Source organism: Vogesella oryzagri (assembly GCF_040148885.1).
In the GTDB taxonomy this organism is placed as follows: domain Bacteria; phylum Pseudomonadota; class Gammaproteobacteria; order Burkholderiales; family Chromobacteriaceae; genus Vogesella; species Vogesella oryzagri.
On the sequence record NZ_JBEFLD010000005.1, the window covers coordinates 110,453 to 223,639 of the forward strand.

Consider the following 113,187-nt stretch of genomic DNA (forward strand, 5'->3'; position numbering starts at 1 on the left):
TCGGGGAACTCCGGTGTACGGCGGAAAGGCGCAAGTATGCCATCAAGCGACTGTTCGCGGTTTGATTACGCACCAACCGGCGGCCACTTGTCCGCCGCCGCGGCGGCAAGAAAAAGCCCGCGCTGCGAACAGCGCGGGCCCGATGGCTAGCTTGCGGCCAACCTTCAGTTGCCGGTCAGGCGCTCCAGCGCTTCACGGTACTTGGCAGCGGTTTTCTCGCGCACCTCCAGCGGCACGGCCGGAGCCGGCGGCTGTTTGTTCCAGCCAGAGGCTTCCAGCCAGTCGCGCACGAACTGCTTGTCGAACGACGGCGGGGTGGTGCCTTCGGCGTAGCTGTCGGCTGGCCAGAAACGGCTGGAATCCGGGGTCAGCGCCTCGTCCATCAGCACCAGGGTGCCGTCTTCGTCGAGGCCGAACTCGAACTTGGTGTCGCAGATGATGATGCCGCGCGTGGCCGCGAACTCGGCCGCGGTCTGGTACAGCAGGATGGCGGTGTCGCGCACCTTGGCGGCCAGCTCGGCGCCGACGATGGCCTCGCACTGCGCGTAGGTGATGTTCTCGTCGTGGTCGCCCACCGCCGCCTTGGTCGACGGGGTGAAGATCGGCTCAGGCAGCTTGCTGGATTCCTTCAGCCCGGCCGGCAGCGCGATGCCGCACACGGTGCCGGACTTCTGGTATTCCTTCCAGCCGGAGCCGGCCAGGTAGCCGCGCACCACGGCTTCGATCATCACCGGCTTCAGGCGCTTGGCCACCACGCCGCGGCCGGCTACCAGCGGCAGGTCTTCTGCCGATACCACGTCTTCCGGCTGGTCGCCGGTGAGGTGATTTGGCACCACGTCTTTCAGCGTCTCGAACCAGAAGTTGGAGATGGCGGTCAGGATCTGGCCCTTGCCCGGGATCGGGTCGTCCAGGATCACGTCGAACGCCGACAGACGGTCGCTGGCGATCATCAGCATGCGCTTGTCGTCGATCTCGTACAGGTCGCGCACTTTGCCGGAGTAGATTTTCTTCAGGCTGCTCAGTTGGGTCATGAAACTTCCTTCACAAAACAAAAGGCGATGCCTTGTGGGCACCGCCTGATTTCTTACAACGTATCCTTCAGCGCGCGCGCCTGCTCCAGCGCGTCGTCCACACCGGCGGCCAGTACGCAGTAGTGGCCCATCTTGCGACCAACCCGTGCCTGCTTCTTGCCATACAGGTGCAGGTGGGCGTTCGGCGCTTCCATCAGCACCGACCAGTTCGGCTCGCCGCCGTCCTCCGCCCACACATCACCCAGCAGGTTCACCATCACCACCGGCGACAGCAGCTCGGTCTTGCCCGGCAGCAGGCCGCACATGGCGCGTACCTGTTGCTGGTACTGATCGGTAGCGCAGGCATCGATGGTGTAGTGGCCGGAGTTGTGCGGCCGCGGCGCGATCTCGTTCACCACCAGGCTGTCGTCGGCCAGCACGAAGAACTCCACCGCCAGCACGCCGATGTAGTCCAGCGCCTCGGCCAGCTGCACCGCGTACTGCTGCGCGCGGGCGGCCAACTCCGGCGCAATGCGCGCCGGCACGATGGACTCGTCGAGGATGCCGTCCTGGTGGATGTTCTCGGCCACCGGGAACACCGCCACCTGGGCAGTGCTGACGCGGGTGACGATGGCGGACACTTCCAGCTTCAGCTCCAGCATCTTTTCCAGCACGCAGGCCTGGCCGCCCAGATTGGCGTAGGCGGCGCGGGCCTCGTCGGCGGTTTTCACCCGTACCTGGCCCTTGCCGTCATAACCCAGACGCGCGGTCTTGAGGATGCCCGGCAGGTAGGGCGCCAGATCGACCTGGATGTCGTCCACGCTGTCGATGGCCAGATACGGCGCCGTCGGCAGCCCGGCCTTGCGTACCCAGCTCTTCTCGGCGATGCGGTCCTGGGCGATGGCCACGCAGTCGCCGGACGGCGATACGCGCGTGGTTTTCGCCAGCGCACGCATGGCGTCAGCGTTGACGTTCTCGAATTCGGTAGTCACCGCGGCACAGCTGGCGGCCAGGGTTTGCAGCGCGGCGGCATCATCGAACGGCGCGCACAGATGTACGTCGGCAAAGTCGGCGGCCGGTGCGTTGGCATCCGGGTCCAGCACGGTGACGCGGTAGCCCATGCGCTTGGCGGCGGTAACGAACATGCGCCCCAGCTGACCACCACCGAGAATGCCCAGCATCGCGGGTGGCAGGATGGCACGCATCAGTTCACCTCCGGCAGAGTCATCGCCAGCACGGTTGCTTCCTGTTGCTTGCGGAAGGCCTTCAGCTTGGTTGCCAGTTCCGGATTGTTGCCCGCCAGCATGGCGATGGCGAACAGGCCGGCGTTGGCGGCACCGGCTTCGCCGATGGCAAAGGTGGCCACCGGAATGCCCTTCGGCATCTGCACGATGGACAGCAGCGAATCTTCGCCACGCAGGTACTTGGACGGTACCGGCACGCCCAGTACCGGCACGTGGGTCTTGGCTGCCAGCATGCCCGGCAGGTGGGCAGCTCCGCCAGCGCCGGCGATGATGGCCTTCAGGCCACGCGCTTCGGCTTCTTCGGCGTACTGGAACAGCAGGTCAGGAGTGCGGTGGGCGGAAACGACGCGGGTTTCGAACGCGATGCCGAAGTCTTTCAGTACGCGCGCGGCGTTCTGCATGACTTCCCAATCGCTGTTGCTACCCATCACGATGCCAACTTCGATCATGGAGGCGAGTCCCGTCAAGGAGAGGAAAAACGGGATTTTACCTGATTCGGCAAGGGCTTGCCCGCCGGATGTAGCGATGCCGGCATGGCCGGGGCTGGCGTGCTGCGTGGCGATTGTTGCCGTGCCGTGCCCCGGCCGGGAGCAAGGCCGGATCGCGCTGGCGGCCGGCAGCCGTTGCCACCGCGCCGGCATGATGCGTGGCGCTGGCAGCCAGCGGCGCCGGACAAAGGTTGGCCGCAACCCCTGCGGCCAACCTGTCGGATCTTACAGCGTGGCCAGACGCTGCTTGGCCTTTTGCGCCGCGCTAGACGCCGGGTACAGCTTGATCAGCCGCTGCAGGGTGCTGCGGGCCTGATCCTTCTGCTGCAGGGCGATCTGGTTGTCCGCCATCAGCCGCAGCGCGTCGGCAGCGCGCGGGTTCTTCGGGTACTGCTCGGCAAAACGGCGCTGGAGATCGATGGCGGCGTCGTACTGCTTCAGCGCAGTATGCGCCACCCCCAGCCAGTAGTTGGCCTCGATGCCCTGCGGCGTGCCCGGGTAGCCGTCCATCACGCCCTTGAGCTGGCCGACGGACTGGGCGAAGTCACGCTTGCGCAGGGTGTCCAGCGCCTTGCCCAGGGCCGCATCAGCAGCCGATACCGTGGCCTGCGGCGCCTCGGCCTGGGCTGCGCTGGCCTCGCCCTGTGGCCGCTCCAGCTTGCCCAGCCGCAGGTCCAGATCGGCATACAGATCGTTCTGCCGCTTCTGCGTTTCCGCCAGCTGGTGCTGCAGCACTTCATTCTGGCCGCGCAGATTGGCCATCTCCGTCTGCATCTCCCCCACCTGGTTCACCAGCTCCAGCAGGCGCTGGTTGGCCAGTTTCGCCTCCACGTCGGACAAGCGCGCGCTGGCCTGCTGCGCATTGCTCGACATCTGGCTCTGCAGCTGGCGGCGGGTTTCTTCCAGGTCGGTAGAGGTGGCACAAGCGCCCAGCAGCACGGGCAGCAACAACGGCAACAGTCGGTTTTGCATGGTGTGATCGCCAATCGCGTCAAATAAAAATCCGGGACAGCGTGCCGCGATCCCGGATGGGGGTCAAGCCGCCCGGCGCTTACGGGTAAACAAAGTCGGCGCGGCGGTTTTCAGCGTAGTCCTGCTCGGTCGTACCCTGGGCGCGCGGTTTTTCCTTGCCCAGGCTCACCGCTTCCAGCTGCTCCGGCTTTACGCCCAGCACTTCCAGACCCTGCTTCACGCTTTCGGCACGACGCTGGCCCAGGGCCAGGTTGTATTCGCGGCTGCCGCGGGCATCGGTATTGCCCTGGATCAGCACTTTGGTCTTGTACTTGTTCAGGTAGTTGGCATGCGCCTGCACGGTGCTCTTGTCGCCATCGCGAATGCTAGATTGATCAAAATCGAAATACACGCTCTTGCCGTTCACCCCGGCAAATGCGGCGGCCTCGGCGGCACGGGCATCCACTTCCGGCAGCGGCTGCGCCGGTTTCAGCTCATTGTTGCTGCCCGCCGCGCCGTTGCCGGCGGTGACCGGCGCCGCGCCGGCCATCGTGTCGCTGGGCGTCTTGCTGGGGGTGGAGGCGCAGGCGCTCAGCAATACCACGCTGGCGGCAACGATAAACGGAACGACTTTCATGCGGTTCTCCTTACTTGCGGTTTTATTGGGCAATGATGGGCGGGCAAAATCATTTTGCACAAAAACAAAGACCCATCAGCTGCGCGAGAGTTCAGCCGGCGGGCTTACGGGTTGAACGGCCCCCAGGCGGCATCCTGTACCTCACCTTCAATCACCCCCAGCCGCACCCGGCCCGGGTGCGCCACCGAGGCGGCAAACAGCACACTGCGCCCGCCCTGGTCGCTGGCATACAGCACCATCTTGCCATTGGGAGCGAAGCTGGGTGATTCATCATAAGCGCTGTTGCTCAGCTGGCGGCTGTCGCCGGCGGCCAGATCATGCAACATCACCTTGAAACGGCCGGCCTCGCGCTGCACGTACACCAGCTGGCGGCCGTCCGGCGAGAACGACGGCGACACGTTGTAACTGCCCTGGAAGGTGAGGCGACGCACATTGCGGCTGCCGTCCACCGGCTGCACATACAGCTGCGGACTGCCGCTGCGGTCGGAAACAAAGGCGATGCTGCGGCCATCCGGGCTCCACACCGGTTCGGTATCGATGGCACTGCTGTAGGAGAAGCGTTGCAGCCCGCTGCCATCGGCATTCAGCAGGTAGATCTGCGAGTTGCCGGACAGCGTCAGCACCACCGCCAGCCGGCGGCCATCCGGACTCCAGGCCGGCGCCGAATTGCTGCCCTTGAAGTTGGCCAGCACCCGGCGCTGACCGGTGGACAGGTCCTGCACGTAGATGATCGGCTTCTTGTTCTCGAACGACACGTAGGCCAGGCGGCCGCCGTCGTAGCTCCACGCCGGCGAGATGATCGGCTCGTTGGAGCGCAGCACGGTCTGTGCGCGGCGACCGTCGACATCCGCCACCTGCAGCCGCCACTCCTTGCCCACCTGGATCACGAAGGCGATGCGGCTGGCAAACAGGCTTTTCTCGCCCAGCAGCGCCTCGTACACCATGTCCGCCATGCGGTGCGCCACATCGCGCAGCTGCGACGGATGCACATCGAATTCCATCGCCAGCTTCTGCTCGCGCGGCGCCAGCGTATCGGCCCAGAACGTCACCCGCAGCATACCGCCATCCAGCCGCGTCACCCGGCCGTACACCATGGCACGCGCGCCCTGCTGCTGCCAGTAGCCGGCATCCAGCGACGCGCCGCTGGCCGGCACCGGCAGCAGGTTGAACATGCCGGTCATCGCCAGATCGCTCTGCACGGTGCTGGTTACCGCATCGGGCAGCCACTCCTCGTTGGTCAGCGGCAGGATCGCCAGCGGGTAGCGGTTGACGCCGCCACCGACAATATCCACCGTCAGATCGGCGCGGGCGAGCGGTGCGGCCAACAGCAGGCAGCACAGCAACAGGCGACGGACAATAACAAAGCAGGTGTGCAAGGTTTACTCCTTGGGACGGAATTTCAGCGTGATGCGGCGAAAGTCGGCAAATTCGGCGCCCTTGGGCAACGGCGGGAACCGACGCGCCTCGCGCAATGCCGTCAGCACCGCCTGGTCATAGCCGCTGTTGCCGCTGCTGCGCAGCAGCCGGCTGCTGCGAATCTCCAGCGTGGGCAGGATTTCCACTTCCACCACGGCTTCCGGGTTGCCGCTGATGCCATCCGGCACCATCACGTAGGGACGGATACGGTTACGCACCGCGTCGATGTACTGTGCACGCAGGTCGGCCACGCCGCTAGCGCTGCCGTTCTGTGCGCCCTGTTTGCCGCCCGCCTGCGTCACCTTGCCCTTGCCCGGGCCGGGTGGCAGATCGTCAAGTTCGGATAGCAGATCGTCGGTACGCGGTGGCGCCGCCTTGGTGGCGGGCTTGGGTGGCGCCGCTGCCGGTTTGGTGGCCGGGATGGCGGGCGCCGGTTTGCTCGGGGCCGGTGGCAACGGTTTTTTGGTGGGCGCCTTGTCCTGTGGTAGCGGGCTTGGCGCAGGTTTCCGCTGCGGCTTGCCGCCCTTGACGGTGATGTCGGCGCTGTTCAGCGTCGGTAGCTGTGCTGCCGGCGCCGGTGTAGGTAGCGCCTTGGCTGGCGCCAGCTTGCTGACCGGCGCCGCGGTGGCAGCCGGCTTGGCCGGTGCCTTAGCGACGGCGCCGCCCCCCGCCCACAACTCCACCGCCAGCGGCGGCGGGGTGTGCAGCACCGCCGGCGCGGCGGACCACCACAACACGGCGATGACCGCCACGTGCAGCAGCGCCGACAGCAGCCAGGCGGCGACGCCCGGTTGGCGTGCGGCCAACATCAGCTCCCCTGCTGGCGTACGGTCAACGCCACGCGCTGGATGCCGGCCTCGTGCAGGCGATCGGCCACCGCCACCACCGTGCTGTACTTCAGGTCGCGGTGCGCGGTAACCACCACCGGGCGGTTGTCGTGCATCCGTGCCTGCACGTCGGCAATCAAGGCATCCAGATCGGCTACCGGCTGACGCTTGCCGCCTTCGCCGACAAAGTAATGGCCATCGGCTTCGATGCTGATTTCCAGCGGCGTGGTGTCCACCTGTGCGGCGCGGGTCACGCTGGGCACGTCGATCACCCCGGGGGTAAACATCGGGGCGGTCACCATGAAGATCACCAGCAGCACCAGCATCACGTCGATGTAGGGCACCACGTTCATCTGGTTCATCATGCGGCGGGGACGGCGTTGCAGCATTGGCAGTATTCCTGGGCGGTGGATGCGGGATGTTAGCATCAGCATCCGGCGAATGGTTTCGGCAATGTAACGACCGGCTGCCGCCGGCAGGGTTCCCGTCAGCGGCGACGCAGCAGGGTCATGCCGTCGCCCATCGGCAGGATGCACTGGTCGACGCGGGTGTCGTGCTTGAGGCTGGCGTTGAATGCGCGCAGCACCTCCACGCTGTGCGGCTGCCCCGACTGCGGCGCCACTACCCGACCATTCAGCAGGATATTGTCGATGGCGATCACCCCGCCCGGGCGCACCAGTTGCAGGCAGGCCTCGTAGTACTCCGGGTAGTTGCTCTTGTCGGCATCGATGAAGGCCAGATCGAAGCTGCCGGCGGCACCATCGGCCAGCAGCTGGTGCAGTGTCAACAGGCCATGCTGCAGGTACAGCTGGATGCGTTCGGCCACGCCGGCCCGCCGCCAATAGTCCATGGCGATGCTGGAAAACTCCACACTCATGTCGCAGGCCACGGTGCGCCCGCTCTCGCCCATCGCCAGCGCCACCGTCAGTGCGCTGTAGCCGGTAAAAGTGCCGATTTCCAGATAGCGGCGCACCCCCAGCAGCTGCACCAGCCAGCCCAGAAACTGGCCCTGCTCCGGCGCGATCTGCATCTTGGCCATACGGTGGCCGGCGGTGAACTCGCGCAGCTGGCGCTGTACCGGGTGCTCCTGCACGCCGATGTCGAACAGGTATTCGGCCACCTGCGGGCCAAATGTCATGGTGTGTCGTGTCATGCCTCGGGTCCGGAAAAGCAAAACGCCCTTGCGGGCGTCGTGGTGTGTCGCAGCGGCCGGCTTATTCCGGCTGGTACACGTAGGCCTTCTGCGGTACGCGCGATTCTTTCCAGCGCTGCACATCGTCCAGGTTCTGCGGGCGCTCCCACCAGGTCAGGCGCAGTTCGCGGCGTTCGCTCTCGACTTCCGGGTGCTTGTCCAGGTAGTCGTTCATGAATTGGGTGAATTCGGACTGGTACATCTGAGTACTCCCGGTAAAAGATGGCGGCGATTGTACTGCAAATCCGTGCCGCCCGGCAGCAGGCTGCGCGCTAACGGCTGTGCGGCGGCGACGGCACGTGGCGCTGCAGCCAGGCCTGCCGCTGCAGCAGCAGCACATGCCGGCGACGGCGCAGCACGCCAAACTGCAGGTAGCTTAGCCAGCACAGCAGCAGGCTGAGCAGCAACCACACCAGCAGCAGCCACAGCCGCGGCGAGTGGATGTCCTCCCAGCCCAGCTGTCGCGCCAGATCCAGCCGCAAGGCAAACGGGCCGCTGCGCACCTCGACGCTGGCATGCAGGCGGCCACCCCAGCTGTCCTCCTGCGGCAGCGCGGTCTGCAGCGGCACCAAGGTTGGCCGCAGACGCTCATCCGCCAGTGCCGGCAGCAGCGCCGAGGGCTGCAGCCACAATGCCAGATAGTTGCCGGGTATGCCGGGCAGCAGCAGCAACTGCTGCAGGCCGCTGCGGTCGCGCCACGGCGCCACCGCCGGCTGGCCCGCCTGCAATACCGGCATGAGCTGCGCTACCGCCGGCTGCCGGCCCAGATCCTGCGTCGGCAGCACGTCGCCGCCCAGCAGGAACGGCGCCACCTGGCGCACCAGCAGCTGCTGGCTGCGCACATCACCGCCCAGCAGCGCCACGCGTTGCAGCAGGGGGAACGCCTGATGCAGGTTGGCCAGATAACGCCCAGGATCGCTGCCGGCCTCGGCTTGCTGCAGGCTTTCCAGGTCCTGCAGCAGCTGCTCGCCGGCGTCCTGCAGCTGACCCAGCCGCGAGCGCACCTGCGCCGCCAGCTGCTGGGTCTGCTCGTCCAGCTCGCTCTGGGCACGGGCACGCTCGTAGGCCAGCAGCCAGCTGCCGCCCAGCAGCGCCAGCGCCAGCCAGCACAGCAGCAGCATGAAGAACAGCAGCAGATGCGGCCAACGATAGCTGTACCGTATCACAGCTGGAATTCCCGCTTCTGATGCTGGTCGATCAACACGCGCCAGGCCTGCAGCAGTTTCTGGAACTTGTTGTTGGCCGGCTCCACTTCACGCACCTTCTGCAGCAACTGGTGCGCCAGGTGGATATGACTTTCGTGCCAGCCATGGCGGTGGCTCTGCGCGATCACCGCGTTGACCAGGTTGAGCATCAGCTGGATGTTCTGCGGCATTTCCTCCAGCGCCTTGCGGAACAGCTCGATCGCCTGATCGTGCTCGCCGCCCTGCGCCATGCGCACCGCCTGGTTGTTCAGGTCGATGATGTCCTGCACGCTGCTGGCAATCAGCAGGCGGCCGGCATCGCCCTGCCCCACCTGGTCGAACATGGCCGACAGTTTCTGCAGCAGGTCCTGGTTGTCGTGATGGTTGCGCACCAGATCGCGCGCCACGGCATCGCCCAGCTCCTTGTGCCCCTGGGTATAGCAGGCGCGGGCGAATTCCAGCTTGTCGTCGTCCTTGAGCTTGCTCAGCTGCCGCAGCTTATCGGCTGCCTCGTGCAGCAGGCGCTCGGCGGCCTGCTTGTTGCCGGACTGGTTCTGGATGGTGCTGTCCACCACATCCGCCATCCACTCGCCTTCCGGGTTGTACTTGTAGTCGCGACGCAGCGAGGCCAGGGTGCGGCTGGCTTCGGCTTTTTCATTGCACGCCAGCTGCGCGCGCACCAGCGAGGCGTAATGCGCCGGGCTGCGGTGCCAGCTGGATTTGGCCAGCTCCAGCGTGGTGCTGTAGGCGCTGCGCGCCTGCAGCAGATCGCCGTTTTCTTCCGCCACCTGCGCCAGCACCTGGTGGCGCCGCACCGTGGCCGGGGCAATTTCGGTGGCGCGCTTGAGCACGTCCTGCGCTTTCTGCAGCTCGTGGTTGTCCTGGTACAGCTTGGCCAGCCAGTCGTAGGCTTCCATCACGCGGTCGTTTTCCACCACCACCTGCTCGAACATCGCCAGCGCCGGCTCCACCTGCTTCAGCCCCACCAGCGCCTTGGCCATGCCCAGCTTGGCCCACGGCAGTTCCTTCACCTGCAGCACCTGCTTGAACAGCGTCTGCGCGCTGTCGTAGTCGCCGATCTTCAGCACCAGGCTGCCCTTCAGCTTCATGAAATCCAGGCTGAACTCGCCGCGCTCGGCGATCTTCTTGTTGCAGGCGTCGATGGCGCCCAGGTAGTCGTGGCCCATCAGCGCCTCGTCCACCACCTTGAACGCGGCGCGGCGGCGCATCGCCACTTCCAGCCGCCGCCCCAGCTCGTCGCCGGTGAACGGCTTGAGCAGATAGCCATCCGGTGCCAGTTCGGCGGCCGAGATCACCTTGGCGGCACGGCGCTCGCCGCTGACGATCATGAACACGCAGGACTGCTTGAGCAGATTGCGCTCTTTGGCTTCCTCGTACAGGTACAGGCCGTCGTTGCCGGTGCCCAGATCGTAGTCGCACAGCACCACGTCGAAGTCGTAGCGCATCATTTTCACCAGCGCGTCGCTGGCCTTGCCGGCGTACTCCACCTTCTCGGCGCCGAACGAATTCAGCGTCATCGCCATCGCCCGCTGCATCTCCGGCACGCAATCCACTACCAGGAACATCTTCTTGGCGAACGGGTTGCTGTATTCCTGGCGGCTAGCGGGGTCCCGCTGGCCGGTGATGGCATGGAAGGTGGTCGAAGGGCGCGGCTGCTGGCTCATGGTGCGTCTCGATTGAATAAGGTTGGCCGCATCAGGCCGGCGTCAGTTTGTCGGCGGCATAGCGCAGATCCAGCCACTTGATGCCGTGCTCGGCAAAGTTGATCTGCAAGCGCACATCGTCGCCGGCGCCTTCGGCGCTGATCACCACCCCGCTGCCGAATTTGCTGTGGCTCAGCGCCTGGCCGATACGCCAGCCAGCCAGCGAGTTGTTGCGCACAAATGCCGGTGCCGGTTCGTCCTGCCAGGCAGCGCGGCGCGGCGCGGCTGTTTTTACCGTAGCAGATAAGTGTTGTAACAGCTCTGCCGGTACTTCGTCGACAAAACGCGAGCGAATCGGGTAACGGCTCTGGCCATGCAGCATGCGACTCTGTGCCGAAGAAAAGTACAAACGCTTGCGCGCGCGGGTGATGGCGACATACATCAGCCGCCGTTCTTCCTGCAGCCCCTTGCTGTCGCTGAAGCTGTTCTCGTGCGGAAACAGGCCCTCTTCCAGCCCGCCGATGAACACCGCATCGAACTCCAGCCCCTTGGAGGCATGTACGGTCATCAGCTGCAGCGCGTCCTCGCTGGCATCGGCCTGATGGTCGCCGGCTTCCAGGCTGGCCTGGGTCAGGAACTCCACCACCGCCAGCTCCGGCTCGTGCGGCATGAAGCCCAGCGCGGCATTGACCAGTTCGTCCAGGTTGGCCAGCCGCTCTTCGCCTTCCTTGCGGTCGGCCTCGTACATGGCGCGCAGGCCGGAATCGTCCACCACCAGGCTGATCTTCTCCGCCAGCGACAAGTGCTCGCAGCGGGCGCGCAGTTTTTCCACCAGCAGCACGAACTCCGCCACCTTGCCGCCGGTGCGGCCAGTGCCGGCACCGCAGGCGGCCTGCCACAGGCTGATGCCGCGCTCGCGGCTGGCGGTCTGCAGGTTTTCCACCGTGCGCGCGCCGATGCCGCGCGACGGCACATTGATCACCCGCAGCAGTGCGTTGTCGTCATCCGGGTTGATCGCCAGCCGCAGGTAGGCCAGCGCGTGCTTGATTTCCTGGCGTTCGAAGAAGCGCAGCCCGCCGTAGATGCGGTAGGCCACGCCGGCCTGCACCAGCACGTGTTCCAGGATGCGCGACTGCGCGTTGGAGCGGTACAGCACCGCCATGTCGGACAGGTTCCAGCCGTCGCGCACCAGCGACTTCACCTCGTCGACGATGAATTGTGCTTCTTCGCCGTCACTGAAGCCTTCGAACACGCGGATCGGATCGCCGCTGCCGGCATCGGTCCACAGCTGCTTGCCGAGGCGACCGTCGTTGTGTTCGATCAGCGCGTTGGCCGCATCCAGGATGGTGCCGGCAGAGCGGTAGTTCTGTTCCAGGCGGATCGGCGCGCTGATGCCGTAGTCGCGCAGCAGCGCATGCATATTGCCGACTTCGGCACCGCGGAAGGCGTAGATGGACTGGTCGTCATCGCCCACCGCGAACAGCGCGTTGTCAGTCCCCGCCAGCAGCTTGAGCCAGGCGTACTGTAGGCGGTTGGTATCCTGGAACTCGTCCACCAGCACATGGCGGAAGCGCTCGCGGTAGTGCGCGGCCAACGCCTCGTTGCGCGACAGCAGCTCGTAACTGCGCAGCAGCAGCTCGGCAAAATCGGCCACCCCTTCACGGTTGCACTGCGCATCGTAGGCGGCGTACAGCTCGATCAGCTTGGCCTCGTACGGGTTCATCGGTGCCGGGATGGCATGCGCGCGCACGCCGGCTTCCTTGTTGCCGTTGATGAACTGCTGCACCGCCTTGGGCGGGAATTTTTCGTCCGACACATCCAGCGCCTTCAGCAGCCGCTTGATGGCGGATTGCTGTTCGCCCGAGTCCAGGATCTGGAAGGTCTGGGGCAGGCCGGCATCGCGGTAGTGGATGCGCAACAGCCGGTTGCACAGGCCGTGGAAGGTGCCGATCCACATCGCCTTGACGTTGACCGGAATCATCGCCGCCAGCCGGGTCTGCATCTCGCGCGCCGCCTTGTTGGTGAAGGTCACCGCCAGCACGCCGGCCGGGCTGGCCTGTCCGGTGGACAGCAGCCAGGCGATACGGGTGGTGAGCACCCGTGTCTTGCCGCTGCCGGCGCCAGCCAGCACCAGCGCGCTCTTGGCGGGCCAGGTGACGGCGGAAAGTTGTTCGGGGTTGAGGCCGGCTAGCAGCTTGTCGTTCATGGGGGCACGGGCAGGTGGAAACGTAATCGCCACATTCTACACCAGCCCCCGTGGCACCCCGCGGCCAACCTTGCGCGCCTTGCCGGCCAATCGCCGGGCCTGCCATACGGGGCTGGCCCTCGATAGCGCCATCACAGCGCCACAGATGATTTCAGCAGCAACGCCAGCGCCGCCTCGCTGTTAATCACCTGCGCATACTCACCCTGCAGGTTGGCCAGTGCCATGGCATGCACTTGCTGCGCACTGCGCAGCACGCCGTCGAAGTCGGCTTTGGCATAGGCGTAGCAGCCGTCCGCCACCACCAGGGTGTCGAAGCCAAGATTGCCGGCGGTGCGGACACAGGCTTCCACCGAGTTGTTGGTGCTGACCCCGGTGATGACGAGCTGCTGGATACCACGCATGCGCAACCAGCGCTCCAGCTGGCTGTGAATGAACACATCCGGCACGTTCTTTTCCTGCACATGCTCGCCAGGCAGCGGCTGCAGTTCCGGCTGGAACTCGACACCGTCCTGCCCCGGCCAGAACGGCGAGCCGGGGGTCCGCGACATGTGCCGCACATGTACCACCGGCTGTCCGGCCGCGCGCCATGCGCACAGCAAACGCAGGATGGTCTCCTCGGCCTGCGGGTTGTTGCGCGATTCGGCTGGCATGCGGCGCATACCCTGCTGCATGTCGATGATGATGAGGGCGATCGGCGACGGGAAAACGGGGGCGATCATGGCAGGCTCCGTTGCAGGACAAGCACTCATGCTAGCACCCGGCCATCTACCCAGCATGGCTGACGCAACAAGGCCCGGTCATCAACCGGGCCTTGCGCTTCCCTATCGCTTGCGGCCAACCCTGGCCGCATCCGTACTGCTGCTTACATCTTCACGCCCAGCTCGCGCAGGCGCTCGTTCAGGTAGGCGCCGGCGGTGTAGCGCTCCGACAGCACCACTTCGTCGCGCGGGTGCAGGAACAGCGGCAGCGACACGCGGCTCTTGCTGGCGCCTTCACCGGTCGGGTTCACCACCCGGTGCTGGGTGGACGGGTAGTAGCCGCGCGAGGCCTCGCACAGCATGTCGCCGATGTTGATGATCAGCATGCCGAAATCGCACGGCACATCCACCCAGTTGCCGTGCATGTCCTGCACCTGCAGCCCCGGCTCGTTGGCCGCCGGCAGGATGGTGAGCAGGTTGATGTCACCGTGGGCGGCGGCGCGCAGCGAACCGGCCGGTTCCTGGCCGGTCAGCGGCGGGTAGCGCAGCACGCGCAGCAGGGTCTTGTTGCTGCCCTTGATCATGCCGGACAGCGGCTCGCTGTAGTGCTGGGCGATGTCGGCCGGGGTGTACTGCTCCACCCACGCCAGCAGCTCCTGCGCCAGGGTGTTGGCGGTGTCGTAGTAGCGCATGGCGTCGTCTTTCAGCTGCGCCGGGATACGCCCCCACGGGTAAATGTGGAAGTACTCCTTGATGTCTTTCTGGGTGTGGCCCTTGGCGGTCTCGGAGGTTTCCGGCGAGAAGTAGCCGTCCTGCTTTTCCACCGAGAAGGCGAAATCGTGCTTCTGCTCGCTGCCGAAGAAAGCCAGCCAGTCGCGGTAGATGTTCTCCACCAGCTGCTGCGGAATGGGGTGGTTCACCAGCACGCCGAAGCCGGTTTCGTGCAGCGAGCGGGTGAACTGTTCGGCCGCATCGGCGGCGCGGTAATCGACTACGCGTACGTTCATGATGGTGCTCCTGTGTCGGGCAGCCGTTGCGGCCAACCTTGGCCGCAACGGCGAAGGCGGCGGATTCTACGCGCTGTTGTTGCGCACGCAAAGCACCCGATATGACTTTCCATTGGCATTTTATGGCACTACCTGCCAGCCAATCGCAACTTTAAGCAATATGGCATAGCCGGCTGTTTTTGCATGCCTTTTGCGCCACGCGGCCCGTGCTGCCCGGCGGGTCGGCTCCGCCAGCCCCCAATTGGGGCCATCATCAACAATACCAATAGCAAATTAATTGGCATTATTTTCATGACGCGCGCCGCCAAGGCACATAAAAAAAGCCGTGTCGCATTAGCGGCACGGCTTGTTGTCCAGCGCGTCAGTTCAGACGCGCTGATCCATGTCTAGTGCCGGGGTGCCCGGACAAAGCTGCGCCACCACCTTGGCCGGTACGCCTGCCACCGTGGTGTGCGCCGGCACGTCATCCAGCACCACGCTGCCGGCGCCCACCTTGGCACATTCGCCAACGCGGATATTGCCCAGCACCGAAGCTCCGGCACCCAGCATCACGCCGTCGCCGATCTTGGGGTGGCGGTCGCCACGTTCCTTGCCGGAGCCGCCCAGCGTCACGCCATGTAGCATCGACACGTTGTTGCCGATCACCGCGGTTTCGCCCACCACCACGCCGGTGCCATGATCCAGCATGACGCCGTGGCCGATTTTGGCAGCCGGATGGATATCCGCGCTCATTACCTCGGAGATGCGGTTTTGCAAGAAATACGCCAGCGTCTTTCTACCTTGCTGCCACAGCCAGTGGGTAATGCGCTGGCTCTGGATGGCATGGAAGCCCTTGAAATACAGCAGCGGTGTGGAATAGCTGTCACAGGCCGGGTCACGCTCGTAACAGGCGGTGATGTCGGCACGCGCGGCGGTGATGATGCCGTGATCGGCGGCATAGGCCTCGCGGAACAGTTCCAGCAGCGCGCGCGCGTCCATCACCGGGCTGGCCAGCTTGCTGGACAGGTGGAACGCCAGCACGTCTTCCAGCGTGCTGTGACGCAGCACGGTCATGTGCAGGAAACTGGCCAGCAACGGCTCGTCGCGCGCCGCCTGTTCGGCTTCCTGCAGGATGGCGGCCCACAGGGGATCGCTGTTTACTTCGGTCATACAAAGGTACTCCTGATACTTGCGGCCAACTCCGGCGCCACGCACAGGGCGCGGCGCCGGCATCACCCTTTAATCTTGTGCCACCGCCCGGCGACGGCAAGCACGGATTGCACTTTTTGCGGGGCGGGCGGCCAAAAACCTACAACAACACCACGTCAAACTGTTCCTGGCTGTAGCTGGTTTCCACCGACAGCGAGATCGGCTTGCCGATGAAGTCGATCAGCATGGCCAGGCTTTGCGATTCCTCGTCCAGCAGCATGTCGATCACGTTCTGTGAGCCGAGGATACGGAAGCCCTTGGCGTCGAAGCGACGCGTTTCGCGCACGATCTCGCGCTGGATCTCGTAACACACCGTCTGCGCGGTCTTGATCTCGCCACGGCCCTGGCACATCGGACATGGCTCGCACAGCACGTGCGCCAGGCTCTCGCGGGTGCGCTTGCGGGTGATTTCCACCAAGCCCAGGCTGGTGAAGCCGTTCAGCGTCACGCGGGTGCGGTCGCGCGCCAGCGCCTTGGCCAGCTCGGCCAGCACCGCGCTGCGGTGTTCCTCGCTGTCCATGTCGATGAAATCGACGATGATGATGCCGCCCAGGTTGCGCAGCCGCAGCTGGCGTGCCAGCGACAGCGTGGCTTCCAGGTTGGTCTTGAAGATGGTCTCGTCGAAGTTGCGGTTGCCGACGAAGCCACCGGTGTTGACGTCGATGGTGGTCATCGCCTCGGTCTGGTCGATGATCAGGTAGCCACCGAACTTCAGGTTGACGCGACGCGACAGCGCCTTGTCGATCTCGGTCTCGATGCCGTGCAGCTCGAACAGCGGGCGCTCGCCGCTGTAGCGCTCGATCTTGGCCACCGCCGACTGCACGTAAGCCTCGGCGAATTCCACCATCTTGCCGTAGTTCTCGGTGGAGTCGACGATCACCTTCTCGGTGTAGTCGCTCACCATGTCGCGCAGCACGCGCACCGCCAGCGGCAGGTCTTCGTACAGCAGGCTCTGCGCCGGCAGGTGCTGCGATTTGTGGCGGATGTCGGCCCACAGTTTGGACAGGTAGTCGATGTCGGCGGTCAGCTCTTCATCGGTGGCGGTCTCGGCGCTGGTGCGGATGATGTAGCCGCGCGGCGCGCCATCCGGCAGCAATTTTTCCAGCCGGTTCTTCAGGCTAAGGCGGTCGGCCTCCTGCTCGATCTTCTGCGAGATGCCGATGTGCTCTTCCTGCGGCAGGTGCACCAGGAAGCGCCCGGCCAGGCTGATCTGCGTCGACAGCCGCGCGCCCTTGGTGCCGATCGGGTCCTTGATCACCTGCACCAGCACGGTCTGCCCCTCGAACAGCATCTTCTCGATGCGCTGCGGCTCGGACGGGTGCTGGCGTTGTTCCAGTACGTCGGCGATGTGCAGGAAGGCGGCGCGCTCCAGGCCGATCTCGATGAAGGCGCTCTGCATCCCCGGCAGCACACGCTTGACCTGCCCCAGGTAGATGTTGCCGACGATGCCGCGGCTGGCGGAACGCTCGATGTGCAGCTCCTGCACGATGGCGTCTTCCAGCACTGCCACCCGCGTTTCCTGCGGCGTTATGTTGACGAGAATCTGCTCTTTGGGCCGCGGCATATCGCGCGGCAACGGAATCGGTTGTTGCAGCATGGCAAGCTCCGGTAACTGGTGGAATCAGGGCAGTTGGTAACCGAACTTGCCGAGAAGTTGTGCGGTTTCGTAAACAGGCAGCCCCACCACGCCGGTGTAGCTGCCCTCAATGCGGGCGACGAACACCGCGGCCTTACCCTGGATACCGTAGGCGCCGGCCTTGTCGAACGGCTCGTGGCTGTCGATATAGCGCTGGATCTCGTCGGCGCTCAGCGGCTTGAAGGTGACGTCGGTGATGCTGGTGGCCAGCTGCAGTGCATCGCCCAGCCGCACCGCCACGCTGGTCACCACCTGGTGGCTGCGGCCGGAAAACGCCTGCAGCATGCGGCGGGCGTCGTCAGCATCGGCCGGCTTGCCGTAGATCTCGCCGTCCAGCACCACAGTGGTGTCGGCGGCCAGCAGCGGGTGCGGCGGCAGGCCGCAGTTGCTCACCACCTGCCAGCCGGCGGCGGCTTTTTCGCACGCCAGGCGCTCGGTGTAGGCCACCGCGGCCTCGCCCGGCAATACCGATTCGTCGATGTCGGCATGGATGCGTTCCAGATTCAGGCCCAGGTCTGCCAGGATTTCGCGGCGGCGCGGGCTGCCGGAGGCAAGATAAAGCCGGGAGGTAGTGATGCTCATGGTTGGACGGTCTGTCAGCTAATTAATCGCCAGCAGATTACCAGAGCGGGACGGCGGCGGATATGCCACGGCTTGAGGCAGCACAAGGTTGGCCGCAGTGCTGCGGCCAACCTTTGCCCGCGCTACTGCGCGGTCCAGCCGCCATCCACCGGCAACGCCACCCCGGTCAGGTTATGCGCCCACTGTCCGCACAGCATCAGCACCGCCTCGGCGATGTCTTCCGGCTGGCTCATCTGGCCAGACGGCTGTTTTTCCAGCACCAGGTCGCGCAGGCCGGCGGCACGGTCGCCGTCGAACTGCGCGGCGCGCGCCATGATCTGCGGCTCGATCAGCGCGGTTTCCACCCAGCCTGGGCAGATGGCGTTGACGGTGACGCCGCTGCCGGCGGTCTCCAGCGCCGCAGCCTTGGTCAGGCCGACGATGCCGAACTTGCTGGCCACATACGGCAGCTTGTTCTTGGACGCCACCAGGCCGTGCACCGAGGCGATGTTGATTACCCGCCCCCAGCCGGCGGCCAGCATGCCCGGCAGGCACAGCTGCAGCAGGTGAAAGGCGGCAGATAGGTTCACGCCGATGATGTCGTCCCATTTCTGCGCCGGCATCTCGGTCACCGCCGCGGCGAACTGCATGCCGGCGTTGTTGACCAGCACGTCCACGCGGCCGAAGCGCGCCAGCACCGCTTCTGCCAGCGCGCGGCTGGCCGCGCCGTCGCGCAGATCGGCGCTGAAATAGGCGGCATCGGCCGCGCCGGCGGCACGCACTGCGGCCAGCACCTCGGCCTGGCCGGCGACGTCCGCCAGGCCATGCAGCGCCAGTTGCCAGCCTTCACGCGCCAGACGGCAGGCAATGGCCAGACCAATGCCGCGATCGGCGCCGGTGACCAGAGCAGTGCGAGGTGTATTCATAACCGTTCTCCTTTGCGATTGCCGCCACATGCTGGCGTATTGAAAGTGTTCAGCTTAACGATTTGGTTTTGTAAATTTCATTTTTAACTGCATTATCCAAATCATAATGAATTTCCAGATTAACCGGCGGCCCAGCGCCCCATCCAGCAGCTGCCCACCTAAGGATAACCGTCAATGTCCTGGCTGTACCGTCTAAGCATCCGCACCAAGCTTGTCTGCCTGTTCCTGGCCCTGAACCTGCTGACCGTGGCCGCCTTCAGCGTGCACACCTACCTGCGCAGCAGCGAGCAGGCCATCGCCGTGATCGACACCCGCCTCAACGCCGCCGCACGCGCCATCCCCGCGCTGCTGGACGAGCGCTTCCTGGCCACCATGTTCACCCCCGGCAGCGTCAGCCGCGAGCAGATGCTGGACAACGCCCGCAAGCTGGATGGCTACGCCCGCCAGTTCGGGGTGAAATACCTGTACCTGCTGGGCCAGCAAGACGGCAAGGTGCTGTACCTGGCCGATGGCGCCGGCGAGGAAGAGCTGCGCGCCGACAAGTTCGGCCACCACCTGCAGCCGTACGAAGCCAGTGCCGGGCTACAGGCGGCGTTTGCCGACCGCAGCGCGCATTACGACGAATACAGCGACGACTACGGCACCTTCCGCTCCATCTTCCTGCCCACCACCGTCAACGGCCAGGTGGTGGTACTGGCCGCCGACGTACCGCTGGCGGAAGCGCAGGCCAGCAAGTTGGCCGCACTGCGCGACACGCTGCTGATCGGCGTGATCCTGCTGCTGCTGGGCACGGTGGTGGCCTGGCTGCTGGCCAACTGGCTAGCGCGGTCGATCGCCCGTATCGCCAGCCACATCGAACATCAGGCCAGCGCCCATGACCTGTCCACCACGCTGCACCCGCGCGGCGAGGACGAAGTCGCCAGCATGGCGCGCAGCTTCAACCAGCTGTGCCGCACCTTCAGCGGCACGCTGGGCGAGGTGGCCGACAATGCGCGCCACACCTTCCACAGCGCGGAAAACGTGCGCCAGAGCGCCTTGCAGCTGCAGGGCGCCGCCGGCAAGAGCAGCCAGCTACTGGAAGGCAGCCGCCAGCGCGCCGACCATATCCAGCAGCTGAGCCAGCACAGCGGCCAACTGCTGGGCGAAGTGGCCGGCCAACTCAGCCGCGTGGGCGGCGAACTGGGGCAATCGCGCGAATCGGTGAACAGCATGGCGCATGGCATGGGCGAGCATGTGGCGGCCAACCGCCAGCTGGCGCAGCGCTTCGAGGCGCTGTCGCTGGATGTACGCAACATCACCGGCATTCTGCAGCGCATTGCCGGCATTTCCGAGCAGACCAACCTGCTGGCGCTGAACGCCGCCATCGAAGCGGCGCGTGCCGGCGAAGCCGGTCGCGGCTTTGCCGTGGTGGCGGACGAGGTGCGCAAGCTGGCCGGCCAGACCCAGCACACGCTGGCGGAAACCGACAGCTTCGTCGACAAGCTGCTGGCCACCATCGCCGATACCGCCGACATCATCGCGCAGCATGCCGACGAGGCCGAGCGGCTGTCCGGTGCCTCCAGCGGCGCGCGCAGTGCGCTGGAAACCGTGCGACAGCTGCTGGACACCCTGCAGCAGCACTTCGGCCAGGTGTTGGCCGCCGGCGATACCATTCGCGACAACATCGCCAGCATGCAGGGCGACATTGGCGCCATCGGCAGCGAAATCCACCGCCAGCGCGATGAGGCCGATAGTCTGACGGCGGAAGCCATCGGCCTGGAAGACAGCTCGCGCCTGATGAACCAGACACTGACCCGCTTCAAACTATAATCGACTGACGGCCACCGCCGACCGACCCGCCGGAGCCGGAATCATGACGCGTTTGCTTGCTGCCTGTTGTTTGCTGCTGCTGTCTGCCACGCTGCTGGCGGCCAACGTGCGGCTGGCGGTCGGGCTGGCCAAGCCGCCGTATGTGGAAGATGGCGGCAAGAGCGGCATGGAGGTCGAGCTGGCGCTCCGCACCCTGCAACTGGCCGGGCATCAGCCCGTGGTGCTGCAGGTGCCGCAGGCACGCGGGCTGGCGATGCTGCAGGAAGGCAGCGTGGATGCCATGATCACGCTGATTCCCGGCGCCGGCAGCGGCCTGTATTACTCGCAACCACTGCTGTACTACCGCAATCGCGCCATCGTGTTGCAGCACAGCGGCATCGTGCTGCGCCAGCTGGGCGACCTGGCGCGCTACAACGTGGCCAGCTTCCAGAATGCCCGCCTGCTGTTCGGCAACGACTACAGCAAAGCGGTGATGGCGTCGCCCAGCTACAGCGAACATGCCGATCAGGACACGCTGAACCGCCTGTTGCTGAATCACCGGGTGGATGTGGTGGTGGGCGACGAAATGGTGTTTCACGCCAACCGCACCCAGCTGGACCTGAGCGGGCACCGGCTGGCGGTCAGCAGCTACGCGCTGTTTGGCAATTCGCCGCGCCATGTCGGCTTTCGCAGCGACCTGCGGCGCCGCGAGTTCGATGCCGCCCTGCTGCAGCTGAAAGCCAGCGGCGAGTACCAGCGCATCCTGCAGCGCTACCGCGACAAGTACCAGCTGCCGGAGTAAGCCGGCCAGCCTGGCCGTTGCGGCCAACGTTGGTCCCGCAGTAGGACGGATGCCCGCCAGGGCGATCCGCCATCAGCCGTACCAGCTTAGATGGGACACACCTCGGCGGAACGCCCGGTATTACCTGGCTTCCGCCCTACCAGGAATGCCTCAGCCCTTCTTGCGGCGCTTGCCGGCCAGCTCCTCCAGCACGCGGCCGGCGGCGAACAGGCCGAAGCTGGCGGTTACCACCATGCTGGCGCCAAAACCGGCACAAGACAGCCCCTGCGGCCCGCGCGCCGCGTCCACCTCGCAGGCGTCGGCCTGCGGATACACCAGCTGCTCGGTGGAGTACACGCACACCACCCCCATCTTCTTGCCCGGCTCGCGGGCAAAGCCGTGGTGGCGGCGCAGGTTGTAGCGCAGCTTGGACAACAACGGGTCGTCGGTCACCGCCGACAGGTCGGCAATGCCGATACGCGCCGGGTCCATCTGTCCGCCGGCGCCGCCGGACACGATCAGCTTCTGGCGGCGGCGCACGCACCAGGCGGCGATCGCCGTCTTCACCCGCAGGCTGTCGATGCAGTCGACGATGTAATCGAAACCCTGCCCCAGCATGGCGGCCATATTTTCTTCGGTAACGAAGTCTTCCACCTCGGTCACCACGCAGGCCGGGTTGATGGCGCGCACGCGCTCGGCCAGTGCGGTCACCTTGGCCAGACCGTAGTTCGGGTCCAGCGCCGGCAACTGGCGGTTGGTGTTGGATTCGGCGATGTTGTCGAGGTCGATCAGCGTCAGCCGGCCCACGCCGCTGCGCGCCAGCGCCTCCACCACCCAGCTGCCCACCCCGCCGACGCCGATGATGCACACGTTGGCCGCAGCAAAACGCTGCAGGGCGTCGTCGCCATACAGGCGGGCAATACCGCCAAAACGGCGCTGCAAATCGGCTTCCATCGCGTGCTCCCACTGCAAAACGCGCAAGCATAACCAAGCGCCGCCACAATCTCCAGCCACAATGCCCCTGCCACGCCAGTTGCATGCCGGCTTGAGCAGGGTCATGCCAGCGGCGCAAGAAGGCAGGCAAGCCGCATGGCGCTTTGCTAGACTGCCGAACACGGCAGCCGCCCATCAGGAGAGACCCGGAGTGAGCACACAGGCTCTGCAACATTCGTCATCGCAACAGCTGGCCAGCTTCGTGCGCCTGAACGAGGGCATCAAGGGCGTGGTGCTGATCGCGTTCCAGATCAACATCATGGCGCTGAACGCCATCCTGCTGTCGCACCGCGCCGGCGAAGTGGCGCTGGGCTTCGGCGTGATCTCCAAGGAACTGCGCACGCTGTCGGTGGAGCTCACCGGGCTGATGCAGGAGCTGTCCAGCGACGCCTACCAGGCGGTGAACCTGATTTCCGACCTGTTGCGCCGCGAGCGCCGCCAGCACCTGCTGCAGGCCACGCGCCAGCAACTGCCCCAGCCGCTGCCGGCGCTGGACGCCATCCTGGCCGAACGGCTGCAGGTGTTCCAGGCCCGGGGACAGCAGGTGCGCGAAGTGCGCCTGCGGCTGCTGGACCGGCTGGAAGAAGCGCGCAAGCTGTGCCAGTTCGGCACCGCCATCTCGCGTTCCGCCAAGATCGAAGCGGCCTACGGCCGCGAATACGGCCGCGCCCTAGCCGAAGTGAGCCAGGACTTCGACCAGAAAATCCAGACCATCCTGCCCTCCATCGAAACGCTGTGCGCCGGAATGCAAAGAATATGAAATCAGCCACCACCATTTATCAGGAAGGCAACCACCGCTGGGTGGTGATCGCCCGTGACGCCGCCAAGCCGGGTTATGTGATCGACACCAACGAATACCTGATCAGCCGCGACGGCGACAACCTGCTCACCGACCCCGGTGGTAGCGAAATCTTTCCGGCGGTGTTCGCCGCGCTGTCCACCGTGGTCGACCCGATGAGCATCAACCGCCTGTTCGCCTCGCACCAGGACCCGGACATCATCTCCTCGCTGGGGCTGTGGCTGGACTGCAACCCGAAGATCCGCTGCCATGTCAGCCGGCTGTGGGACAGCTTCATCCCGCACTTCGGCGGTGATGACCAATCACTGCAATCCATCCCGGACGAAGGTCAGCACATTCCGCTGGGACAGGGCCAGCTGGAGGCGGTGCCGGCGCATTATCTGCACTCCTCCGGCAACTTTCACCTGTACGACCCGGACGCGCGCATCCTGTTCTCCGGCGACGTCGGCGCGGCGCTGCTGCCGCCGGACGAAGGCGAGCTGTTCGTGCGCGATTTCGACCAGCACATCCGCCATGCCGAAGGCTTCCACCGCCGCTGGATGGGCTCCACCGAGGCAAAGCTGGACTGGTGCGAGCGCGCCAGCCGGCTGAAAATCGACATGATGTGCCCGCAACATGGCGCCATTTTCCAGGGCGAGGACGTGATGCGCTTCATCAACTGGTTCGCCGAGCTGCCGGTGGGGCTGTCCACCTTCCGCCACCGCCGGCTGGCGTAAGGCAAGTAGTTGTATTACTTGCAATAAATTACTCATCATCTACCCTGAAAGCACCTCCGCCACGCGGGGGTGTTTGTTTCTTTACGGGAGATGTTCCGATGATAAAGTCACCGCGTTTCGATATCGACCTGGACAAGCACTACAACGCCACCGTGGTCATTGCCTGCGATTGCGGGCATGAAACCCGCCACCATCTGGCCAGCCTGCACCCCGACAAGCAGTTGCACTGCGCCTGCGGCGCCGACATCAGCATGCCCGCCGCCGCGCTGGACCTGGCCCAGCGCCGTACCGATGCCCTGAAGGCCTCCTATCGCGTGCACTAAGCCACCAGCCACCGGCGACAGAAACTGACTGTTCTGTCGCCCAACTATGCACCTGTCGATGCGACAGGCAAAATCGGATCGACCCGATTACATGAATGCCATCACGGCGACCCGCGGGTCGCCGTTTTTATTGGCGCCGGCACCCGCGCTCGCGAGCGTGAGAAAAGGCGAACGCGGCTGCGCAAGCGGAATCGACAAGTGCTAAATGAGCATTCCGCAAACGCAGTCACTCCGTAGCATCTCGCCACGCACAGCAGCGCGTGAGCAGACACCAGGCCCGCACACACAGAGGACCACCATGCACAGCATCGACGTACGCAGCGATACCGTAACCCAGCCCACCCAGGCCATGCGCCAGGCCATGTTCGACGCCGTGGTCGGCGACGACGTCTACGGCGACGACCCCACCGTGCGCGAGCTGGAAACATTGGCCGCAGGCATTCTGGGCAAGGAAGCCGCGCTGTTCGTGCCGTCCGGCAACTTCGGCAACCAGCTGGCGCTGTACACCCACTGCCAGCGCGGCGACGAAGTGATCCTCGGCGACGACTGCCATATCGTGTGGCATGAAACCGGCGGCGCGGCGGTGATCGCCGGCGTGCAGCTGCGCACCATCGCCAGTACCGACGGCGTGCTGCGCGCCGATGAGGTGAAAAAGCGTATCCGCGACGGCGAAGACATCCACTGGCCGCGCACCGGGCTGATCTGCGTCGAAAACGCGCACAGCAACGGCCGGGTGATTCCGCTGGCCGCCATGCAGGCGGTGTGGGACGTCGCGCAGCAGCACGGCGTGCCGGTACACCTGGACGGCGCCCGCGTGTTCAACGCCGCGGTACACCTGGGCTGCGAGGTGCGCGACATCACCCGCTACAGCGACACGGTGATGTGCTGTCTGTCCAAAGGGTTGGCCGCACCGGTCGGCTCCATCCTCGCCGGCCCGGCCGCCTTCATCGCCCGCGCGCGCAAGAATCGCAAGCTGCTGGGCGGCGGCCTGCGCCAGGCCGGCGTGCTGGCTGCGCCCGGCCTGCTGGCACTGACCGAGATGGCGGCGCGCCTGCCCGAGGATCACGCCAACGCCCGCTATCTGGCCGAACAACTGGCAGCCCTGCCCGGCATCAGCGTCAATCTGGACGACGTGCACATCAACATGGTGTGGTTCCGCCTGCCGGACAGCCTGGACAGCGGCCAGCTGATGGCGGCGCTGACCGCGGCCGGCATCAAGGCCAACGGCCCCGAGCATGGCCTGATGCGGCTGGTGACGCACTGGCAGATCGGCCGCGCCAAGATCGACCGCATCGTCGCCGTGTTCGCTGCACAGTTGGCCGCATGACGCTGAGCATCGCGCTGGCGCTGTTTGCTGCTGCCCTTGCCGCCGGCGCGCTCAACGCCATGGCCGGCGGCGGCACGCTGATCACCTTCCCGGCGCTGGTGGCGGCCGGGCTGCCACCCATCGTCGCCAACGCCACCAGCTCGGTATCGCAGTGGCCGGGCTATGTCGCCAGCAGCCTAGCCTTCCGTCGTGAACTGGCCGGCCAGCGCGCGTTGCCGGCGATGAGCGGCATCAGCCTGCTGGGCGGCCTGATCGGCGGCTGGCTGGTCACCGTGGTATCGCCGCGGCTGTTCGACGCGCTGGTGCCGTGGCTGATCCTGCTGGCCACCGTCATGTTTGCCGCCAGCGGCCAGCTCACCCGCTGGCTGGGCCGCCACGCCAGCACCGTGCACGGCAGCCGCGGCGGCCTGCTGGCCGGCCAGCTGCTGGTGGCCGTCTACGGCGGCTTCTTCGGCGGCGGCATGGGCATCATGATGCTGGCGCTGTACAGCCTGTTCGCGCTGGATACCCTGACGCGCATGAACGCGCTGAAAACCTGGCTATCGGTACTGATCTCCGGCGTAGCGGTGCTGACCTTCATCGTCGCCGGCATCGTCGACTGGCCGGCGGCGCTGCTGATGCTGGCCGGCACCATCGCCGGCGGCGTGGCCGGTGCCCGCCTGGCCCGCCGCCTGCCGGCGATCTGGCTCAAGCGCGTGGTGGTGGCGCTGGGCAGCGTGCTGACGCTGGCATTCTTCTACAAGGTGTACGGCTAAAACTGCGGCCAACGTTGGCCGCAAACCTCACCGCAACACCAGCGGCAGCGGCGTGCTGTCGCCGAGCTTGCCGTATAGCGGCGAGGCCGCGTCGGTTTCGTCCAGCAGCAGCGCCTGCTGGCTGCTATTGGGACGCCCCAGCCACACAACGGTGCCGTCATCGCGGCTGTAGCGCGCCACCAGCTGCTGGCGCTTGGGTGCGTACAGCACCAGCAATTGGTGCGGGCAGTTGTGCGGTTCGCATACCCAGCCGCGCAGGTAGTCGTCGCGGCCGCTCTTCAGCGGCAGCAGCGGGGTGCTGACACCACCAGCCACCCACGGTGGCGCCTTGCCGCCGCTACCGCGAAACGCCGACTGCACCGCGTTGCGAAAGCCGCGGTCCGCGGCGTAGACATCGGTAAAGTAGGCGCACTGCAGCGGCTGCTTGCATTGCAGCGCCTGCATGGCGTTGCGTTTGTCCGCCGCCTGCGCGCTGCCGGCCAGCAGCGCGACCAGCCAACACAGCATCCATCGTTTCTGCATGCTTAACTCCCGTTCTGGCAATGCCTGCATCATGCCACGCCCGTCGCACGGGCGGCGTGGCGGCAGCGCAAACAGCGTGCGTGCTTTGCAGCGGCGCCCGCCTGCCGCACAATCCGCCCATTCCGCCTTGCGGCCAACCTTTGCGCCTATCCGATGACCGATCACTCTCACGACCCGTTCCAGTGGCTGGAAAGCCTGGACGACCCCGCTGCCCTTGCCTGGGTGGCCGCACAGAACGCCGCCACCCGCGCGCGGCTGGACAGCGACCCGCGCTTTGCCGGGCTGAAGCAATCCATCCTCGCCAATCTGCGCGACACGCGGCAGATCCCGTTTTTTGCCGAGCACGCCGGCTGGCTGTACAACTTCCACCAGGACGAAGCTCACCCGCGCGGCATCTACCGCCGCTGCACACTGGATGCCTACCGCGCCAATAGCCAGGACTGGCAGACGGTGCTGGACATCGACCAGCTGGCCGCCACCGAGCAGGTGGACTGGTATCTGGACGGCGTGTCGCACTACACCGAGCAGCCGCAGCATGTGCTGCTCAGCCTCACCCCCGGCGGCTCCGATGCCACCGTCACCCGCGAGTACGATCTGGATGCGCAGGCCTTCGTCGCCGGCGGCTTTGCCTTCCCCTACGGCAAGAACCATATCGCCTGGCGCGACCGGGACAGCGTGTTCGTGTGCCCGGCGTGGGACGAGGCGCAGCTGACCCGTGCCGGCTACCCGCGCGAAGTGTGGCTGCTGCAACGCGGCCACAGCTGGGAGCAGGCGCAGCCGCTGCTGCAGCTGGACGAGGACGCGATGATGGTGGCGGCGTGGCGCTTCCTGGATGCGGCCAACCCTGTGGCACCGGCTGCCATCACCGCTTTCGACATCATCGAGGCGTCCGACAGCTTCTACAGCAAAACCTATTACCACCTTGCCGGTGATAGCCTGATTGCGCTACCACTGCCGGAGCGCGCCGAGATCGAGGCCTACAGCCACGGCGACCTGATCGTGAAGCTGGCCGAGGACTGGCACTTCGCTGGCCAGCACTACACCGCCGGCAGCCTGCTGGCGGTGGCCTGCAGCGTGGGCAGCGGCAAGGTTGGCCGCATCGCCGAGCTGTTCGTACCGAACGAGGCGCAGTCGGTGGAAATGGTGGAAGCCACGCTGAACCTGCTGGCCATCATCGTCATCGACAAGGTGAAAAGCCGCCTGGTCACCCTGCGCTGGTCGCAGGGTGGCTGGCAGCCGCATGCCAACCCGCTGCCCACCGGTGGCGTGATCGAGTTCGCCGACCAGCCGTGGCACAGCGACCTGCTGTACTACAGCTACAGCGACTTCCTGACCCCGGCCGGGCTGTACCGGCTGGACCTGCTCTCCGGCGGCGAGCCGGAAGTGCTGCGCCAGCAGCCGGCCGCCTTCGCGGCCGCCGATTTTGTCGCCGAGCAATTGCTGGCACGCGCGCCGGACGGCACCGCCATCCCCTACTTCGTGGTGCATCGCCGCGACCTGGCGCTGGATGGCAACGCGCCGACGCTGCTGTACGGCTACGGCGGTTTCGAAGTGCCGATGATGCCCTACTACATGGACAACTTCGGCCCGCAGTGGCTGGAAAAGGGCGGCGTGTTCGTGGTGGCCAATATCCGCGGCGGCGGCGAGTTCGGCCCGGGCTGGCATCAGGCGGCACAGGGGCCGCGCCGGCAGGTGAGCTTCGACGATTTCATCGCGGTAGCGGAAGACCTGATCGCCCGCGGCTACACCTGCGCGCGCCGGCTGGGCATCGAAGGCGGCAGCAACGGCGGCCTGCTGGTCGGCGCCTGCCTGGTGCAGCGCCCGGAGCTGTTCAACGCGGTGGTATGCGAGGTGCCGCTGCTGGACATGCTGCGCTACAGCGAGCTGCTGGCCGGCGCCAGCTGGATCGACGAATACGGCGACCCGCAGGACGAGGACGAGCGCGCGGCGCTGGCGGCGTACTCGCCCTACCACCACGCCAGCGCCGACGCCCGCTACCCGCTGGCGCTGTTCACCACCAGCAGCAAGGACGACCGCGTGCATCCGGCGCACGCGCGCAAGATGGTGGCGCGCATGCAGGCGATGCAGCACGACGTGCTGCTGTTCGAAACCGAGGGCGGCGGCCACGGCGGCAATACCGGCCAGGAGCAGACCGCCGAGGAACTGGCGCGCGTGCTGGTCTACCTGTATCGGCAGCTGATGGATTGAACACCACGGCTGGCGGCCAACCATGGCGCGTGGATGGCGGCGACGAGACGAAAGCGATGGATTGCGCCCTGTGGCAAGGCGCGAACCATCGCAATCGCCGCCGCTATGGCGAGCGATGCGCAACGCCGCCATGGGGAGCACGGCGCGCTGTCGTGTTGCGGGATTGGCGAAACAGAGCACGAGGGTTGGCCGCAAGGCGGCGGCTGACATACCATGCCGCCATCGACCTTCCCCCATGGCGGCAGCATGTCCCACCACCCCAACCAGTTCGACCTGTTCAAGACGCGGCGCTTTCTGCCGCTGTTCGTCACCCAGTTCTTTGGCGCCTTCAACGACAACCTGCTGAAAAACGCGGTGGTGGTGCTGATCAACTTCCACGGCATGCAGCTGCTGGGGCTGGCGCCGGAGCTGATGATCCAGCTGGCGGCAGCGCTGTTCATCCTGCCGTTCTTCCTGTTTTCCGCCACTGCCGGCCAGCTGTGCGAGAAGTACGACAAGGCGGCGGTGGCGCGCTTCGTTAAGCAGATGGAGATCGCCATCATGCTGGTGGCGGCGCTGGGTTTCTGGCTGCATAACGGCGCCATCCTGATGTCCACCATCTTCCTGATGGGGGTGCACTCCACGCTGTTCGGGCCGCTGAAATTCAGCGTGCTGCCGCAGTATCTGCAGCCGAAGGAGCTGGTGGGCGGCAACGGCCTGATCGAGATGGGCACCTTCGTGTCCATCATCCTCGGCCAGGTGGCCGGCACCGTGCTGGTGAATGCCGACCCGCAGCGCTTCACCATCATCGTGGCGCTGCTGGCCTGCGCGCTGGCCGGTCTCGCCGCCGCGCGGCGCATGCCGCCGGCACCGCCCTCGTCGGCGGCGCTGCCGATCGACTGGCACATGCCGCGCCAGACCTGGGCCATCATCCAGCAGGCGAAGCAAAGCCGCCCGGTGTGGCTGTCGCTGCTGGGCATTTCCTGGTTCTGGTTCCTGGGCGCGCTGTACCTGTCCAAGCTGCCGACCTTTGCTTCCGATGTGCTGGGCGGCGATGCCAGCGTCTACACCCTGCTGATGACGCTGTTCTCGCTAGGCGTGGGGCTGGGCTCGATGCTGTGCGAGAAGCTGTCCGGCCGCAAGGTGGAGCTGGGGCTGGTGCCGTTCGGCTCCCTGGGGCTGTGCCTGTTCGGCATCGACCTGTACTTCGCCACCCCGGCGCACGCCGGCGGCACGCTCACCTGGCTGGGGCTCATCGGCAGCGCCAGCTACTGGCGGCTGATGGCGGATTTCACCCTCATCGGCGTGTTCGGCGGCTTCTACATCGTGCCGCTGTACGCGCTGGTGCAGTCGCGCGCCGCACCGACGTTCCGCTCGCGCGCCATTGCCGCCAACAACATCCTCAACTCGCTGTTCATGGTGGTATCCGCCGCCTTTGCCGCGCTACTGGCGGCCAACGGCGTGAGCATCCCCAACGTGCTGCTGATCGCCGCGCTGCTCAACCTGCTGGTGGCGCTGTACATCTACAGCCTGCTGCCGGAGTTCCTGATGCGCTTCCTGGTGTGGATCGCCACCCACACCCTGTACCGCATCCGCCACGAGGGGCTGGAGCACATCCCGGAGGAAGGCCCGTGCGTACTGGTGTGCAACCACGTCAGCTTCATGGATGCGCTGATCCTGGCCGGCGCGGTGCGTCGCCCGATCCGCTTCGTGATGGATCACCACATCTTCAAGGTGCCGCTGCTCAACTTCATCTTCCACACCGCGCGGGCGATTCCGATTGCACCGGCCAAGGAAGATCCGCAGGCCAAGCAGCGCGCGTTCGACGCGGTGGCGGCGGCACTGGCCGAGGGCGAAGTGGTGTGCATCTTCCCGGAAGGCAAGATCACCTATGATGGCAATATCAACCCGTTCAAGAGCGGCATCGAGGAGATCGTGGCACGCACGCCGGTGCCGGTGGTACCGCTGGCGCTGTGCGGCATGTGGGGCAGCTTCTTCTCGCGCCGCTACGGCGTCGCCATGCTGTGCTGGCCGCGCCGCGCCTGGTCGAAGATCGCCCTCAAGGCGGCCGCGCCGCTGCCGGCGACGGCGGTGAGCGCCAGCGCGCTGCAGCAGGAGGTAAGCCGCTTGCGCGGCGAATGGCGCTAGGCCGCGCGGCATGCCCGCCGGCTATTTTGCCGTGCACGGCTTGCCGCCACTGCCCGCTTGTGCCAGAGTGGCGGACACAGATTTGATCAAGTTGTAACAAAGCAGCACTACAAAGGAGCGTTTCGTGTCTAGCGCAAACGATATCGTTCTGTTCCACAAACAGGACATCACCCCCGATTCTTTCGCGGCACCGGCCGAGCGTAAGTTGAGCGGCCCTTGCCAGCAATCCGTGGAAATGCATTACAGCGATCCGACCGGCCAGTTTCACGCCGGGCTGTGGTCTGGAGGTGTCGGCGCCTGGCGGGTGAAGTACACCGAGTGCGAGTTCTGCACGCTGCTGGAAGGCCACGTGCGCATGCATGGCGACGATGGCTCGATGGTGGAAATCGTGGCCGGCCAGCATTTCGTGATCCCGGCTGGCTTTGAAGGCGTATGGGAAGTGATCGAACCGGCCAAGAAAACCTTCGCCGTGTTCGAGGAAGACCGCCTGGCGCGCAAAGACTGAGCCACGCGGGTCACCGGTAATAAAAAAGCTGGCTGCGGAACCACCGCAGCCAGCTTTTTTCATGGCGGCGCGCGGCGCCGGCTCAGAATTTCTCCAGCGCCGTCATATAGCGCCACTGGCCGGCCGGCAGCTTGCCCAGCCGCACGCGGCCGATGCGGATGCAGTGCCCGCCTGCGGCCGCTACGTTGGCCGCGGCCAACATGGCGGCGATCATGCCCGGTGCCGGTTTCTTCAGCACCACGCACAGCTGGCGCTCGCTCTGGCGGCTGACGCGACCGGCGCGCAGCCGCTTGCCATTCAGCTCCACCCCATCCTGCAGCAGTTTCAGCGCGGCATCGGACAGCGGCTGCGTCAGGTTGAGCAGCCATTCCTGCTCGAAATCGCCGGCCTGCATCTGGCGCGCGGTCTTGCCATCCTGCGTCGCCACCAGCAGCCCGCTTTCGCCGGCCTGCACGGCGCCAAACAGCTGCAGCCGCTGCTGATGCTTGCGCAGGTACACCAGGCCGGAGTTGTCGTCGGCGGCGCGCCGGGCCGGCACCAGCTGCGCCAGCAGTTGTTCCTCGCCCAGCGCCGCCGGCTTGTGCAGCAGCATGCTGATGCGCTCCGGCTGTTCGCGCGGGCCGCTGGCCGCCAGCTCGATGCGCTGCTGCGGCGTTACCCGGCTGCCCAGCACATCCACCACCACACCGTCCACCAGCACCAGCCCCTGGGCGATGTAATCATCCGCCTCGCCGCGCGAGCACAGCCCCAGTTCGGCCATACGCTTGGAAAGTCGGATGCTTTGCTGCTCTGTCATGACTACCTTTCTGATTCGAAGATGGCGGGCGGCTTACTGCGCGCCCTGCTCCAGCTTCTCGATACGTTGCAGCAGCTGCGCCAGCTGCTGTTCCAGCTCGCCGACACGCGCCGCCAGCGACGGGTCGGCCGCCTCGGTCGCCGTGGCGACCTGGCTGGCGTCGTACGGCAGCAGGGTGTGCACCCAGCGTGCCTCGCGCGCCCCCGGCTGGCGCGGCAGTTTTTCCACCAGCGGCGGGTATTTGTCGGCCAGCGCGTTCAGCGCAGTATCCACTTCTTCCACCCCGCTGAAGCTGTACATGCGGCCGGCGCGGCTGCGCAGCTCGGCGCTGGTCTGCGCGCCGCGCAGCAGCAGCAGGCCCAGCACCGCCAGGCGCGCGCCGTCGATGTTCCACGCGTAGTTGAGGCGATGTTCGTACTTGGCCACGCGGCTACCGGCCGGCAGGCGCTCGGACACCAGCTTTTGCGCCAGCAGGCTGTCCAGCGCGGCGCTAAGCTCGCCTTCGCTCAGGCTCAGCACCGGCTCGCGGCTGGTGAGCTGATTGCAGGCCGACTGCAGCGCGTTCAGCGTCAACGGGTAGTTGTCGGGTGTCAGTGCCTGTTTTTCGATCAGGGCGCCCAGCACGCGTACCGCGTGCGGCTCCAGTGTCAGTCTGTCGTCCATGCTTGTCCCCAGTGGTCGTTCTGGCCGCCATCATCGCACCGCCGCCCGCTTGCGGCCAACCTTGTCTGCGTCTACCCTTGCGCGGTTTTGGCACGCTGATGGATGCAGGATATGAAACGGGTGGATGTTTTGCTGGTGGAACAAGGGCTTGCCGCCTCGCGCACGGCGGCGCAGGCGCTGATCGAGGCCGGGCGCGTCAGCGTGGCCGGCCGGCCGCTGCACAAGGTCAGCCAGAAGCTGGCGGACGACAGCGTGTTCGACATCGTGCCGGACGAGGCCGACCGCTACGTGTCGCGCGGCGGGCTGAAGATGGCCGGCGCGCTGGCGGCGGCCGGGCTGGATGACATCCGCGGCTGGCGCGCGCTGGACGTCGGTCAGTCCACCGGCGGCTTTACCGATTGCCTGTTGCAGCATGGCGCCGCGCGGGTGGTGGGGGTGGACGTCGGCCATGGCCAGTTGGCGGCGCGCATCGCCGCCGATGAACGCGTGCGCTACTTCGAGGGCATCAACGCGCGCGCGCTGGACCACGCCGCGCTGCTGGCGGCCAACGATGGCCAGCCGTTCGACCTGATGGTGTGCGACGTGTCGTTTATTTCGGTGACGCTGATCTACCCGTCGGCGCTGCCGCTGCTCCGCCCCGGCGGCTACCTGCTCAGCCTGGTGAAGCCGCAGTTCGAGGTCGGCCGCGACGGCCTGGGCCACGGCGGCATCGTTCGCGATGAATCGCTGTACCAAGGGGTGGAAGACAAGATCAGCCAGGCGATTGCCGAGCAGGGTTTCGAGCGGCTGGGCTGGTTCGACAGCCCGATCAAGGGCGGCGACGGCAACCACGAGTTTTTCGTGCTGGCCCGCCGCCGCTGAACAGACGGCCAACCGCCAAGGTTGGCCGCAAAGCGCTTACGCCGCGGTGCCGGCGCTAGGGGTGTCGTCGTCTTCCGGGTTGCGCACCACCAGCAGCGGCAGGGTGGCGCGGCGCAGTACGGTTTCGGCAAAGCTGCCCAGCAGCAGATGCTTCCAGCCACGGTGGCCGTGGGTGCCGATCACCAGCAGGTCGGACGCGCCGCCGGTGGCAAAATCCACCAGCAGGGCCGCCGCTTCGGCGCCGCCCTGCGGTGCCTCCAGCAGATGGGTGCTGATGTCGCTGACGCCGTGATGTTCGGCATAGGCTTTCGCCTCGTCCAGCACGCGCTGGCCCTGGCCGCGCGCCTCTTCCTGCAAGCCCTGCAGATCCAGCATGCCGACACTGTCGACCACAAAGTCATGCACGCTGATCACGTGTACCAGCGACAGCCGCGCCTTGGCCGCCGCCGCCAGGCGCACCGCTTCGATCAGGGCCGGACGGGCGTTGTGGCTGCCATCGAGTGCCACAGTCAAATGACGATACATGGTGTGTTCCTTGGGTGGGTTAGGAAGTTGTCATTATGAGCCGCCAGCCGGGCAGTGGCGAAGCCGGGACTGTCGCTTGTTTGATCTGCTGCAAACGGCTGCCGGCACCGGCCGCACGCGCTGCCAGCCACAGCGCTCGGCTACTTGTACTGTAGCAAGCAGCAGGCCGCCCTGCCGGGCGGCCTGTGGTGATACGCGGCGTCCGCCTTAGCGGTTCTCGAACAGCATCAAGCCGGCGGCGGTGTTGGAAATGGGGACGTGATAGTTGCGATGCAGCTCACGCACGTCGCCGGTCAGCGCGGCACGGGTGGCCACCCACATCAGCAGCTCTACCCCCTGGGTGCCGGTGTATTCCACCAGCTGCTCGTTGCTGTACTGCGTCACCCACTGCGGGTTGGCCGCCAGGCTGTCCATGAAGCGGGTGTCAAACGCCTTGTTGATGAAGCCGGCACGCTCGCCATCCAGCTGGTGCGACAGGCCGCCGGTGCCGATGATCACCACCTTCAGTTCATCCGGCCAGCTGGCGATGGCACGGCCGATGGCCTGGCCCAGCTTGAAGCAGCGGGTGGCGGACGGCAGCGGGTACTGCACGGTGTTAATGCACACCGGGATGGTGCGCACCGGGATGGTGTCGCCCTGCGGCCACAGCAGCTTCATCGGCAGCGAGAAGGCATGGTCGACCAGCATTTCCTGACAGCTGGTGATGTCGAACTCGTCCTGCACCAGGCTGTTGATCAGCTGCCACGACAGCGCCGCATCGCCCGGGAACGGTGGCAGGGTGGGAATACCCCAGCCCTCGTCGGCGTTGCAGTACTGCGCCGCGGCGCCGACGGCGAAAGTCGGCAGCTTGTCGAGGAAGAAATTCAACCCGTGATCGTTGTAGATCACTACCGCCACGTCGGGTTTGACCTCGTCCAGCCATTGCTGCACCGGCGCAAAGCCGTCGAAGAATGGCTTCCAGTACGCGTCCTGCTGCAGGTTCTGGGCGATGGCGCGACCGATGGCCGGTACGTGCGAAGTGGTAATGCCGCCTACGATTGTTGCCATGATTATTTCCCTGCCTCTACCAGCATCTGTTTGAACGCTTCCTTACTCATCCCGGTCTGCAATGCCCCCAGGTCCTGCACATCCAGCCCCAGGATGCCGGCGAACTTGGCCAGGTAGTACACATTGCCGCCGGCCGCCAGCAGGCCCAGCACATCGCGTTCGCGCACCACGCGGCACTGCGCCTCGTTCAGGCCGAAACGCTGGCAGTAGCCGGCCTCCTCGGCAACAAAGGCCTGACGGTTGGCCGCATCGTTGAATGAAAAGCACATCTTGTTGAGGGCGTAGCCCTTCATCGCCATGTCACCGTCAAACAGACTGGTGCCCGGCACGCTGAATTTGCTGGTCTCTTGCACTGTGTTTCTCCTTGTTGCCCCGCGGGGTGATGGGTAGTATCCGCAAAGCAATACCCCGGATAAACACAGGGACATTGATAGCACTCATGAGCGATTTCGATTATTCGCACCTCGACGGCAAACTGCTGCAGCTGCTGCTGGCCATCATCGAGGCGCAATCGGTCACCGGCGCCGCGCAGCGGCTGGGCGTCACCCAGTCCGCGGTGTCACATCTGCTGGGCAAACTGCGGCAGATCACCGGCGATCCGCTGTTCGTGAAAAGCGGGCGCGGCATCGTGCCTACCGCCCGCGCCGAGGCGCTGGCGCTGCATGCGCGCCTGCTGCTGGAGGACATGCGCCGCTTTGCCGCCGGCAATGAATTCCACCCCGCCACGCTGCACACCACCTTCACCATCGCCGCCAACGATTTCCAGCGCGACCTGCTGCTGCCGGCGCTGTTGCAACGGCTGCGGCCGCAGGCACCGGGGGTGCGGCTGCGGGTGATTCCCTCCGACGTGCCGCGCGCCGAAATGCTGCGCGAGGGCGACTGCCAGCTGGTGATCTCGCCACGGCCGCCGGACGCCAGCGACATCCTGCACAAGCGGCTGTTCGAGGATGACTACCGCGTGTTCTACGACCCGGCGCAGCGCGAGGCGCCGCAGCGGCTGGCCGACTACCAGGCCGCCGAACACATCAGCGTGCTGTACAGCCCGCGGCGCATGCTGGATGTGGATCAGCAGCTGAGCGCCCGCGGCATCGAGCGCCGCTTTGCTGTCACCGTGCCCAGCTTTGCCGGCATTCCGGCCTTTCTGCGCGGCAGCCCGATGCTGGCCACCCTGCCCGGCCTGCTCGGGCGCGGCTTGATGCAGGGCTTTGCCAGCTGCCAGCTGCCGGCCAAGGTTGGCCGCATGCCGATGTACCTGATCTGGCACCTGAAATACCGCCACGACCCGGCGCACAGCTGGCTGCGCGCCGAGCTGGAACAGGTGGTGGCGGCAGTGCTGGCCGCGCCGCCAGCATAAAAAAAGCCGCCAATTGGCGGCTTGTCGGCAACGGCAGCCTCACTCCGGGCGGCCATCCTCCAGCACCGGCGCCAGCCAGCGCGCATACAGCAGCGTCTGCAGCAGCGCCACCACGCTGCCGGCCAGCACCTCCAGCACCCGCAGCAGCGCTAGCTGCCACTCCTGCCCCGGCCCGTGCGGGCTCATCGCCGCCGACATCAGGATCACCACCGTCACCGGTGCCAGCCGCCAGTTGGCCGGATAGTGCTCCACCAGCATCGCCAGCAGCACCGCCAGCCCCAGCGCCAGCAGCAGCGCGCCAAAGCCGGCGCCCAGCAACAGCAGGCACAGGCAGGCGATGACGCTGCCGCTGACGGTGTTGATCAGCCGGGCGCGAAAGTTGGCGCGCGCCTGCGCGATGTCCGGCTCGATGATGAAGATCAGCGAGATCAGCGCCCAGTACGGCGCCGGCATACCCAGTGCCGGCAGGCCGAACCACACGATGCAGGAGCCGAGCAGGATATTGCCCAGATACAGCGCCGCATTGCGGCGCGGGGTAATGAAGGCCAGCGGCATGCCGTCTCCCGGTTTGCCGGCTCAGGCCGGCAGGGTTTCCACCTGGCGCGGCGCCATGAAATACAGCCAGGTCAGCGCCACGAAGTAGCAGCACGGAATCAGCATGAACAGCACCGCGTAGTTGTTGTGGGTCACCGTCAGCACATAGCCGACGATCTGCGTCATGAACATGCCGCCAATGGCACCGATCATGCTGCCAAAACCGAACACGCTGCTGACCACTTCCTTCGGAGTGAAGTCCATCACCAGGCTCCAGATGTTGGCGGTCCACGCCTGGTGCGCGCCGATGGCCAGCGAGATGGCGGCCACCGCCAGCCACAGGCTGCTGGCGCCGGCGGCGGCGATGATGGACAGGATGCACAGCGCACACAGCAGCATGGCGGTCAGCCGCGCCGGAATCGGCGCCATGCCGCGGGCGATGAACCACGACGACAGCATGCCCCCGCCGATACTGCCGACGTCGGCGGTGAGGTAGATCACGATCAGCGGAATGCCCATCTGCGTCACGCTGATGCCCAGGCTGTACTGCTGGTTGAGGAACGGCGGCAGCCAGTACAGGTAGAACCAGAACACCGGCGCGGTCATGGTGAAAGCCAGTGCGTAGGCCCAGGTGCCGCGCAGGCGCAGGATGCGCGAATACGGCACCTTGCGGGCCGGCGCCTCGGCCTCGGCGCTGATGTAGTTCAGCTCGGCGCGGCTCACCCCCGGGTGCTGCGCCGGGTTGTAGTAATGGCGCAGCCAGAACACCAGCCACACCAGGCCGAAGCAGCCGATGACGAAGAACACTGCCTGCCAGCCCCACACCATCATGATCAGCGGCAACAGCACCGGCGTCACCAGCGCGCCGACATTGGTGCCGGCGTTGAACAGGCCGGTAGCCAGCGCGCGCTCGCCGGCCGGGAACCACAGCCGCGTGGTCTTGACGCAGGCCGGGTAGTTGGCCGCTTCCGACAGCCCGAGGAAGAAACGGCAGATCATGAAGCCGACCGCCGACGCCGCCAGCCCGTGCGAGGCGGCCGCCAGGCTCCACAGCAGCACCGCCAGCGCAAAGGCGTGCTTCACCCCGACGCGATCGATGAAGCGGCCCTGGGCGGCAAAGCCGATGGCGTAGCCGACCTGGAACCAGAAATTGATATTGGCGTAGTCCTGCGCCGTCCAGCTCATCTCCTTGGCCAGGATAGGCTGCAGCACGCCCAGCGCGGCGCGGTCGATGTAGTTGATGGTGGTGGCAAAGAACACCAGCGCCAGCATCCACCAACGCGTGCGGCCAACGGCCATGGCGTCGTGCCAGCGCAGGCGCAAGGTGGGGGGCGCGCCGGCACTGGAGCTGATGGATGTGTCGTGTTGCGGGGTGTGCATCTTGGGTTGTCTCCTGCGAGGTTGTGGTCGTGCCCTGCAGGCGTGACAAGCGGCGGTGTTGCCCGTGGGCACACACCGTCTCCTGCCCTCTCTGCGGGCCACTTCTCGTCGTCACTTTATGTTGGCCGCAGCGCCCGCGTGGGGTCGCTGCCGCCGGCCGTCTGTGCGGCCTGCGGCCCGGGTCTTTGCCCGGTGCCTGGGTACAACGTGTTACTTGCTACGCGTGGCCAGCGCATACCTTGCCGCGCTGGCCTTTATGTTTGTGTCCGCTACGCGGACGCCCTTGCCTGCCGGTTCCGCCCGGCATACGGGCAGGAGCCTGTCGCGCCAGGTCCCTTGCATCCCCAGCGCCCCCGGCATACCGCGAAACCCCGGCCAAAAGATCGCCCGCAAGGCACCGGCAATTCGCCGTTTGCTAACATCAAACGGCTCAGCTGCCAGCTTAAGACCTTGCGGCCAACCTTTTGCCAGCGCGGCCCAACGAGCGGGTGGGTGACTCTCGTGCCCAGCTGCCGCAACACTGGCGCCGCCGCAACTAGCCTAGCGGATAACGCTGCAACAGCCAGATCGCCAGGCTGATGGTAATGAACGAACTCATGGTCGCCAGCAGCAGCGTGGCGGCGCAAAAACCCTGCATGCCGTGGCGCTGCCCGAAAATCGGGAAAATGCTCAGCATCGGCATCGCCGCGATCAGCACCCCGGCCATCGCCAGCTGCGGCTGCACCGGGGCAAACAACAACAGCGCCCCGGCCACCAGCAGCGGATGCAGCAACAGCTTGCTGCCGGCCACCACGCTGACATCGCGCAGCACGCTGCGCAGCGGCAAGCCCACCAGCGAGCCGCCGATCAGGAACAGCGCCACCGGCGCCGAGGCGGCGCCCAGCATCGCCACCGGCTTGGCCAGCACCGCCGGCAGCTGCAGATCCAGCATGGCCAGCAGCACGCCGGCGACGATAGCCACGATGATCGGGTTGCTACGAAGCCCCAGCAGCGAGCGGCCAAAGGCGTGCCAGAAGCGCTCGCGGCGGCTGCCGTCAGCCTCGGACAAGGCGATGCCCAGCGGCAGCATCAGCAGGTTTTCCACCACCATCGACAGCGCCAGCGCCAGCGTCGCCACCGGCCCCAGCAGCTGGTGCACGATGGGGTAACCGACAAAGGCGCTGTTGGAGCAGGACATGCCCAGCCCGTACAGCGCGGCGCGCGGCAGCGGCTGCTTGCGTGCCAGCATCGCCCAGCCGATGCCCAGCGCCAGCATGGTCAGCGAGCCGACGGCGTAGGCGGCCAGATAGTGGCCGTTGAGCATCTCGGTCGGCGAGCGGGTCGACAGCGAATGCAGGATCAGCGCCGGCAGCGCGAAACGCGCCACCAGCACGCCCAGCGCCGCCAGCTTGTCCTGCGGGAAGGCACCGCCGCGCACCGCCAGGTAACCCAGGCCGATGAGCAGGAAAATGGGGGCGATCACCGCCAGGATATCGAGCATGGGTCGCAATCAGTGTTGCGCCTCAGGCGCGGTATTCTTCGGTGTCGATCTCGGTCTGCGTCGCCGCGTTGTAGCGTGCGCCGGCAATTGGCAGTCGCGCCAGCAATGCGTCCAGCTGTTGCAGTGTCTCCACGCGCAGCTGTACGCGACTGGCGGCCACGTCTTCGCGCAGGTGCGCGATGCTGGTGGTGCCGGGAATCGGGATTACGTGCTCGCCGCGGGTAAACAGCCACGCCAGCGCCAGCTGCGCCGGGGTGCAGCCGGCGGCGGCGGCGATCTGCCGGTACTCGGCGAGGAAGCCAAGGTTGGCCGCATAGTTGTCCGGGGCGAAGCGCGGCATGGCGCGGCGGATGTCCTTGCCGTCCAGTGCGGCCAACGTGGCCAGGTCCGGCAGGCCATCGGCGAGGAAGCCGCGCCCCAGCGGGCTGAAGGCGACAAAGGCCACCCCCAGTTGCTTGCAGGCGTCCAGCACTGCGATTTCGGCGTTGCGCGTCCACAGCGAATACTCGGTCTGCAGCGCGGCGATCGGGTGCACCGCCTGCGCGCGGCGCAGGGTGGCAGCGGATACTTCCGACAGGCCGATGCTGCGGATCTTGCCCTCGCGCACCAGCTCGGCCAGCGCGCCGACGCTGTCCTCGATCGGCACCTGCTTGTCCCAGCGGTGCAGGTAGTACAGGTCGATGACCTCGGTGCGCAGCCGGCGCAGCGACTCTTCGCAGGTGCGCTTCAGCGTCTCCGGGCGGCCGTCGATCACCCTTTTACCGTCCACGCCGGTCATGCCGCACTTGCTGGCCAGCGTGATGCGGCTGCGGTGCGGCGCCAGCACGCTGCCAACCAGCTCCTCGTTGGCGCCAAAGCCGTACAGCGCCGCGGTATCGAACAGGGTGATGCCGGCGTCCAAAGCCGCCAGCAACAGCGCCTCGGCCTGCTGCGGCGCCGGCGGCGTGCCGTAGGCGTGGCTGAGGTTCATGCAGCCCAGGCCAATGGCCGAGACCGAGAACGGGCCGAGTTGTCGCTGTTGCATGCGGTGCTCCCTTACAGACCGGCGTTCAGCTGTTGTTCCAGCTTGGCCAGCACCTGGTAGCACGGCAGCACCTTGGCCACCGACGAGTTCGGCTCGCGGCCTTCGCGGATGGCGGCGAAGAATTCGCGGTCCTGCAGCTCGATGCCGTTCATCGACATAGCCACCTTGGATACATCGATCTGCTCTTCCTTGCCGTTGTACAGGTCGTCGTAGCGCGCGATGTAGGTGGCGGAATCACCGATGTAGCGGAAGAAGGTGCCCAGCGGGCCGTCGTTGTTGAACGACAGGCTCAGGGTGCAGATGGCGCCGTTGGCCGCCTTCAGCTGGATGGACATGTCCATGGCGATGCCCAGTTCTGGATGGATCGGGCCTTGCAGCGCGTTGGCCTGCACGATGGGGTTGCCGGCCTGGTAGGCGAACAGGTCCACGGTGTGGGCGGCGTGGTGCCACAGCAGGTGGTCGGTCCAGCTGCGCGCCTGGCCCAGCGCGTTCATATTGGTGCGGCGGAAGAAATAGGTCTGCACATCCATCTGCTGGATGTTGAACTCGCCGGCCTGCACCTTCTGGTGCACGTACTGGTGGCTGGGGTTGAAGCGGCGGGTATGGCCGACCATGGCCACCAGCCCGGTCTGCTGCTGCAGCTGCACCACCGCCTCGGCGTCGGCCAGGCTGTCGGCCAGCGGAATCTCCACCTGCACGTGCTTGCCGGCCTGCAGGCACTGCATCGCCTGCGCGGCGTGCACCTGGGTCGGGGTGCACAGGATCACCGCGTCCACTTCCGGCAGCGCCAGCGACTCGGCCAGATCGGTAGCCACGTGGGGGATGCCGTACTTGTCGGCCACTTCCTTGGTGGCGTCATAGCGGCGGCCAACCAGCGATACCACTTCCACGCCGTCGATCAGCTTGATGGCGTCCAGATGCTTGATGCCGAAGGCGCCGGCGCCAGCCAGCGCTACCTTGATGGTCTTGCTCATTGCTTGTTCTCCAGAATCAGATGACCCACGGCGGTATTGGAAGCCGGCACGTGGTAGAAGCGCTGCTTCACCTCCGGTGCCGGGCCGCCGGCCACGTCGGCCATCGCCCCGCGCGCGATCAGCCACATCACCAGCTCGATGCCCTCGGAGCCGGCTTCGCGCACGTAGTCGATGTGCGGCAGCTGCGCCAGATCGGCCGGGTCGGCGATCAGGCGATCCAGGAAGGCGTTGTCCCACTCCTGGTTGATCAGGCCGGCACGCGGGCCCTGCAGCTGGTGGCTCATGCCGCCGGTGCCCCAGATCTGCACATTGAGGTCACCGCCGAACGATTCCACCGCGCGGCGGATGGCCTGGCCCAGCTGGAAGCAGCGGCGGCCGGACGGCACCGGGTACTGCACCACGTTGACGGCGAACGGAATCACCGCGCACGGCCAGGCGCCCTGCTGCGGGTCCTGCTCGCCGAACATCAGCGACAGCGGCACGGTCAGGCCGTGATCGACGTCCATCTTGTTGACGATGGTGAGGTCGAAATCGTCCTGGATCACGCTTTGCGCGATGTGTGCCGCCAACTCCGGGTGGCCCTTGACCACCGGCACCGGGCGCGGACCCCAGCCTTCATCCGCCGGCTGGAATTCGGCACCGGTGCCGATGGCGAAGGTGGGAATCAGATCCAGGCTGAAGGCGGTGGCGTGGTCGTTGTAGACCAGGAAGATCACGTCCGGCTTCTGTTGCTTGATCCACTGTTTGCCATAGTCGTAACCGGCAAACACCGGCTGCCAGTACGGCTCCTGCGCTTTGCCCAGGTCCAGCGCGGCGCCGATGGCCGGCACGTGCGAGGTGTAAACGGATGCGGTAATGCGTGCCATCAGTGCTTGTCTCCAGTGTTTGCCTGCCCGGCCCGGCCCTGCGGCTGGTGCTGCGGCTGTGCGTCGCCGTCTTCGCCCAGGTAGCGGTTGCCCTCGGCGGAGCGGCCGCCTGCCAGCATCATGTCGCGGTATTCTTCTTCGCTCATGCCGGTCATGCTGCCGGCCATCTGCTGGAAGCTCTTGCCGTCGGTGGCGCCGATCTTGGCCAGGAAGTAGATATTGCCGCCCAGCGAGATGCAGCGGTTCAGGTCGCGATCCAGCACCGCCTGCTTCTGCTCCTCGCTCATTGCCCACTCGTCCAGGTAGGCACGCTCGTCGGCCTTGAAGCGGGCGCGATTGTCGGCCTTCATCAGCGACATGCAGAACTGGTTCAGCCAGTAGCCCAGCCGCGATTGCTCGGCATCGAAAATCACAGTGCCGGGTATGTCCTTGTACGGTTTTTGCAGCGACATCGCTCAGCCCTTCACTTGTTCCGGCCAGTACAGCCGCATCGGGTTATCCACCAGCAGCTTTTGCTGCAGCTCGGCCGTGGGGGCGATATGGGGGATGAAATCCACCAGCAGGCCATCGTCCGGCATATGGTCTTTCAGGTTGGGGTGCGGCCAGTCGGTGCCCCACAGCACGCGATCCGGGAATTCCTCCACCACGCGGCGCGCGAACGGCACCACGTCTCGATAGGCCGCCTGCTCGCCATCCAGCGCCTTGGGGCCGCTGAGCGACAAGCGTTCCGGGCAGCTTACCTTGCTCCACACATTCGGGTGCTGGCGCATGAACTTGAGGAACAGCTCGAACTCCGGGCCGTCCAGCGGCTTGCTCACGTCCGGGCGGCCCATGTGGTCCACCACCACGGTGGTGGGCAGGCCGGTAAAGAAGTCCCACAGCTCCGGCAGGTCCACCGCTTCAAAGTAGATCACCACGTGCCAGCCAAACTTGGCGATGCGGCCGGCGATCTCCATCAGTTCGTCCTTGGGGGTGAAATCCACCAGCCGCTTGACGAAGTTGAAGCGCACACCGCGCACGCCGGCAGCGTGCATGGCCTGCAATTCTTCGTCGCAGACATCGCGACGCACGGTGGCCACGCCACGCGCCTTGCCGTCGGAATGCAGCAGCGCATCCACCAGCGCGCGGTTGTCGGCGCCGTGGCAGGTGGCCTGCACGATCACGTTGCGGGCAAAGCCCAGCTGGTCGCGCAAGGCAAACAGCTGCTGCTTGCTGGCGTCGCACGGGGTGTACTTGCGTTCCGGCGCGTACGGGAACTCTTCGCCGGGGCCGAACACGTGGCAGTGGGCATCCACGGCGCCGACCGGCAGTTTGAACCTGGGTTTGCTGGGGCCCTGATACCAGTCCAGCCAGCCCGGGGTTTTCTGAAATTGCATGATGCGATCCTTACTTATGGTTGGCCGCATGCGGCCAACCTTTTACGGCAGTCAGCTCAGTCGATGTAACGCAGGCCGGCCTTTTCCAGCGGCTCGCGCATCTGGTACATGTCCAGGCCCAGCACGCCGGCTGCCAGCTTGGCACGCTTCTCGCCCTCGAAGCTCTCGCGCTTCTCGGCGGCGTCGGCCACCTGCTGCGCGATGGCGGCCGGTACCACCACCACGCCGTCCACGTCGGCAATCACCACGTCGCCCGGGTTCACCAGCGCGCCGGCGCAGATCACCGGAATGTTCACCGAACCCAGCGTCGCCTTGATGGTGCCCTTGGCGCTGATGGCCTTGGAGAACACCGGGAAGCCCATCTTTTCCAGCTCTTCCACGTCACGCACGCCGCCGTCGATGATCAGCCCCTTGGCACCGCGTGCCTGGAAGCTGGTGGCCAGCAGGTCGCCGAAGAAGCCGTCCTCGTTGTCGGTGGTGCAGGCGGCCACGGCGACATCGCCCGGCTGCAGCTGTTCGGCGGCCACGTGCATCATCCAGTTGTCGCCCGGCTGCAGCAGCACGGTAACGGCGGTGCCGCAGATCTTGGCGCCGCGGTACACCGGGCGCATGTATGGCTTCATCAGGCCGACGCGGCCCATGGCTTCGTGGATGGTGGCGACGCCGAACTGTGCCAGTTTGGCGACGGCGGCCGGATCGGCGCGCTCGATATTGCGTTTGACGATACCCAGTTGGTTCATGGCTTGTGTCATCGTGGTGTCCTTACTTGCCCTTGGCCTTCAATGCGGCATCCAGGCGCGAGTACACGCGGCGGGCATTGCCTTCGTAGATCTGGTGGCGCTCGTCGGCGGTCAGGTTGGCCGCCTCGATGTAGCGCTTGGTGTCGTCGTAGTAGTGGCCGGTTTCCGGGTCGATGCCGCGCACGGCGCCGATCATCTCGGAGGCGAACAGCACGTTTTCCACCGGAATCACGCGGGTCAGCAGGTCGATGCCCGGCTGGTGGTAAACGCAGGTGTCAAAGAAGATGTTGTTCAGCAGGTGGTCCTTCAGCAGCGGCTTTTTCAGCTCCTGCGCCAGGCCACGGAAGCGGCCCCAGTGGTAGGGCACCGCGCCGCCGCCGTGCGGGATCACGAACTTCAGCGTCGGGAAGTCCTTGAACAGGTCCGAGGTCAGGCACTGCATGAAGGCGGTGGTATCGGCGTTCAGGTAGTGGGCGCCGGTGGTGTGGAACGCGCAGTTGCAGCTGGTGGACACGTGGATCATCGCCGGGATGTCGTACTCCACCATCTTTTCGTAGATCGGGTACCACTGCTTGTCGGACAGCGGCGGGCTGGTCCAGTGGCCGCCGGACGGGTCCGGGTTGAGGTTGATACCGACAAAGCCGTAATCGTTGACGCACTTTTCCAGCTCCGGGATGCAGCTGGCCGGATCCACGCCCGGGCTTTGCGGCAGCATGGCGGCGCCGATGAAGTTGTCCGGGAACAGCTGCGCCACGCGGTAGCACAGCTCGTTGCAGATGGCAGACCAGGTGGACGAGGTGTTGAAGTCGCCGATGTGGTGCGCCATGAAGCTGGCGCGCGGGCTGAAGATGGTCAGGTCGGCGCCGCGCTCCTTCATCAGCCGCAGCTGGTTGCTTTCGATGGTGTCGATCAGCTCGTCGTCGCTGATTTTCAGCTCGGATACTTTCGGACCCAGTTCCGGGGTGGCCAGGTTGTCCACCTGGCGTTTGCGCCAGTCTTCCAGCGCCTTGGGCGCGGTGGTGTAGTGGCCGTGGATGTCGATGATCATGTTTAACTCCTGAAACAGGCGGGACCGCGTGGGTCGGTTACCGCGGGCGGCCACTGGCCGGCCCCGCATCGCAATACAGCTGCTGGCTTAATGCCCCAGCGTGGCAGATACCGCCGGCTTGTTGCCGCTATCCGGGTGCGCGCGGTGCTTGATGAACAGCGCGGTGGCGGCAATCAGTCCGGGGATGGCCAGCACCAGGAACACCTGGTCGAAACCCAGCTGGCGGCGGGTCAGTTCGGCCACCAGGAAGGAGCCGGCAATACCGCCGAAGCGGCCGATGCCCAGCATCCACGACACGCCGGTGGCGCGGCCCTGGGTCGGGTAGAAGCCGGCGGCCAGCGCCGGCAGTGACGATTGCGCGGTATTCATGATGGTGCCGGCGACAAACACCACCACCATCAGGGTGCCGACATTGCCCACCACCTGGCCGATGGCGTAGATGGAGACGGCGGTGAGCACGAAGCCGATGGCGATGATGCGGTCGGCGTTGAAGCGGTCCATCAGCCAGCCGCAGAACACGGCGCCAATGCCGCCCAGCGGGAACAGTGCGGAAATCTGCATCGCCACTTTCGGGTCGATGCCGCCTTCCTTGAACAGCACCGGCATCCAGTTGATAACGCCGTAGAAGATCACCAGCCCCATGAAGTAGGCCAGCCACAGCATCAGCGAGCCGGTGCGGTATGCCGGCGACAGCACCACGCCGAGGCCGCTTTTGCCGGCCACTTCCTGGCGGGTTTCGGTCTGATGGAAGGCCGGGATGTCACGTGCGGTAGCAGAAATACGGGCCAGGGCGGCGGCAATGCGCTCGCGCGGCTGGCCCTTGGCCACCATGTAGCGCACCGATTCCGGCAGCACCGCCAGCAGCAGCACCACCAGCAGCAGCGGCACGATGCCACCGACTTCGAACACGCTGCGCCAGCCCCACTGCGGGATCATCCACGCCGCCAGGAAGCCGCCCAGTGCCGCGCCCAGCGGAAAGCCGCAGAACATGGCGTTGGTCAGCAGCGCGCGACGCGGCGTGGGGCAGAATTCGCTCATCAGCGTCACCGCGTTGGGCATGGCAGCACCCAAGCCGACGCCGGTGATGAAGCGCAGCACGGTGAGGTGTTGCAGCGTATCGGCATGCGACGACAAGAAGGTGAACAGGCCGAGCACGAACACCGAGGCCACCAGCACCTTCTTGCGGCCGAGGCGGTCGGCCAGCGGGCCGGCGGACAAGGCACCGGCCGCCAGGCCGAACAGCGCGGCACTGAGCACCGGGCCCAGCGCCGGCTTGGTGATGCCCCACTCTTTCAGCAGCGAGGGCGCCACGTAGCCGATGGCGGCGGTATCGAAACCATCCAGCAGCACGATGCAGAAGCACAGCGCGAACACGAACCACTGGAACGGGGAAAACGGGTGCCGGTCGATAAACGACTGCACATCAACGGATTGCTGTGACATGAATCTCTCCAACGTTGTTGTGTTATATGCCGTAAAAGCGCTCTGTGGCGCCTGGGGTGAAACTGCTTGCCTTGCCCTGCGGAGCTGCTGGCGCGGGTCGTTGTCGCTCTCTGTTTTTCGCAACGACGCCGCGCAGGCGATGTGTGTGTGTCCGGGGCTTACTGCTGCCCGTCCCAAACGGCGACGGGCACCATTACTTCACCGCGCATGATCAGCCGCGCGGTGCGCAGCAATGCGGCGCGGGTAACGTTCTGCGGGTTGGCCGCATCGGTTTCCAGCTCTACCGAGAATTCGCCGGTGGGGTGCTCCACCGATACCACCTTGCGCTGGCCGGTCGGCACGCGGGCGATGCCGTCGGTAATCGCGCCCTCCAGCACGCAGGCGGTGGCGACGGTGACCGCGGCCAGCACGCCGATGGCGTCGTGGCAGACATGCGGGATAAAGCTGCGGGTGCTCAGGCTGGCGCCGGGCTCGCGCGGCGGCGCGATCAGCGTCATCTTGGGATAGGTTTTCTTGCTGACGTCGCCCAGGCCCATACGTTGGCCGCAGACCAGACGCAGCGCTTCCAGCTTGGTCTTCAGCTCGCTGTCGGCATTCAGCTCGGCCACGCTCTCGTAGCCGCTGCGGCCAACGTCGCCGGCGCGCAGCATCACCAGCGGCATGCCGTTGTCGATGCAGGTCACCTCGATGGTGCCGATGCCGTCCACGCTCACCACGTCACGCACCTGGCCGGTGGGCAGCAGGCTGGCACACACCGAGCCGGCGGTATCGAGGAAGTTGATGGTGATCGGGGCAGAGCTACCCGGCACGCCGTCGATGCGGGCGTCGCCGTCGTAGCGCACGCGGCCGCCCGGGGTTTCCACGGTAACGTCGCAGGCCATGCCGGTATTCAGCGTCAGCACACGGAAGGTGCTGGTCTCGCCCTGCGGCTGCAGCATGCCGGTTTCCAGCGCGAACGGCACCACCGCGGCCAGCATGTTGCCGCAGTTGGGGGTGGTGTCGACGCTGTCCTTGTCCGGCGTTACCTGCGCAAACAGGAAAGTCAGGTCGATGCCCGGCTGGTTGCCGAGGTCAACGATGCCCACTTTGCTGGTCAGCGGATTGGCGCCACCCAAGCCGTCGATCTGGCGACGGTCGGGCGAGCCCATCACCGCCAACAGCACGCGGTTGCGCAGTGCCTCGTCGGCCGGCAGATCGGCTGCCTTGAAGAACGGCCCCCGCGACGTGCCGCCGCGCATGAACAGGGTAGGAATAGGTGTCTGCATGATGGCAGTATCGGCCGACTGCTCAACCTGCAAAATATGGATATCTAACTAGTAGATATATCAGTTTGCTATATCTTGGTATCGTCGAAAAATTGCCCGCTACCGCCATCGCCGCAGCCGCTGCCGCCGGCGGCGCACACCCCGCCACGCGAACCATGCAGTGGTCATACTGCACACCAGCAGCGGCAATGGCACCGCCAGCCAGCCCCGACCAACCACGCATGCGCCGGTAGCAACAGCGCGTAGCACTGGCACATGCTCAGGCCGCTGCCAGCCGGCGACCGGCCCGATTCCGCTCCTCGCACAGCCAGCGGCGGCGCGCCGCGCGTGGCCTGACAATAAAACAGCCTGCCGGATGCGATCAGGCAGGCTGACATGCTATCGGGATCGTCAATCCCGCGACGCTTACGCCAGGGTGGCGAGGTAGCGGCGCTCCCAGGCGCTGATTTCGCCCTGGAAGCTGGCCAGTTCCACTTCCTTCACCGCCGCATAGGCGGCACTGAAGGCATCGCCGAACAGCTTGCGACAGCCGGCGCCCTGCTGCATGGCGGCCAGCGCCGCCTCCAGCGTGGCCGGCAGTTCCGGCGCATCCAGCTGCTGGTTGAAGACATTGCCCTCGGCGGCGGCGGTCGGCTGCAGTTCTTCCTCCACCCCCAGCAGGCCGGCGCCCAGGCTGGCCGCCAGTGCCAGATACGGGTTGGCGTCGCAGCCCGGCAGGCGGTTTTCCACCCGGCGCGCTTCCGCGCCGGACACCGGCACCCGCAGTCCCACCGAGCGGTTGTCGATGCCCCAGCTGAGGTTGACCGGGGCGGCCAGGCCTTTGACGAAGCGGCGGAAGGAGTTGGGGCTGGGGCAATACAGCGGCATCAGTTGCGGCAGATAGCGCTGCAAGCCGGCAATGTAGTGCTGGAAGGCATGGCTGGCCTCGCCATTGACCTGGCTGAACACGTTGCGGCCGTTGCCATCCACCACGCTCTGGTGGATGTGCATCGAGCTGCCGGGCTGGCCGGCCAGCGGCTTGGCCATGCACACCACGCGCAGGCCGTGGCGCAGGCCGGTTTCCTTCAGCAGGGTCTTGAACAGGAAGGTCTGGTCGGCCAGCGCCAGCGCATCGCCGTGCTTGAGGTTGATCTCGAACTGGCTGGGGCCCATCTCGTGCACCCAGGTATCGGTGTGGATGCCCAGCAGTTCACAGCCGCGGTAGATGTCGTCGAAGAAGGCTTCGTGGTCGTTGAGGGTGCTGAAGCTGAACGAGTCGAAGCCACGCTCGCGGCGGCCGCCGCGCAGCGCCGGGTTCTGGAACGGCGCATCGGCGTCGGCATCCGGCGCAAACAGGTAGAACTCCAGCTCCGGCGCCACCACCGGCGCCCAGCCGCGGGCGGCATAGCGCGCCAGCACGTTCTTGAGCGCACTGCGCGGCGCCAGCGGGCTGAGGCTGCCGTCGTGGTCGATGTTGTCGCACAGCACCAGCGCGCGCGGGGTGTCCGCCCACGGCACCGGCCGCAGCGTGGCCATGTCCGGCAGCAGCAGCACGTCCGGGTCGTTCTCGCCGTAGAAGCGGTAATCCGGAAACTCGCCGATACAGCTCTGGATCGCCACGGCACGGGCAATGCGCAGCTGCTGGCCGGCGATGAAGGCGCCACTGGGCAAGGTCTTGCCGCGGGCAAAACCGGTGACATCGGCAAACGCCAGCTCGACGTCACGCACGCCACTGGCGGTGAGCCACTGCGCTTGTTCGGCGCTGGGTACGGGATGCTGCATCAGACGAACTCCTGATCAAATTCACGGTGCGAAGTGCACCGCGCTTGCTGCGATTATGCGCGATACAGTTTCGCAGGCAAGCACAATGTTCCGCCAAGCGGAATATAAGTGTTAAATATATTGATCAAGGCCAAAAGCAGCCGTGCGCTGTGGCCTGCGGCCAACACCTCACGGCAATAACGTCACCCGGTTGCGACCGGCGTGCTTGGATTGGTACATCGCCTCGTCGGCGCGCGCCAGCCAGCCGTGCAGCGCCTCACCGGCCTGATGCGGCGTCACCCCGAACGAGGCGGTCACCGCCAGACTGGCACCCTCTACCGGCAAGGCTTGCGCCGCCAGCGCATCGCACAGCCGCTGCGCCAGACTGTGCGCGTCGGCCGGCTCGGTATGCGGCAGGATCACCACGAACTCCTCGCCGCCGAAGCGCGCCAGCAGGTCGTCCTGGCGCAGGCAAGCCAGCAGCCGCTCGGCCACGCCGCGCAGCACTGCGTCGCCGGCATGGTGGCCGTAGCGGTCGTTTACCTGCTTGAAGTGATCGACATCCAGTAACACCAGCGCCGCCGGCTGCTCGGCATCCACCAGCAGCTTCAGCGCCGCCATCGCCGCGCGGCGGTTGGGCAGCTGGGTCAGCTCGTCGATGTGCGCCATGCGCTCGATGGTCTGCAGCGCCTGCTGCAGTTGCTGGTGCTCGCGCTTGAGCGCCTGCAGCGCATTGGAGGCGCGCACGTTGGCCGCCATCAGGTCTTCGTTGAGCAGGCTGGCCTGCACGCTGGCGCGCACCCCATGCCGCAGCTGGCGATGCACCACCCAGCCGTACAGGCACAGCAGGCAGAAATACAGCAGGCTGGCCACGCCGACGTACTGCGCCATGCGGCCAACCCCGAACAGGCCGTGCAGCATGCCCGGCAGCAGCAGCGCCACTTCGAAGGCAATCACCGCCAGCATGAACGCCGACTGCACGATCATCACCAGTGCGCCGACACCGGCCAGCACCAGGTACAGCATCATGGTGCACAGCGGCGACGACGAATGCAGCCACCAGCCGGCGCTGCCCCACGCCAGCCCCACCAGCACCAGGCTGGCGGCATTGAGCTGCGGCCAACGTTGCAGCATGCGCGCATCCGGCTTGTGCACCAGTACCCAGGCATCCACCAGCAACTGGATGCCCAGCGCCAGGCACAGGCTGGTGAACCACGGCCAGAACGGCACCTGTGACAGCACGCCCTCCGCCTCCAGCACAAAGTGCAGCAGGATGGCGGCACTGGGTGCCGACAACCCGGCCACCAGTCCGCGGCGCGCCACCAGCTTGATGCACACCGCCTCCACCTGCTGCGGCAGGCTGAAGCGGGAATCCGGCGTGGCAAGCATGCTCAGCGGCATGGCGGTCTCCAGACGTTGACGGATGCGAAAACCCCGCCGGCCGGCGGGGTGGATGGCACGTTGGGCGTGACGACTCAGCTGCGGATCTGGCCGTCGCCGAGCACGATCCACTTCTGGCTGGTGAGGCCATGCAGCCCCACCGGGCCGCGGGCGTGGATTTTGTCGGTGGAGATGCCGATCTCGGCGCCAAGGCCGTACTCGAAGCCGTCGGCAAAGCGCGTGCTGGCGTTGACCATCACGCTGGCGGAATCCACCTCGCGCAGGAAGCGGCGCGCGCGGCCGTAGTCATCGGTGATGATGGCGTCGGTATGGTGGCTGCCGTAGTGGTTGATGTGCTCGATGGCATCGTCGATGCCGCCGACCACCTTGATCGCCAGCACCGGCGCCAGGTATTCGGTTTCCCAGTCGGCCTCGGTGGCGGCGACCACTTTGTCGCCGAGGATGCCCTGGGTGCGCTCGCAGCCGCGCAGCTCGACACCCTTCTCCCAGTAGGCCGCGGCCAACCTTGGCAGGATGAACTCGGCAAACGCGGTGTGCACCAGCAGCGTTTCCATGGTGTTGCAGGTGCCGTAGCGGTGGGTCTTGGCGTTCAGCGCGATGTTGAACGCCTTGTCCGGGTTGGCGGTGTCGTCGATGTAGACATGGCAGTTGCCGTCCAGGTGCTTGATCACCGGCACCCGCGCCTCGCGGCTGATGCGCTCGATCAGGCCCTTGCCACCGCGCGGCACGATCACGTCGACGTATTCGCTCATGGTGATCAGCTCGCCCACCGCGGCGCGGTCGGTGGTTTCCAGCACCTGCACCGCGTGCTGCGGCAGGTCGGCCACGCGCAGGCCCTCGTGCACACAGGCGGCAATCGCCTGGTTGCTGTGGAACGCCTCGGAACCGCCGCGCAGGATCACCGCATTACCGGATTTCAGGCACAAGCCGGCAGCGTCGGCGGTCACATTGGGGCGCGCCTCGTAAATGATGCCGACCACGCCCAGCGGCACGCGCATCTTGCCCAGCTGGATGCCGGACGGGCGGTAGGTGAAATCGTCCATCTCGCCCACCGGATCCGGCAGGGCGGCGATCTGGCGCAGGCCCTCGGCCATGCCGCGTACGGTTTTTTCCGACAGTGTCAGGCGGTCGATCAACGCTTCTTCCAGCCCGTTCTGACGGGCGGCGGCCAGGTCCTGCATGTTGGCCGCAATCAGCCGTTCCAGCTCGCGCTCGATGGCGTCGGCGATGGCATGCAGCGCCTTGTTCTTCTGGTTGCTGTCGGCGCGGGCCAGCGCACGGCTGGCCTTGCGGGCGGCCTGCCCGACTACGTTCATGTAATGCTTGATGTCCATGGTCTTGTCCTGCAACGGCGGCGGTTGTTATGCATGGCAGAGTACTGCAAAGCACCCGCTTCCGGCCAGTGTTTATCGACAGCCGGGCGCTCGGCAAAACATCGCCACTGGCGGCCAAGTGCCTGCTTTATCGGGGTTTGTGCAACGCTTTGCCGACCCGTTGGCGGCTGTGCGCTACGGCAGGATTGACCACACTGGGCACCTGCCTTTACTTTGTCTGACAAGCAACCGCTTGATAAAAAAAGCGCCACCAGCACGCCAGAGATACAGGAGACCCCAGCATGCCGAGTTACCAGGCGTTCTACCGCCATTCCATCGAACAACCCGCAGCGTTCTGGGGCGAACAGGCCCGGCGCATCCACTGGCACAAACCCTGCGACCAGGTGCTGCAATACCAGCAACCGCCGTTCCGGCAATGGTTCGCCGGCGGGCTGACCAACCTGTGCTACAACGCGGTGGATCGCCACCTGGCCGAGCGCCCGGAACAGATCGCGCTGGCCTATGTGTCCACCGAAACCGGCATCGAAACCGGCTATACCTTCCGTGAACTGCATGCCGAGGTGGCGCGCTTTGCCGCCATCCTGCAGGCGCAGGGCGTGGGCAAGGGCGACCGGGTGCTGATCTACATGCCGATGATCCCGGAAGCGGTGTTCGCCATGCTGGCCACCGTGCGCCTGGGCGCCATCCACTCGGTGGTGTTCGGCGGCTTTGCCCCGGCCAGCCTGGCCACCCGTATCGAAGACGCCACGCCGAAGGTGATGGTGACCGCCGATGCCGGCCTGCGCGGCGGCAAGCTGATTCCGTACAAGCCGCTGGTGGATGAGGCACTGACGCTGGCCGGCAAGGCCGCGCCGGGTAAGGTGATCCTGGTCAACCGCGGTCTGGCGGAAGCGCCGATGATGAAACCGGGGCGCGACCTGGACTACGACACCCTGCGCGAGCAGCACCTGAACGACCGTGCCGAGGTGGAATGGGTGGAATCCAACCACCCCAGCTACATCCTGTACACCTCCGGCACCACCGGCAAACCCAAGGGCGTGCAGCGCGATACCGGCGGCTACGCGGTGGCGCTGGCGGCAAGCATGGAATACATCTACGGCGGCAAGCCGGGCGAGTGCTTCTTCTCCACCTCCGATATCGGCTGGGTGGTCGGCCACTCCTACATCGTGTACGGCCCGCTGCTCACCGGCATGACCACCCTGGTGTACGAAGGGCTGCCGATCAACCCCGATGCCGGTATCTGGTGGCAGCTGGTGGAAAAATACCGCGTCAGCGTGATGTTCTCCGCCCCCACCGCCATCCGGGTGCTGAAGAAGCAGGACCCGGCCTGGCTGCACAAATACGATATCTCCAGCCTGCGCGCGCTGTTCCTGGCCGGCGAGCCGCTGGACGAACCCACCGCCAGCTGGATCGCCGGCGAGCTGAACATCCCGGTGCTGGACAACTACTGGCAGACCGAAACCGGCTGGCCGATGCTGACGCTGTGCAACGGCGTGGAGCCCAAGGCAATCAAGTTCGGCAGCCCGGGGCTGCCGGTATACGGCTTCAACGTGAAACTGTTCAACGAGGCTACCGGCGAGGAAGTCGGCCCCGGCGAAAAGGGCGTCATCGGCGTGATCCCGCCACTGCCGCCGGGCTGCATGAGCACCATCTGGCAGCAGGACCAGCGCTTCGTCGACACCTACTTCAGCCTGTTTCCGGACAAACTGGTGTACTCCAGCTTCGACTGGGGCATCAAGGACGCTGACGGCTACTTCACCATCCTCGGCCGTACCGACGACGTGATCAACGTCGCCGGCCACCGCCTGGGCACCCGCGAGATCGAGGAGGCAGTCAGCAGCCATAGCGCCATCGCCGAGGTGGCGGTGGTGGGGGTGGAAGACAGCCTGAAAGGCCAGGTACCGAAGGCGTTTGCGGTGGTGAAGAACCCGGCGCTGCTGGACGATCCGGCCAGCCGCAGCAAACTGGAAAAAGAAGTGATCGCGCAGGTGGCGGCGCAGCTGGGCGCGATCGCCAACCCGGCGCGGGTGTACTTCGTCAACCAGCTGCCGAAGACCCGCTCCGGCAAGGTGCTGCGCCGCTCGATCCAGGCGCTAGCGGAAGGCCGCGACCCCGGCGACCTGACCACGCTGGACGACCCGGCCGGCATCGAACAGATTCGCCTGGCGATGAAACCGTTGTGACAGCAAGGCGGCCCTGGCCGCCAGCTCCTTTGGACCGCCGTCAATCGAGGGATGGCGGTCTTTTTTTATGCGGCCAACGTTGGCCGCAAGGCTTGGTGCCGGCGACTACAGCCGGAACACCGCCACCGCTTCGTGCAGGCTGTCGGCATGGCTGCTCAGCTGCTCCGAGGAGCTGGCGGTCGCGTCCACGCTACCCTGATTGGATTCGGTCATCGCCGAAATCACCTCGGCGCGCTGGGCGATGTCCTGCACCGCCAGCTGCTGTTCGTGCAAGGCCAGCGACACTGCCTCGATATGGCGGCTGATGCGGTGGGCGTTGTCGCGGATGCCGCTAATGGCCTCACTCGCCAGCCGGCTTTGTTCCACGCCATCGCGGGTGGCACTGACACTGGTCTGCATGCTGCCAACGACACCGAGCATGCCCTGTCCCAGCGCGTCGATCTGGCGGCTGATATCCACCGTGGCCCGGCTGGTGCGCTCGGCCAACTTGCGCACTTCATCCGCCACCACGGCAAAACCGCGGCCGGACTCACCCGCACGCGCCGCCTCGATCGCCGCGTTCAACGCTAGCAGATTGGTCTGGTCGGCAATTTCGTGAATGGTCTGGGTGATGTTGGCGATGGTGGCCGTCTGCTCGCGCAAGCCTTCCAGCGCCTGCGACGCGGTGCCGATATGGTCGGCAATACCGTGGATATCGTCGGCAGAGCGATGAATCAGCGCCGCGCAATCCACCACGGCGCCATCCGCCGCATATGCTTCGTGCTTGACCTGCTCGATCTGCTCGGACAACTGGTTGATGCTCTGCAGCACCTGCTCCACCGAAACGGCGATGGCGCGCGAGGCTTCGCTCTGCGTGTGCGATGCCTGCTGCACCCCATGAGCGGAGCTGGTCAGCGAGCGCGCATTGCCGTGCATCTGTGCGGCCAACTCGCGGATATGGCCAGTCATGCCGCGCAGCTTGTCCTGCATGTCCGCCAGCGAACCGAGCACGCTGTCCTGCTTGCCGCTGGGTACGGCCAGGCTGCGGCTCAAATCCCCGGCGGCAATATGCCGGGTCTGGCGCATGGCTTCCACCGGCTCCCCCCCCAGGGCGCCGAATACCCGGCGGTACAGCAGCACCCCGCCGCCGCTGACCAGCAGCACCAGCAGCACGCCACTGGCCTGCAAAGTGCGGTGCGCGTTGGTGATCAACGATTCGCTATCGGCCACAACCTGCGCCTTGTCGATCTCGATTTTATCCTGCAGCTGGTCCAGTGCCTGGGTCAGCGCCGCCGCGCGGTCGTCAAACCCGCTGCCACTGGCTTTCATGATCTGGTTGCCCGCTTCGCGGCCTCCGGCGATATATGCTTCGGCCATCTCTTTTCCCACTTGGTAAAACACCTGCAGCGACTGGCGGGTGGCCTCCAGTTCGTGGCCCAGCGGCGGCGACAGCGTGGCGATACTGTCCAGGTTTTGTACCCCGGCACGGTAGTGCTCGGCGGCATCGGCAAAGCCGTCGCGATCGCCGGTGGCGCTGACATCGGTCAGAAACTGCTGAATCTGCACCACGTGAAAACGCAGGTTGCTCATGTTGTCTGCCAGCTTGTCGGTTACGGCGTGTTCTTGCTGGCTATTGGCGAGCACGCGCCCCAGACTGACACTGACTCCGACACTCTGCAGCAGCAGCAAGGTCACGGTGACAACGATAAAAGACAGCAACAGAGGGCGCAGTTGGCGCGTAAACGAAATCGACATCGACAAGCCCGGCAACAAACGAAAGACGCATTTTTGTCGTATCGCAGTAAGGCTGGCAATCTTAAACAGGATGCCTTATTGTTTTTCATCAAATGCTTAATAGTTTCGTTAAGTTTTGCCAGTAAAAATGGCCAGCTCAACTGAGCTGGCCATTACAAATAGCGTGCTGACAGGCTAGATCAGTGCTGCAAGCCGCGCTTCACCCGCCGCATGCCCAGCCACACGCTCAGCGCCACCAGCGGAATCGACAGTCCGGTCAGCAGCTCCACTTCCAGATGCAGCCCGGCGGCCTTGCCGGCCTTGAACAGATAGCCCAGCAGCCCCACTGCGTAGTAGGTGAGCACCCCCACCGACAAGCCTTCCACCGTTTCCTGCAGCCGCAGCTGCAACGCGGCGCGGCGGTCCATGCTGGCCAGCAGCGCGCGGTTCTGCGCCTCGTGCAGCACTTCTACCCGCGTGCGCAGCAAGGCGGTGCTGCGCTGCAGCCGGGTCATCAGCCGCTCCTGGCGCCGCGCGGCGGTGGCGCAGGTTTCCATCGCCGGTCCCAGCCGCCGCTCCATGAATTCGTGGAACGGCTGCAGCCCGGACAGGCGGTGTTCGCGCAATTCGCTGATGCGGCGCCCCACCAGCTGGTAGTAGGCGCGCGCGGCGGCGAAGCGGTACTGGCTCTGCGCGATCAGCTGCTCGGCTTGCGCCGACAGGTCGGTGAGCTCATCCAGCATGCTGGCATCGTGTTCCTGCTCTTGCGCCATGCGCAGCGTCACACTGCGCAACTGGGTACCGAGCCGGTCCAGCTCGCGCATCTGGCGCTTGGCCTCCGGCAGCGCCAGCAAGGCCAGCAGGCGGTAGGTTTCCATCTCGAACAGCCGCTGCACCATGCGCCCGGATTGCGACGGCCCCATGGCGCGGTCGATCAGCACGAAGCGGCTGAAGCCTTCCGCCAGCCGTGCATCCGGATGCAGGCGCAGGTCGGTGTAGGCCACGCCGTTGCCATCGCCGATCTCGGCGCCGATCAGGTCATGGCCGCCGAACCAGCGCTGGGCGATCTCCGCTGCCGGCGCCTCCTGCTCGGCCGGCAGCAGCACCGCGTGGGTGGCCACCATCAGCTCGCCCGGCAGCTGGCTGAGCCAGTCGCCCGGCAGGCGGTCCAGCGCGGTGCGTTCGAACGGTTCGACGAAGTCGCCGCTGAGCACGAAGCTGTAGCGCGCAAACTCGGTATGCAGCGCCCAGCGCACGGTGAGATCGCCGGCCACGCCGGTGTAGTGCACCTGGCCGGCCTCCGGCCGCGGCAGCCCCAGCCTTGCAGCCAACTCCTGCATCGCGGCGCGCTGTTCGGCCTCGGCCTCGTCGAAGAACAAGGTGAGGGTGGTGAGTCTGGCCGGTGACGGAATCGCCACCGGCGGCCGTGCGTGCGCCTCGTCATTGAGGCTGCGCCGCAGCGGGTGAGTCTTGAGCGTAATCATTTTCCGGTATCCCTGGTGTTTCGGGCCGGCGCCGGTATCCGGCACTGGCTCACGGGCAGCTCTGCGGCTGCTGGCGGGCAGCTTACCCGTGCCGGCAGTGATGCAACAAGCTTGCCAGCACGCGGCATGCTGCCCTACAGGGATGACAACAAGATGGCCGCAATAGCGGCGCGGGCTTCAGCCTTTGTGGTGCCGCAACAGCCGCTTGAGCGCATCCTTCACCACCGGGTTGCGCACTTCGTCGGCGGCACGGGCAAAGGCATCAATGCCGGCGTCGGACAGGGCAAAGGATTTCTGCCGCGGCTTGCGCGGCGGGGTGGGCAGCACCTTCACACGCAGCGTAGCCAGCGGGTAGCCCTGACGCGCCAGCGGCGCCACCACGCTGTTGCCCAGCAGCCGCAGGCGCGCGGCCACGGTACTGTTGTGGGCGAACACCACCAGCTCGCCAGCGCGCACGCATGCCACCTGGCACTGCTCGGCCAGGCGGCCGGGCAGCAGGCGCTTGAAGGCGCGGTCCAGCGTCAGGATGGCCTGCGCCGCGGCGGTCAGGTCGGCCAGTTGCTGGTCCTTCTTGCCGAAGTGGCTGAAGAGTTGGCTACTCATGGGGATACAAGACGAAACAATCGGCCTGCAGTGTAGCCCAAATGCCCGCCCACCGTGCTTGCCGCCACGCTGCGGGCCCGCTTTATGCCCTGCCCGATAGCACAGCTCTTGATTAGCTGCAAAGTCGCCCCCATTAAATGGGGATTCGCCTGTGTTAAACTTTGGCCCATTTTTCGATTCGGCCGCTGGCCGCTGGATGTCCACAAGATGATTTCGTCGCTCCTCAAGAAAGTATTCGGCAGCCGCAACGATCGACTGCTCAAGCAGTACCGCCAGGTTGTCGCCCGCATCAACGGCATGGAAGACGCGATGAAAGCGCTGTCCGACGAGCAGTTGGCCGCCAAGACCGCCGAATTCCGGGAGCGCCACACCAAAGGCGAGGCACTGGACGCCCTGCTGCCGGAAGCGTTTGCCGTCTGCCGCGAGGCCTCGCGCCGCGTGCTGGGCATGCGCCACTTCGACGTGCAGCTGATCGGCGGCATGGTGCTGCACGAGGGCAAGATCGCCGAAATGCGCACCGGTGAAGGCAAGACTCTGGTCGGCACCCTGCCGGTGTACCTGAACGCACTTAGCGGCAAGGGCGTGCACGTCATTACCGTCAACGACTACCTGGCCAGCCGCGACGCCGGCATCATGGGCAAGCTGTACAACTTCCTCGGCCTGTCCGTGGGGGTGAACTTGTCGCAGATGCCGCATGACCTGAAGCAGCAGGCCTACGCCTGCGACATCACCTACGGCACCAACAACGAGTTCGGCTTCGACTACCTGCGCGACAACATGGTGTTCAGCATCGACGAGAAGGTGCAGCGCCCGCTGGCCTACGCCGTGGTCGATGAAGTGGACTCCATCCTGATCGACGAAGCGCGTACCCCGCTGATCATCTCCGGCCCGGCCGAAGACAACGTGGACATGTACCGCGCGATGAACGCGGTGCCGCCGCTGCTGAGCAAGCAGGAAACCGAGGAAGGCGAAGGTGACTACTGGGTGGACGAGAAAGCGCACAGCGTGCTGCTGTCCGAAGCCGGCCACGAGCACGCCGAGCAGATTCTCGCCGAGATGGGCCTGCTGGGCGAAGGCGACAGCCTGTACTCCGCGGCCAACATCACCCTGATGCACCACCTGGGCGCCGCGCTGAAAGCGCACGCGCTGTTCCACCTCGACCAGCACTACGTGGTGCAGGATGGTGAAGTGGTGATCGTGGACGAATTCACCGGCCGCCTGATGGCCGGCCGCCGCTGGTCCGACGGCCTGCACCAGGCGGTGGAAGCCAAGGAAGGCGTGCAGATCAACCGCGAGAACCAGACGCTGGCGTCGATCACCTTCCAGAACTACTTCCGCCTGTACGGCAAGCTGTCCGGCATGACCGGTACCGCCGATACCGAAGCCTACGAATTCCAGAACATCTATGCGCTGGAAACCGTGGTGATCCCGACCAACCGCCCGATGGTGCGCAAGGACCATCAGGACAAGATCTACCGCTCGGCGCGCGAGAAGTACAACGCCATCATCGGCGACATCAAGGACTGCATCGCCCGCGGCCAACCGGTACTGGTGGGTACCACCAGCATCGAGAACTCCGAACTGGTATCGCAGCTGCTGACCCAGGCCGATCTGCAGCACAACGTGCTGAACGCCAAGGAACACGCGCGCGAAGCCGATATCGTGGTGCAGGCCGGTCGCCCCGGCGTGATCACCGTGGCCACCAACATGGCCGGTCGTGGTACCGACATCGTGCTGGGCGGCAACCCGGAACCGCAGATCAAGGCGGTGGAAAGCGATGAATCGCTGTCCGACGCCGACAAGGCCGCCCGCATCGACGCCATCCGCGCCGAATGGAAACAGCGTCACGAAGCGGTGCTGACCGCCGGCGGCCTGTACATCATCGGTACCGAACGCCACGAATCGCGCCGTATCGACAACCAGCTGCGCGGCCGTGCCGGCCGTCAGGGTGACCCGGGCGCCAGCCGCTTCTACCTGTCGCTGGAAGACCCGCTGCTACGCATCTTCGCCGGCGAACGCGTGGCGATGATCATGGACAAGCTGAAGATGCCGGACGGCGAGGCCATCGAGCATCCGTGGGTGTCGCGCTCCATCGAGAACGCCCAGCGCAAGGTGGAAGGCCGCAACTTCGACATCCGCAAACAGTTGCTGGAATACGACGACGTCGCCAACGACCAGCGCAAGGTGATCTACCAGCAGCGCAACGAAATCCTAGAAGACCAGGACGTATCCGCCATCGTCAGCAATATGCGCGAGAGCGTGCTGTCCGACCTGGTGGACCTGCACATGCCGCCGGAATCGATGGAAGAACAGTGGGATCTGGCCGGGCTGGAGCGCGCGCTGGAAGCCGAGTTCCTGCTGCAGGCGCCGGTGGCCGACTGGCTGCAGGCCGAGCAGACGCTGGACATCCCGGACATCAAGCAGCGCATTCTGGATCTGGCCACCGCCAGCTACGCCGAGAAGGTGGCCGCGGTGGGCGCCGAGCAAATGCAGCAGTTCGAGCATGGTCTGGTGCTGCAAATGCTGGACAACACCTGGCGCGAACACCTGGCCGCGATGGATCACCTGCGCCAGGGCATCCATCTGCGCGGCTATGCGCAGAAGAACCCGAAGCAGGAATACAAGCGCGAGGCGTTCGAACTGTTCTCCGCCATGCTCGATCGCATCAAGCACAGCGTGGTGACCGTGCTGATGACGGTGCAGGTGCGCAGCGATGCCGACCTGGAAGCAGTAGCACCGCACGAAGTGGCCGGCATGGAGCTGCACCACGACGAGCTGCCGTCGGCGGTAGAGAACGAGGGCAACCCGTTCTCGCCGGACGCGCTGGCGGCGCAGGGCCTGCGTGTTGGCCGCAACGACCCCTGCCCGTGCGGCAGCGGCCAACGTTACAAGCAGTGCCACGGCAAGCTAGCCTGAACGGCCCCGCCATGACAAACCGCCAACCTGGGTTGGCGGTTTTTTATTGTCCATCGAACTAGCCCGTCATGCCCGATCTCACGCTGTGGCAACAGCTCAGCTTCGCCCTGCTCGCCGGCGCCAGCCTGCTGTTGCTGGCCCAGCGCCATACCGCGGCCGGCTGGCTGCTGGCCGCCTGCCTGCCCGCCGCCATGGCCGCCGGGCTGCTGACCATGGCCGCGGCCCCGCTACTGCCGCTGCTCGTGGCGCTGCGCTACTGGCAGATGCGCCAGCCGGCACACCCTGCGCCGCGCTGGGCACAAGTGGGCATCGCGCTGGCACTGGGGCTGCACCTGCTGCCGGGCTTTGCCAGCCTGACGCTGTGGCACGGCCAGCTGGCCGCCGACAGCAGCCCCTACCTGCTGCGCTGGGGGCTGGACAAGGCGCTGGCCGGCTGTCTGTTGCTGCTGACGTTTGCCGACTGGCAGCCTGCCCGGCACGGCCAACGTTGGCCGCAACTGGGGCTGGCGTTGCTGTTGCTGCTGTTGGCATTCGCCAGCGCGCTGCTGCTGGGGCTGGTGCGCGTCGATGTGAAATGGCCAGCGTGGTGGCCGTACTGGCTGGCCGGCAACCTGCTGCTGACCAGCCTGGCGGAAGAAGCGCTGTTCCGCCGCACGCTGCCGCAGCTGCTGCCGGCGCGCTGGCCGCCGCTGGTGCGCCTGCTGCTGTGCAGCCTGCTGTTCGGCCTCGCCCATGCCGGCGGTGGGCCGGTGTGGCTGCTGTGCGCCAGCCTGGCCGGCATGGCCTATGCGCTGATCTACCGCGCCAGCGGCCAGCTGGGCTGGGCCATCGTCGCGCACACCGCCTTCAACAGCCTGCATCTGGCACTGCTGAGCTACCCGCAGCTGCAGTAAGCGCGCTGCTTGACCACGTTGGCCGCAGGCCCCGAAGCGGTGGCGCAGCTGGGGTCTGTCCGTACCCGGGCCTGAGCTGTGCGGCTTGCGCGGCCCGACACCCAAGTCGCGCATGATGCCCGTAACGCACCCCTGATTCGCCGGCTCGGCCGCGCCCTGCCAATGCCATGAAAAAACCCCGCCGTGGCGGGGTTTTTTGTGTCAGCCGGCCGTGCGGCCAACCTTTGTCTGCGGACAATCACACCAGCAGGCAGGACGATTGCGACTTGTCGCTCACCGCGTGCAGCACGATCTCTTCCTTGCTGCAACGCTCCTGCGCCAGCGGACAGCGGGTGCGGAACACGCAGCCGGACGGCGGGTTGATCGGGCTGGGCAGATCGCCCTGCAGGATCTGGATCTGCTTGTTCTTTTCCAGCTTCGGATCCGGGATCGGAATCGCCGACAGCAGTGCGCGGGTGTACGGATGGCTGGGCGCGTCGTACAGCGCGTGCTTCTCCGCCAGCTCCATCTCGCGGCCGAGGTACATCACCAGGATGCGATCGGAGATGTGCTTCACCACGGCCAGGTCGTGGGCGATGAAGATCAGCGCCAGCCCCATCTCGCGCTGCAGTTCCTTCAGCAGGTTGATGATCTGCGCCTGGATCGACACATCCAGCGCCGACACCGGCTCGTCGCAGATGATCAGCTTCGGTTCCAGGATCAGCGCGCGGGCGATGCCGATACGCTGGCACTGGCCGCCGGAGAACTCGTGCGGGTAGCGGTTGATCATCTGCTCGCGCAGGCCGACCTTGGCCATCATCGCGCGCACGCGCTTGTCCACCTCGGCGCCGGACAGTTCCGGCCGGTGCACGCGCAGCGGCTCGCCGATGATCTGGCCGATGTTCATGCGCGGGTTCAGCGACGCCAGCGGATCCTGGAAGATCATCTGGATGTCCTTGCGCACCGCCAGCCAGTCTTTATCCGTGCCTTGGCGCAGGTCCTTGCCCATCCACACGATTTCACCGGACTTGGCCGGGTGCAGATTGAGAATGGCGCGCGCCAGGGTGGATTTGCCGCAGCCGGACTCGCCGACCACGCCCAGGGTTTCACCGGCATACAGGTCAAAGCTGACGCCATCGACTGCCTTCAGGGTTTTCTTCGGAGTCCACGGCCAGGCATTGTTGCTCTTCACCTGGAAGTGCACCTTGACGTCGCGGACCGACAGGATGGGCTGGCGTTCAGACATGCGCCTTCTCCTTGATGATCTGCAGTTCAGCGACCGGCTTGTGACAGGCACGCAGCACGGATGTTTGGTTACCTGCGGCTTCCAGCGCCGGCAGCACTTCCACGCAATGCGCGGTGGCATGGGCGCAGCGCTCGGAGAACGGACAGCCCTTGGGCATGTGCGCCATGTTCGGCGGGTTGCCCGGGATGCTCACCAGGGTGTCGCCGTCGTGGTCCAGCCGCGGCAGCGCGCCCAACAGGCCGATGGTGTACGGGTGCGTCGGGCGGTAGAACAGGTCGTCGGACTTGCCATACTCCATCACCCGGCCGCCGTACATCACCATCACTTTTTCGCACAGACCGGCAACCACGCCCAGGTCGTGGGTAATCATCACGATGGCGGTGCCGAAATCGCGCTGCAGATCCTTCAGCAGGCTGAGAATCTGCGCCTGCACAGTGACGTCCAGCGCGGTGGTCGGTTCGTCGGCGATCAGCACTTCCGGCTCGCACAGCAGCGCCATGGCGATCATCACGCGCTGGCGCATGCCGCCGGAAAACTCGTGCGGGTACATGTCGATACGGCGTGCCGCTTCCGGAATGCGCACCGCTTCCAACAGCTCGATGGCGCGCTTCTTGGCTTCGCGCCGGGTCATGTTCTTGTGCAGCTGCAGCACCTCGGTCATCTGGCGCTCTACCGTCAGGTAGGGGTTCAGCGAAGTCATCGGATCCTGGAAGATCATCGACACGCGGTCGCCGCGGATGGCATTGAGCTGTTTCGGGCTCATGGCCAGCAGGTTCTGGCCGTTGTACAGCGCCTCGCCGCTAGCCTTGCCGTTCTTGGCCAGCAACCCCATCATCGCCAGCACGCTCTGGCTCTTGCCGGAGCCGGACTCGCCGACGATACCCAGGGTCTGCCCTTTTTCCAGCTCGAAGTTCACTCCGTTGACGGCATACACATAGCCATCGGGGGTCTGGAACTGTACCCCCAGGTTTTTCACTTGCAACAGGCTCATGGTGTGTTCCTCAACGATCCTTCGGGTCCAGCGCGTCGCGCATGCCGTCGCCGATATAGTTGGCGCAGTACAGGGTGATGGACAGCATCGCCGCCGGGAACAGCAGGATCCACGGGGTGGTCTCCATCACGCCGGTGCCGTCTTCGATCAGCACGCCCCAGCTGGTCATCGGCTCTTGCACGCCCAGGCCGAGGAAGGACAGCACCGACTCGGTCAGGATCACGCCCGGCACGGTCACAGTGGTATAGATCACCACGATGCCCAACAGGTTCGGCACCACGTGGCGGAAGATGATGCTGCTGGTGGAAACACCGATGGCGCGGGCGGCCTCGATGTATTCCTTGGACTTGATCGACAGCGTCTGGCCGCGCACCACCCGCGCCATGTCCATCCACGAGAACACGGTGATGGTCAGCACCACCAGGTAGAACTCGCGGCCGAGCAGGGTCACCATCAGGATGGCGATCAGCAGGTAGGGCACCGCGTACATCATGTCGACGATACGCATCATCACGGTATCCACCTTGCCGCCGAGGAAGCCGGCGGTGGCGCCCCACACGATGCCGATGGTCACCGAGGCGATGGTGGCCATCAGCCCGACCATCAGCGAGATGCGGCCGCCGATCAGGCAGCGCACCAGCAGGTCGCGCCCCAGCTCGTCGGTGCCGAAGTAGTGGCCGTTGAGCAGAGTGGGCGCCAGGCTCATCGCCTCCCAGTCGGTGTCTTCGTAGCTATGCTGCAGCAGCATCGGGCCAAATACACAGGCCAGGGTAATCAGGGTGAGGATCACCAGGCTGAGCACGGCGGCCTTGTTGCGGAAAAAGCGCTCGCGCGCGTCGCGCCACGGGCTGCGGCCATCGACCGCCACCGCGCCAACGTTGGCCGCAATGGCCTCGGCCGCGGCTTTCTGTTTACTTCTCAACATGTTCGGTTTCCTTGCGACGCTCAGTAGCGGATTTTCGGGTCAAGCAGCGCATACGCCAGATCGACCAGCAGGTTGAGTACCACGGCCACCACGGTAACCAGTACCACCAGCCCCAGCACCAGGGTGTAGTCACGGTTGGAGGCGCCGTTGACAATCAGCTTGCCCAGCCCCGGCAGCGAGAACACCGACTCGGTCACCACCGCAGAGGTAATCGACGAAATGGCCAGCGGCCCCAGCACCGACACCACCGGCATCAGTGCCGGCTTGAGCGAGTGGCGGAACACGATGGTGCGCATCGGCAGGCCCTTGGCCTTGGCGGTGCGGATGAAGTTGGAGTTCATCACCTCGATCAGGCTGCCGCGCATCACGCGGCCAATGGTGGACACGTTGATGAAGGTAAGCAGCGCCATCGGCAGCACCATGTAGGCGAGCTGATAGTCGTTCCAGCCGCCGGCCGGCAGCAGCGGGAACCAGATGGCGAAGATCATGATCAGCACCGGGCCGATGATGAAGGACGGGAAGGCGCTGCCCAGGTTGCCGACCAGCATCACCAGGTAATCGACCATGCTGTTCTGGCGCAGCGCGGCAATGATGCCGAGGCCGACGCCGATGAATACCGACAGCAGCAGCGAGCCGCCGCCGATGGCCAGCGATACCGGCAGCGCATTGGCCACCAGGTCGTTCACGCTCCAGTCGGCGTAGCGGAAAGAGGCGCCCAGGTCACCCTGCAGCAGGCTCTTCAGGTAATAAAGGTATTGTTGCCACAGCGGCAGGTCCAGATGGTATTTGGCCTGCAGGTTGGCCAGCACCGCAGCGGAAATCTTGCGTTCGCTATCGAACGGACCGCCGGGGGTAGCGTGCAGCATCAGGTAACAGACGGTGATGACGAGCAGCAGTGTGGGAATCGTCATCAATACGCGGCGAAAAGCGTAAGACCACATAGGGGAAATACTCCAAGTCGGGAGGGAGAGTGCCCGGTCGGTAGAGTGCAGCAGGAAACCCTGCACCCGCCTGCCCCTTGTGGGGGCAGCCGGTACCAGACACGCCGACAGCACTGGTAACAACTATAAGCCGGGCACCCGCGATACGGGCCCCGGCCTTGGACAACGGGGAGGCACCGCCTCCCCGTCTACCATCAGGCACTTAGTGCTTGATGATGTACAGGTCCTTGTTGCGGTAGCGGTCCATCGGGTTCTTGGTGGAGTAGCCACCAACGTAGGACTTCACCAGACGCGGTACGGTGTACTGCAGCAGCGGGATCATCGGGTAGTCGTCCATGATCATCTTGGTAGCCTGGGTCAGCAGCTGCTTGCGCTTGGCCGCGTCCTTGCTCTGGTTACCCTGCTTGATCAGTTCTTCTGCCTTCGGGTTGCAGTTGCCGTTGTCGTTCTGGTCGTTGCCGCACTGCACCAGCGCCAGGAAGGTGGTGGCGTCGTTGTAGTCGGCTACCCAGCCGTTACGGGCAATCTGATAGTCGCCGTCATGACGCTTCTTCAGCAGCACCTTGAACTCCATGTTTTCCATGTCGGTGTTCAGGCCGAGCTTGGACTTCCACTCGGAAGCGGCGAAGATCGCCATCTTCTTGTGGTATTCACTGGTGTTGTAGGTGAACTTGATCTTGGCGCCCGGCTGTACACCGGCAGCGGCCAGCAGCTTCTTGGCTTCGGCCACGCGCTGTGCCATCGGCCATTTCGCCCAGTCGTAGCTGGTCACGTCGGCGCCGGCAGTGCCACGCACCACCACGCTGTAAGCCGGTACCTGGCCGTCGGCGGTGATCTTGGAGGACAGGATGTCGCGGTCGATGACCATCGACAGTGCCTTGCGCACGCGGATGTCCTTCATCATCGGGTCTTTGGCATTCAGACCGTAGTAACGCAGGCCCAGCATTGGGGCGTTACGGATGTCTTTCGGCAGCTCGGCCTTGTACTTCTCGTAGGTGCCCGGGGGCAGCTGGTATACCCAGTCGTTTTCGCCGGACTGGAACAGTTTCACGTCAGCAAAACCGTCTTCGATCGGCAGGTAGGTAACCTTGGTCAACTGTACGTTGCCCTTGTCCCAGTAGTTGGCGCTTTTCTCGATGATCAGCTTGCTGTTCACCATCCAGTCTTTCAGTACGAAGGCACCGTTGCCGACAAACTTGCCCGGCTTGGTCCAGTCCTTGCCGAACTTCTCGATCGCCTGCTTCGGCGCCGGGCCCAGCTGGGTGTTGGATACCAGTTCCGGCATGAACGCTACCGGATACGGGGTTTTGATTTCCAGGGTGTACTTGTCCAGCGCCTTCACGCCCACGTCAGTCAGCGGCTTCTTGCCTTCGGCGGCTTCCTGGCCATTGATCAGGAAAATGCCGTAGGTGGTGGCGTACGGGGAAGCGGTTTTCGGATCCAGGAAGCGACGGATACCGTAGACGAAGTCGTCTGCAGTCACGCCGGTACCGTCGGACCACTTGGCATTCTTGCGCAGCTTGAATACCCAGGTAGTCGGGTCGGTCTGTTTCCAGGACTCGGCCACGCCCGGTACAACCTTGCCGTCGGCGTCGGTTGCAGTCAGACCTTCGAACAGGTCGCGGGCAATGTTGTTGGCGCCAACGGACTCGGCCAGAGCCGGGTCGAGCGATTCCGCTTCGGAACCATTGTTACGCACCAGTTCTTGCTTGGCGGCCAGCTGCACACCTGCCGGTACCTTGGCGGCCAAGGTAACCGGAGCGGCCAGGGCCAGGGCAACGGATGCGGCAACAGCGCTGAATGTCATGGTTTTTTTCATCTTCTCCTGCTCTCCTTGAACAAGAAACGACCTGCAAGCCGCAGGTCGTTCTGAAAAACAAACTGTGTGGATACAGTACACAAAGGCGAGGCCATTATGCACAGCAGACATAGCTGTCACAAGAGCCAAAACGCGCTTTCCACGCCACAGCCGCATCAATACGTGGCATTTCCTTCATTGAATTGTGGTAGAAACGCCATTTTTATGCCGAGCCATGAAAAAGACTCATGGCTGGCATCGCCAATGCACATGCTCGCCGGCGCGCAGCGGCACCAGTTCTTCTTCACCATAGGTCAGTAGCGCCGGCACTTGCCAGCTTTCCTTCACCAAAGTGATGGTGTCGGCATTGCGTGGCAAACCATAAAATGCCGGGCCGTTAAAGCTGGCAAAGGCCTCCAGCTTGTCCAGCGCCCCGGCCTGCTCGAAGGCCTCGGCATACAGCTCGATGGCAGCATTGGCGGTGTACATACCGGCACAGCCACAAGCGGCCTCCTTGGTGTGGCGCGCGTGCGGTGCGCTATCGGTGCCGAGGAAGAACTTGTCGCTGCCGCTGGTCGCCGCCTTGAGCAGCGCCTCGCGGTGCAGTTCGCGCTTGAGCACCGGCAGGCAGTAGTGGTGCGGACGGATGCCGCCGCTGAACAGCGCATTGCGGTTCATCAGCAGATGGTGCGCGGTGATGGTGGCGGCAACGTTGGCCGCCGCGCCGGCAACGTACTCCGCCGCCTGTTGCGTGGTGATGTGCTCGAACACCACGCGCAATTGCGGCAGGCGCTTCATCAGCGGCTCGAACACGGTGTCGATGAACACCGCCTCACGGTCGAACACGTCCACGTTCGGATCGGTGACTTCGCCGTGCACCAGCAGCGGCATGCCGACTTCGGCCATTGCCTCCAACGCCGCCATCGCGTTGCCCACATCGCGCACGCCGGCATCGGAGTTGGTGGTGGCGCCGGCCGGGTACAGCTTGATGCCGTGTACGAAGCCGGACGCCTTGGCCTTGCGCACTTCTTCCGCCGTGGTGGTTTCGGTCAGGTACAGCGTCATCAGCGGTTCGAAGTTGCTGCCGGCCGGACGCGCCGCCAGGATGCGCTCGCGGTAGGCGGCGGCGGCGGCCACGGTGGTGACCGGCGGCTTGAGATTGGGCATCACGATGGCGCGCCCCATCTGGCGGCAGGTATCCGGCAGCACCGCCTGCATGGCGATGCCGTCGCGCAGGTGCAGGTGCCAGTCATCCGGGCGGGTAATGGTCAGTTTCATGGTTGGCCTTTCGGGTAATCGCACAATTCGGTAAACGTTGGCCGCAGACGCTATTTGCGGCGGACGACGAGCAGAAACTTGCCTTCGGCAGTAACGGACGATTCCAGCAGCGTGTTGCCGGTCTGGCGGCAGAAGGCCTCGAAATCCTTGGGTGCGCCTGGATCGGTGGCCAGCACCGATAGCACCTGGCCGCTGTCCATGGTGGCCAGCGCTTTTTTCGAGCGCAAAATCGGTAGTGGGCAATTCAGACCGGAAAGGTCCAGCTGTTGATCTGGCTGCATAGTCGCTCCCTGCACGCTTAGTCGCTACAATAAACCGACCATTTTAAATGAGCTTGGAGCCAAAACCCCAACCATGTGCGTGATTGCCCTGGCTTACAAGACGCCGGCCCTCGGCCCGCTGGTGCTGCTCGCCAATCGTGACGAGTATTACCACCGCCCCAGCGCCGCGCTGGACTTCTGGCACGATGCGCCGCAAACCCTGGGCGGCCGCGACCTGCAGGCTGGCGGCAGCTGGCTGGCCATCGACACGCGCGGCAGGTTGGCCGCGGTCACCCATATCCGCGATGGCCGCCCACAAGTCGGCGCGCGCTCGCGTGGTGAACTAGTGCAGCGCTTCGTCACCGGCGACGAGGAACCGCTGGCGTTTGCCGCCTGGCTGCGCGAGCAGCGCCACGAGTTTGCCCCGTTCAACCTGCTGTTTGGCCCCAGCAACGATCTGCTGCACTTCAACAGTCGCAACGGCATGCTGAACCGCGTCAGCCCCGGCATCCATGTGCTGGCCAACGCCGACATGGACACGCCATGGTTCAAGAGCAAGCGTCTGCGCGAACGTCTGACCAGCCTGCGCCGCCCGCCGCAAGAAGCGGAGATCCTGCCGTGGCTCAGCGACAGCACGGCGGCCGACGTGGCAGAACTCCCCAATACCGGCGTGGGTCTGGCACTGGAAAAAATGCTGTCACCCATTTTCATCGTAGGCCGTGACTATGGTACGCGTGCCTCTTCCCTGCTGACCGTCAACGCCCGTGGCGAAGTCGGCTTTTCCGAAATCAGCTGGGGCATGGGTGGCCGTGAAAATGGCCGCCGCCGTTACCAGTTAACCGTCGGCCTCCCCAGGAGAACCACTTGAAACACGTTTTGCTGTCTGCCCTGCTATCGCTCATCGCGGCCCAGAGCTTTGCCCTTAATACCCAGCGCATTTATGAACGCAAGCCCAACCCATATGTTGGACAAGATGAAAAAGCATGGGTCGAGGTTCCGCAGGCATTGGCCGCTTATCCAAGCAAGCCCGAATGGCTGCAACTGGATATGCCAGTCACCGTGCGCCCTGCAATCTTCGTCAATCTAAACGACCTGCAACGTGGCGAAGACCAGGTTATCCGCCTGACCTTGCGTCAACTCAGTAAAAGCGGCATCGACAACATCAGCCGGGAAGGGTTGCACTGCAGCCAGCGCAGCTATCGCAGCTACGCCTTTGCTGACCTGGTGAATCAGCGCTGGATCGAATCGCAGAATCCGCAATGGCGCAAACTTGACGGCCTGGACATGCTGCGCCGTGAGTTGATCGCCGCCATGTGTCCAGATGGCTGGATGCCACTATCTGACAACGATCTGACAGCAAACCTACAGCGCGCCAGCAAGAAGCATTAAACAAAAAAGCCGCGAACATCTTCGCGGCTTTTTTCTTGTGGCCAACTATGCTCAGCGCACTTCTGGCAAGCGGTGGAAGCTGGACGGCACTTCCTCCGGCTGCGAAAAGGATACGAACTCCCAGGCATCCGGCCTATCCAACAGCACGCGCAGCAGCTTGTTGTTGAGCGCATGGCCGGACTTGTGACCGCTGAAGGCGGCAATCAGCGGATGGCCGACGATGTACAGATCGCCGATGGCATCCAAAATCTTGTGACGCACAAACTCGTCCGGAAAGCGCAGCCCTTCCGGATTCAACACGTATTCGTCGTCGATCACGATGGCGTTATTGAGGTTGCCGCCGCGGCCTAGCCCATGCTGGCGCATGTATTCCACCTCGTGCATGAAGCCGAAGGTGCGCGCCCGGCTGATCTCGTCGATATACGAGCGGGTGGCGAAATCGATGTGCACCGTCTGCGGTGCGCGGTTGAATGCCGGGTGGTTGAATTCGATCGACAGCTCCACGCTGAAGCCCTCGTGCGGCATGAGCTTCACCCACTTGTCACCTTCCACCACTTCCACCGGCTGTTTCACCCGGATGAATTTCTTCGGTCTGGCCTGTTCCTCGATGCCAGCCGTCTGCAACAGAAAGATGAACGGTGCGGCAGAGCCATCCATGATGGGAATCTCTGCCGCCGTTACATCGACAACCACGTTATCGATGCCCAGCCCTGCAAAAGCGGACATCAGATGCTCGATCGTGCCGACACGCACGCCGGTGTCTGTCACCAGCGTCGAGGAGAGGCGCGTGTCGTTCACGAGCGACGGTTGTGCCGCCACCTCGACCGGCGCGGGCAGGTCGGTGCGGCGAAAGACGATGCCGGTGTCGGGCGCAGCCGGGTGCAGGGTGAGTTTCACCCGCTCGCCGGAATGCAGGCCAACGCCGGTAGCGCTGATCGTCTGTTTCAGCGTGCGCTGCAGGATCATGAATGCGTCCCTGACGGATTGATTGCGGCAATTTTATCACAGGGCTTTTCACGCCCCGATTGATTCATCGGCCACACTCAATAAGCAGGAACTATCAATCTGCCTGTTTGCGCAAGAACGCCGGAATGTCGTAAGACTCGCTTACTTCCGGATCGGAAAAGTCCGCCGACAACGGTGCGCGACGGCCACGGCCACCACGAATCACCGCCGGGGTTTCCAGATCGGCGAAGTTCACTTCCATAGCGACATTGTCGGTACCGGTCTTCAGCACCTTGATGTAATCCGGGCGCTCGGTGCGGCCGGACTGCGGCTTCTGGCCCAGGCCGGTGGCGATCAGCGTCACGCGGATGGTGTCCTCCGGCATGTCGTCCACTTCGGCGGTACCGAACTTCACCTGCGCATCTTCGTCGGCGTACTGACGGATGATGCTCATGATCTCGCGGTATTCGCTCATCTTCAGGCAGCCCGGCGCGGTAGAGATGTTCACCAGCACGCCACGCGCACCTTCCAGCGTGATGTTGTCCAGCAGCGGGCTGGCCACGGCCTGCTCGGCGGCCACACGGGCACGGTCGATGCCGGAGGCGTAGGCGGAGCCCATCATCGCCAGACCCATTTCACCCATCACCGCGCGCACGTCGGCAAAGTCGACGTTGATCAGACCCGGGCAGGTAATCACTTCCGAGATCCCGGCCACGGCGCCTTTGAGCACGTCGTCGGCGGCGCGGAACGCTTCGCGCATGGTGACGTCTTCACCCAGCACCGCCATCAGTTTTTCGTTCGGGATCACAATCAGCGAATCGACATGCTTTTTCAGCAGGTCGATGCCGTCGCCGGCCACGCGCAGACGGCGGCCTTCGTGCTCGAACGGACGGGTCACCACGCCTACGGTGAGGATGCCCAGCTCCTTGGCCACTTCCGCTACCACCGGTGCGGCGCCGGTACCGGTACCACCACCCATGCCAGCGGTGACGAACACCATGTTGGCGCCGCGCAGCATCTCGGCGATGCGCTCACGGTCTTCCAGTGCCGCACTGCGGCCAACCTCCGGGTTGGCGCCAGCGCCAAGGCCACGGGTCAGGTTGTTGCCCAGTTGCAGTTTCAGGCCCGCCTTGTTGCGTTGCAGGGCCTGTGCATCGGTGTTGGCGCAGATGAATTCCACACCAGCCACTTTGCTGTCGATCATGTTGTCGATGGCGTTGCAGCCGCCACCGCCCACACCGATCACCTTGATCACTGCCGCATTGGCAGTTTCTTGCATTACTTCGAATACCATGCCGCTCATTTTTCCTCTCCTGTAAAAAGATGAGCTGTTGACGGACGAATCGCTTACCTGCTTAGAAGTTGCCGGCGAACCACGCCTTCATCTTCTGGAACATCTGCCCCACACCGGCGCCATCAGACTTGTGGCCGATACGAGGCTGCATCTGGTCCTTGCCGTACAGCAGCAAGCCCACGCCGGTCGAGAAGCGCGGGTTCTTCACCACTTCCGACAGGCCACCCACATACTTCGGTACGCCGATGCGCACCGGCATGTGAAACACTTCTTCGGCCAGCTCCACCATGCCCGGCATCAGGCTGGCACCACCGGTCAAGACCATGCCCGAGGACAGCACTTCCTCGAAGCCGCTGCGGCGCAGCTCCTGCTGCACCAGCTGGAACAACTCTTCCACCCGCGGCTCGATCACTTCGGCCAGGGTGGCGCGCGACATCTGGCGCGGGCCGCGTTCGCCCACCCCCGGCACCTCGATCATCTGCGACGGATCGGCCAGGCCCACCAGCGACACGCCATGCTGGATCTTGATGTCCTCGGCTTCCTTGGTCGGGGTGCGCAGCGCCATGGCGATATCGTTGGTGATCTGGTCGCCAGCAATCGGAATCACCGCGGTATGGCGGATGGCGCCGTTGGCGTACACCGCGATATCGGTAGTCCCGCCACCGATGTCGATCAGGCACACCCCCAGCTCACGCTCATCCTCCGACAGCACCGCGTTGGCCGAAGCCATCGGCTGCAGCACCAGGTCGGACACTTCCAGCCCGCAGCGGCGCACGCATTTGGCCACGTTCTGCGCGGCGGACACCGCGCCGGTGACGATGTGCACCTTGGCCTCCAGCCGCACGCCGCTCATGCCCAGCGGTTCGCGCACGCCTTCCTGGCCGTCGATGCTGTACTCCTGGGTCAGGATGTGCAGCACCTGGTGGTCCGGCGGAATCGACACTGCACGCGCGGTCTCGATCACGCGGTCGATATCCATCTGGGTGACTTCGCGATCCTTGATCGCCACCATGCCGTGCGAGTTCACGCTCTTGATATGGCTGCCGGCGATGCCGGTAAACACCTCGTTGATCTTGCAGTCAGCCATCAGCTCGGCCTCTTCCAGCGCGCGCTGGATCGCCTGCACGGTGGATTCGATATTCACCACCATGCCGCGTTTCAGGCCGCGCGAAGGCACCTGGCCCATGCCGACGATATTGATCTGACCTTCTTCCAGCACTTCCGCCACGATCGCTACGATCTTGGACGTGCCGATATCCAGGCCGACCAGCATGTTCTTGCTTTCCTTAGGTTTGCTCACCTGTCGCTCCAAGCTCAAAGCTTCTTTCCTGCCACCGCCGGCGCCTTGTAATCAGGCATCCGCACGGCGAATCCGTTGGGGTAACGCAAATCCACATACGTGATGTGGTAGGGCAGCGTGGCCAGGCTGCGCGGCCAGTGCAGCGCAAAGCGCGCCAGCCGCTCCATCACCGCGCCACGCCCCAGTTCCAGCGTGATCCCGTTATCCAGTTCCATCCGCCACGCCTCGCGCTCCGACAACCACAGTCGGGCCGGCTGCAGGCGTACCGGCATCAGCTGCTGCCTTGCGGCCTGCAGCATCTTCACCATTTCCTTCTCTGTCGCCGCCGGACCGAACAGCACCGGCAACGGCTGGTCGCTGGCGGCATCGAACCAGCGCCCCTCGGTGCTGATCAGCCCCGAATCGCCCCAGCGTGCCAGCGCCACATGCTCGCTGACCGCAATGTCCAGCCGGTCCGGCCAGGTGCGCCGTACCTGCACCTGGCGCACCCATGGCAGCTTTTCGAACGCACCGCGGGTCTTGTCGATGTCCAGCGTGAAGAACGTGCCGGTTAGCTCGTTCTGCGCGATGTACTTCAACTGCACCGGCGTCACCTTGTTCACTTCTCCACTGATGTGGATCCGCTTCACCGGAAACAGCGGCGCATGTGTCAGCCAGAAGCCCCCGGCATACAGCAACATCAATAACGACGCGGTCAGCAGCAGGTTGGCCACTGCCCGCAGTACTGCATGGTTATCCCACATGAGCCGCAGCCAGCACCTTTACGCACAGGTCTTCGTACGACAGACCTTCTGCCCGCGCCGCCATCGGCACCAGGCTGTGGCTGGTCATCCCCGGGTTGGTGTTCACTTCCAGCAGGTAAATACCGCCCTGCTCGTCCATCAGGAAATCCACCCGCGCCCAGCCACGGCAACCCAGCACGCGGAACGCCTGCAGCGCCAGCTCGCGCGCGCGCTGCTCCACTTCCGGCGCCAGCCCGGACGGGCAGCGGTACACGGTGTCGTCGCGGAAATACTTGGCCTGGTAGTCGTAGAACTCGGTGGCCGGCTCGATCTTGATGGTCGGGTAGGCCTTGTCGTCGATCACCGCACAGGTGTACTCGCCGCCGCCGATGAACTGCTCGGCAATCACGATGCTGTCGTACTGGCGCGCTTCCTGGTAGGCGGCCTTCAGCTCACCCGGATTCTTCACCTTGGTGACACCGATGCTGGAGCCTTCGGTGGACGGTTTGACAAAAATCGGCAGCCCCAGCTCGGCTTCGATAGCGGCAAAGTCACTGTCGTCAGTCAGCAGCTCGAAAGCCGGAATCGGCAGGCTGGCGCCCTTCCACAGCAGCTTGGTACGCCACTTGTCCATGCAGATGGCCGAGGCCAGCACGCCGCAACCGGTGTACGGCATGCCCATTGCTTCCAGTGCACCCTGCAGCGTGCCGTCCTCGCCGAACGGGCCATGCAGGATGTTGAACACGCGGGCAAAGCCCTCTTCCTGCAGCGCTGCCAGCGGTTTTTCCGCCGGATCGAAGGCATGCGCATCCACGCCCTGGCTTTGCAGCGCCGCCAGCACGCCGCCGCCACTCATCAGCGACACTTCGCGCTCTGCCGAGCTGCCGCCCATCACTACTGCCACTTTGCCAAACTGCTTCATCTTGCTTCCTTGCTGCCGCATGTAGCGCATGCGGCCAACCTTGTGTCTGTGTCAGGCCTTGGCGGCGGCCACCAGCTTGGCCGGAATGCCGCCGATGGAACCGGCGCCCATGGTGATCACCACGTCGCCATCGCGCGCCATGTCGCTGATGGTCTGTTGCATGTCGGCGATCTGCTCGACAAACAGCGGTTCCACCTTGCCGCCCACGCGCACCGCGCGCGCCAGTGCGCGGCCGTCGGCGGCCACGATCGGCGCCTCGCCGGCGGCATACACCTCGGCCAGCAGCAGCGCATCCACGGTGGACAGCACCTTGACGAAATCTTCGAACAGGTCGCGGGTGCGGCTGTAGCGGTGCGGCTGGAACGCCAGCACCAGGCGCTTTTCCGGGAAAGCACCGCGTACCGCGGCCAGCGTGGCGGCCATTTCCACCGGGTGGTGACCGTAATCGTCGATCAGGGTGTAGCTGCCGCCATCCTTGGCCGGCAGTTCGCCATAGCGCTGGAAGCGGCGGCCGACGCCGGCAAACTCGGCCAGCCCTTGCTGGATGGCGGCCACATCGGCACCGCATTCCAGACCGATGGCGGTGGCGGCCAGCGCGTTCAGCACGTTGTGGCGGCCCGGCATGTTCAGCGTCAGCGGGAAGCGCAGCCCCTCGCCTTTCACCACCACGTCGAAGTGCATGCGGCCGGCGTCGGCCACCACGTTCTCGGCGTAGATGTCGGCGCTGTCGTCCAGGCCGTAGGTGGTGACCGGCTTTTTCAGCGCCGGCACGATGCTGCGCACATGCTCGTCGTCCACACACAGCACCGCGCGGCCGTAGAACGGCAGCCGATGCACGAAGTCGATGAACGCCTGCTTCAGCTTGTCGAAGCTGTGCTCGTAGGTGTCCATGTGGTCGGCGTCGATATTGGTGATCACCGCCATCACCGGCTGCAGGTGCAGGAAGGAGGCATCGGACTCGTCGGCCTCGGCCACCAGATATTCGCCGCTGCCCAGGCGGGCATTGGTACCGGCAGCGGTGAGCTTGCCGCCGATCACGAAGGTCGGATCCAGGTTGGCCGCACCCAATACCGAGGCGGTCAGGCTGGTGGTGGTGGTCTTGCCGTGGGTACCGGCAATGGCGATGCCCTGCTTGAAGCGCATCAGCTCGGCCAGCATCATCGCGCGCGGAATCACCGGGATGTGACGCGCCTGCGCTTCCATCACTTCCGGGTTGTCCGCCTTCACTGCGGTAGAGGTCACCACCACGTCGGCGCCCTGGATATAGGTAGCATCGTGACCGAAGTGGATGCGCGCACCCTGCTCGGTCAGCCGCTTGGTGGCGGCGTTGTCGGCCATGTCGGAACCGGACACGGTGTAGCCCAGGTTCAGCAGCACCTCGGCGATGCCGCACATGCCGACGCCGCCGATGCCGACAAAGTGAATGTGTTTGACTCGATGTTTCATTGTGTCTTCTCTTGCTCGGGTCCCGTCGGGTCCCTGTCCTATTCGCTATCCGCCAGCACCTGGCACAGATCGGCCACCTTGGCCGCCGCGGCCGGTTTGGCCAGCGTGCGCGCCTGTGCGGCCATCTGCAGCAGCTGCGGGCGGGTAAGACCCGCCAGCAGGGTTGCCAGTTGCTGCGGGTTCATATCTTTTTGCGGCAGGTGAATCGCCGCGCCATTGGCCGCCATCCACGCCGCGTTATCGCGCTGGTGCGAGGTGGTGGACACCACCAGCGGCACCAGGATGCTGGGCACGCCGGCGGCGCACAGTTCACTGACGGTGATCGCGCCGGCACGGCACAGGATCACATCGCACTCGGCCAGCAGCGCCCCCATATTGTCGATGAAGGGCAGCAGCGTGACGTCGCGGCCAACCTTCAGTCCGGCAGCGGCATACGCCTGCTGCACGGCTTCGAAATTCTTGTCGCCGGTCTGGTGCGTCAACAGCGGCCGCGCCTCGGCCGGCATCGCCGCCAATGCCTGCGGCAGGGTGTCGTTCAGCACGCGGGCGCCCAGGCTGCCGCCCACCACCAGCACACGCAGCGGGCCAGTACGGCCGGCAAAACGTTCGGCCGGCGGCGTCATCTGCTCGATCTCTGCGCGCACCGGGTTGCCGGTGACCACCGCCTTCTTCAGCCTGGCGGCATCGCCATCGAAACCGCAGGCCAGGTGGTCGGCAAACGGCAGCAGCGCCTTGTTACTCAGCAGCAGGCCGGCATCGGCATTCACCATCACCAGCGGCTTCCACAGCAATGCGGCGGCGAGGCCGGTGGGCAGGCAGACATAGCCGCCCATGCCCAGCACCACGTCCGGGCGATGGCGGAACATCAGTTGCAGGCTCTGCACGAAGGCCACGCCCAGTTGCAGCACACCCTTCAGCGAGCCGAACAGCCCTTTGCCGCGCACGCCGTGGAACGGCAGCCGCACCAGCGGAAAACCGGTCGGCGGCACCAGCTTGTTTTCCATGCCGCGCTCGGTGCCGACCCACACCACATCCCAGCCACGACCTTGCAGTTCGCGTGCCACGGCAATGCCGGGGACGATGTGTCCACCCGTGCCTGCTGCCATCACCATGACCGTACGCTTTGCCATCTTTGTCTTCTCTACCGTGGGCCTTGCCCGTTGTTTCCGGTGCCTGCGGCCAACGTTGGCCGCGGGATTACATCTTTAAAAACTGACTGCCTGCTTTTCTGTGCCGTGACACAGCGTTAAACCTTAAAACCCAACTTCGGTTTTTCCTTCGCGACTATCGCCGCTCGGACAAACAGGCGCTCACTCGCTACGCTCGCGCTCCTTGTGGAGCGATGCAGTGCTTCAAACTTTGAAGCCCCGCATCAAGCGCCTGTTTTCAAAATCCACGCGCAACAGCACCGCCAGCGAGGCCAGGTTGCACAGCATGGCCGAGCCGCCGAACGACATCAGCGGCAGCGTCAACCCCTTGGTCGGCAGCAAACCCATGTTCACGCCGACGTTGAAAAAGGTCTGGATGCCCAGCCAGATGCCGATGCCCTGCGCCACCAGCGCCGGGTAGTAACGCTCCAGCTTTTTCGCTTCCACGCCGATGTGGAAAGCGCGGCGCACGATCCAGGCATACAGCCCCAGCACAACACAGATGCCGATAAAACCGAATTCTTCCGAAATCACCGCCATGATGAAGTCGGTATGCGCCTCCGGCAGGTAGAACAACTTCTCCACGCTGCCGCCCAGCCCCACGCCCCACCACTCGCCACGGCCGATGGCGATCAGCGAGTGGCTGAGCTGATAGCCCTTGCCATACGGGTCGTCCCACGGGTCGAGGAAGCCCAGCACCCGCTTCAGCCGATACGGCGAGGTGATGATCAGCAGCGCAATCGCCACCACCGCCATCGCCGCCAGGCCGGCAAAGATGCGCAGATTGATACCGCCCAAAAACACGATGCCCATGGTGATGCTCATCACCACCATCAGCGCGCCGAAGTCCGGCTCCAGCAGCAGCAGCATGGCCACGAACACGATGGCCACCAGGATCGGCAAGAAGCCCTGGCGGAAGCTATGCAGCTTGGCCGCCTTGCGTACGGTGTAATCGGCGGCGTAGATCGCTGCGGCCAACTTCATCACTTCCGACGGCTGCAGATTCAACACCAGCAGGTTGATCCAGCGCCGCGAACCATTCACCACCTTGCCGATGCCCGGAATCAGCACCAGCACCAGCAGAAACCCCGCCAGCAGGAAAAACTTGCCCGCGTACTGCTGCCAGATGCTGGTCGGCACCTGGAAGGTGATGTAGGCGCCTACCAGGCCAATGGTCATGAAGATCATGTGGCGGAACAGGTAGAAGTAGCGGTTGTTGGTGGCCGGATCGGCCTCGGCATAAGCAATCGACGCCGAATACACCATCACCAGGCTGATCGACAGCAGCAGCGCAATCGCCCACATCAGCGCTTCGTCGAGCGCAGTGATGGCGGTTACCGTAGAGCGCTGGCCGAGGCTGACCATCAGCGTGGCTCCTCTGCCTGGATCGCCGCCACGGTGTCGATGAACACCTGGGCGCGGTGCGCGTAGTTCTTGAACATGTCCAGGCTGGCGCAGGCCGGCGACAGCAACACCACGTCACCGGTTTGCGCCAGCTTGGCGGCGGCGCGGGTGGCGTCTTCCAGCGTGGCGCAGTTGGAGAGCGGCACGCCGCAGCCGGCCAGTGCGCTGCGGATGGCCGGCGCATCGCGGCCGATCAGCACCACGGCGCGGGCGATGCGCGCGCAGGCCGGCGCCAGTGGCGCGAAATCCTGGCCCTTGCCGTCACCGCCGGCGATCAGCACCACCTTGCGGGTCATGCCGTTCAGTGCCGCTTCGGTGGCGCCGACATTGGTGCCCTTGGAGTCGTCGATGAACATTACGCCGCCGAATTCGGCAACGAATTCCACCCGGTGCGCCAGGCCACGGAAGGTTTTCAGCGCCGGCAGCAGTTGCCCGCGGTCGATGCCGATGGCCTCGCACAGCGCCAGTGCCGCCAGCGCGTTGGCCGCATTGTGCAAGCCCTGCAGCTGCATCTCGGCGCTGTCGAAAACCGGCAGGCCGGCGATGGTAAGCAGGCAACGGTCAGCCGTCTGTTGCAATGCGTAATCGGTATCGTCGCGCAGCGAGAACCAGCGTACCTGGCGACCGGCACGCACCATGGCGCGGCAGAACATGTCGTCGCGATTGAGCACCTGCACGCCATCGCCGCTGAAGATGGCGGTCTTGCTGTGCGCGTAGTCGAGCAGGTCGTGGTAACGGTCGAGGTGATCCTCGGAGATGTTCAGCACCGTGGCGGCATCGGCACGCAGGCTGGTGGTGGTGTCCAGCTGGAAGCTGGACAACTCGATCACGTACACAGCCGGCTGCTGGCCGCTGGCCTCGCGCTCGGACAGCGCAGCCAGTACCGGCAGGCCGATATTGCCGCACACCACGGTGTCCAGCCCGGCGCTCTGGCACAGGTGGCCGACCAGGCTGGTGACGGTGCTCTTGCCGTTGGAACCGGTAATGGCGATCACCTTGCTGCCGTTGCCGGCGATGGCGCGGCAGAACAGCTCCACGTCGCCCACCACCTCGCCGCCACAGGCGGCGAAGGCGGCGATGGCCGGGGTGCGGATGCTGACCCCCGGGCTGACCATCAGCATGTCGGCGTCGGCAAAGGTGGCGTCGCTGAACGCGCCCAGGCGCAGCGGCACCCCCAGCTCGGCGGCCACGTTGGCCGCATTGGCCGGCTGCTCACGGCTGTCGGCGATGGTGACGCGCGCACCATGCGCCAGCAGCCAGCGCGCGGCGGAGACACCGGTGTCGCCCAGGCCGATAACGATGATGTGGCGGTTGTCGAAGCGCATCACGCAGTCCTTAACGCAGTTTCAGGGTGGCCAGACCGGCCAGCACCAGCATCATGGTAACAATCCAGAAGCGCACCACCACCTGGGTTTCCTTCCAGCCTTTGAGTTCATAGTGGTGATGCAGCGGCGCCATGCGGAACACGCGCTTGCCTGTGAGCTTGAACGAACCGACCTGGATCATCACCGACAGCGCTTCCATCACGAACAGGCCGCCCATGATCAGCAGCACGATTTCCTGGCGCACGATCACCGCCACGGTACCCAGCGCGGCGCCCAGCGCCAGCGCGCCGACGTCACCCATGAATACCTGCGCCGGATAGGCGTTGAACCACAGGAAGCCGAGGCAGGCGCCGCAGATGGCGGCACAGAACACCACCACCTCGTGCGCCCCCGGCACGAACGGCATGCCCAGGTATTTGGAGAACACCGCGTGGCCGGCGACGTAGGCGAAGATGGACAGGCCGGCGGCCACCAGCACCACCGGCAGCGCGGCGAGGCCGTCCAGACCGTCGGTGAGGTTCACCGAGTTGGAGGTGCCGACGATCACGAAATAAGTCAGCACGCAGAAGCCGATGCCGCCCAGCGGATACACGATGTTCTTGAAGAACGGCACGATGAACTCGGTGGATGCCGGCAGCTTGGCAGTGGTGATCAGAAACACGCCGGCAGCGATGGCCAGCGTGGATTGCCACGCCATCTTGAAGCGGGCGGATACCCCGTTCGGGTCCTTGTACACCACCTTGCGCCAGTCATCGTAGAAACCCAGCGCACCGGTGCCCAGCGTTACCGCCAGCAGCAGCCAGACATACAGATTGGACAGGTCGGCCCACAGCAGCGTGGTCACCGTCATCGCCAGCAGGATCAGCGTACCGCCCATGGTGGGGGTGCCGGTTTTTACCAGATGCGTCTGCGGACCATCCTTGCGCACCGCCTGGCCGACTTTCAGCTCGGTGAGCTTGGCGATCACCCACGGCCCCATCCACAGCGAGATGCCCAGCGAGGTCAGCGCCGCCATCACCGCGCGCAGGGTGACGTAGTTCAGTACATTGAAAGCGCGAATGTGTTCGCGCAGCAGATCGGCCAGCAGTAGCAGCACGTTTAATCCTTCCCGTGTTCTTGTTGTGGTGTTTGCAGGTGTTGCACCACCCGCTCCATGCGCATGAAGCGCGAGCCCTTCACCAGCACGGTACTGTCGCTGGTGACTTGCTGATCCAGCACGGCGAGCAAGGCCGGCAGATCGTCGAAATACTGTGCGCCGGCGCCATAGGCGTTGGCCGCATGGCGGCTCAGCTCGCCCAGGCACAGCAGCTGCTCGATGCCGCGGGCGCGAGCATGCGCGCCCACTTCGGCGTGCAGTTGCGGCGCGGTGTCACCCAGCTCGCCGATCTGCCCCATCACGAAGATGCGCGGCGCCGGGTAGGCAGCCAGCACGTCGATACCGGCCTTCATCGAATCCGGATTGGCGTTGTAGCTGTCGTCGATCACGCTAGCGCCGCAGGCGGCCTGCTTCAGCTGCAGCCGGCCCTTGATGCCGGCAAAGGCGGCCAGCCCGGCGGCGATGGCAGCCAGCGGCACCTCCAGCGCCAGCGCCACGGCGGCAGCGGCCAGTGCGTTGCGCACATTGTGTTCGCCGGCAGCCGGCAGCTCGATGGCCTGCTCGCCTTGCGGGCAAACCAGGGTGAAACAGTTGCCGGTCGCGCTGGCGACGATGTCGCGGGCGCTGACGTTGGCCGCAGCGCTCAGGCCGAAGCGCAGCTGGCGATGCTGGCCGGCGGCAGCGGCGAAGATCGCCTGCTGCGCGTCGTCGGCATTGATGATGGCGACGCCGTCAGCACTCAGCCCTTCGAAGATTTCGCTCTTGGCGCGGGCGATGTCGGCAGTGCTGTCGAAGCCGCCGCCCAGATGCGCGCGCATGGCATTGTTGACCAGCGCCACCTGCGGCCGGGTCAGCCCGCTCAGGTAGCGGATCTCGCCAAAGTGGTTCATGCCCATCTCGATCACCGCGTAGCGGTGCGCCGGGCGCAGCGCCAGCAGTGTCAGCGGCAGGCCGATATCGTTGTTGAAGTTGCCGGCGGTGGCGTGCACCGCGGTGTCGCCGACGTGGGCGCGCAGGATGGCGGCCACCATTTCCTTGACCGTGGTCTTGCCGTTGGAGCCGGTGATGCCGATGCGCTGCACGTTCAGCCGCGCGCACCAGGCTGCGGCCAAGGTGCCCAGCGCCAGCCGGGTATCGTCGACGCGGATCACACTGCCGCCAGCCGGCGCAAAGTCGCGGCGCACCAGCGCGAAGGCGCCTTTGGCCAGCACTTCCGGCACGAAGTCATGCGCGTCGAAATTGTCGCCCTTCAGTGCCACGAACAGGTCGCCGGCCTGTACCGCGCGGCTATCGGTGACCACGCGCAGGAACTCGGCATCGCTGCCGAGCAGTTCGCCGGACAGCAGGCGGGCGGCATCAGCCAGCATCAGCATGCGCGGCCCCCCAGGCGGTGAGTGCGTCTTCGGCAACGCGAAAATCGGAGAACGGGTGCTTCACCCCGGCGATGTCTTGGTATTCCTCGTGGCCCTTGCCGGCGATCAGCACCACGTCGCCGACGCGCGCCTGCAGCACCGCCCAGTGGATGGCGGCGGCGCGGTCGATTTCGACATGGCCTGCGGCCTGCATGCCGGCCACGATGTCGCTGATGATGGCCTGCGGGTCTTCGCTGCGCGGGTTGTCGCTGGTGACCACCGCCACGTCGGCGATGCGCTCGGCGATGCCACCCATGATCGGGCGCTTGCCCTTGTCGCGGTCGCCGCCGCAGCCGAACACGCAGAACAGCTTGCTGCCGGCCGGGCGGATATCCGACAGCGTGGCCAGTGCCTTGTCCAGCGCATCCGGGGTATGGGCGTAATCCACCACCACCAGCGGCTCCAGGCTGCTGCCGATGCGCTGCATGCGGCCGCGTGCCGGCTGGATCTTGCCCAGCACGCGGGCGGCGTCGTCCAGTGCCACACCGTTGGCGCACAGCACCGCGAGGCAGGCCAGCATGTTGGCCGCATTGAAGCGTCCCAGCAGCGGGCTCTTGATGTCGGCATCGCCCCACGGCGTGGTAACGGTGAGCTGCAGGCCGTCCAGGTTGGCCGCCAGGCTCAGCGGGCGCACATCGCCCTGCTCCAGGCCGTAGGTGATGACCTGGGTATGCGCGGCATCGATGCCGGCCGCCAGGGTGCGACCAAACTCATCGTCGGCATTGATCACCGCATGCTGCAGCCCCTGCCAGTGGAACAGCTTGGCCTTGGAGGCGCCGTACTGTTCCATGCTACCGTGGTAGTCGAGATGGTCGCGGGTCAGGTTGGTAAACACCGCGCTGCGGAACGCCACACCGTTGACACGGAACTGGTCCAGGCCGTGGCTGGACACTTCCATGCTCACCACGCTGGCGCCCTGACGGCGGTATTCCGCCAGCTTCTGCTGCACGGTGATCGGGTCCGGCGTGGTGTGCGTGGTCTGGGTCAGTTCGCCGTAGAAGCCATTGCCCACGGTGCCGATCAGCGCCGCCTTCTCGCCCAGCAAGGCATAGGCCTGCGCCAGCCAGTGCGAAATCGAGGTCTTGCCATTGGTGCCGGTGATGCCGACCACCGCCATATCGCGGCTGGGATAGCCATAGACATGCGCGGCCACGATGCCTGCATTGGCGCGCAGATTGGCCACTGGCAGATTGGGTACCTGCCAGGCTGGGCTCCACTGGAAGCCGTCGGCATCGTCCCACAGCACTGCGGCGGCGCCTTTTTCCAGCGCGGCGGCGATAAAATCGCGGCCATCGCTGTATTCGCCACGACAGGCCAGGAACAGGTCGCCCGGCAGCACGCGGCGGCTGTCGGTCTCGACGCGGCTCACGGCAACGCCAAGACCCTGCAGTACCGCAGGGTCCCAGTCCGGCAAGTTGATCAGGCTGCTTTTCATGTTTCTTCCCGCACTTCCGAAATCTGCTGTTCCGGAATCAGTGTGTTATTGGAGGGAGCGTCAGGCTCTACCCCCAGAATGCGCAAGCTGCCGGCCATGATGTTGGAGAAGGCCGGGCCGGACACGGTGCCACCGTAGTAGCCGCCGATAGAGGGTTCGTCGATCATCACCGCCACGATCAGGCGCGGGTTGGTGGCCGGGGCAAAGCCGACAAACAGGCCGATGTGCTTGTCCGAGGCGTAGCGGCCGCCCACCAGTTTGCGTGCGGTACCGGATTTGCCGGCCACGTGGTAGCCCAGTACCTGGGCACGCACCGCGGTACCGCCTTCTTCGGTCACGGCGATCATCATCTGGCGCATCTTGCGCGCGGTGTCTTCCTTCACCACCTGCCGTCCCGGGTTGGGCACCGCCAGCTTGGTGAACGACAGCGGCAGTAGCGCACCGCCGTGGGTAAAGATGGTGTAGGCACGCGCCAGCTGCAGCAGGCTCACCGTCACGCCATAACCGAACGACATGGTGGCCTGCTCGATCGGGCGCCAGCCCTGCCAGTCACGCAGGCGACCGGAGCTTTCGCCGGGGAAGCCGGACTGCGGACTGATGCCGAAGCCGCTCTGGCGGTAGAAGGTCCACATCTGCTCCGGCGAGAACATCGCCGCGATCTTGGACGAGCCGACGTTGGACGATTTCTGGATGATGCCGGACACGGTCAGGGACGGATTCGGGTGCGAATCGCGCACCGTGGCCGGGCCGATCATGTAGGGCCGGGTATCAAACCAGGTATCCGGAGTGATGCGGCCGGCGTCGATGCCCATCGCCACGGTGAACGGCTTCATGGTGGAGCCCGGCTCGAACATGTCCACCACCGCGCGGTTGCGGCGCATTTCCGGCTCCAGCACCGCCCGGTTGTTGGGGTTGTACGACGGGGTATTGGCCAGCGCCAGCACCTCGCCAGTCTGCGCGTCCAGCACCACCACGCCGCCGGCCTTGGCCTTGAACGCCTCGGTGGCCGCCGACAGCTCGCGGAATGCCAGATACTGGATGCGCTTGTCGATGGACAGCGCCAGGGTCTGGCCGTCACGCGGCGGCTCGATGGCAGCGACGTCTTCAATGATGTGACCGCGACGGTCTTTCAACACGGTACGGCTGCCGGCCTTGCCGGCCAGCATTTTCTCGCGGGTCAGCTCCAGGCCTTCCTGGCCCTTGCCATCCACCCCGGTAAAGCCGATCACGTGCGACAGCATCTCGCCGGCCGGGTAGTAGCGACGGTATTCCTGCTGTTTGGCAATGCCCGGAATGCCCAGCGCCATCACCTGCTGTGCCAGCTGCGGGCTGATCTGGCGCTTGAGATAAACGAATTCGCGTTTCTTGTCGGCAAATTTCTGCTGCAATTCGGCTTGCGGCAGCTCCAGCAGGCGCGACAATGCGGCCAACTTGGCTGCCGGTACCGGGCTCATGTCCACCGGGCTGGCCCAGATCGACTGCACCGGGGTGCTGATCGCCAGCGGCTCGCCGTTGCGGTCGGTAATCACACCACGGTTGGCTTCCAGCACCAGCGCGCGGCGGAAACGCGCCTCGCCCTGGTTCAGCAGGAAGTCCTGTTGTACCACCTGCAGGTAGATCGCCCGCGACAACAGCGCCAGCAGCAGCAGACCCAGCAATACCTGCACCACGGCCACACGGCCGGGCGCCAACCGCATATGCGGCTTGACGGTATTGCGGATCGGCGGCGAATAGACGCGGCTCATCGCACCCCCTCCGGCGTAATCACGTACACCTGGCGCTGGCTGGGCGTCAGCATGCCCAGGCGAGTGGACGCCGATTTTTCGATCAGCGCATGCGCGCCCCAGGTACTTTGCTCCAGCAGCAGCTGGCCATACTCCACATCCAGCTGGCGCGACAGCTTCTGCTGTTTTTCCAGCTCGTTGTACAGGCGACGTGACAGATGCTGCGAGGTCACCACCGACATCGCGCACCCGATCACAGCCACCAGCAAGGCGGCATTGAGCTTGTTAATGCTCACGCCGCCCCCTTCCATTCGCCGGCGGTACGCTCGGCCACACGCATGATGGCGCTGCGCGCGCGCGGGTTGGCCGCCACCTCTTCCGCACTGCAGCGGATGGCTTTGCCCACCGACTTGATCGCCGCCTCGGCGATGTCGGCGGCGCGCACCGGCACCCACGACGGCAGGGTGTCGGTGGTGCTGGCATCGCGAATGAAGTTCTTGACGATGCGGTCTTCCAGCGAGTGGAAGCTGATCACCGCCAGACGCCCGCCCAGCGCCAGATGCGACACCACCTGCGGCAGCACCGCCTTCAGTTCATCCAGCTCGCGGTTGATGAAAATCCTTATCGCCTGGAAGGTTCGCGTCGCGGGGTCCTGACCTGGTTCCCGAGTGCGGACGTTTTTCCCAACGAGCAGGGCGAGCTCACGCGTCGTCTCGAGGGGACGCTCAGCCCTTTGCGCAACAATGGCTGCTGCGATCTTGCGAGCAAACCGCTCTTCACCATAAGTCTTGATTACCTCTGCAATGTCGGCCTCGTCGGCAGTCGCCAGCCAGTCGGCTGCGGTGATGCCGCGAGTGGTGTCCATGCGCATGTCCAGCGGCGCATCGAAACGAAAACTGAAGCCGCGACGACCATCGTCGATCTGCGGCGAAGAAATACCCAGGTCCATCAGCACGCCATCCACCTGAGCCACATGCAATGCGGCCAACTCGGTGGCGAAGGTCTCGAAACCGTTGTGCACGATGGTGAAGCGCGGATCTTCCGCCGCCAGCGCGCTGGCCACGGCGATGGCTTCCGGGTCTTTGTCGAAAGCGATTAGCCGACCCTGCGGCCCCAGCTGGGACAGGATCAACCGGCTATGGCCGCCGCGCCCGAAGGTGCAATCGACGTAAACGCCATCCGGACGAATGGCGAGGGCCGCAACGGCCTCATCGAGTAGCACCGTGCGGTGAACAAAAACTGCGTCGGTCAAAGCGTGAAATCTCCAAGGTGCTGCGCAAGGTCAGCAGGATCAATGTCGAGTGCCGCCGTGGTCTGGTTGTCCCAACCGGCGGCATCCCACAGTTCAAAGCGGTTGCCCATACCCACCAGTGCCACGTCCTTGTCCAGCCGGGTCAGCTCGCGCAGACGGGCGGGCAGCAGGATACGGCCGGCAGAATCCATTTCCAGCGTCTCGGCGTGTCCAAGCACCAGGCGCTGATAGCTTTTGAGCGTGGGGTTGCCGCTGGGCAAGGCCAGCAGGCGCTGCTCGACGGGCTTCCAGTTGGGTTCGGGGTAGATCAGCAGGTGATCGGAGGATTCGAGGGTAACGACAAGCTTGTGGCCGAAAGCGGACAGCAGTGTCTCGCGGTGCCTGGCCGGAATGGCCAGACGCCCCTTGGCATCAAGAGAGACAAGACTTACGCCGCCGATCATTTTGTTTGGACACTTCGCCTAGAAGTTAGGGGCCGTCGCCCCACAATTACCCACTTCACCCCACTTTTCGCCACTATAGGGAAACGGTTTTACCCGGTCAACATCGAAAAGTGCTAATTAGCCTTTGGCGACAATGACTTATCGGATTGTTTCAAATGAGAAATTCAGACAAATCAGCGGCTTACGGAAACAACCCTAGAATGGATGTCAACTCATGCTATTGGCACGATTGGTCACAGCCAAAAAAGCAGCGGCGCACCGCCTGGGTGCGCCGCCCTGTGCCACGTTACAACCGGATCAGGCCAGTTTCTGCTTCAGAATCTCTTGCACCTGCGCCGGATTGGCCTTGCCCTTGGACGCCTTCATCACCTGACCGGCCAGCGCGTTGAGCGCTTTTTCCTTGCCGGCGCGGAACTCTTCCACCGCCTTGGGGTTGGCCGCGATGGCTTCTTCCACCATCTTCTCGATGGCACCGACATCCGACACCTGCTTCAGACCGTCGCGCTCGATGATGGCATCGGCGGAGAGGTCGCTCTCCCACAATGCATCAAACACCTGCTTGGCCAGCTTGTTGGACAGCGTGCCATCGGCAACGCGGACAATCAGCCCGGACAGGCGCTCCACCGAGATCGGGCAGGCACTGATGTCCAGCCCTTCGCGATTCAGTCGTGCCGCCACTTCGCCGCCCAGCCAGTTGGCCGCCAGCTTGCCCTGACCGGTGGCCTTGGTCACCGCCTCGAAGTACTGCGCCAGCGCCAGACTGGACGTCAGCAGCGCGCCGTCGTAAGCCGACACGCCGTATTGCTCGGCAAAACGCGCCTTCATCTGCCCCGGCAGTTCCGGCATGTCACCGCGGATGCGGGCAATCTGCTCGTCACTGATGCGCACCGGCAGCAGGTCCGGGTCCGGGAAGTAGCGGTAATCGTGCGCGTCTTCCTTGCTGCGCATCATGCGGGTTTCGCCGCTGTCCGGATCGAACAGCACGGTGGCCTGCTGGATCTTGCCGCCGTCCTCGATGGTGTCGATCTGCCACTGGATCTCGTACTTGATCGCCTGCTCCAGGAAGCGGAACGAGTTCAGGTTCTTGATCTCGCGGCGGGTGCCGAATTCGGCTTGGCCGAACGGACGCACCGACACGTTGGCATCCACACGGAAGCTGCCTTCCTGCATATTGCCGTCGCAGATGCCCAGCCAGGTCACTAGGGTATGCAGCGTCTTGGCGTAGGCCACCGCCTCTTCCGGCGAACGCATATCCGGCTCGGACACCACCTCTAGCAGCGGCGTACCGGCGCGATTGAGGTCGATGCCGGTCATGCCATGGAAGTCTTCATGCAGCGATTTGCCGGCATCTTCTTCCATGTGCGCACGGGTAACGCGGATCACCTTTTCCTCGTCGCCCACCAGAATCGCCAGCTTGCCGTGCTCGACAATCGGCAGCTCCATCTGGCTGATCTGATAGCCCTTGGGCAGGTCGGGGTAGAAGTAGTTTTTGCGCGCGAACACGTTCTTCTGGTTGATGCTGGCGTCCAGCGCCAGCCCCAGGCGAATGGCTTTGTCCACCACCGCCTTGTTCATCACCGGCAGCACGCCGGGCAATGCCAGCTCCACCAGCGAGGCCTGGGTGTTCGGCTCGGCGCCGAAGGCAGTGCTGGCGCCGGAGAAAATCTTGGACACGGTGTTGAGCTGCACATGCACCTCAAGACCGATAACGACTTCCCATTTCATGGTTGGAAAATCCTTTTTCTGTTCAGAAGGTTGGCCGCATGCGGCCAACCTTTACATTAATCGCGATTAGCGCGTGTTCACGATCTCGCGAGCTAGAGCGAGACAAGGCGAAAACGACTGAGGAAGCAGAGTTGACATTGAGTCAATGAGCATTCCGAAAGCGTTTTCAACGCTGTATCGCCGACGCGCAGCAGATCGTGAACAGGCGCTTACAGCGCCGGAGCGCGGGTATGCCAGTCAGTCGCCTGCTGGAACTGGTGCGCCACGTTCAGCATGCGCGCCTCGCCGAAATAGTTGCCGATGATCTGCAGCCCCACCGGGCGACCGTTGTCGCTGAAGCCGGCTGGTACGCTCATCGCCGGCAGGCCGGCCAGGTTCACCGACAGGGTGTAAATGTCCGACAGGTACATCTGCACCGGGTCGCCGGACTTCTCGCCCAGATTGAAAGCGGCGGTCGGCGCCACCGGCCCCAGGATCACGTCGCAACTGGCGAACGCGGCCTTGAAGTCGTCGGCGATCAGGCGACGGATCTTCTGCGCCTTGATGTAGTAGGCATCGTAGTAACCGTGGCTCAATACATAGGTACCCACCATGATGCGGCGCTTCACCTCGCTGCCGAAACCTTCGGCGCGGGTCTTCTCGTACATGTCCACCAGGTCCTTGTACTCGCTGGCGCGGTGGCCGTAGCGCACACCGTCGAAGCGCGACAGGTTGGCGGAGGCTTCCGCCGGGGCGATCACGTAGTAGGCCGGAATCGACAGCTGGGTGTTGGGCAGACTCACTTCCACCACTTCGGCGCCCAGCTTTTTCAGCTCGGCGACGGCGTTGTCGATGATGCGGCCAACGTCGCCGGCCAGACCGGCGGCACAGTATTCGCGCGGCAAACCAACGCGCAGGCCGGCCAGCGGCTGCACCAGATCACGGCTGTAGTCTTCCTTGGCGCGCTCCAAACTGGTGGAGTCGCGCTCGTCGAAGCCGGCTATCACGTTCAGCATCAGCGCGCAGTCCTCGGCGGTCTGCGCCATCACCCCGCCCTGATCCAGCGAGCTGGCGTAGGCCACCATGCCGAAGCGCGACACCACGCCGTAGGTGGGCTTGATGCCGGTGACGCCGCAATGGCTGGCCGGCTGGCGAATGGAACCGCCGGTATCGGTGGCGGTGGCCACCGGCGCCAGGCGTGCTGCCACCGCGGCGGCGGAGCCACCGGAGGAGCCGCCCGGAATGGCGTGCAGGTCCCACGGGTTTTTCACGGCGCCGTAGAAGCTGTTTTCGTTGGAGGAGCCCATGGCGAACTCGTCCATATTGGCGCGGCCCAGCGTTACCAGACCGGCGGCCTGACACTGCTCGACCACATGCGCGCTGTACGGGGCGATGAAGTTGTCCAGCATCTTCGAGCCGCAGCTGGTCTTCCAGCCCTGCTGGCAGAAGATGTCCTTGTGCGCGATGGGCACACCGGTAAGCGCACCGGCATTGCCGGCGGCGCGGCGCGCATCGGCGGCAGCGGCCTCGGCCAGCGTCTTGGCGCGGTCGACGGTGATGAAGGCGTTCAGCTGCGGATTGAGCGCATCGATGCGGTCGAGATAGGCAGTAGCCAGCTCGACGGCGCTGAGCTGGCCGGCGGCCAGTTGCGCGGAAAGCTGTTTCAGCGTGGCGTTAATCATTGCGTGTTGATTTCCGTCCGGAATGACATAAGCGCATGGCTGGTGCCATGCGGAACGGCCAGGGTTGGCCGCGTTATTCGATAACCTTGGGCACCAGGAACAGGCCTTTTTCCACCTGCGGCGCCACCGCCTGGCAAGCTTCGCGGCGGTTCGGCTCGGTGACGACGTCGTCGCGCAGTCGCAGGCTTACATCCTGCGGGTGCGCCATCGGTTCGATGCCATCGGTGTCGACGGCCTGCATCTGTTCGATCAGGCCCAGAATATTGTTCAGCTGCTTGCCGACGGCCTCGATTTCGGCGTCGGTTACAGCGATGCGGGACAAACGCGCAATCCGCGCAACATCCTCATGAGTCAGCGACATGACACCCTCGTCAAAACCTTTAATAATTCAAGCGTTGTAGGGTATCATAACTGGTTTGATTCACCCAAGAACACAAGGCCATTGCGCAGGGCCGCCGGGCGGGTTTCTCACGCTGTAACGCCTGTTGAACCTTTCGCCTGCAAGATGACCAAACCGCCACCGGGCTTGCCGGGCGTCCATAGCGCCCGCGCCACCAAAAATCTTTTCAGGATCGCCACATGTTTCGTTCGCTCACCGGCTACTTTTCCAATGATCTGGCCATCGACCTCGGCACGGCCAACACCCTGATCTACATGCGCGGCAAAGGGATCGTGCTTGATGAGCCGTCGGTGGTTGCCATTCACAGCGATGCGCCCACCAACAAGAAATCCATCCTGGCCGTCGGCCTGGAAGCCAAGAAAATGCTGGGCCGCACCCCGGGCAGCATTCAAGCCATCCGCCCGATGAAGGACGGCGTGATCGCCGACTTCACCGTGACCGAACAGATGCTGAAGCAGTTCATCAAGAAGGTCACCCCGAACCGCTTCTTCGCCGCCAGCCCGCGCATCGTGATCTGCGTACCGTGCGGTTCCACCCAAGTGGAACGCCGTGCGATCAAGGATTCGGCACTGGCCGCCGGCGCGCGCCGTGTCGAGCTGATCGAAGAGCCGATGGCAGCCGCCATCGGCGCCGGTCTGCCGGTGGAAGACCCGACCGGTTCCATGGTGGTGGACATAGGTGGTGGCACCACCGAAGTGGGCGTGATTTCGCTGGGCGGCGTGGTGTACTCCAACTCTGTACGCGTCGGTGGCGACAAGTTTGATGAAGCCATCATCAACTACATCCGTCGCAACTACGGCATGCTGATCGGCGAAACCACCGCCGAAGAAATCAAGAAAACCATTGGTTCCGCCTTCCCGGGCACCGAAGTGAAGGAAATGGAAGTCAAGGGTCGCAATCTGGCCGAAGGCATTCCGCGCGCCTTCACCGTGTCCAGCAACGAGATCCTGGAAGCACTAACCGAGCCGCTGAACCAGATCGTGTCCGCCGTGAAAATCGCACTGGAACAGACCCCGCCGGAACTGGGCGCCGACATCGCCGACAAGGGCATGGTGCTGACCGGTGGTGGCGCACTGCTGAAGGACATCGACCGCCTGCTGGCCGAAGAAACCGGTCTGCCGGTATTCGTGGCCGAAGAACCGCTGACCTGCGTGGTACGCGGCTCCGGCAAGGCGCTGGACAAGATGGACAAGGTTGGCACCATCTTCACCAACGTTCCCTAACCGCTACTCCTGAGGCACCGTCCGGTCACGGGCGGTGCGCGGTCGCATGAACTTCGCCAATTCTCCGAGCTTCGCCAACCAGGGCCTGAGTCCCGGTGCGCGCCTGATCCTGTGCGTGCTCGCCTCGCTGGCCCTGCTGGTGGGCGACAGCCATTTCGGCCTGATGGATCGCGCCCGCGACGCCATCTCGGTGCTGCTGTACCCGGTACAGCGCGCCGTCAACCTGCCGCTGGCCGCCGGTCGTCATATCGGCGACTTTTTTGTGACCCAGGCCGAGCTGAAACAGGAAAACGACCGCCTGCGCAGTCTGGAGCTGGCGCAATCCGGCCGCCTGATGCGGCTGCAGATGCTGGAGCGCGAACTGGCGCAGCTGAAGGCGCTGAACCAGCTCAAGGCCGGCCGCAGCGACGGCGGCCAACTGGCGGAGGTGCTGTACACCGCGCGCGACCCGTTCAGCTACAAGATCATCATCGACAAGGGCATGGATGCCGGCGTCAAGGCCGGGTTGCCGGTGATCGACGAGCAGGGGCTGATCGGCCAGATCACCCGCGTACAGCCGCTGACATCGGAAATCACGTTGATCGTCAACAAGAACCAGATGGTGCCAGTGGTCAACCTGCGCACCGGCCAGCGCACGCTGCTGTACGGTTATGGCGGTGGCGTGGAAGTGCGCTACCTGTCCTCCGGCTCCGACATCCGCCCGGGCGACCAGCTGGTCACCTCCGGCATCGATGGCCTGTACCAGGACGGCATCCCGGTGGCCCGCGTTACCCATGTCGATCGTCCGGCCGGCGCCGCCTTTGCCCGCGTGCTGTGCCAGAGCGTGGCCGGGGTACAGTCCAGCCGCTATGTGCTGGTGCTACCGACACGCTCGGCAGTGCCGCCGGCACCGCTGCCGGAACCGGAACCAAGCGTCAAAAAGAAAAAAACCACTGACGAGGATGCTGGCTAGACCATGAGCTACGAACGCCCGCAGGAACTGCTCAAGCCGGTACGCCGCCGCTTCATCACCCTGACTTTCACTGTGGCCCTGCTGCTGGAGCTGCTGCCGCTGCCGGTGGGCTCTACCCGCTGGCTGCCGGACGTGGTCGCCATCCTGATCCTGCACTGGGCCATCAACCAGCCGCGCCGCATCGGCGTCGGCATGGCATTCCTGATCGGCCTGATTGCCGACGTGGCCACCGCCGGCCTGTTCGGCCAGCATGCGCTGGCCTACAGCATCACCGCCTACCTGGTGCAGCTGCGCCAGCGCCAGCTGGTGATGTTCAACCTGGGGCAGCAGGCGCTGGTGATCCTCGCGCTGTTGCAGGCCAACCAGGTGATCATGGTGCTGGTACGTCTTGCCAGTGGTGCCGCCTTTATCGGCTGGGGCTATTTCCTGCCGCCGCTGGTGGGCGCGCTGCTGTGGCCGCTGCTCAACAAGCTGCTGCTGTTGCCCTATCGCCACCACAGCGTGTAAGCCGCAATGTCACGTCATGCCCGTCTGAAAGACCCGCAATCCGAAGAAAGCCAGTTCCAGCTGCGGCTGTTGATCGCCTTCGGCTTCATGGTGCTGATGCTGCTACTGTTGGCCGCACGCTTTGTCTGGCTGCAGGTGCTGCAGTACGACCACTTTTCCACGCTGGCGCAAAACAACAGCATCTCGCTGGTACCGGTGCAACCCAACCGCGGGCTGATCCTGGACCGCAACGGCATCGTGCTGGCGCAGAACCACGCGGCCTACACGCTGGAACTGATTCCGGACAAGATTGCCGACCTGGACGCCACGGTAAAGGCACTGGGAACGCTGGTGGAAATCACCCCGCGCGACGAGCGCCGCTTTCGCAAGTTTCTCGCCGAGAGCAAGGAGTTCGAGCCGGTTCCGCTCAAGCTCAAGCTGAAGGAAGACGAGGCCGCGCGGCTGGCGGCCAACATCTGGCGCTACCCCGGCGTGGAAGTGCGCGCCTGGCTGTTCCGCGACTACCCGTACAAGGAACTGACCAGCCATGTGCTGGGCTATATCGGTCGCATCAACCAGAACGACCAGAAGCGCATGGAAGAGGATGGCACGCTGGCCAACTACCGCGGCGCCACCCACATCGGCAAGCTGGGGCTGGAGGCTACTTACGAAACCGAGCTGCACGGCCAGAACGGTTTTGAAGAAGTTGAAACCGATGCCGGTGGTCGCGCGGTGCGCAGCCTGCGCCGCACCCCGCCGGTACACGGCAACAACCTGCAGCTGGCGCTGGATATCCGCATGCAGGAGATCGCCGACAAGCTGTTCGGCATGCGCCGCGGCGCGCTGGTGGCCATCAACCCGCAGACCGGCGGCGTGCTCGCCTTCGTGTCCAAGCCGGGCTTCGACCCCAACCTGTTCATCGACGGCATCGACGCCGCCACCTGGAAAAACCTGAACGACGACTGGCAGAAACCGCTGGTGAACCGCGCCTTGCGCGGGCTGTACCCGCCGGGTTCCACCTTCAAGCCGTTCTTTGCCATGGCCGGGCTGGAAGCCGGGGCGCTCAATCCCAACGAGCTGCGCCCGGCGCCCGGTTATTTCACCCTGCCCGGCTCCAGCCACCAGTTCCGCGACTCGGTGCCCAGCGGCCACGGCATGGTGAACCTGGCCAAGGCCATCGCCGTATCGTCCGATACCTATTTCTACCGCCTGGCGTGGGAGATGGGCATCGACCGCATCCACCCGCTGGTGGCGCAGTTCGGGCTGGGCAGCAAGACCGGTATCGACCTGGACAGCGAGGCCAGCGGGGTGCTGCCCAGCAAGGAATGGAAAGCCAAGCGCTTTGCCAAGGCACGGCCGGAGGTTGGCCGCTGGTATCCGGCCGACGTGGTCAGCGTCGGCATCGGCCAGGGTTTCAATGCCTACACCCCGCTGCAGATGGCCAACGCCACCGCCATCCTGGCCAATGACGGCAAGGTATTCAAGCCGCACCTGGTGCAGAAGATCGTCGACGCCCGCAGCAACAAGGAAAAGCTGATCGACCCGCAGCCGCTGCGCGCGCTGGCGTTCAAGCCGCAGCATTTCGCCACGGTGAAAGAAGGCATGCGCGCGGTACTGCAGCCGGGCGGCACCGCCTTCCGCATCAGCGGCGGCCTCACCTACAGCATGGCCGGCAAGACCGGCACCGCGCAGGTGGTGCAGATCAAGCAGGGCGCCAAGTACAACGCCGGCGCACTGGCCGAGCAATACCGCGACCACTCCTGGTTCATCTCCTTCGCGCCGGTGGAACACCCGACCATCGCCATCGCCGTGATCGTGGAAAACGCCGGCTTCGGCGCCACCAGTGCCGCGCCGATCGCCCGCGCGGTGACCGATTTCGCGCTGACCGGCAAGGTACCGGCCGAACTGGAAGGCCAGTTGCTGACCATGCCCGCCACCAAAAAACCGGACCAAGGAGCCCGCGATGCATCAGCCGCTCGCTAAACGCATCTGGGATGCCATCGCCGAGCCGTTCGACGGCTGGCTGATGGCGTTTCTGGGCGGCGTGTTCATGCTCAGCCTGCTGGTGCTGTACTCCGCCTCCAACCAGAGCTGGTACAAGATCGACAACAAGCTGGTCTATACCCTGCTGTCGCTGGTGGTGATGTGGGTACTGGCCAAGGCGCGGCCGCAGGCGGTGATGAACTTCGCGCCGCCGCTGTACGCGGTGGGGGTGCTGCTGCTGATCGGCGTGGAGCTGTTCGGGGTGATCGTCAACGGCTCGCAGCGCTGGCTGAGCCTGGGCATCGTGCGCATCCAGCCATCGGAAATCATGAAGATCGCGCTGCCGATGATGCTGGCGTGGTACTTCCAGAAATACGAAACCACGCTCAACTGGCGGCACTACATCGTGGCGGCGCTGCTGATCGCCGTGCCCGGCGTGCTGGTGCTGAAGCAGCCGGACCTGGGCACCGCGGTGCTGATCATGGGCGCCGGTTTCTTCGTACTGTTCTTTGCCGGGCTGTCGTGGAAGGTGATCATCGGCGGCCTGGTGGCGTTTGCCGCCAGCCTGCCGGTGGTGTGGAACATGATGCACGACTACCAGCGCCGCCGGGTGCTGACCCTGCTCGACCCGATGCAGGACCCGCTGGGCGACGGCTACCACATCATCCAGTCAATGATCGCCATCGGCTCCGGCGGGCCGTGGGGCAAGGGCTGGCTCAACGGCAGCCAGACCCACCTCGACTATATTCCCGAGCGCACCACCGACTTCATCTTCGCGGTGTATTCCGAGGAGTTCGGCCTGCTTGGCAACCTGACGCTGCTGGTGCTGTACCTGTGCATCATCAGCCGCGGCATGCTGATCACCGCCCGCGCGCAGACGCTGTACGGCCGCCTGCTGGCCGGCGCCATCACGCTGTCGTTCTTCGTGTACGCGTTCGTGAACATGGGCATGGTGGCCGGCATCCTGCCGGTGGTGGGCGTGCCGCTGCCGTTCATGTCCTACGGCGGCACCGCCACCGTGTCGCTGGCGGTGGCGCTGGGCATGCTGATGAGCATCGGCAACCGCAAGCGCTAAGCCACACGTGTCGACCATGCCTGCGGCCAACCTTAACGTTGGCCGCATCGCCTTTCGGCCTAGTCCACCCGGCCAATAGCCCGGCCTGCTGGCTGGCGCTAGGCTTGTCCGCATGAAGCCCGATCCCGCCCTGCCGCTGGTCTACTCCTGCTCCGGCTGTTCCAGCGCCGCGCAGCTGGCCAACCACTTTGCCTTGCGCCTGACCCGCGCCGGCATGGCCGAGATGTCGTGCATCGCCGGCGTCGGTGGACAGGTGCCGGCGCTGCTGCGCTTGGCGCGCAGCGGCCGCCGCATCCTGGCATTGGACGGCTGCCCGCTGGCCTGTGTGCAGGGCTGCCTGAACCAGGCCGGCATCCGCGCCGACAGCAACATCGAGCTATCCGACCACGGCGTGAAAAAACGCAAGCACGCCGATTTCGACCCCGCCGACGCCGAGCGACTGTGGCCGCTGCTCAGCGCCGCGGCTACAGCGCTGCATCAGTAGCGCTTCAGCACCGGCGCCGCGATCTCCTCCACCTGCCAGCCCTCGTTGCGCGCCATGAAGAACTGGATGATGGAATCCACCGTCACCGTGCGGATGCGGTCGCTGTAGCGCAGCTCGTTAGGGTGATCGTCAAAGGCAACGTTAGCCTTGAACATGCGGCCGCCGAGGCGGGTCAGCGCTCCCAGGTTCAGCTCACTGGGCTGGTAGCCGTTTTTCTGCAGCCACTGCTGGCTTTGCTCGCGGGTATACAGGCGGTTACCGCTGCTGGCCGCCACCAGCGTTTCCAGCACCCAGGCATTGGAGTTCTGGTAGCGGGTGGCAAACGGATAGGCGGTCAGGCTGTAGCGGGCGGAGAACATGGTGCGTAGCAGCGGGCCGTCCTGCAGCCGCGCCCCCAGGCTCCTGGCCACGGCCGGCGGCGGCAACAACAGCACCGTGTCGAAGGCGAACATGTCGTCCAGGAAGAAAGTACCCAGCCCGTCGTTCCACAGCTCCGCCCGGTCGCTGCCGCATTCATTCAGCAACTCTGCCACGCGCCAGCGCCCATCGCCGGCGCGGTAGACGATGCCGGCGTGGGTGTAGCGCAGACCATACTTGCTCAGATCCTGCCCCACCCGCCCGATGATGGCCACCGACGTGCCCAGCTGTTCCAGCCGCTGCTGGGTCTGCTGGGCGGTACCCAGCGCCAGGCGGAAGCTATCCGGTGATAGCTGTTTTTCCTCGCAGGAGCGGCCGGCCTGCGCCGGTGCCGCCAGGCAGGCCAGCAGCAGCGCGCTGCCCAGCAGCGGCTTACGACGGCACATGGTTATGCTCCAGCAGCGCCTCGCCCAGCGCATTGGGGATGAAGGCCAGCACCTTGCCGGACGCCACCAGCAGCGTGCCACTGGCGGTAGCCGACGCCTGTACCGTGGCGCCGATCACGGTGCCGGATGCCTGCAACGCCGATCTGGACATGTCCAGCGCCAGCTTGCTGCCATCCTTGGCGCCTTCCAGCAGCACCCGCACGCCGCCGCCGCTGGCCTCCACCACGCCGGTCACCACGAAAGCGGTGCCGATCACCGGCAGCATCGAGCCGGTGAACGGCTGTCCCTCGGCACTGCCCCTCACCAGCCCGACCGGGGTGGCGAGGATGGACAGCAGGCCGACGGCGACTTTCTCCGACGGATTGAACTCCAGCGACCCGGCCCAGCCCTGCAGGCTGGTCAGCATCAGTCCAGCGATACACCATTTTCTTGCGTTCATCGTCACCTCCATGAAAACGGCATTATACGACATGAGCATTATCGCTGCGCAAGACAAATCAAACGTCTGTTGCAATCGATATTGCCTGCCGCCACTATAGAGCCGTGACTCTAAACAAGGCCGTGCCACGCAGTGCGGCCAACACGAGGAGATGGGGATGCAAGTGGAGTTGCTGCTGCTGGCGCTGGCGCCGCTGTTTCTGGCCTGTGTGGCCTGGGAGATGGTCTACTGGCGCCGCCGTGGCCGCGCCGATGTCTACAGCTGGCCGGACACGCTGTGCAATGCCGGCCTGGCGCTGCTGCACCAGGGCGCCGACAAGCTGGCCTGGCTGCTGGTGATTCCGCTGTACCAGTATGTCTACCAGCACTACCGCCTGTTCACCCCGCCCAGCGGTTGGGGCGGCACGCTGCTGCTGTTCCTGGCACAGGACTTTCTCTACTACTGGTTTCACCGCGCCAGCCACCGCGTGCGCTGGCTGTGGGCGGCGCACAGCGTGCACCACAGCTCCACGCGCATGAACCTGTCCACCGCCTTCCGTCAGAGCCTGCTGTACCCGCTGGCCGGCATGTGGGCGTTCTGGCTGCCGCTGGCCTGGCTCGGCTTCGCTCCGCAGCAGGTGGTAGCGGTGGTGCTGCTCAACCTCGCCTTCCAGTTCTTTGTGCACACCCAGGCAGTGCCGCGGCTGGGCTGGCTGGAATACCTGTTCAACACCCCATCCATCCACCGCAGCCACCACGCACTCAATCCACGCTACATCGACCACAACTACGCCGGGGTGCTGGTGATCTGGGACCGTCTGTTCGGCAGCTACGTGGCGGAAAGCGCGGACGAGCCGTGCCGCTACGGCACGGTGAAGCCGGTGCCCAGCGTCAACCCGTTGTGGGTGAGCGTGGTGGAGTGGCGCGACATGCTGCGCGAAACGTTGGCCGCACGCGGTTGGCGCGCCCGACTGACGCTGCTGTTCGGCGCGCCGGAGGCGGCCGAGCGGGTCGCTGCCGCCCAGGCCACCGACAAGGCTACATAAGCCAGCGCCACAGGCCGTACACCACGAAGCCGCCGATGATGGCCAGCAGGGTGCGGCGGGTGAAGAACGCCAGCGCACCGGCCGCCAGCGTGCCCGGCAGGTAGGCATTGGCCAGCGTCAGTTCGATGTCGCCCTGCGGCGCCAGCGCCATCGGCACGATCAGCGCGGTCAGCACCGCCGCCGGCACGTAGCGCAGGCTGCGCTCCAGCCAGTGCGGAAACGCCAGCCGATGGCCGAACACCAGGAAGCTCAGGCGAATACCGTAGGTCACCACCACCATGCCGGCAATCGCCAGCAGCAATTGCTGTGTCGTCAGGTTCATGCCTGCTCCTCCTGCGGCGCGCCTGCGGCCGACCTTTCCGCCAGCACGCCGCCGGCCACGCCGGCCACCGCCGCCAGCATCAGCCCCAGCTTGTACGGCAGCCCGCGCGCTGCCAGCGCCACGCTGCCGGCCAGTAGCGCGGCGATCAATACCGGGCGCTTTTTCAATTGCGGCGCCACGATGGCGGCGAAGGTGGCCACCATGGCGAAATCCAGCCCCAGCTCGGCCAGGCCGGGCACGCTTTGCCCCAGCAGCACGCCGGCGGTGGTCCACAGTAGCCAGTTCAGATACATGGCCAGCGACGAGCCCAGCCAGTACCAGGCACCGGCCATGTCGTCGCCATGCTCGCGCAGGCGATGCTCCACCACGGCGAAGGTTTCGTCGGTGAGCCAGAACGCCAGCGGCCAGCGCCAGCGTGCCGGCAGATGGCGTGCGTGCGGCAGCAGCGTGGCGCTGTACAGCGCGTGGCGCAGGTTGACCACGAAGGTGGTCAGCCACAGCACCGGCAGCGCCACCCCGCCGCCGATCAGGCCGACGGCAACGAACTGCGACGAGCCGGCGAACACCAGCGCCGACAGCGCCAGCGTGGCCCAGGCCGGAATGCCGCTGGCGATGGCCAGGGTGCCGAAGATCACCCCGAACGGCGCGGCGCCCACCAGCATGGGGATGGTGTCGCGGCTGCCGGCCAGCAGCGCGGAAACGCGGTCAGACATGTTTTTTCTCCACAAGGTTGGCCGCAGCTTGCCACGGCCGTTCGCCGGCGTCTTGCACCAGCTTGCGCATCAGCCGCGGCAATCGCCGGGGGCCGCCTGCCAGGCGGCAATCAGTGCGGCGAAGTCGTCCGGATTCTGCGGCCAGCTCGGCACCTCGGCCGGCAGCGCCAGCCACGGCTGCGCGCTTTGCGTCCAGATGTGCGCCGCCGGGCGCAGCCAGCCGGTGTCGTCCAGCGAGCCGGGCTTGATGCTGAGGAACTGCGGCGTGTCGCGGTTCTGATGAAACAATCGGCTGCCGCACTGCGGGCAGAACTGGCAATCGGTGATGCGGCCGCTGGGGGTGTGCCGCGGCCAGCTGGCGGTCACGCCCTGCAGCAGGGTCAGTTCGGCATCGCGCAGCCACAGCGCCATGCCGAAGGCACTGGCTGACTGGCGCTGGCAATCGCGGCAATGGCAGGCAAACAGCGTTGCCACTCGGCCGCTGACGCGGTAGCGCACCTGGCCGCACTGGCAACTACCCTCGAATTGCTGCATCGCTACGCTCCCGCCGGCAAAAGCGCGATTCTGGCATAGCTGCCGGCGGCGCTGCGCAAACACACTGTTCAGCCCATGGCGCCGGAGCGGCCACGCCGGCAAAGCAGGCCTGCCCGCCGAGCGCCGCGTGCGCCCTGGCTGCGACACTTTGTCACTACACCGGGCAAGCGAGGCGTGATAGCGTTGCGGCCAACTTACCGACTCACCCCCATTGCCCAAGGATTGCCCATGCGCACCCTGCTTGCCATCGCCATTGCCGGCCTGATCGCCCTGCCCGCCGCCGCCCACGAATACACCGTGGGGGCGCTGAAAATCGGCCACCCTTACAGCCGCGCCATGCCGCCGGCCGCGCCGACCACCGGCGCCTTCTTCTCCATCAGCAACAGCGGCAAGGCCGCCGACAAACTGCTGGGCGCCAGCAGCCCGCTGGCCAGTTCGGTGGAGCTGCACACCCATCTCAACGACAACGGCGTGATGCGCATGCGCCAGGTAGAAGGTGGCATTACCGTGGCGCCGGGCGAAACGCTGAAACTGGCGCCGGGCGGCCTGCACGTGATGCTGCTGGGGGTGAAGCAGCAGCCGCATGCCGGCGACAAGTTCCCGCTGACACTGAAGTTCGAAAAAGCCGGCGACATCAGCGTCGACGTCAAGGTGGAAGACGGCAGCGCCATGCCGATGCCGCCCCACGATATGCCGATGCCGCACTGACGCCGGCCACAGACCGCCAGGCCACCCACGGTGGCCTTTTTTATTGCGCCGCAGGCTGGCGGCGGCGGCGAAATTCCGCTTCCTGCAACAGCCAGCGCCCCCGTTGCCGCCTTCCCGCCGCGCCACGGTGTCGGATTCGTTACAAAGCACGGCGGGGCAACACGCTGTGCTGCTATGCTTATGGCCTTATCGAATCTGCCGTGATGCCGACACCTGCGCATGCTGAATAAACGCTTTCGCCCACTGCTGTTGCTGTTACTACTGCTGTTGCTTGGCCTGGCCGGCATCTGGCAGATTGCGCGCAGTGCCGCCCGCGAGCTGGACAGTGCCGCCCACCACCTGGTGCAGCAGGGTCTGGAGCAGGAACTGCTGCGCCAGCGCCGCCAGCTGGCCACCAATCTGGCCGACTACGCGATCTGGAACGACATGGCCATCCATGTCAACGCCCTGCAGCCCGATCTGGCCTGGCTGAACGACAACATCACCCCGTCTGTCTACCACAACCTGGGCGTACAGCTGGCGCTGCTGATCGACAAGGAGCGCGGCGTGCTGCTGGGCCGCCAGCACGGCGTGCTGGCCGGCGATCCGGCCCGGCTGCTGCCGCTGTCGGCGGCACAGTGGCAGTTGCTGTTGCGCAATGCCGACCGCTACGCCGCCGCCAACCAGTACGGCCAACCTTTCAGCCAGCTGCTGCAATACAGCGCGCTCAATCCGCAAACCGGCCAGCCGGAAGCCCGGCTGCTGATGCTGTCGCTGCAGCGCATCTCGCCGGAAGACCCGCAACAATTGCCGGGACCGGTGCCGCGCTACCTGCTGTTTGCCCGCCACTTGGATGGCAACCTGCTGCAGCAGATCGCCATCTCCTACGGCTTGCCCAGCCTGACGCTCAATTTCGGCGCCAGCAACCCGGCGCTGGAAGAAGTGCTGCCGCTGAAGAACAACAGTGGCCAGAACCTGGCCTACCTGAGCTGGCCGGCACAAAGCCCGGGGCAGCTCCTGTTGCAACGCGTGCTGCCGCAAAGCCTGATCCTGCTCAGCACCGTCCTGCTGCTGGGCCTGCTGGTGGTGCGCACCTCCCGGCGCCTGCAGCAACGGCAGCAGCAGCAATCGGAACGGCAACTGCAGCAGGGCAAGGCCCTGCAACACCTGGTGAGCCTGCGGCATGACGACCAGCAGGAGCTGGACGACTATCTGGCCGACATGCTGCCGCTGCTGGCGCAGACGCTGGCGATCTCGCGCGTCAGCGTGTGGCAGTTCAGCACTGACCGCAAAGAGCTGCAGTGCATTGCCGGCATCAACACCCTCACCGGCGAACGCCTCGGCGGTGAGGTGCTGGACGAGAGCCAGCACGCCGACTACCTGCAGGCGCTGCAGACCGACCGCTACCTGGCCAGCAGCCAGACCCAGGACGACCCGCGCCTGCTGTCGCTGCGCCACTATCTGTACACCCACGGCATCACCGCGCTGCTGGACGCCAGCATCATGGTGGGCGGCATGCACCAGGGCGTACTGTGCGCCGAGTCGCAGACCCCGCGCCGGGAATGGCAACCGGACGAGATCGGCTTCATGAGCACCGCGGCCAACATCATTGCGCTGGTGATGGAATCGCGCGCCCGCCTGCATGCCGAGGGCGAGTTGTACCGCCAGTTCTACTACGACCGTTTCACCGGCCTGCCCAATCGCACCCGCCTGCTGATGCAGCTGGACGAACTGGTGCAGCAGCGCCAGCACAGCAACCAGCGCGAGACGCAGCCGGTGGGCTGCATGATGCTGGCGGTGGAGGGGCTGGCCAACATCAATGAACTGTTTGGCCGCGACAATGGCGACCTGGTGATCCGCGAGCTGGGCCGCCGGCTGGAAGGCAGCATCGGCAACGGCGAAATGGTGGCGCGCAGCGCCGACAACCGCTTTGCGCTGCAGCTGCTGGGCCAGGACGAAGAACAGCTGTCACGCCGGGTGGACGACATCACCACCCTGCTGGCCAAGCCGCTGGAAGTACAGGGCCAGCCGCTGTTCATCCGCCTCAGCGTCGGGCTGGCGATTTATCCGCACGACTGCGACGAGGCAGAGGCGATTCTGGAAAACGCCGAGGCGGCGCTACTGCTGTCGCGCGAAAGCCCGGGCAGCTGGGTACGCTTCCACCCGGACATCAACAGCAACTGGCGCCGTCGCAACCGGCTGCAGGCCGACCTGCGCCAGGCGGTGGCACGCGGCGAGCTGCTGCTGAACTACCAGCCCTATGTATCGCTGAAGAGCGGCAAGGTGGCCGGCGCCGAGGCGCTGGTGCGCTGGCAGCACCCGGAGCTGGGGCTGATCTCGCCGGCCGATTTCATTCCGCTGGCCGAGGAGTCCGGCGTCATCCACGCGCTGGGCGAGTGGGTGCTGCAGGAAGGCATCCGCCATGCCGCGCAGTGGCGCCAGCAATACCTGAGCAACTTTGTCATCTCCATCAACGTGTCGCTGCTGCAGCTGGAAGACGCCCGCTTCGCCGAAGTGGTGGCCGCCATTCTGGCCACCTACCACCTGCCGGGCGAAGCGCTGGAGCTGGAAGTGACCGAGGGACTGGCGCTGCGCAACACCCCGGCCATCGACAGCAATCTGCAATTGCTGCGCGCGCTGGGCATCGCCATCGCCATTGACGATTTCGGCACCGGCTATGCCTCGTTCAGCTACCTGCGCCGCTTCCCGGTGGAAAAGCTCAAGATCGACAAGCAGTTCCTCGACCACGTGCCGGAAAACGAAAGCAGCAGCAACCTGGTGCGCATGATCGTGGCCATGGGCCACACCCTGGGCGCCTCGGTCACCGGCGAGGGCATCGAGAACATCCAGCAGGCCCGCTTCCTGGCCCGGCACGGCTGCGACTATGCGCAGGGCTACCTGATCAGCCGGCCACTGGCGCCGAATGCACTGGAACAGTTCCTGGCCGCGGCAAGACCGTTGCAGCTGCAGCCCTGAGTACGGCATTTCACGACAGTTGCTTGTAGAAAATGCAACGAATTGTTGCAACGATGTCACATCGTGCAGTGCAGCATTGTCCGACACTTGGCGCTTGTGCTTCCCCGATGCGCCAACATGATGCACACTGCCCCTCACGTTGCATCGCCGCCTCCAGCACTGCGCCAGGTTTACCAAAGACCGGGTGATGGAGGAGAGACAAGCTCAGCATGGGCCACAACAGACACAATACAGACATCAAGCGGAACAAGGCGACGATGCAACGTCCCTCCGCGGGGTTCCACCCGCTCCAGCATTCCCCTCAGTAACAGATCCCGGTTTTCACTGCCGCCCCGGCCCAGTACCATCAGGTTTTCACTGCGGCCAAGCTGTCATGACTGATCTCACCCCCACTGCCCTGCCCCGCGTAGCCATTCGCTACTGCACCGGCTGCCGCTGGCTGCTGCGCGCCGCCTGGATGGCACAGGAGCTGCTCACCACCTTTGAAAAAGATGTCGCCGAAGTGGCGCTGCAACCCGGCAGCGGCGGCGTGTTCCAGGTCAGCATCGACGGCGAACTGCTGTGGGATCGCGCTCGCGACGGCGGCTTTCCCGATATCAAGGAACTGAAGCAGCGCGTGCGCGACCGCGTGGCGCCGGACAAGGCGCTGGGCCATAGCGATAAGCCCGCCGACTAGGCAAGGTTGGCCGCAACATGCCCGTGCAACGCAAGATCATCCACATCGACTGCGACTGCTTCTTCGCCGCAGTGGAAATGCGCGACAACCCGGCTTGGCGCGACATCCCGCTGGCCGTGGGCGGCCAGCCCGGCCAGCGCGGGGTGATCTCCACCTGCAACTACCTGGCGCGCCGCTTCGGCGTGAAAAGCGCCATGCCGTCGTCGCTGGCGCTGCGGCTGTGCCCGGAGCTCTTGATCGTCGGCTCGGACTTCGCCCGCTACCGCGCCGCCAGCCAGGCGGTGCACGCCATCTTCCAGCGCTACACCAGCCTGATCGAACCGTTGTCGCTGGACGAAGCCTACCTCGACGTCAGCGGCCAGCCGCACTGCCAGGGCAGCGCCAGCCTGATGGCAGCCGAAATCCGCGACGCCATCCGCAACGAGGTGGGCATCACCGCCTCGGCCGGCATCGCTCCCAACAAGTTCCTGGCCAAGATCGCCAGCGACTGGCACAAGCCGGACGGCCAGTTCCTGGTGCGGCCGCAGGACGTGGCCGACTTCGTGCGCGTGCTGCCGGTGGAAAAGATCTGGGGGGTGGGCGAGGTTACCGCCGGCAAACTCAAGCAGCAGGGCTTTCACACCTGCGGCGACCTGCAGCGGCTGGAGCTGCTGGAGATGCTGCGCCGCTTCGGCAAGTTCGGCAAAAACCTGTACGAACTGGCGCGCGGCATCGACCACCGCGCGGTGCATAACGACCACGAGCGCAAATCGGTGAGCGTGGAAGAAACCTATACCCGCGACCTGCCGGATCTGGCCGCCTGCCGCGCCGAGCTGCCGCCGCTGCTGACCCGGCTGCAGGAGCGGCTGCGCCGTGCCGGCGACCCGCCGTTTCGCGGCGTCAACATCAAGATCAAGTTTGCCGACTTCAGCCAGACCACGGTGGAAACCGTGGCACAGCTGCTGGATGCGGCGGTAATCGACAGCCTGCTGGCCACCGGCTTTGCCCGCGGCAACCGCCCGGTGCGGCTGCTGGGCGTGGGCGTGCGGCTGCAGGAGGCACAGCGCGTGCCGCAGCAGCTGCAGCTGTTCGACATCAACAGCAACGACAACGCCGCCGGTTGAGCGGCGGCGTCAGGGCACGCCGCAAGCAGGCGCAACGCAGGAGCAGGAGTTTGTTAGCGGCTGGCCAGTTGGGCGCGCTGTGTCCAGGCCGCCACAATGCGGCGGATCACCGGCAGCGCCTCGCGGCCAACCTTTTCGCCTTCGCGTATCGCCAGCCGGCGCTGGTCGAAATCGGCCGCCCCCAGGCTCAGCACCCGTGGCCGCAGGATCACGTCGGCCTGCTTCAGCTCCAGCGCCAGTGCCGCCTGGTTCATGATCGCCAGGCTCTGGTCGAGGTTGCCGAACAAGCCGGCCTTGCGCTGCACCGGCTTGGCGGAGATATCCACCGCGATCACGATGTCGGCGCCCAGCTCGCGCGCCGCCAGCACCGGCACCGGGCTCACCAGCCCGCCGTCCACGTAGCGGCGGCCCTTGATGCTGACCGGCTGGAACACATTGGGAATCGCCGCCGAAGCGCGCACCGCCAGCCCGGTATTGCCGCTCTTGAAGACCGAGCGTTCGCCGCTGTCGAAATTGGTCGCCACCGCGGCGAACTTGCGCGGCAGCGCCTCGATCGGCTTGCGGCCAACCTGGCGGTTGACGAAGGCCTGCAGCTTGTCGCCTTTCAGGAAGCCGTTGCTGGACCAGGTGAAGTCCTTCAGCTCGTCCTCGTTCAGCGCCAGCGCGCGGCGGTACAGCTTCTCGCCGCTGATGCCGGAGGCGTAGATGGCGCCGACGATGCTGCCGGCGCTGGTGCCGGCGATGATCTGTGGCTGGATGCCGGCCTGCTCCAGCACGCGGATCACCCCGACATGGGCAAAGCCCTTGGCGGCCCCGCCGCCCAGGGCCAGCGCGATGCGTGGCTGACGTGGCGGCAGTTTCGGCAGCGCCGTGGTCTGGGGAATGACGGCCGCCGGCAACGGCGGCGTGGCCGGCACTGCGGCGACCGGGGCCGAGGCTGCAGGCGTAGCCGGTACCGGATTGCTCGCCGCAGGCGGCTGCGGGCTGGCACAAGCGGCCAGCAACAAGGCGGCCAACAGCGCCAGCAGCGGGCGTGGCTTAGCCATGTTGCTGCTGCCAGCGGGCAATCACCGCCTTCAGCTGCGGCAATGCGGCACGGGCGGCCTTTTCGCCTTCCAGAATAGCGTTGCCGCGTTCGTCAAAATCGGCAGCGCCGATGTTCAGCACATTGGGACGAATCACCACGTCGGCCTGCTTCAGTTCCTGCGCCAGCGCCGCCATGTTCATGATGCTCAGGCTGCGGTCCAGCAGGCTGAAGAAGCCCGCCGCCGCCTTGCCCACCGGCTTGGCGGAGATATCCACCGCAATCACGATGTCGGCGCCCATTTCGCGCGCCGCACTCACCGGCACAGGGCTCACCAGCCCGCCGTCCACGTAACGCTTGCCGGCAATGGTCACCGGCTGGAACACATTGGGAATCGCCGCCGAGGCGCGCACCGCGGTGCCGGTGTCGCCGCTGCGGAACACAATGCGCGCGCCGCTATCCAGATTGGTGGCTACCACGCCGAACTTGCGCGGCATCTGCTCGATCTTCTTGCCGTCCACCTGCTGGTTCACCAGTGCGGCCAACTTCTCGCCCTTGAGAAAGCCACTGGTGGACAGGGTGAAATCGCGCAGATCGGCCTCGTCGATGCGCAGGGCGCGGTAGCGCAGCGCGTCGCCGTCCACGCCGGAGGCGTAGATCGCCCCCACTACGCTGCCGGCGCTGGTGCCGGTGACGATGTCGGCCTTGATGCCGTTCTGCTCCAGCACGCGAATCACGCCGACATGGGCAAAACCCTTGGCCGCGCCGCCGCCGAGCGCGAAGGCGATCTTGGGTTTGGCCGGGATTTTCACCACCGGCGCGGTGGGGGTGCTACAGGCGGCCAACCCGGTGATCAGGGCCAGCAGCAGCAAACGGCGGGATAACGGCATGCTTGTCTTTTCAACTCATCGCTTGGGCGGGGTACGGGTAAATTCGATCACCTGCCGCCCGTCAGGCAGGATGTTCGCTTTCTTCTTCGGCTCGCCCTTCCAGGCGTGGCCGTACAGCACTTCGTAGGTGGCCGGCAGCTGGCCGTCGCGGCGGTAGCCTTCGTAGGCGGCGCACACCCGCTGCCAGGCATGCTTGCCCAGCAGGCCGCGGCCGCGGCCAGCGGTGACGTTGTGCGCGCCGATGGATTTCAGGTCCTGCATCACCTCGCGCGCGCTGGCGTAGGTCATCACGATTTTTTCCATGTCCATCACCGGCTCGGACATGCCGCTGGCGAGCATGGCATCGCCCAGATCGTGCATGTCGATGAACTGGTTCACGTGATTGGCGCCGTCGGCATGGCTGAACGCCGTGCGCAGTTCGAACAGCGTGTCCGGCCCCAGGGTGGCGAACAGCACCATGCCGCCCGGCTTGAGCACGCGCTGGAACTCGGCAAACACCGCTTCCGGCAGGTTCAGCCACTGGATGGTGAGGCTGGACCAGATCATGTCCACGCTGTTGTCGGCCAGCGGCAGACGCTCCACGTCGGCACACACCTGCCACGGGCTCTGCGGCTTGAACAGCCGCGACAACATGCCCTGCCCGGCACGCTGCTTCTCGCGCGACGCGCACAGCATGGCATGCGCCAGATCCAGCTCCACCACCCGCGCCTCCGGGTAGCGGCGGCGCAGCGCAGCGCTGCCGTAGCCGGTGCCGCTGCCGGCATCCAGAATCACCGCCGGTTGCAGCTTGATGTAGTCCAGCCGCTCGGCCATACGGTCCGACACTTCGCGCTGCAGCACGGCGGCGGCATCGTAGCTGTGCGCCGCGCGCTCGAACGAGGCGCGCACGCGGGTCTTGTCGGTGTAAAACGCTTCAGTCATGCGTGTTGTTCCAGGTGGTGGCGCAGGTGCTGCAGAAACTCGCTCTCGTGCGAGAGGAAGGGCGCATGCGAAGCCTGGGCAAATTCGTACAGGGTGGCATCCGGCAGCGCTGCGGCCAACCAGCGACCCGCCCCGATCGGGGTGATGGCATCGCGGGCGCCGTAGAACAGCCCTACAGGACAGGTAATCGATGGCGCAAGTTCCCGCGCGTCGGCGGCCAGCAGGCAGTCCAGCGCCGGCAACAGGCCTTGTGGCCGGCCGTGGGCGAACATCTGCTCTTTCAGTCCCGCCAGCGTCTGGCGCGCGGCCGGCGCCCCCAACAGCTGCAGCGCCAGGAAGCGCTCCAGCGTCTGCTCGAAGGCGGTATCCAGGCTGGCACCCACGCCCTCGATGGCGGCACGCTGCTGCGCATGCGGCCAACTGTCGTCACGCACAAAGCGCGGGCTGGTGGCGATCAGCGCCAGGCTCTTCACCTGCACCGGGTGGCGGGCGGCCCAGTGCTGGGCGATCAGGCCACCCAACGACCAGCCAACGATCTGTACCGGCAACGGGAAACGCTCGGCCAGCTGCGCGGCGATGGTATCCGGATGGAAGCTGGCGCTGGCGGCGCTGCCGCCGTGACCGGGCAGGTCCACCAGGTGGACGCAGAAATCGGCGGCAAGGTTGGCCGCAATGCGGTCGAACACGCCGCCGTGCAGCCCCCAGCCGTGCAGCAGCACGACATCCGGGCCACGGCCGTGACTTTCGATAAAAAGGCTCATGAAACAACAAGGTGGGGCAAAAGCGCATTTTCGCAATACTGCCGGCGGAAAGATACCCGCCGTTGTGCCGGCAGGTAAAAACGCCGCCCGGTCATGACAACGAGGCGGCGTAGCGTGGCAAATACTGACGCTGGTATGCGGCGCTCAGGCGCTGAGCGCAGTGGCCGCCGGCACGATGCCATTGAGCCGCTCCCACTCCAGCGAGGCAGCCGGTACCGGGCGCGCGAAGTAGTAGCCCTGCAGCCGGGTGCAGCCCAGCTCGCGCAGCGCCTGTACCTGGGCCGGGGTTTCCACCCCTTCGGCCACCACCTCCAGCCCCAACGCCGCC

At 65.3% G+C, this 113,187-nt stretch carries 109 protein-coding genes (2 of these 109 only partly in view); 28 read left to right on the forward strand and 81 right to left on the reverse strand.

Annotated features, from left to right (window positions below; all coding sequences use genetic code 11):
- The 20 genes from ABNW52_RS10690 to ABNW52_RS10785 all read right to left on the reverse strand — a co-directional run.
- Position 1 carries a 1-nt sliver of a GNAT family N-acetyltransferase gene (locus ABNW52_RS10690; RefSeq protein WP_349587388.1) on the reverse strand. 581 nt of this gene lie to the left of the window's left edge, so just 1 of its 582 coding nucleotides falls inside the window; only part of the start codon is in view: it crosses the left edge, with 1 base visible at position 1; its stop codon lies off the left edge, out of view.
- Positions 2-164: 163 nt separating this feature from the next.
- Complete coding sequence (locus tag ABNW52_RS10695; protein WP_349587390.1) at positions 165-1,031, reverse strand: phosphoribosylaminoimidazolesuccinocarboxamide synthase; 867 nt, start codon at positions 1,029-1,031, stop codon at positions 165-167.
- Positions 1,032-1,084: 53 nt separating this feature from the next.
- Positions 1,085-2,215, reverse strand: a complete 1,131-nt coding sequence (locus ABNW52_RS10700; RefSeq protein ID WP_349587393.1) for a 5-(carboxyamino)imidazole ribonucleotide synthase — start codon at positions 2,213-2,215, stop codon at positions 1,085-1,087.
- Positions 2,215-2,703, reverse strand: coding sequence for a 5-(carboxyamino)imidazole ribonucleotide mutase (gene purE / locus ABNW52_RS10705; protein ID WP_349587396.1), 489 nt, complete (start codon positions 2,701-2,703; stop codon positions 2,215-2,217). Before purE ends, ABNW52_RS10700 begins: the two co-directional genes overlap by 1 nt.
- Before the next feature lie 264 nt (positions 2,704-2,967).
- Positions 2,968-3,714 (reverse strand): YbgF trimerization domain-containing protein, encoded by a 747-nt coding sequence (locus tag ABNW52_RS10710; protein ID WP_349587399.1) that lies wholly within the window; start codon positions 3,712-3,714, stop codon positions 2,968-2,970.
- A 79-nt stretch (positions 3,715-3,793) separates the two neighbouring features.
- Positions 3,794-4,330, reverse strand: coding sequence for a peptidoglycan-associated lipoprotein Pal (pal, locus tag ABNW52_RS10715; RefSeq protein WP_349587402.1), 537 nt, complete (start codon positions 4,328-4,330; stop codon positions 3,794-3,796).
- Between the two features lie 104 nt (positions 4,331-4,434).
- Positions 4,435-5,706 (reverse strand): Tol-Pal system beta propeller repeat protein TolB, encoded by a 1,272-nt coding sequence (tolB, locus tag ABNW52_RS10720; protein WP_349587404.1) that lies wholly within the window; start codon positions 5,704-5,706, stop codon positions 4,435-4,437.
- Positions 5,707-5,709: 3 nt separating this feature from the next.
- Positions 5,710-6,555, reverse strand: coding sequence for an energy transducer TonB (locus ABNW52_RS10725; protein WP_349587407.1), 846 nt, complete (start codon positions 6,553-6,555; stop codon positions 5,710-5,712).
- Entirely contained in the window at positions 6,555-6,962 is a 408-nt protein-coding gene (locus ABNW52_RS10730) for an ExbD/TolR family protein (RefSeq protein WP_349587409.1), read from the reverse strand. Before ABNW52_RS10730 ends, ABNW52_RS10725 begins: the two co-directional genes overlap by 1 nt.
- 98 nt (positions 6,963-7,060) lie before the next feature.
- Entirely contained in the window at positions 7,061-7,726 is a 666-nt protein-coding gene (locus ABNW52_RS10735; RefSeq protein ID WP_349587412.1) for a class I SAM-dependent methyltransferase, read from the reverse strand.
- A 61-nt stretch (positions 7,727-7,787) separates the two neighbouring features.
- Positions 7,788-7,967, reverse strand: a complete 180-nt coding sequence (locus tag ABNW52_RS10740) for a DUF3460 family protein (protein ID WP_349587415.1) — start codon at positions 7,965-7,967, stop codon at positions 7,788-7,790.
- 70 nt (positions 7,968-8,037) lie between these two features.
- Complete coding sequence (locus ABNW52_RS10745) at positions 8,038-8,931, reverse strand: hypothetical protein (protein ID WP_349587418.1); 894 nt, start codon at positions 8,929-8,931, stop codon at positions 8,038-8,040.
- Complete coding sequence (locus ABNW52_RS10750; protein ID WP_349587421.1) at positions 8,928-10,634, reverse strand: response regulator; 1,707 nt, start codon at positions 10,632-10,634, stop codon at positions 8,928-8,930. Before ABNW52_RS10750 ends, ABNW52_RS10745 begins: the two co-directional genes overlap by 4 nt.
- Before the next feature lie 31 nt (positions 10,635-10,665).
- Positions 10,666-12,819: a UvrD-helicase domain-containing protein gene (locus ABNW52_RS10755; RefSeq protein ID WP_349587423.1), complete on the reverse strand. Its 2,154-nt coding sequence runs from the start codon at positions 12,817-12,819 to the stop codon at positions 10,666-10,668.
- A 131-nt stretch (positions 12,820-12,950) separates the two neighbouring features.
- Positions 12,951-13,538: a cysteine hydrolase family protein gene (locus ABNW52_RS10760; protein WP_349587425.1), complete on the reverse strand. Its 588-nt coding sequence runs from the start codon at positions 13,536-13,538 to the stop codon at positions 12,951-12,953.
- Positions 13,539-13,681: 143 nt separating this feature from the next.
- On the reverse strand, positions 13,682-14,524 hold the full coding sequence (locus ABNW52_RS10765) for a 2OG-Fe(II) oxygenase family protein (protein ID WP_349587428.1): 843 nt from the start codon (positions 14,522-14,524) through the stop codon (positions 13,682-13,684).
- 366 nt (positions 14,525-14,890) lie between these two features.
- Positions 14,891-15,673, reverse strand: coding sequence for a serine O-acetyltransferase (gene cysE / locus ABNW52_RS10770; RefSeq protein WP_349587431.1), 783 nt, complete (start codon positions 15,671-15,673; stop codon positions 14,891-14,893).
- A 139-nt stretch (positions 15,674-15,812) separates the two neighbouring features.
- The gene (rng, locus tag ABNW52_RS10775; protein WP_349587434.1) at positions 15,813-17,309 is read right to left on the reverse strand and encodes a ribonuclease G; all 1,497 of its coding nucleotides are present in this window, start codon (positions 17,307-17,309) and stop codon (positions 15,813-15,815) included.
- Between the two features lie 24 nt (positions 17,310-17,333).
- On the reverse strand, positions 17,334-17,930 hold the full coding sequence (locus tag ABNW52_RS10780) for a Maf family protein (protein WP_349587437.1): 597 nt from the start codon (positions 17,928-17,930) through the stop codon (positions 17,334-17,336).
- Between the two features lie 122 nt (positions 17,931-18,052).
- The gene (locus ABNW52_RS10785; RefSeq protein WP_349587439.1) at positions 18,053-18,835 is read right to left on the reverse strand and encodes a 3-hydroxybutyrate dehydrogenase; all 783 of its coding nucleotides are present in this window, start codon (positions 18,833-18,835) and stop codon (positions 18,053-18,055) included.
- Positions 18,836-19,009: 174 nt separating this feature from the next.
- Here ABNW52_RS10785 and ABNW52_RS10790 point away from each other — a divergent pair, with 174 nt between their 5' ends.
- Entirely contained in the window at positions 19,010-20,644 is a 1,635-nt protein-coding gene (locus ABNW52_RS10790) for a methyl-accepting chemotaxis protein (RefSeq protein ID WP_349587442.1), read from the forward strand.
- Positions 20,645-20,687: 43 nt separating this feature from the next.
- Positions 20,688-21,425, forward strand: a complete 738-nt coding sequence (locus ABNW52_RS10795) for a substrate-binding periplasmic protein (protein ID WP_349587444.1) — start codon at positions 20,688-20,690, stop codon at positions 21,423-21,425.
- Positions 21,426-21,575: 150 nt separating this feature from the next.
- Here the strand turns inward: ABNW52_RS10795 and ABNW52_RS10800 are convergent, their stop codons facing one another.
- Entirely contained in the window at positions 21,576-22,358 is a 783-nt protein-coding gene (locus ABNW52_RS10800) for a tRNA threonylcarbamoyladenosine dehydratase (RefSeq protein ID WP_349587446.1), read from the reverse strand.
- A gap of 190 nt (positions 22,359-22,548) precedes the next feature.
- Between ABNW52_RS10800 and ABNW52_RS10805 the strand changes: the two genes are divergently transcribed.
- The 5 genes from ABNW52_RS10805 to ABNW52_RS10825 all read left to right on the forward strand — a co-directional run bounded on the left by ABNW52_RS10805 (position 22,549) and on the right by ABNW52_RS10825 (position 26,317).
- On the forward strand, positions 22,549-23,157 hold the full coding sequence (locus tag ABNW52_RS10805; protein WP_349587449.1) for a hypothetical protein: 609 nt from the start codon (positions 22,549-22,551) through the stop codon (positions 23,155-23,157).
- Positions 23,154-23,912, forward strand: a complete 759-nt coding sequence (locus tag ABNW52_RS10810) for an oxygen-binding di-iron domain-containing protein (RefSeq protein WP_349587451.1) — start codon at positions 23,154-23,156, stop codon at positions 23,910-23,912. Before ABNW52_RS10805 ends, ABNW52_RS10810 begins: the two co-directional genes overlap by 4 nt.
- 98 nt (positions 23,913-24,010) lie before the next feature.
- Positions 24,011-24,235, forward strand: coding sequence for a hypothetical protein (locus tag ABNW52_RS10815; protein ID WP_349587453.1), 225 nt, complete (start codon positions 24,011-24,013; stop codon positions 24,233-24,235).
- Positions 24,236-24,533: 298 nt separating this feature from the next.
- Positions 24,534-25,562: a low-specificity L-threonine aldolase gene (gene ltaE / locus ABNW52_RS10820; protein ID WP_349587456.1), complete on the forward strand. Its 1,029-nt coding sequence runs from the start codon at positions 24,534-24,536 to the stop codon at positions 25,560-25,562.
- Complete coding sequence (locus tag ABNW52_RS10825) at positions 25,559-26,317, forward strand: sulfite exporter TauE/SafE family protein (protein WP_349587458.1); 759 nt, start codon at positions 25,559-25,561, stop codon at positions 26,315-26,317. Before ltaE ends, ABNW52_RS10825 begins: the two co-directional genes overlap by 4 nt.
- A gap of 27 nt (positions 26,318-26,344) precedes the next feature.
- On the opposite strand, the gene ABNW52_RS10830 is transcribed toward ABNW52_RS10825, so the two are convergent.
- Complete coding sequence (locus tag ABNW52_RS10830) at positions 26,345-26,839, reverse strand: Ivy family c-type lysozyme inhibitor (RefSeq protein ID WP_349587461.1); 495 nt, start codon at positions 26,837-26,839, stop codon at positions 26,345-26,347.
- Between the two features lie 153 nt (positions 26,840-26,992).
- Between ABNW52_RS10830 and ABNW52_RS10835 the strand changes: the two genes are divergently transcribed.
- From ABNW52_RS10835 to ABNW52_RS10845, 3 genes are all read left to right on the forward strand, one after another.
- Positions 26,993-29,047, forward strand: a complete 2,055-nt coding sequence (locus tag ABNW52_RS10835; protein ID WP_349587463.1) for a prolyl oligopeptidase family serine peptidase — start codon at positions 26,993-26,995, stop codon at positions 29,045-29,047.
- A 246-nt stretch (positions 29,048-29,293) separates the two neighbouring features.
- Positions 29,294-31,174: an MFS transporter gene (locus ABNW52_RS10840; protein WP_349587465.1), complete on the forward strand. Its 1,881-nt coding sequence runs from the start codon at positions 29,294-29,296 to the stop codon at positions 31,172-31,174.
- Between the two features lie 124 nt (positions 31,175-31,298).
- A complete protein-coding gene (locus ABNW52_RS10845) occupies positions 31,299-31,679 on the forward strand; it encodes a cupin domain-containing protein (protein WP_349587467.1) in 381 nt (126 codons plus the stop codon).
- Between the two features lie 82 nt (positions 31,680-31,761).
- Here the strand turns inward: ABNW52_RS10845 and ABNW52_RS10850 are convergent, their stop codons facing one another.
- Complete coding sequence (locus ABNW52_RS10850; protein WP_349587469.1) at positions 31,762-32,475, reverse strand: S4 domain-containing protein; 714 nt, start codon at positions 32,473-32,475, stop codon at positions 31,762-31,764.
- Between the two features lie 33 nt (positions 32,476-32,508).
- Positions 32,509-33,138, reverse strand: coding sequence for a YceH family protein (locus tag ABNW52_RS10855; protein WP_349587471.1), 630 nt, complete (start codon positions 33,136-33,138; stop codon positions 32,509-32,511).
- A gap of 111 nt (positions 33,139-33,249) precedes the next feature.
- Here ABNW52_RS10855 and ABNW52_RS10860 point away from each other — a divergent pair, with 111 nt between their 5' ends.
- A complete protein-coding gene (locus ABNW52_RS10860) occupies positions 33,250-33,999 on the forward strand; it encodes a TlyA family RNA methyltransferase (protein ID WP_349587474.1) in 750 nt (249 codons plus the stop codon).
- A 36-nt stretch (positions 34,000-34,035) separates the two neighbouring features.
- Here ABNW52_RS10860 and ABNW52_RS10865 read toward each other — a convergent pair whose 3' ends face one another.
- From ABNW52_RS10865 to ABNW52_RS10875, 3 genes are all read right to left on the reverse strand, one after another.
- On the reverse strand, positions 34,036-34,524 hold the full coding sequence (locus tag ABNW52_RS10865) for a universal stress protein (protein ID WP_349587477.1): 489 nt from the start codon (positions 34,522-34,524) through the stop codon (positions 34,036-34,038).
- 207 nt (positions 34,525-34,731) lie between these two features.
- On the reverse strand, positions 34,732-35,571 hold the full coding sequence (locus tag ABNW52_RS10870; RefSeq protein ID WP_349587480.1) for a class III extradiol dioxygenase family protein: 840 nt from the start codon (positions 35,569-35,571) through the stop codon (positions 34,732-34,734).
- 2 nt (positions 35,572-35,573) lie between these two features.
- Positions 35,574-35,924, reverse strand: coding sequence for a protocatechuate 4,5-dioxygenase subunit alpha (locus tag ABNW52_RS10875; protein WP_349587482.1), 351 nt, complete (start codon positions 35,922-35,924; stop codon positions 35,574-35,576).
- Positions 35,925-36,010: 86 nt separating this feature from the next.
- On the opposite strand from ABNW52_RS10875, the gene ABNW52_RS10880 reads away from it, so the two are divergent.
- Positions 36,011-36,925 (forward strand): LysR family transcriptional regulator, encoded by a 915-nt coding sequence (locus ABNW52_RS10880; protein ID WP_349587483.1) that lies wholly within the window; start codon positions 36,011-36,013, stop codon positions 36,923-36,925.
- A 39-nt stretch (positions 36,926-36,964) separates the two neighbouring features.
- On the opposite strand, the gene ABNW52_RS10885 is transcribed toward ABNW52_RS10880, so the two are convergent.
- The 15 genes from ABNW52_RS10885 to ABNW52_RS10955 all read right to left on the reverse strand — a co-directional run bounded on the left by ABNW52_RS10885 (position 36,965) and on the right by ABNW52_RS10955 (position 53,530).
- Positions 36,965-37,480, reverse strand: coding sequence for an FUSC family protein (locus ABNW52_RS10885; RefSeq protein WP_349587486.1), 516 nt, complete (start codon positions 37,478-37,480; stop codon positions 36,965-36,967).
- A gap of 21 nt (positions 37,481-37,501) precedes the next feature.
- Positions 37,502-38,839, reverse strand: a complete 1,338-nt coding sequence (locus ABNW52_RS10890; protein ID WP_349587487.1) for an MFS transporter — start codon at positions 38,837-38,839, stop codon at positions 37,502-37,504.
- 535 nt (positions 38,840-39,374) lie between these two features.
- A complete protein-coding gene (locus ABNW52_RS10895) occupies positions 39,375-40,319 on the reverse strand; it encodes an AEC family transporter (protein WP_349587489.1) in 945 nt (314 codons plus the stop codon).
- A gap of 22 nt (positions 40,320-40,341) precedes the next feature.
- Positions 40,342-41,343, reverse strand: a complete 1,002-nt coding sequence (locus tag ABNW52_RS10900; RefSeq protein WP_349587491.1) for an aldo/keto reductase — start codon at positions 41,341-41,343, stop codon at positions 40,342-40,344.
- Positions 41,344-41,354: 11 nt separating this feature from the next.
- Positions 41,355-42,317: a Gfo/Idh/MocA family oxidoreductase gene (locus ABNW52_RS10905; protein WP_349587494.1), complete on the reverse strand. Its 963-nt coding sequence runs from the start codon at positions 42,315-42,317 to the stop codon at positions 41,355-41,357.
- Positions 42,314-43,183, reverse strand: coding sequence for a class III extradiol dioxygenase subunit beta (locus ABNW52_RS10910; RefSeq protein ID WP_349587497.1), 870 nt, complete (start codon positions 43,181-43,183; stop codon positions 42,314-42,316). The genes ABNW52_RS10905 and ABNW52_RS10910 overlap by 4 nt, the downstream gene beginning before the upstream one ends.
- Positions 43,183-43,635 (reverse strand): protocatechuate 4,5-dioxygenase subunit alpha, encoded by a 453-nt coding sequence (ligA, locus tag ABNW52_RS10915; RefSeq protein WP_349587500.1) that lies wholly within the window; start codon positions 43,633-43,635, stop codon positions 43,183-43,185. The genes ABNW52_RS10910 and ligA overlap by 1 nt, the downstream gene beginning before the upstream one ends.
- Positions 43,636-43,638: 3 nt before the next feature.
- Positions 43,639-44,559 carry an amidohydrolase family protein gene (locus ABNW52_RS10920; protein WP_349587503.1) on the reverse strand — a complete coding sequence of 307 codons (921 nt, stop codon included), beginning with the start codon at positions 44,557-44,559 and terminating at the stop codon, positions 43,639-43,641.
- 56 nt (positions 44,560-44,615) lie between these two features.
- Positions 44,616-45,311: a 4-carboxy-4-hydroxy-2-oxoadipate aldolase/oxaloacetate decarboxylase gene (gene ligK / locus ABNW52_RS10925; protein ID WP_349587506.1), complete on the reverse strand. Its 696-nt coding sequence runs from the start codon at positions 45,309-45,311 to the stop codon at positions 44,616-44,618.
- 10 nt (positions 45,312-45,321) lie between these two features.
- A complete protein-coding gene (locus tag ABNW52_RS10930) occupies positions 45,322-46,347 on the reverse strand; it encodes an amidohydrolase family protein (protein WP_349587509.1) in 1,026 nt (341 codons plus the stop codon).
- Between the two features lie 87 nt (positions 46,348-46,434).
- Complete coding sequence (locus tag ABNW52_RS10935; protein WP_349587511.1) at positions 46,435-47,790, reverse strand: MFS transporter; 1,356 nt, start codon at positions 47,788-47,790, stop codon at positions 46,435-46,437.
- A gap of 158 nt (positions 47,791-47,948) precedes the next feature.
- Entirely contained in the window at positions 47,949-49,055 is a 1,107-nt protein-coding gene (locus ABNW52_RS10940; protein ID WP_349587514.1) for a 4-oxalomesaconate tautomerase, read from the reverse strand.
- 405 nt (positions 49,056-49,460) lie between these two features.
- On the reverse strand, positions 49,461-50,816 hold the full coding sequence (locus ABNW52_RS10945; protein ID WP_349587517.1) for a glutamine synthetase family protein: 1,356 nt from the start codon (positions 50,814-50,816) through the stop codon (positions 49,461-49,463).
- A 168-nt stretch (positions 50,817-50,984) separates the two neighbouring features.
- Positions 50,985-52,196: a GGDEF domain-containing protein gene (locus tag ABNW52_RS10950; RefSeq protein ID WP_349587520.1), complete on the reverse strand. Its 1,212-nt coding sequence runs from the start codon at positions 52,194-52,196 to the stop codon at positions 50,985-50,987.
- A 74-nt stretch (positions 52,197-52,270) separates the two neighbouring features.
- Entirely contained in the window at positions 52,271-53,530 is a 1,260-nt protein-coding gene (locus ABNW52_RS10955) for a glutamate-5-semialdehyde dehydrogenase (RefSeq protein ID WP_349587522.1), read from the reverse strand.
- A gap of 281 nt (positions 53,531-53,811) precedes the next feature.
- On the opposite strand from ABNW52_RS10955, the gene ABNW52_RS10960 reads away from it, so the two are divergent.
- Positions 53,812-55,713 carry a propionate--CoA ligase gene (locus ABNW52_RS10960; RefSeq protein ID WP_349587525.1) on the forward strand — a complete coding sequence of 634 codons (1,902 nt, stop codon included), beginning with the start codon at positions 53,812-53,814 and terminating at the stop codon, positions 55,711-55,713.
- Positions 55,714-55,818: 105 nt separating this feature from the next.
- Here ABNW52_RS10960 and ABNW52_RS10965 read toward each other — a convergent pair whose 3' ends face one another.
- The 3 genes from ABNW52_RS10965 to ABNW52_RS10975 all read right to left on the reverse strand — a co-directional run bounded on the left by ABNW52_RS10965 (position 55,819) and on the right by ABNW52_RS10975 (position 59,513).
- Positions 55,819-57,447 (reverse strand): methyl-accepting chemotaxis protein, encoded by a 1,629-nt coding sequence (locus ABNW52_RS10965; protein WP_349587528.1) that lies wholly within the window; start codon positions 57,445-57,447, stop codon positions 55,819-55,821.
- Between the two features lie 179 nt (positions 57,448-57,626).
- Positions 57,627-58,910, reverse strand: a complete 1,284-nt coding sequence (locus ABNW52_RS10970; protein WP_349587530.1) for a DUF3422 family protein — start codon at positions 58,908-58,910, stop codon at positions 57,627-57,629.
- Between the two features lie 177 nt (positions 58,911-59,087).
- Complete coding sequence (locus ABNW52_RS10975; RefSeq protein WP_349587533.1) at positions 59,088-59,513, reverse strand: DciA family protein; 426 nt, start codon at positions 59,511-59,513, stop codon at positions 59,088-59,090.
- Between the two features lie 207 nt (positions 59,514-59,720).
- Between ABNW52_RS10975 and secA the strand changes: the two genes are divergently transcribed.
- Entirely contained in the window at positions 59,721-62,429 is a 2,709-nt protein-coding gene (gene secA, locus ABNW52_RS10980; protein WP_349587536.1) for a preprotein translocase subunit SecA, read from the forward strand.
- 68 nt (positions 62,430-62,497) lie between these two features.
- Positions 62,498-63,322: a CPBP family intramembrane glutamic endopeptidase gene (locus ABNW52_RS10985; RefSeq protein ID WP_349587539.1), complete on the forward strand. Its 825-nt coding sequence runs from the start codon at positions 62,498-62,500 to the stop codon at positions 63,320-63,322.
- A 238-nt stretch (positions 63,323-63,560) separates the two neighbouring features.
- On the opposite strand, the gene oppF is transcribed toward ABNW52_RS10985, so the two are convergent.
- The 7 genes from oppF to ABNW52_RS11020 all read right to left on the reverse strand — a co-directional run bounded on the left by oppF (position 63,561) and on the right by ABNW52_RS11020 (position 70,761).
- On the reverse strand, positions 63,561-64,547 hold the full coding sequence (gene oppF, locus ABNW52_RS10990) for a murein tripeptide/oligopeptide ABC transporter ATP binding protein OppF (RefSeq protein ID WP_349587542.1): 987 nt from the start codon (positions 64,545-64,547) through the stop codon (positions 63,561-63,563).
- Positions 64,540-65,538, reverse strand: coding sequence for an oligopeptide/dipeptide ABC transporter ATP-binding protein (locus ABNW52_RS10995; protein ID WP_349587545.1), 999 nt, complete (start codon positions 65,536-65,538; stop codon positions 64,540-64,542). The genes oppF and ABNW52_RS10995 overlap by 8 nt, the downstream gene beginning before the upstream one ends.
- Positions 65,539-65,548: 10 nt before the next feature.
- A complete protein-coding gene (locus ABNW52_RS11000) occupies positions 65,549-66,463 on the reverse strand; it encodes an ABC transporter permease subunit (protein WP_349587548.1) in 915 nt (304 codons plus the stop codon).
- Positions 66,464-66,483: 20 nt separating this feature from the next.
- A complete protein-coding gene (gene oppB / locus ABNW52_RS11005; protein ID WP_349587550.1) occupies positions 66,484-67,404 on the reverse strand; it encodes an oligopeptide ABC transporter permease OppB in 921 nt (306 codons plus the stop codon).
- 202 nt (positions 67,405-67,606) lie between these two features.
- Positions 67,607-69,211 carry a peptide ABC transporter substrate-binding protein gene (locus ABNW52_RS11010; protein ID WP_349587553.1) on the reverse strand — a complete coding sequence of 535 codons (1,605 nt, stop codon included), beginning with the start codon at positions 69,209-69,211 and terminating at the stop codon, positions 67,607-67,609.
- Between the two features lie 237 nt (positions 69,212-69,448).
- On the reverse strand, positions 69,449-70,480 hold the full coding sequence (pyrC, locus tag ABNW52_RS11015; protein ID WP_349587554.1) for a dihydroorotase: 1,032 nt from the start codon (positions 70,478-70,480) through the stop codon (positions 69,449-69,451).
- Positions 70,481-70,530: 50 nt separating this feature from the next.
- Positions 70,531-70,761, reverse strand: coding sequence for a sulfurtransferase TusA family protein (locus ABNW52_RS11020; protein WP_349587557.1), 231 nt, complete (start codon positions 70,759-70,761; stop codon positions 70,531-70,533).
- A gap of 73 nt (positions 70,762-70,834) precedes the next feature.
- Between ABNW52_RS11020 and ABNW52_RS11025 the strand changes: the two genes are divergently transcribed.
- Both ABNW52_RS11025 and ABNW52_RS11030 read left to right on the forward strand, forming a co-directional pair.
- A complete protein-coding gene (locus ABNW52_RS11025) occupies positions 70,835-71,608 on the forward strand; it encodes an NRDE family protein (protein WP_349587560.1) in 774 nt (257 codons plus the stop codon).
- Positions 71,605-72,129: a CNP1-like family protein gene (locus ABNW52_RS11030; protein ID WP_349587562.1), complete on the forward strand. Its 525-nt coding sequence runs from the start codon at positions 71,605-71,607 to the stop codon at positions 72,127-72,129. The genes ABNW52_RS11025 and ABNW52_RS11030 overlap by 4 nt, the downstream gene beginning before the upstream one ends.
- 51 nt (positions 72,130-72,180) lie before the next feature.
- Here the strand turns inward: ABNW52_RS11030 and lpxC are convergent, their stop codons facing one another.
- From lpxC to gatC, 19 genes are all read right to left on the reverse strand, one after another.
- Entirely contained in the window at positions 72,181-73,092 is a 912-nt protein-coding gene (gene lpxC, locus ABNW52_RS11035; protein ID WP_349588004.1) for a UDP-3-O-acyl-N-acetylglucosamine deacetylase, read from the reverse strand.
- 97 nt (positions 73,093-73,189) lie between these two features.
- Positions 73,190-74,377: a cell division protein FtsZ gene (gene ftsZ, locus ABNW52_RS11040; protein WP_349587565.1), complete on the reverse strand. Its 1,188-nt coding sequence runs from the start codon at positions 74,375-74,377 to the stop codon at positions 73,190-73,192.
- Between the two features lie 52 nt (positions 74,378-74,429).
- Positions 74,430-75,668 (reverse strand): cell division protein FtsA, encoded by a 1,239-nt coding sequence (ftsA, locus tag ABNW52_RS11045; protein ID WP_449369285.1) that lies wholly within the window; start codon positions 75,666-75,668, stop codon positions 74,430-74,432.
- A gap of 14 nt (positions 75,669-75,682) precedes the next feature.
- Positions 75,683-76,411 (reverse strand): cell division protein FtsQ/DivIB, encoded by a 729-nt coding sequence (locus tag ABNW52_RS11050; RefSeq protein ID WP_349587568.1) that lies wholly within the window; start codon positions 76,409-76,411, stop codon positions 75,683-75,685.
- Positions 76,401-77,312, reverse strand: coding sequence for a D-alanine--D-alanine ligase (locus ABNW52_RS11055; protein ID WP_349587571.1), 912 nt, complete (start codon positions 77,310-77,312; stop codon positions 76,401-76,403). Before ABNW52_RS11055 ends, ABNW52_RS11050 begins: the two co-directional genes overlap by 11 nt.
- A 51-nt stretch (positions 77,313-77,363) precedes the next feature.
- Positions 77,364-78,758, reverse strand: a complete 1,395-nt coding sequence (murC, locus tag ABNW52_RS11060) for a UDP-N-acetylmuramate--L-alanine ligase (protein ID WP_349587574.1) — start codon at positions 78,756-78,758, stop codon at positions 77,364-77,366.
- 38 nt (positions 78,759-78,796) lie between these two features.
- A complete protein-coding gene (gene murG / locus ABNW52_RS11065) occupies positions 78,797-79,888 on the reverse strand; it encodes an undecaprenyldiphospho-muramoylpentapeptide beta-N-acetylglucosaminyltransferase (protein ID WP_349587577.1) in 1,092 nt (363 codons plus the stop codon).
- Between the two features lie 222 nt (positions 79,889-80,110).
- A complete protein-coding gene (ftsW, locus tag ABNW52_RS11070) occupies positions 80,111-81,271 on the reverse strand; it encodes a putative lipid II flippase FtsW (protein ID WP_349587579.1) in 1,161 nt (386 codons plus the stop codon).
- On the reverse strand, positions 81,271-82,635 hold the full coding sequence (gene murD / locus ABNW52_RS11075) for a UDP-N-acetylmuramoyl-L-alanine--D-glutamate ligase (protein WP_349587582.1): 1,365 nt from the start codon (positions 82,633-82,635) through the stop codon (positions 81,271-81,273). Before murD ends, ftsW begins: the two co-directional genes overlap by 1 nt.
- A 10-nt stretch (positions 82,636-82,645) precedes the next feature.
- Complete coding sequence (mraY, locus tag ABNW52_RS11080; protein WP_386107799.1) at positions 82,646-83,728, reverse strand: phospho-N-acetylmuramoyl-pentapeptide-transferase; 1,083 nt, start codon at positions 83,726-83,728, stop codon at positions 82,646-82,648.
- A gap of 5 nt (positions 83,729-83,733) precedes the next feature.
- Positions 83,734-85,104, reverse strand: a complete 1,371-nt coding sequence (locus ABNW52_RS11085; RefSeq protein ID WP_349587587.1) for a UDP-N-acetylmuramoyl-tripeptide--D-alanyl-D-alanine ligase — start codon at positions 85,102-85,104, stop codon at positions 83,734-83,736.
- A complete protein-coding gene (locus ABNW52_RS11090; RefSeq protein WP_349587590.1) occupies positions 85,088-86,578 on the reverse strand; it encodes a UDP-N-acetylmuramoyl-L-alanyl-D-glutamate--2,6-diaminopimelate ligase in 1,491 nt (496 codons plus the stop codon). Before ABNW52_RS11090 ends, ABNW52_RS11085 begins: the two co-directional genes overlap by 17 nt.
- Positions 86,575-88,323, reverse strand: coding sequence for a peptidoglycan D,D-transpeptidase FtsI family protein (locus ABNW52_RS11095; protein ID WP_349587592.1), 1,749 nt, complete (start codon positions 88,321-88,323; stop codon positions 86,575-86,577). The genes ABNW52_RS11090 and ABNW52_RS11095 overlap by 4 nt, the downstream gene beginning before the upstream one ends.
- Positions 88,320-88,598: a cell division protein FtsL gene (gene ftsL, locus ABNW52_RS11100; RefSeq protein WP_349587595.1), complete on the reverse strand. Its 279-nt coding sequence runs from the start codon at positions 88,596-88,598 to the stop codon at positions 88,320-88,322. The genes ABNW52_RS11095 and ftsL overlap by 4 nt, the downstream gene beginning before the upstream one ends.
- Complete coding sequence (rsmH, locus tag ABNW52_RS11105) at positions 88,595-89,554, reverse strand: 16S rRNA (cytosine(1402)-N(4))-methyltransferase RsmH (RefSeq protein ID WP_349587599.1); 960 nt, start codon at positions 89,552-89,554, stop codon at positions 88,595-88,597. Before rsmH ends, ftsL begins: the two co-directional genes overlap by 4 nt.
- On the reverse strand, positions 89,551-89,997 hold the full coding sequence (mraZ, locus tag ABNW52_RS11110; RefSeq protein ID WP_349587602.1) for a division/cell wall cluster transcriptional repressor MraZ: 447 nt from the start codon (positions 89,995-89,997) through the stop codon (positions 89,551-89,553). The genes rsmH and mraZ overlap by 4 nt, the downstream gene beginning before the upstream one ends.
- Positions 89,998-90,294: 297 nt before the next feature.
- Positions 90,295-91,722, reverse strand: a complete 1,428-nt coding sequence (gene gatB / locus ABNW52_RS11115) for an Asp-tRNA(Asn)/Glu-tRNA(Gln) amidotransferase subunit GatB (RefSeq protein WP_349587604.1) — start codon at positions 91,720-91,722, stop codon at positions 90,295-90,297.
- 209 nt (positions 91,723-91,931) lie between these two features.
- The gene (gene gatA, locus ABNW52_RS11120; protein WP_349587605.1) at positions 91,932-93,383 is read right to left on the reverse strand and encodes an Asp-tRNA(Asn)/Glu-tRNA(Gln) amidotransferase subunit GatA; all 1,452 of its coding nucleotides are present in this window, start codon (positions 93,381-93,383) and stop codon (positions 91,932-91,934) included.
- 73 nt (positions 93,384-93,456) lie between these two features.
- Positions 93,457-93,744: an Asp-tRNA(Asn)/Glu-tRNA(Gln) amidotransferase subunit GatC gene (gatC, locus tag ABNW52_RS11125; protein WP_349587608.1), complete on the reverse strand. Its 288-nt coding sequence runs from the start codon at positions 93,742-93,744 to the stop codon at positions 93,457-93,459.
- A gap of 218 nt (positions 93,745-93,962) precedes the next feature.
- Here gatC and ABNW52_RS11130 point away from each other — a divergent pair, with 218 nt between their 5' ends.
- The 6 genes from ABNW52_RS11130 to ABNW52_RS11155 all read left to right on the forward strand — a co-directional run bounded on the left by ABNW52_RS11130 (position 93,963) and on the right by ABNW52_RS11155 (position 99,986).
- Positions 93,963-95,006, forward strand: a complete 1,044-nt coding sequence (locus ABNW52_RS11130; protein WP_349587610.1) for a rod shape-determining protein — start codon at positions 93,963-93,965, stop codon at positions 95,004-95,006.
- 46 nt (positions 95,007-95,052) lie between these two features.
- Positions 95,053-95,958, forward strand: coding sequence for a rod shape-determining protein MreC (gene mreC / locus ABNW52_RS11135; protein ID WP_349587613.1), 906 nt, complete (start codon positions 95,053-95,055; stop codon positions 95,956-95,958).
- Positions 95,959-95,961: 3 nt separating this feature from the next.
- Positions 95,962-96,465, forward strand: coding sequence for a rod shape-determining protein MreD (mreD, locus tag ABNW52_RS11140; RefSeq protein ID WP_349587615.1), 504 nt, complete (start codon positions 95,962-95,964; stop codon positions 96,463-96,465).
- A 6-nt stretch (positions 96,466-96,471) separates the two neighbouring features.
- Positions 96,472-98,427, forward strand: coding sequence for a penicillin-binding protein 2 (mrdA, locus tag ABNW52_RS11145; protein ID WP_349587617.1), 1,956 nt, complete (start codon positions 96,472-96,474; stop codon positions 98,425-98,427).
- Complete coding sequence (gene rodA / locus ABNW52_RS11150; protein ID WP_349587620.1) at positions 98,408-99,502, forward strand: rod shape-determining protein RodA; 1,095 nt, start codon at positions 98,408-98,410, stop codon at positions 99,500-99,502. Before mrdA ends, rodA begins: the two co-directional genes overlap by 20 nt.
- 112 nt (positions 99,503-99,614) lie before the next feature.
- Positions 99,615-99,986 carry a putative zinc-binding protein gene (locus tag ABNW52_RS11155; protein ID WP_349587622.1) on the forward strand — a complete coding sequence of 124 codons (372 nt, stop codon included), beginning with the start codon at positions 99,615-99,617 and terminating at the stop codon, positions 99,984-99,986.
- On the opposite strand, the gene ABNW52_RS11160 is transcribed toward ABNW52_RS11155, so the two are convergent.
- Positions 99,980-100,789 carry a DUF2145 domain-containing protein gene (locus ABNW52_RS11160; protein ID WP_349587625.1) on the reverse strand — a complete coding sequence of 270 codons (810 nt, stop codon included), beginning with the start codon at positions 100,787-100,789 and terminating at the stop codon, positions 99,980-99,982. The genes ABNW52_RS11155 and ABNW52_RS11160 overlap by 7 nt on opposite strands.
- A complete protein-coding gene (locus ABNW52_RS11165) occupies positions 100,776-101,228 on the reverse strand; it encodes a hypothetical protein (RefSeq protein WP_349587626.1) in 453 nt (150 codons plus the stop codon). The genes ABNW52_RS11160 and ABNW52_RS11165 overlap by 14 nt, the downstream gene beginning before the upstream one ends.
- Before the next feature lie 157 nt (positions 101,229-101,385).
- Here ABNW52_RS11165 and ABNW52_RS11170 point away from each other — a divergent pair, with 157 nt between their 5' ends.
- The gene (locus ABNW52_RS11170) at positions 101,386-102,252 is read left to right on the forward strand and encodes a sterol desaturase family protein (RefSeq protein WP_349587629.1); all 867 of its coding nucleotides are present in this window, start codon (positions 101,386-101,388) and stop codon (positions 102,250-102,252) included.
- Here the strand turns inward: ABNW52_RS11170 and ABNW52_RS11175 are convergent.
- The 3 genes from ABNW52_RS11175 to ABNW52_RS11185 form a co-directional block, all read right to left on the reverse strand.
- Entirely contained in the window at positions 102,245-102,574 is a 330-nt protein-coding gene (locus ABNW52_RS11175; protein ID WP_349587632.1) for an AzlD domain-containing protein, read from the reverse strand. The two genes, ABNW52_RS11170 and ABNW52_RS11175, sit on opposite strands and share 8 nt — an antisense overlap.
- Complete coding sequence (locus tag ABNW52_RS11180) at positions 102,571-103,287, reverse strand: AzlC family ABC transporter permease (protein ID WP_349587634.1); 717 nt, start codon at positions 103,285-103,287, stop codon at positions 102,571-102,573. Before ABNW52_RS11180 ends, ABNW52_RS11175 begins: the two co-directional genes overlap by 4 nt.
- A 69-nt stretch (positions 103,288-103,356) precedes the next feature.
- Positions 103,357-103,821, reverse strand: a complete 465-nt coding sequence (locus ABNW52_RS11185) for a GFA family protein (protein WP_349587637.1) — start codon at positions 103,819-103,821, stop codon at positions 103,357-103,359.
- 228 nt (positions 103,822-104,049) lie between these two features.
- Here ABNW52_RS11185 and ABNW52_RS11190 point away from each other — a divergent pair, with 228 nt between their 5' ends.
- The 4 genes from ABNW52_RS11190 to dinB all read left to right on the forward strand — a co-directional run bounded on the left by ABNW52_RS11190 (position 104,050) and on the right by dinB (position 109,263).
- Positions 104,050-104,529, forward strand: coding sequence for a copper chaperone PCu(A)C (locus ABNW52_RS11190; RefSeq protein WP_349587640.1), 480 nt, complete (start codon positions 104,050-104,052; stop codon positions 104,527-104,529).
- A 219-nt stretch (positions 104,530-104,748) separates the two neighbouring features.
- Entirely contained in the window at positions 104,749-107,484 is a 2,736-nt protein-coding gene (locus tag ABNW52_RS11195) for a bifunctional diguanylate cyclase/phosphodiesterase (RefSeq protein WP_349587643.1), read from the forward strand.
- Positions 107,485-107,857: 373 nt separating this feature from the next.
- Complete coding sequence (locus tag ABNW52_RS11200) at positions 107,858-108,160, forward strand: Rdx family protein (protein ID WP_349587646.1); 303 nt, start codon at positions 107,858-107,860, stop codon at positions 108,158-108,160.
- A gap of 17 nt (positions 108,161-108,177) precedes the next feature.
- Positions 108,178-109,263: a DNA polymerase IV gene (gene dinB / locus ABNW52_RS11205; protein ID WP_349587649.1), complete on the forward strand. Its 1,086-nt coding sequence runs from the start codon at positions 108,178-108,180 to the stop codon at positions 109,261-109,263.
- Positions 109,264-109,316: 53 nt separating this feature from the next.
- Here dinB and ABNW52_RS11210 read toward each other — a convergent pair whose 3' ends face one another.
- The 5 genes from ABNW52_RS11210 to ABNW52_RS11230 form a co-directional block, all read right to left on the reverse strand.
- Complete coding sequence (locus ABNW52_RS11210; protein ID WP_349587652.1) at positions 109,317-110,309, reverse strand: patatin-like phospholipase family protein; 993 nt, start codon at positions 110,307-110,309, stop codon at positions 109,317-109,319.
- Positions 110,302-111,177 (reverse strand): patatin-like phospholipase family protein, encoded by an 876-nt coding sequence (locus ABNW52_RS11215; RefSeq protein WP_349587654.1) that lies wholly within the window; start codon positions 111,175-111,177, stop codon positions 110,302-110,304. Before ABNW52_RS11215 ends, ABNW52_RS11210 begins: the two co-directional genes overlap by 8 nt.
- Positions 111,178-111,192: 15 nt before the next feature.
- Positions 111,193-112,098, reverse strand: coding sequence for a malonyl-ACP O-methyltransferase BioC (gene bioC, locus ABNW52_RS11220; protein WP_349587657.1), 906 nt, complete (start codon positions 112,096-112,098; stop codon positions 111,193-111,195).
- Entirely contained in the window at positions 112,095-112,859 is a 765-nt protein-coding gene (bioH, locus tag ABNW52_RS11225) for a pimeloyl-ACP methyl ester esterase BioH (protein ID WP_349587660.1), read from the reverse strand. Before bioH ends, bioC begins: the two co-directional genes overlap by 4 nt.
- Positions 112,860-113,003: 144 nt before the next feature.
- On the reverse strand, positions 113,004-113,187 hold the 3' end of the coding sequence (locus tag ABNW52_RS11230; protein WP_349587663.1) for a bifunctional diguanylate cyclase/phosphodiesterase. The gene runs 2,669 nt beyond the window's last position; the window shows 184 of its 2,853 coding nt (coding positions 2,670-2,853); the start codon falls outside the window, past its right edge — the gene reads right to left on this strand; it ends in the stop codon at positions 113,004-113,006.

Excerpts from the sequence above, each read along its gene's own strand:
- ABNW52_RS10695 (WP_349587390.1), bottom strand. The coding sequence starts at position 1,031 with ATGACCCAACTGAGCAGCCTGAAGAAAATCTACTCCGGCAAAGTGCGC.
- ABNW52_RS10700 (WP_349587393.1), bottom strand. The coding sequence starts at position 2,215 with ATGCGTGCCATCCTGCCACCCGCGATGCTGGGCATTCTCGGTGGTGGT.
- purE (WP_349587396.1), bottom strand. The coding sequence starts at position 2,703 with ATGATCGAAGTTGGCATCGTGATGGGTAGCAACAGCGATTGGGAAGTC.
- ABNW52_RS10710 (WP_349587399.1), bottom strand. The coding sequence starts at position 3,714 with ATGCAAAACCGACTGTTGCCGTTGTTGCTGCCCGTGCTGCTGGGCGCT.
- pal (WP_349587402.1), bottom strand. The coding sequence starts at position 4,330 with ATGAAAGTCGTTCCGTTTATCGTTGCCGCCAGCGTGGTATTGCTGAGC.
- ABNW52_RS10725 (WP_349587407.1), bottom strand. The coding sequence starts at position 6,555 with ATGTTGGCCGCACGCCAACCGGGCGTCGCCGCCTGGCTGCTGTCGGCG.
- ABNW52_RS10730 (WP_349587409.1), bottom strand. The coding sequence starts at position 6,962 with ATGCTGCAACGCCGTCCCCGCCGCATGATGAACCAGATGAACGTGGTG.
- ABNW52_RS10735 (WP_349587412.1), bottom strand. The coding sequence starts at position 7,726 with ATGACACGACACACCATGACATTTGGCCCGCAGGTGGCCGAATACCTG.
- ABNW52_RS10740 (WP_349587415.1), bottom strand. The coding sequence starts at position 7,967 with ATGTACCAGTCCGAATTCACCCAATTCATGAACGACTACCTGGACAAG.
- ABNW52_RS10750 (WP_349587421.1), bottom strand. The coding sequence starts at position 10,634 with ATGAGCCAGCAGCCGCGCCCTTCGACCACCTTCCATGCCATCACCGGC.
- ABNW52_RS10755 (WP_349587423.1), bottom strand. The coding sequence starts at position 12,819 with ATGAACGACAAGCTGCTAGCCGGCCTCAACCCCGAACAACTTTCCGCC.
- ABNW52_RS10760 (WP_349587425.1), bottom strand. The coding sequence starts at position 13,538 with ATGATCGCCCCCGTTTTCCCGTCGCCGATCGCCCTCATCATCATCGAC.
- ABNW52_RS10765 (WP_349587428.1), bottom strand. The coding sequence starts at position 14,524 with ATGAACGTACGCGTAGTCGATTACCGCGCCGCCGATGCGGCCGAACAG.
- cysE (WP_349587431.1), bottom strand. The coding sequence starts at position 15,673 with ATGACCGAAGTAAACAGCGATCCCCTGTGGGCCGCCATCCTGCAGGAA.
- rng (WP_349587434.1), bottom strand. The coding sequence starts at position 17,309 with ATGCTGCAACAACCGATTCCGTTGCCGCGCGATATGCCGCGGCCCAAA.
- ABNW52_RS10780 (WP_349587437.1), bottom strand. The coding sequence starts at position 17,930 with ATGAGCATCACTACCTCCCGGCTTTATCTTGCCTCCGGCAGCCCGCGC.
- ABNW52_RS10785 (WP_349587439.1), bottom strand. The coding sequence starts at position 18,835 with ATGAATACACCTCGCACTGCTCTGGTCACCGGCGCCGATCGCGGCATT.
- ABNW52_RS10790 (WP_349587442.1), top strand. The coding sequence starts at position 19,010 with ATGTCCTGGCTGTACCGTCTAAGCATCCGCACCAAGCTTGTCTGCCTG.
- ABNW52_RS10795 (WP_349587444.1), top strand. The coding sequence starts at position 20,688 with ATGACGCGTTTGCTTGCTGCCTGTTGTTTGCTGCTGCTGTCTGCCACG.
- ABNW52_RS10800 (WP_349587446.1), bottom strand. The coding sequence starts at position 22,358 with ATGGAAGCCGATTTGCAGCGCCGTTTTGGCGGTATTGCCCGCCTGTAT.
- ABNW52_RS10810 (WP_349587451.1), top strand. The coding sequence starts at position 23,154 with ATGAAATCAGCCACCACCATTTATCAGGAAGGCAACCACCGCTGGGTG.
- ABNW52_RS10815 (WP_349587453.1), top strand. The coding sequence starts at position 24,011 with ATGATAAAGTCACCGCGTTTCGATATCGACCTGGACAAGCACTACAAC.
- ltaE (WP_349587456.1), top strand. The coding sequence starts at position 24,534 with ATGCACAGCATCGACGTACGCAGCGATACCGTAACCCAGCCCACCCAG.
- ABNW52_RS10825 (WP_349587458.1), top strand. The coding sequence starts at position 25,559 with ATGACGCTGAGCATCGCGCTGGCGCTGTTTGCTGCTGCCCTTGCCGCC.
- ABNW52_RS10830 (WP_349587461.1), bottom strand. The coding sequence starts at position 26,839 with ATGCAGAAACGATGGATGCTGTGTTGGCTGGTCGCGCTGCTGGCCGGC.
- ABNW52_RS10835 (WP_349587463.1), top strand. The coding sequence starts at position 26,993 with ATGACCGATCACTCTCACGACCCGTTCCAGTGGCTGGAAAGCCTGGAC.
- ABNW52_RS10840 (WP_349587465.1), top strand. The coding sequence starts at position 29,294 with ATGTCCCACCACCCCAACCAGTTCGACCTGTTCAAGACGCGGCGCTTT.
- ABNW52_RS10850 (WP_349587469.1), bottom strand. The coding sequence starts at position 32,475 with ATGACAGAGCAGCAAAGCATCCGACTTTCCAAGCGTATGGCCGAACTG.
- ABNW52_RS10855 (WP_349587471.1), bottom strand. The coding sequence starts at position 33,138 with ATGGACGACAGACTGACACTGGAGCCGCACGCGGTACGCGTGCTGGGC.
- ABNW52_RS10860 (WP_349587474.1), top strand. The coding sequence starts at position 33,250 with ATGAAACGGGTGGATGTTTTGCTGGTGGAACAAGGGCTTGCCGCCTCG.
- ABNW52_RS10865 (WP_349587477.1), bottom strand. The coding sequence starts at position 34,524 with ATGTATCGTCATTTGACTGTGGCACTCGATGGCAGCCACAACGCCCGT.
- ABNW52_RS10870 (WP_349587480.1), bottom strand. The coding sequence starts at position 35,571 with ATGGCAACAATCGTAGGCGGCATTACCACTTCGCACGTACCGGCCATC.
- ABNW52_RS10880 (WP_349587483.1), top strand. The coding sequence starts at position 36,011 with ATGAGCGATTTCGATTATTCGCACCTCGACGGCAAACTGCTGCAGCTG.
- ABNW52_RS10885 (WP_349587486.1), bottom strand. The coding sequence starts at position 37,480 with ATGCCGCTGGCCTTCATTACCCCGCGCCGCAATGCGGCGCTGTATCTG.
- ABNW52_RS10890 (WP_349587487.1), bottom strand. The coding sequence starts at position 38,839 with ATGCACACCCCGCAACACGACACATCCATCAGCTCCAGTGCCGGCGCG.
- ABNW52_RS10895 (WP_349587489.1), bottom strand. The coding sequence starts at position 40,319 with ATGCTCGATATCCTGGCGGTGATCGCCCCCATTTTCCTGCTCATCGGC.
- ABNW52_RS10900 (WP_349587491.1), bottom strand. The coding sequence starts at position 41,343 with ATGCAACAGCGACAACTCGGCCCGTTCTCGGTCTCGGCCATTGGCCTG.
- ABNW52_RS10905 (WP_349587494.1), bottom strand. The coding sequence starts at position 42,317 with ATGAGCAAGACCATCAAGGTAGCGCTGGCTGGCGCCGGCGCCTTCGGC.
- ABNW52_RS10910 (WP_349587497.1), bottom strand. The coding sequence starts at position 43,183 with ATGGCACGCATTACCGCATCCGTTTACACCTCGCACGTGCCGGCCATC.
- ligA (WP_349587500.1), bottom strand. The coding sequence starts at position 43,635 with ATGTCGCTGCAAAAACCGTACAAGGACATACCCGGCACTGTGATTTTC.
- ABNW52_RS10920 (WP_349587503.1), bottom strand. The coding sequence starts at position 44,559 with ATGCAATTTCAGAAAACCCCGGGCTGGCTGGACTGGTATCAGGGCCCC.
- ligK (WP_349587506.1), bottom strand. The coding sequence starts at position 45,311 with ATGACACAAGCCATGAACCAACTGGGTATCGTCAAACGCAATATCGAG.
- ABNW52_RS10930 (WP_349587509.1), bottom strand. The coding sequence starts at position 46,347 with ATGATCATCGACATCCACGGCCACTACACCACCGCGCCCAAGGCGCTG.
- ABNW52_RS10935 (WP_349587511.1), bottom strand. The coding sequence starts at position 47,790 with ATGTCACAGCAATCCGTTGATGTGCAGTCGTTTATCGACCGGCACCCG.
- ABNW52_RS10940 (WP_349587514.1), bottom strand. The coding sequence starts at position 49,055 with ATGCAGACACCTATTCCTACCCTGTTCATGCGCGGCGGCACGTCGCGG.
- ABNW52_RS10945 (WP_349587517.1), bottom strand. The coding sequence starts at position 50,816 with ATGCAGCATCCCGTACCCAGCGCCGAACAAGCGCAGTGGCTCACCGCC.
- ABNW52_RS10950 (WP_349587520.1), bottom strand. The coding sequence starts at position 52,196 with ATGCCGCTGAGCATGCTTGCCACGCCGGATTCCCGCTTCAGCCTGCCG.
- ABNW52_RS10955 (WP_349587522.1), bottom strand. The coding sequence starts at position 53,530 with ATGGACATCAAGCATTACATGAACGTAGTCGGGCAGGCCGCCCGCAAG.
- ABNW52_RS10960 (WP_349587525.1), top strand. The coding sequence starts at position 53,812 with ATGCCGAGTTACCAGGCGTTCTACCGCCATTCCATCGAACAACCCGCA.
- ABNW52_RS10965 (WP_349587528.1), bottom strand. The coding sequence starts at position 57,447 with ATGTCGATTTCGTTTACGCGCCAACTGCGCCCTCTGTTGCTGTCTTTT.
- ABNW52_RS10970 (WP_349587530.1), bottom strand. The coding sequence starts at position 58,910 with ATGATTACGCTCAAGACTCACCCGCTGCGGCGCAGCCTCAATGACGAG.
- ABNW52_RS10975 (WP_349587533.1), bottom strand. The coding sequence starts at position 59,513 with ATGAGTAGCCAACTCTTCAGCCACTTCGGCAAGAAGGACCAGCAACTG.
- secA (WP_349587536.1), top strand. The coding sequence starts at position 59,721 with ATGATTTCGTCGCTCCTCAAGAAAGTATTCGGCAGCCGCAACGATCGA.
- ABNW52_RS10985 (WP_349587539.1), top strand. The coding sequence starts at position 62,498 with ATGCCCGATCTCACGCTGTGGCAACAGCTCAGCTTCGCCCTGCTCGCC.
- oppF (WP_349587542.1), bottom strand. The coding sequence starts at position 64,547 with ATGTCTGAACGCCAGCCCATCCTGTCGGTCCGCGACGTCAAGGTGCAC.
- ABNW52_RS10995 (WP_349587545.1), bottom strand. The coding sequence starts at position 65,538 with ATGAGCCTGTTGCAAGTGAAAAACCTGGGGGTACAGTTCCAGACCCCC.
- ABNW52_RS11000 (WP_349587548.1), bottom strand. The coding sequence starts at position 66,463 with ATGTTGAGAAGTAAACAGAAAGCCGCGGCCGAGGCCATTGCGGCCAAC.
- oppB (WP_349587550.1), bottom strand. The coding sequence starts at position 67,404 with ATGTGGTCTTACGCTTTTCGCCGCGTATTGATGACGATTCCCACACTG.
- ABNW52_RS11010 (WP_349587553.1), bottom strand. The coding sequence starts at position 69,211 with ATGACATTCAGCGCTGTTGCCGCATCCGTTGCCCTGGCCCTGGCCGCT.
- pyrC (WP_349587554.1), bottom strand. The coding sequence starts at position 70,480 with ATGAAACTGACCATTACCCGCCCGGATGACTGGCACCTGCACCTGCGC.
- ABNW52_RS11020 (WP_349587557.1), bottom strand. The coding sequence starts at position 70,761 with ATGCAGCCAGATCAACAGCTGGACCTTTCCGGTCTGAATTGCCCACTA.
- ABNW52_RS11025 (WP_349587560.1), top strand. The coding sequence starts at position 70,835 with ATGTGCGTGATTGCCCTGGCTTACAAGACGCCGGCCCTCGGCCCGCTG.
- ftsZ (WP_349587565.1), bottom strand. The coding sequence starts at position 74,377 with ATGAGCGGCATGGTATTCGAAGTAATGCAAGAAACTGCCAATGCGGCA.
- ABNW52_RS11050 (WP_349587568.1), bottom strand. The coding sequence starts at position 76,411 with ATGTGGGATAACCATGCAGTACTGCGGGCAGTGGCCAACCTGCTGCTG.
- ABNW52_RS11055 (WP_349587571.1), bottom strand. The coding sequence starts at position 77,312 with ATGAAGCAGTTTGGCAAAGTGGCAGTAGTGATGGGCGGCAGCTCGGCA.
- murC (WP_349587574.1), bottom strand. The coding sequence starts at position 78,758 with ATGAAACATCGAGTCAAACACATTCACTTTGTCGGCATCGGCGGCGTC.
- murG (WP_349587577.1), bottom strand. The coding sequence starts at position 79,888 with ATGGCAAAGCGTACGGTCATGGTGATGGCAGCAGGCACGGGTGGACAC.
- ftsW (WP_349587579.1), bottom strand. The coding sequence starts at position 81,271 with ATGGTCAGCCTCGGCCAGCGCTCTACGGTAACCGCCATCACTGCGCTC.
- murD (WP_349587582.1), bottom strand. The coding sequence starts at position 82,635 with ATGCGCTTCGACAACCGCCACATCATCGTTATCGGCCTGGGCGACACC.
- ABNW52_RS11085 (WP_349587587.1), bottom strand. The coding sequence starts at position 85,104 with ATGCTGATGCTGGCTGATGCCGCCCGCCTGCTGTCCGGCGAACTGCTC.
- ABNW52_RS11090 (WP_349587590.1), bottom strand. The coding sequence starts at position 86,578 with ATGAAAAGCAGCCTGATCAACTTGCCGGACTGGGACCCTGCGGTACTG.
- ABNW52_RS11095 (WP_349587592.1), bottom strand. The coding sequence starts at position 88,323 with ATGAGCCGCGTCTATTCGCCGCCGATCCGCAATACCGTCAAGCCGCAT.
- mraZ (WP_349587602.1), bottom strand. The coding sequence starts at position 89,997 with ATGATCGGCGGCGTAAGTCTTGTCTCTCTTGATGCCAAGGGGCGTCTG.
- gatB (WP_349587604.1), bottom strand. The coding sequence starts at position 91,722 with ATGAAATGGGAAGTCGTTATCGGTCTTGAGGTGCATGTGCAGCTCAAC.
- gatA (WP_349587605.1), bottom strand. The coding sequence starts at position 93,383 with ATGATTAACGCCACGCTGAAACAGCTTTCCGCGCAACTGGCCGCCGGC.
- gatC (WP_349587608.1), bottom strand. The coding sequence starts at position 93,744 with ATGTCGCTGACTCATGAGGATGTTGCGCGGATTGCGCGTTTGTCCCGC.
- ABNW52_RS11130 (WP_349587610.1), top strand. The coding sequence starts at position 93,963 with ATGTTTCGTTCGCTCACCGGCTACTTTTCCAATGATCTGGCCATCGAC.
- mreC (WP_349587613.1), top strand. The coding sequence starts at position 95,053 with ATGAACTTCGCCAATTCTCCGAGCTTCGCCAACCAGGGCCTGAGTCCC.
- mreD (WP_349587615.1), top strand. The coding sequence starts at position 95,962 with ATGAGCTACGAACGCCCGCAGGAACTGCTCAAGCCGGTACGCCGCCGC.
- mrdA (WP_349587617.1), top strand. The coding sequence starts at position 96,472 with ATGTCACGTCATGCCCGTCTGAAAGACCCGCAATCCGAAGAAAGCCAG.
- rodA (WP_349587620.1), top strand. The coding sequence starts at position 98,408 with ATGCATCAGCCGCTCGCTAAACGCATCTGGGATGCCATCGCCGAGCCG.
- ABNW52_RS11155 (WP_349587622.1), top strand. The coding sequence starts at position 99,615 with ATGAAGCCCGATCCCGCCCTGCCGCTGGTCTACTCCTGCTCCGGCTGT.
- ABNW52_RS11160 (WP_349587625.1), bottom strand. The coding sequence starts at position 100,789 with ATGTGCCGTCGTAAGCCGCTGCTGGGCAGCGCGCTGCTGCTGGCCTGC.
- ABNW52_RS11165 (WP_349587626.1), bottom strand. The coding sequence starts at position 101,228 with ATGAACGCAAGAAAATGGTGTATCGCTGGACTGATGCTGACCAGCCTG.
- ABNW52_RS11170 (WP_349587629.1), top strand. The coding sequence starts at position 101,386 with ATGCAAGTGGAGTTGCTGCTGCTGGCGCTGGCGCCGCTGTTTCTGGCC.
- ABNW52_RS11175 (WP_349587632.1), bottom strand. The coding sequence starts at position 102,574 with ATGAACCTGACGACACAGCAATTGCTGCTGGCGATTGCCGGCATGGTG.
- ABNW52_RS11180 (WP_349587634.1), bottom strand. The coding sequence starts at position 103,287 with ATGTCTGACCGCGTTTCCGCGCTGCTGGCCGGCAGCCGCGACACCATC.
- ABNW52_RS11185 (WP_349587637.1), bottom strand. The coding sequence starts at position 103,821 with ATGCAGCAATTCGAGGGTAGTTGCCAGTGCGGCCAGGTGCGCTACCGC.
- ABNW52_RS11190 (WP_349587640.1), top strand. The coding sequence starts at position 104,050 with ATGCGCACCCTGCTTGCCATCGCCATTGCCGGCCTGATCGCCCTGCCC.
- ABNW52_RS11195 (WP_349587643.1), top strand. The coding sequence starts at position 104,749 with ATGCTGAATAAACGCTTTCGCCCACTGCTGTTGCTGTTACTACTGCTG.
- ABNW52_RS11200 (WP_349587646.1), top strand. The coding sequence starts at position 107,858 with ATGACTGATCTCACCCCCACTGCCCTGCCCCGCGTAGCCATTCGCTAC.
- dinB (WP_349587649.1), top strand. The coding sequence starts at position 108,178 with ATGCCCGTGCAACGCAAGATCATCCACATCGACTGCGACTGCTTCTTC.
- ABNW52_RS11210 (WP_349587652.1), bottom strand. The coding sequence starts at position 110,309 with ATGGCTAAGCCACGCCCGCTGCTGGCGCTGTTGGCCGCCTTGTTGCTG.
- ABNW52_RS11215 (WP_349587654.1), bottom strand. The coding sequence starts at position 111,177 with ATGCCGTTATCCCGCCGTTTGCTGCTGCTGGCCCTGATCACCGGGTTG.
- bioC (WP_349587657.1), bottom strand. The coding sequence starts at position 112,098 with ATGACTGAAGCGTTTTACACCGACAAGACCCGCGTGCGCGCCTCGTTC.
- bioH (WP_349587660.1), bottom strand. The coding sequence starts at position 112,859 with ATGAGCCTTTTTATCGAAAGTCACGGCCGTGGCCCGGATGTCGTGCTG.